106 protein-coding genes and 7 tRNA genes (2 of these 113 only partly in view) are annotated in these 111,936 nt (G+C 71.5%); 30 read left to right on the top strand and 83 right to left on the bottom strand.

Annotated features, from left to right (window positions below; translation table 11 throughout):
• From carB to pyrR, 6 genes are all read right to left on the bottom strand, one after another.
• On the bottom strand, window positions 1-600 hold the 5' portion of the coding sequence (gene carB / locus ABZ865_RS31490; RefSeq protein ID WP_361237794.1) for a carbamoyl-phosphate synthase large subunit. Its footprint begins 2,709 nt before the window's first position; 600 of the gene's 3,309 nt are visible here — the first part of the coding sequence; it begins with the start codon at window positions 598-600; its stop codon lies off the left edge, out of view.
• Window positions 593-1,735, bottom strand: coding sequence for a glutamine-hydrolyzing carbamoyl-phosphate synthase small subunit (carA, locus tag ABZ865_RS31485; RefSeq protein ID WP_361237791.1), 1,143 nt, complete (start codon window positions 1,733-1,735; stop codon window positions 593-595). The genes carB and carA overlap by 8 nt, the downstream gene beginning before the upstream one ends.
• Window positions 1,732-2,316, bottom strand: a complete 585-nt coding sequence (locus ABZ865_RS31480; RefSeq protein ID WP_361237788.1) for a hypothetical protein — start codon at window positions 2,314-2,316, stop codon at window positions 1,732-1,734. The genes carA and ABZ865_RS31480 overlap by 4 nt, the downstream gene beginning before the upstream one ends.
• Window positions 2,313-3,599, bottom strand: a complete 1,287-nt coding sequence (locus ABZ865_RS31475; RefSeq protein ID WP_361237785.1) for a dihydroorotase — start codon at window positions 3,597-3,599, stop codon at window positions 2,313-2,315. The genes ABZ865_RS31480 and ABZ865_RS31475 overlap by 4 nt, the downstream gene beginning before the upstream one ends.
• A 5-nt stretch (window positions 3,600-3,604) precedes the next feature.
• Complete coding sequence (locus tag ABZ865_RS31470) at window positions 3,605-4,585, bottom strand: aspartate carbamoyltransferase catalytic subunit (RefSeq protein ID WP_361237782.1); 981 nt, start codon at window positions 4,583-4,585, stop codon at window positions 3,605-3,607.
• A 121-nt stretch (window positions 4,586-4,706) separates the two neighbouring features.
• Window positions 4,707-5,288, bottom strand: a complete 582-nt coding sequence (gene pyrR / locus ABZ865_RS31465; protein ID WP_361237779.1) for a bifunctional pyr operon transcriptional regulator/uracil phosphoribosyltransferase PyrR — start codon at window positions 5,286-5,288, stop codon at window positions 4,707-4,709.
• A 262-nt stretch (window positions 5,289-5,550) separates the two neighbouring features.
• Between pyrR and bldD the strand changes: the two genes are divergently transcribed.
• On the top strand, window positions 5,551-6,054 hold the full coding sequence (gene bldD, locus ABZ865_RS31460; protein ID WP_010046440.1) for a transcriptional regulator BldD: 504 nt from the start codon (window positions 5,551-5,553) through the stop codon (window positions 6,052-6,054).
• A 163-nt stretch (window positions 6,055-6,217) separates the two neighbouring features.
• Here the strand turns inward: bldD and nusB are convergent, their stop codons facing one another.
• The 13 genes from nusB to ABZ865_RS31395 all read right to left on the bottom strand — a co-directional run bounded on the left by nusB (window position 6,218) and on the right by ABZ865_RS31395 (window position 19,127).
• Window positions 6,218-6,652, bottom strand: a complete 435-nt coding sequence (gene nusB / locus ABZ865_RS31455) for a transcription antitermination factor NusB (RefSeq protein ID WP_361237775.1) — start codon at window positions 6,650-6,652, stop codon at window positions 6,218-6,220.
• A gap of 2 nt (window positions 6,653-6,654) precedes the next feature.
• Window positions 6,655-7,221: an elongation factor P gene (gene efp, locus ABZ865_RS31450; protein WP_208901946.1), complete on the bottom strand. Its 567-nt coding sequence runs from the start codon at window positions 7,219-7,221 to the stop codon at window positions 6,655-6,657.
• Between the two features lie 56 nt (window positions 7,222-7,277).
• Window positions 7,278-8,384 carry an aminopeptidase P family protein gene (locus ABZ865_RS31445; protein ID WP_361237771.1) on the bottom strand — a complete coding sequence of 369 codons (1,107 nt, stop codon included), beginning with the start codon at window positions 8,382-8,384 and terminating at the stop codon, window positions 7,278-7,280.
• Window positions 8,385-8,451: 67 nt separating this feature from the next.
• Complete coding sequence (locus ABZ865_RS31440; protein ID WP_361237768.1) at window positions 8,452-9,390, bottom strand: Pro-rich N-terminal domain-containing protein; 939 nt, start codon at window positions 9,388-9,390, stop codon at window positions 8,452-8,454.
• A 162-nt stretch (window positions 9,391-9,552) separates the two neighbouring features.
• Complete coding sequence (gene aroB / locus ABZ865_RS31435) at window positions 9,553-10,644, bottom strand: 3-dehydroquinate synthase (protein ID WP_361237766.1); 1,092 nt, start codon at window positions 10,642-10,644, stop codon at window positions 9,553-9,555.
• Complete coding sequence (locus ABZ865_RS31430) at window positions 10,641-11,159, bottom strand: shikimate kinase (RefSeq protein ID WP_361237763.1); 519 nt, start codon at window positions 11,157-11,159, stop codon at window positions 10,641-10,643. The genes aroB and ABZ865_RS31430 overlap by 4 nt, the downstream gene beginning before the upstream one ends.
• The gene (aroC, locus tag ABZ865_RS31425; RefSeq protein ID WP_361237760.1) at window positions 11,156-12,340 is read right to left on the bottom strand and encodes a chorismate synthase; all 1,185 of its coding nucleotides are present in this window, start codon (window positions 12,338-12,340) and stop codon (window positions 11,156-11,158) included. Before aroC ends, ABZ865_RS31430 begins: the two co-directional genes overlap by 4 nt.
• A 178-nt stretch (window positions 12,341-12,518) precedes the next feature.
• Entirely contained in the window at window positions 12,519-13,358 is an 840-nt protein-coding gene (locus ABZ865_RS31420) for a shikimate dehydrogenase (RefSeq protein ID WP_361237757.1), read from the bottom strand.
• The gene (gene mltG / locus ABZ865_RS31415) at window positions 13,339-15,042 is read right to left on the bottom strand and encodes an endolytic transglycosylase MltG (protein WP_361237754.1); all 1,704 of its coding nucleotides are present in this window, start codon (window positions 15,040-15,042) and stop codon (window positions 13,339-13,341) included. Before mltG ends, ABZ865_RS31420 begins: the two co-directional genes overlap by 20 nt.
• A 108-nt stretch (window positions 15,043-15,150) precedes the next feature.
• Window positions 15,151-15,615: a Holliday junction resolvase RuvX gene (gene ruvX / locus ABZ865_RS31410; protein WP_361237751.1), complete on the bottom strand. Its 465-nt coding sequence runs from the start codon at window positions 15,613-15,615 to the stop codon at window positions 15,151-15,153.
• A 14-nt stretch (window positions 15,616-15,629) separates the two neighbouring features.
• Complete coding sequence (alaS, locus tag ABZ865_RS31405) at window positions 15,630-18,302, bottom strand: alanine--tRNA ligase (RefSeq protein WP_361237748.1); 2,673 nt, start codon at window positions 18,300-18,302, stop codon at window positions 15,630-15,632.
• Window positions 18,302-18,664, bottom strand: a complete 363-nt coding sequence (locus ABZ865_RS31400; protein ID WP_361237745.1) for a hypothetical protein — start codon at window positions 18,662-18,664, stop codon at window positions 18,302-18,304. The genes alaS and ABZ865_RS31400 overlap by 1 nt, the downstream gene beginning before the upstream one ends.
• Before the next feature lie 7 nt (window positions 18,665-18,671).
• Entirely contained in the window at window positions 18,672-19,127 is a 456-nt protein-coding gene (locus tag ABZ865_RS31395; protein WP_361237742.1) for a DUF948 domain-containing protein, read from the bottom strand.
• Window positions 19,128-19,281: 154 nt separating this feature from the next.
• On the opposite strand from ABZ865_RS31395, the gene ABZ865_RS31390 reads away from it, so the two are divergent.
• Window positions 19,282-21,507: an AAA family ATPase gene (locus ABZ865_RS31390; protein ID WP_361237739.1), complete on the top strand. Its 2,226-nt coding sequence runs from the start codon at window positions 19,282-19,284 to the stop codon at window positions 21,505-21,507.
• A gap of 21 nt (window positions 21,508-21,528) precedes the next feature.
• On the opposite strand, the gene rpsD is transcribed toward ABZ865_RS31390, so the two are convergent.
• From rpsD to ABZ865_RS31365, 5 genes are all read right to left on the bottom strand, one after another.
• Window positions 21,529-22,143: a 30S ribosomal protein S4 gene (gene rpsD / locus ABZ865_RS31385; RefSeq protein WP_361237736.1), complete on the bottom strand. Its 615-nt coding sequence runs from the start codon at window positions 22,141-22,143 to the stop codon at window positions 21,529-21,531.
• 304 nt (window positions 22,144-22,447) lie between these two features.
• Window positions 22,448-23,803, bottom strand: a complete 1,356-nt coding sequence (locus tag ABZ865_RS31380) for a replication-associated recombination protein A (RefSeq protein WP_361237733.1) — start codon at window positions 23,801-23,803, stop codon at window positions 22,448-22,450.
• A gap of 43 nt (window positions 23,804-23,846) precedes the next feature.
• Complete coding sequence (locus tag ABZ865_RS31375) at window positions 23,847-24,503, bottom strand: vitamin K epoxide reductase family protein (RefSeq protein ID WP_361237731.1); 657 nt, start codon at window positions 24,501-24,503, stop codon at window positions 23,847-23,849.
• A gap of 213 nt (window positions 24,504-24,716) precedes the next feature.
• Window positions 24,717-25,979: a histidine--tRNA ligase gene (gene hisS / locus ABZ865_RS31370; RefSeq protein WP_361237728.1), complete on the bottom strand. Its 1,263-nt coding sequence runs from the start codon at window positions 25,977-25,979 to the stop codon at window positions 24,717-24,719.
• Between the two features lie 13 nt (window positions 25,980-25,992).
• Window positions 25,993-26,706, bottom strand: a complete 714-nt coding sequence (locus tag ABZ865_RS31365; protein ID WP_361237725.1) for an MBL fold metallo-hydrolase — start codon at window positions 26,704-26,706, stop codon at window positions 25,993-25,995.
• 182 nt (window positions 26,707-26,888) lie between these two features.
• Here ABZ865_RS31365 and ABZ865_RS31360 point away from each other — a divergent pair, with 182 nt between their 5' ends.
• Entirely contained in the window at window positions 26,889-27,704 is an 816-nt protein-coding gene (locus ABZ865_RS31360) for a peptidylprolyl isomerase (RefSeq protein WP_361237722.1), read from the top strand.
• A 169-nt stretch (window positions 27,705-27,873) separates the two neighbouring features.
• On the top strand, window positions 27,874-29,103 hold the full coding sequence (locus ABZ865_RS31355) for a DUF349 domain-containing protein (protein WP_361237719.1): 1,230 nt from the start codon (window positions 27,874-27,876) through the stop codon (window positions 29,101-29,103).
• Window positions 29,104-29,286: 183 nt separating this feature from the next.
• Here the strand turns inward: ABZ865_RS31355 and ABZ865_RS31350 are convergent, their stop codons facing one another.
• The 18 genes from ABZ865_RS31350 to pgsA form a co-directional block, all read right to left on the bottom strand.
• The gene (locus ABZ865_RS31350) at window positions 29,287-30,426 is read right to left on the bottom strand and encodes a caspase family protein (RefSeq protein ID WP_361237716.1); all 1,140 of its coding nucleotides are present in this window, start codon (window positions 30,424-30,426) and stop codon (window positions 29,287-29,289) included.
• Window positions 30,407-30,784, bottom strand: coding sequence for a hypothetical protein (locus ABZ865_RS31345; protein ID WP_361237713.1), 378 nt, complete (start codon window positions 30,782-30,784; stop codon window positions 30,407-30,409). Before ABZ865_RS31345 ends, ABZ865_RS31350 begins: the two co-directional genes overlap by 20 nt.
• A 37-nt stretch (window positions 30,785-30,821) precedes the next feature.
• Window positions 30,822-32,195 (bottom strand): serine/threonine-protein kinase, encoded by a 1,374-nt coding sequence (locus ABZ865_RS31340; protein ID WP_361237710.1) that lies wholly within the window; start codon window positions 32,193-32,195, stop codon window positions 30,822-30,824.
• A gap of 118 nt (window positions 32,196-32,313) precedes the next feature.
• Entirely contained in the window at window positions 32,314-34,869 is a 2,556-nt protein-coding gene (locus ABZ865_RS31335) for a RelA/SpoT family protein (protein ID WP_361237707.1), read from the bottom strand.
• Between the two features lie 271 nt (window positions 34,870-35,140).
• Window positions 35,141-35,680, bottom strand: coding sequence for an adenine phosphoribosyltransferase (locus ABZ865_RS31330; protein WP_361237704.1), 540 nt, complete (start codon window positions 35,678-35,680; stop codon window positions 35,141-35,143).
• Window positions 35,677-36,786, bottom strand: a complete 1,110-nt coding sequence (gene secF / locus ABZ865_RS31325; protein WP_361237701.1) for a protein translocase subunit SecF — start codon at window positions 36,784-36,786, stop codon at window positions 35,677-35,679. Before secF ends, ABZ865_RS31330 begins: the two co-directional genes overlap by 4 nt.
• Before the next feature lie 4 nt (window positions 36,787-36,790).
• The gene (secD, locus tag ABZ865_RS31320) at window positions 36,791-38,614 is read right to left on the bottom strand and encodes a protein translocase subunit SecD (protein ID WP_361238082.1); all 1,824 of its coding nucleotides are present in this window, start codon (window positions 38,612-38,614) and stop codon (window positions 36,791-36,793) included.
• Between the two features lie 143 nt (window positions 38,615-38,757).
• Window positions 38,758-39,270, bottom strand: coding sequence for a preprotein translocase subunit YajC (yajC, locus tag ABZ865_RS31315; protein WP_361237698.1), 513 nt, complete (start codon window positions 39,268-39,270; stop codon window positions 38,758-38,760).
• Window positions 39,271-39,447: 177 nt separating this feature from the next.
• Complete coding sequence (ruvB, locus tag ABZ865_RS31310; protein ID WP_361237695.1) at window positions 39,448-40,542, bottom strand: Holliday junction branch migration DNA helicase RuvB; 1,095 nt, start codon at window positions 40,540-40,542, stop codon at window positions 39,448-39,450.
• 28 nt (window positions 40,543-40,570) lie between these two features.
• Window positions 40,571-41,176, bottom strand: a complete 606-nt coding sequence (gene ruvA / locus ABZ865_RS31305) for a Holliday junction branch migration protein RuvA (protein ID WP_361237692.1) — start codon at window positions 41,174-41,176, stop codon at window positions 40,571-40,573.
• A complete protein-coding gene (gene ruvC / locus ABZ865_RS31300; protein ID WP_361237689.1) occupies window positions 41,173-41,712 on the bottom strand; it encodes a crossover junction endodeoxyribonuclease RuvC in 540 nt (179 codons plus the stop codon). Before ruvC ends, ruvA begins: the two co-directional genes overlap by 4 nt.
• A gap of 151 nt (window positions 41,713-41,863) precedes the next feature.
• Window positions 41,864-42,616 carry a YebC/PmpR family DNA-binding transcriptional regulator gene (locus ABZ865_RS31295; protein ID WP_361237686.1) on the bottom strand — a complete coding sequence of 251 codons (753 nt, stop codon included), beginning with the start codon at window positions 42,614-42,616 and terminating at the stop codon, window positions 41,864-41,866.
• Between the two features lie 49 nt (window positions 42,617-42,665).
• Window positions 42,666-43,271 (bottom strand): pyridoxal 5'-phosphate synthase glutaminase subunit PdxT, encoded by a 606-nt coding sequence (gene pdxT / locus ABZ865_RS31290; RefSeq protein WP_361237683.1) that lies wholly within the window; start codon window positions 43,269-43,271, stop codon window positions 42,666-42,668.
• Between the two features lie 13 nt (window positions 43,272-43,284).
• The gene (pdxS, locus tag ABZ865_RS31285) at window positions 43,285-44,190 is read right to left on the bottom strand and encodes a pyridoxal 5'-phosphate synthase lyase subunit PdxS (RefSeq protein ID WP_023552068.1); all 906 of its coding nucleotides are present in this window, start codon (window positions 44,188-44,190) and stop codon (window positions 43,285-43,287) included.
• Window positions 44,191-44,307: 117 nt separating this feature from the next.
• Window positions 44,308-44,850 carry a hypothetical protein gene (locus tag ABZ865_RS31280; protein ID WP_361237679.1) on the bottom strand — a complete coding sequence of 181 codons (543 nt, stop codon included), beginning with the start codon at window positions 44,848-44,850 and terminating at the stop codon, window positions 44,308-44,310.
• 216 nt (window positions 44,851-45,066) lie between these two features.
• Window positions 45,067-46,227 carry a glycosyltransferase family 4 protein gene (locus ABZ865_RS31275; RefSeq protein ID WP_361237676.1) on the bottom strand — a complete coding sequence of 387 codons (1,161 nt, stop codon included), beginning with the start codon at window positions 46,225-46,227 and terminating at the stop codon, window positions 45,067-45,069.
• Window positions 46,224-47,132: a phosphatidylinositol mannoside acyltransferase gene (locus ABZ865_RS31270; RefSeq protein ID WP_361237673.1), complete on the bottom strand. Its 909-nt coding sequence runs from the start codon at window positions 47,130-47,132 to the stop codon at window positions 46,224-46,226. The genes ABZ865_RS31275 and ABZ865_RS31270 overlap by 4 nt, the downstream gene beginning before the upstream one ends.
• A complete protein-coding gene (pgsA, locus tag ABZ865_RS31265; RefSeq protein ID WP_361237671.1) occupies window positions 47,129-47,803 on the bottom strand; it encodes a phosphatidylinositol phosphate synthase in 675 nt (224 codons plus the stop codon). Before pgsA ends, ABZ865_RS31270 begins: the two co-directional genes overlap by 4 nt.
• A gap of 283 nt (window positions 47,804-48,086) precedes the next feature.
• On the opposite strand from pgsA, the gene ABZ865_RS31260 reads away from it, so the two are divergent.
• Window positions 48,087-50,285, top strand: coding sequence for an elongation factor G-like protein EF-G2 (locus tag ABZ865_RS31260; RefSeq protein WP_361237668.1), 2,199 nt, complete (start codon window positions 48,087-48,089; stop codon window positions 50,283-50,285).
• Window positions 50,286-50,519: 234 nt separating this feature from the next.
• Entirely contained in the window at window positions 50,520-52,166 is a 1,647-nt protein-coding gene (locus ABZ865_RS31255; protein ID WP_361237665.1) for a hypothetical protein, read from the top strand.
• A 36-nt stretch (window positions 52,167-52,202) separates the two neighbouring features.
• On the opposite strand, the gene ABZ865_RS31250 is transcribed toward ABZ865_RS31255, so the two are convergent.
• Window positions 52,203-52,760: an HIT domain-containing protein gene (locus tag ABZ865_RS31250; RefSeq protein ID WP_361237662.1), complete on the bottom strand. Its 558-nt coding sequence runs from the start codon at window positions 52,758-52,760 to the stop codon at window positions 52,203-52,205.
• A gap of 67 nt (window positions 52,761-52,827) precedes the next feature.
• On the opposite strand from ABZ865_RS31250, the gene ABZ865_RS31245 reads away from it, so the two are divergent.
• On the top strand, window positions 52,828-53,532 hold the full coding sequence (locus ABZ865_RS31245) for a potassium channel family protein (protein WP_361237659.1): 705 nt from the start codon (window positions 52,828-52,830) through the stop codon (window positions 53,530-53,532).
• A gap of 27 nt (window positions 53,533-53,559) precedes the next feature.
• Here the strand turns inward: ABZ865_RS31245 and thrS are convergent, their stop codons facing one another.
• The 3 genes from thrS to ABZ865_RS31230 form a co-directional block, all read right to left on the bottom strand.
• Window positions 53,560-55,536: a threonine--tRNA ligase gene (gene thrS / locus ABZ865_RS31240; protein WP_361237656.1), complete on the bottom strand. Its 1,977-nt coding sequence runs from the start codon at window positions 55,534-55,536 to the stop codon at window positions 53,560-53,562.
• A 154-nt stretch (window positions 55,537-55,690) separates the two neighbouring features.
• Window positions 55,691-56,923 (bottom strand): hypothetical protein, encoded by a 1,233-nt coding sequence (locus ABZ865_RS31235; protein ID WP_361237653.1) that lies wholly within the window; start codon window positions 56,921-56,923, stop codon window positions 55,691-55,693.
• Window positions 56,920-57,486, bottom strand: coding sequence for a DUF4365 domain-containing protein (locus ABZ865_RS31230; RefSeq protein WP_361237650.1), 567 nt, complete (start codon window positions 57,484-57,486; stop codon window positions 56,920-56,922). The genes ABZ865_RS31235 and ABZ865_RS31230 overlap by 4 nt, the downstream gene beginning before the upstream one ends.
• A 168-nt stretch (window positions 57,487-57,654) precedes the next feature.
• Here ABZ865_RS31230 and ABZ865_RS31225 point away from each other — a divergent pair, with 168 nt between their 5' ends.
• Window positions 57,655-58,380, top strand: coding sequence for a 3'-5' exonuclease (locus ABZ865_RS31225; protein ID WP_361237647.1), 726 nt, complete (start codon window positions 57,655-57,657; stop codon window positions 58,378-58,380).
• A gap of 82 nt (window positions 58,381-58,462) precedes the next feature.
• On the opposite strand, the gene ABZ865_RS31220 is transcribed toward ABZ865_RS31225, so the two are convergent.
• The 4 genes from ABZ865_RS31220 to ABZ865_RS31205 form a co-directional block, all read right to left on the bottom strand.
• A tRNA-Val gene (locus tag ABZ865_RS31220) sits at window positions 58,463-58,534 on the bottom strand.
• A gap of 39 nt (window positions 58,535-58,573) precedes the next feature.
• Window positions 58,574-59,020 (bottom strand): SRPBCC family protein, encoded by a 447-nt coding sequence (locus ABZ865_RS31215; RefSeq protein ID WP_361237644.1) that lies wholly within the window; start codon window positions 59,018-59,020, stop codon window positions 58,574-58,576.
• Window positions 59,021-59,446: 426 nt separating this feature from the next.
• Window positions 59,447-59,518 (bottom strand) — tRNA-Val (locus ABZ865_RS31210).
• Between the two features lie 94 nt (window positions 59,519-59,612).
• Window positions 59,613-60,119, bottom strand: coding sequence for a TIGR02611 family protein (locus tag ABZ865_RS31205; protein ID WP_361237641.1), 507 nt, complete (start codon window positions 60,117-60,119; stop codon window positions 59,613-59,615).
• A 191-nt stretch (window positions 60,120-60,310) separates the two neighbouring features.
• Between ABZ865_RS31205 and ABZ865_RS31200 the strand changes: the two genes are divergently transcribed.
• Complete coding sequence (locus ABZ865_RS31200) at window positions 60,311-60,724, top strand: SsgA family sporulation/cell division regulator (RefSeq protein ID WP_004002642.1); 414 nt, start codon at window positions 60,311-60,313, stop codon at window positions 60,722-60,724.
• A gap of 308 nt (window positions 60,725-61,032) precedes the next feature.
• Entirely contained in the window at window positions 61,033-61,593 is a 561-nt protein-coding gene (locus ABZ865_RS31195) for a CGNR zinc finger domain-containing protein (protein ID WP_361237638.1), read from the top strand.
• 77 nt (window positions 61,594-61,670) lie between these two features.
• Here ABZ865_RS31195 and ABZ865_RS31190 read toward each other — a convergent pair whose 3' ends face one another.
• Window positions 61,671-61,823: a hypothetical protein gene (locus ABZ865_RS31190; protein ID WP_164932512.1), complete on the bottom strand. Its 153-nt coding sequence runs from the start codon at window positions 61,821-61,823 to the stop codon at window positions 61,671-61,673.
• Between the two features lie 164 nt (window positions 61,824-61,987).
• Window positions 61,988-62,431 (bottom strand): hypothetical protein, encoded by a 444-nt coding sequence (locus ABZ865_RS31185; RefSeq protein WP_361237634.1) that lies wholly within the window; start codon window positions 62,429-62,431, stop codon window positions 61,988-61,990.
• Window positions 62,432-62,653: 222 nt separating this feature from the next.
• Between ABZ865_RS31185 and ABZ865_RS31180 the strand changes: the two genes are divergently transcribed.
• The gene (locus ABZ865_RS31180) at window positions 62,654-63,178 is read left to right on the top strand and encodes a DsbA family protein (RefSeq protein WP_361237632.1); all 525 of its coding nucleotides are present in this window, start codon (window positions 62,654-62,656) and stop codon (window positions 63,176-63,178) included.
• Window positions 63,179-63,224: 46 nt separating this feature from the next.
• On the opposite strand, the gene ABZ865_RS31175 is transcribed toward ABZ865_RS31180, so the two are convergent.
• From ABZ865_RS31175 to ABZ865_RS31165, 3 genes are read right to left on the bottom strand one after another with little or no spacing between them, the layout of a single operon-like run.
• Window positions 63,225-64,049 (bottom strand): GNAT family N-acetyltransferase, encoded by an 825-nt coding sequence (locus ABZ865_RS31175; protein ID WP_361237629.1) that lies wholly within the window; start codon window positions 64,047-64,049, stop codon window positions 63,225-63,227.
• A gap of 54 nt (window positions 64,050-64,103) precedes the next feature.
• Window positions 64,104-64,925 (bottom strand): aminodeoxychorismate lyase, encoded by an 822-nt coding sequence (locus ABZ865_RS31170; RefSeq protein ID WP_361237626.1) that lies wholly within the window; start codon window positions 64,923-64,925, stop codon window positions 64,104-64,106.
• Window positions 64,922-65,977 carry a chorismate-binding protein gene (locus tag ABZ865_RS31165; protein ID WP_361237623.1) on the bottom strand — a complete coding sequence of 352 codons (1,056 nt, stop codon included), beginning with the start codon at window positions 65,975-65,977 and terminating at the stop codon, window positions 64,922-64,924. The genes ABZ865_RS31170 and ABZ865_RS31165 overlap by 4 nt, the downstream gene beginning before the upstream one ends.
• 178 nt (window positions 65,978-66,155) lie before the next feature.
• On the opposite strand from ABZ865_RS31165, the gene ABZ865_RS31160 reads away from it, so the two are divergent.
• From ABZ865_RS31160 to ABZ865_RS31140, 5 genes are all read left to right on the top strand, one after another.
• Window positions 66,156-66,228 (top strand) — tRNA-Gly (locus tag ABZ865_RS31160).
• Between the two features lie 38 nt (window positions 66,229-66,266).
• A tRNA-Cys gene (locus tag ABZ865_RS31155) sits at window positions 66,267-66,340 on the top strand.
• 1 nt (window position 66,341) lies between these two features.
• Window positions 66,342-66,413: transfer RNA gene (locus tag ABZ865_RS31150), tRNA-Val, on the top strand.
• A gap of 37 nt (window positions 66,414-66,450) precedes the next feature.
• A tRNA-Val gene (locus ABZ865_RS31145) sits at window positions 66,451-66,522 on the top strand.
• 29 nt (window positions 66,523-66,551) lie between these two features.
• Window positions 66,552-66,623 (top strand) — tRNA-Val (locus tag ABZ865_RS31140).
• A gap of 47 nt (window positions 66,624-66,670) precedes the next feature.
• On the opposite strand, the gene ABZ865_RS31135 is transcribed toward ABZ865_RS31140, so the two are convergent.
• The 3 genes from ABZ865_RS31135 to ABZ865_RS31125 all read right to left on the bottom strand — a co-directional run bounded on the left by ABZ865_RS31135 (window position 66,671) and on the right by ABZ865_RS31125 (window position 68,438).
• Complete coding sequence (locus ABZ865_RS31135; protein WP_361237620.1) at window positions 66,671-66,952, bottom strand: zf-TFIIB domain-containing protein; 282 nt, start codon at window positions 66,950-66,952, stop codon at window positions 66,671-66,673.
• 80 nt (window positions 66,953-67,032) lie between these two features.
• A complete protein-coding gene (locus ABZ865_RS31130) occupies window positions 67,033-67,998 on the bottom strand; it encodes a phosphotransferase (protein ID WP_361237617.1) in 966 nt (321 codons plus the stop codon).
• A 263-nt stretch (window positions 67,999-68,261) separates the two neighbouring features.
• Window positions 68,262-68,438, bottom strand: a complete 177-nt coding sequence (locus ABZ865_RS31125) for a hypothetical protein (protein ID WP_361237614.1) — start codon at window positions 68,436-68,438, stop codon at window positions 68,262-68,264.
• Between the two features lie 602 nt (window positions 68,439-69,040).
• Between ABZ865_RS31125 and ABZ865_RS31120 the strand changes: the two genes are divergently transcribed.
• Entirely contained in the window at window positions 69,041-70,462 is a 1,422-nt protein-coding gene (locus tag ABZ865_RS31120; RefSeq protein WP_361237611.1) for a protein kinase, read from the top strand.
• A gap of 10 nt (window positions 70,463-70,472) precedes the next feature.
• On the opposite strand, the gene ABZ865_RS31115 is transcribed toward ABZ865_RS31120, so the two are convergent.
• The 9 genes from ABZ865_RS31115 to ABZ865_RS31075 form a co-directional block, all read right to left on the bottom strand.
• Window positions 70,473-71,291: an RNA methyltransferase gene (locus ABZ865_RS31115; RefSeq protein WP_361237608.1), complete on the bottom strand. Its 819-nt coding sequence runs from the start codon at window positions 71,289-71,291 to the stop codon at window positions 70,473-70,475.
• Between the two features lie 73 nt (window positions 71,292-71,364).
• Window positions 71,365-72,597 (bottom strand): uroporphyrinogen-III C-methyltransferase, encoded by a 1,233-nt coding sequence (cobA, locus tag ABZ865_RS31110; protein WP_361237605.1) that lies wholly within the window; start codon window positions 72,595-72,597, stop codon window positions 71,365-71,367.
• A gap of 272 nt (window positions 72,598-72,869) precedes the next feature.
• The gene (cobT, locus tag ABZ865_RS31105) at window positions 72,870-77,063 is read right to left on the bottom strand and encodes a nicotinate-nucleotide--dimethylbenzimidazole phosphoribosyltransferase (protein WP_361237602.1); all 4,194 of its coding nucleotides are present in this window, start codon (window positions 77,061-77,063) and stop codon (window positions 72,870-72,872) included.
• A gap of 345 nt (window positions 77,064-77,408) precedes the next feature.
• Complete coding sequence (gene cbiE, locus ABZ865_RS31100) at window positions 77,409-78,620, bottom strand: precorrin-6y C5,15-methyltransferase (decarboxylating) subunit CbiE (RefSeq protein ID WP_361237599.1); 1,212 nt, start codon at window positions 78,618-78,620, stop codon at window positions 77,409-77,411.
• Window positions 78,621-78,709: 89 nt separating this feature from the next.
• Window positions 78,710-79,327, bottom strand: coding sequence for a GNAT family N-acetyltransferase (locus ABZ865_RS31095; protein WP_361237596.1), 618 nt, complete (start codon window positions 79,325-79,327; stop codon window positions 78,710-78,712).
• 131 nt (window positions 79,328-79,458) lie between these two features.
• Window positions 79,459-80,289 (bottom strand): MetQ/NlpA family ABC transporter substrate-binding protein, encoded by an 831-nt coding sequence (locus ABZ865_RS31090; RefSeq protein ID WP_361237593.1) that lies wholly within the window; start codon window positions 80,287-80,289, stop codon window positions 79,459-79,461.
• 86 nt (window positions 80,290-80,375) lie between these two features.
• A complete protein-coding gene (locus ABZ865_RS31085) occupies window positions 80,376-81,113 on the bottom strand; it encodes a methionine ABC transporter permease (RefSeq protein ID WP_361237590.1) in 738 nt (245 codons plus the stop codon).
• Window positions 81,110-82,144 (bottom strand): ATP-binding cassette domain-containing protein, encoded by a 1,035-nt coding sequence (locus ABZ865_RS31080; protein WP_361237588.1) that lies wholly within the window; start codon window positions 82,142-82,144, stop codon window positions 81,110-81,112. Before ABZ865_RS31080 ends, ABZ865_RS31085 begins: the two co-directional genes overlap by 4 nt.
• A gap of 397 nt (window positions 82,145-82,541) precedes the next feature.
• A complete protein-coding gene (locus tag ABZ865_RS31075) occupies window positions 82,542-83,186 on the bottom strand; it encodes an HAD family hydrolase (protein ID WP_361238079.1) in 645 nt (214 codons plus the stop codon).
• A gap of 70 nt (window positions 83,187-83,256) precedes the next feature.
• Here ABZ865_RS31075 and ABZ865_RS31070 point away from each other — a divergent pair, with 70 nt between their 5' ends.
• Window positions 83,257-83,616: a hypothetical protein gene (locus ABZ865_RS31070; RefSeq protein WP_100825218.1), complete on the top strand. Its 360-nt coding sequence runs from the start codon at window positions 83,257-83,259 to the stop codon at window positions 83,614-83,616.
• Between the two features lie 7 nt (window positions 83,617-83,623).
• Window positions 83,624-84,043, top strand: a complete 420-nt coding sequence (locus tag ABZ865_RS31065) for a hypothetical protein (protein WP_361238076.1) — start codon at window positions 83,624-83,626, stop codon at window positions 84,041-84,043.
• Window positions 84,044-84,160: 117 nt separating this feature from the next.
• On the opposite strand, the gene ABZ865_RS31060 is transcribed toward ABZ865_RS31065, so the two are convergent.
• The 3 genes from ABZ865_RS31060 to ABZ865_RS31050 form a co-directional block, all read right to left on the bottom strand.
• Window positions 84,161-84,658 carry a GNAT family N-acetyltransferase gene (locus ABZ865_RS31060; protein WP_361237583.1) on the bottom strand — a complete coding sequence of 166 codons (498 nt, stop codon included), beginning with the start codon at window positions 84,656-84,658 and terminating at the stop codon, window positions 84,161-84,163.
• Between the two features lie 45 nt (window positions 84,659-84,703).
• A complete protein-coding gene (locus ABZ865_RS31055; protein WP_361237580.1) occupies window positions 84,704-85,210 on the bottom strand; it encodes a sigma-70 family RNA polymerase sigma factor in 507 nt (168 codons plus the stop codon).
• Window positions 85,211-85,310: 100 nt separating this feature from the next.
• Window positions 85,311-86,486, bottom strand: coding sequence for a glycerophosphodiester phosphodiesterase (locus ABZ865_RS31050; protein ID WP_361237577.1), 1,176 nt, complete (start codon window positions 86,484-86,486; stop codon window positions 85,311-85,313).
• Between the two features lie 377 nt (window positions 86,487-86,863).
• Between ABZ865_RS31050 and ABZ865_RS31045 the strand changes: the two genes are divergently transcribed.
• On the top strand, window positions 86,864-87,535 hold the full coding sequence (locus ABZ865_RS31045; RefSeq protein ID WP_208901880.1) for a lysophospholipid acyltransferase family protein: 672 nt from the start codon (window positions 86,864-86,866) through the stop codon (window positions 87,533-87,535).
• 109 nt (window positions 87,536-87,644) lie between these two features.
• Here ABZ865_RS31045 and ABZ865_RS31040 read toward each other — a convergent pair whose 3' ends face one another.
• From ABZ865_RS31040 to ABZ865_RS31020, 5 genes are all read right to left on the bottom strand, one after another.
• A complete protein-coding gene (locus ABZ865_RS31040) occupies window positions 87,645-89,168 on the bottom strand; it encodes an MFS transporter (RefSeq protein ID WP_361237573.1) in 1,524 nt (507 codons plus the stop codon).
• Complete coding sequence (locus ABZ865_RS31035) at window positions 89,165-89,767, bottom strand: helix-turn-helix domain-containing protein (RefSeq protein WP_361237571.1); 603 nt, start codon at window positions 89,765-89,767, stop codon at window positions 89,165-89,167. Before ABZ865_RS31035 ends, ABZ865_RS31040 begins: the two co-directional genes overlap by 4 nt.
• A gap of 131 nt (window positions 89,768-89,898) precedes the next feature.
• Window positions 89,899-90,870, bottom strand: a complete 972-nt coding sequence (locus ABZ865_RS31030; protein ID WP_361237568.1) for an aldo/keto reductase — start codon at window positions 90,868-90,870, stop codon at window positions 89,899-89,901.
• Window positions 90,871-91,573: 703 nt separating this feature from the next.
• Complete coding sequence (gene argH / locus ABZ865_RS31025) at window positions 91,574-93,001, bottom strand: argininosuccinate lyase (RefSeq protein WP_361237565.1); 1,428 nt, start codon at window positions 92,999-93,001, stop codon at window positions 91,574-91,576.
• Between the two features lie 127 nt (window positions 93,002-93,128).
• Complete coding sequence (locus tag ABZ865_RS31020; protein ID WP_361237562.1) at window positions 93,129-94,322, bottom strand: argininosuccinate synthase; 1,194 nt, start codon at window positions 94,320-94,322, stop codon at window positions 93,129-93,131.
• A 134-nt stretch (window positions 94,323-94,456) separates the two neighbouring features.
• On the opposite strand from ABZ865_RS31020, the gene ABZ865_RS31015 reads away from it, so the two are divergent.
• Window positions 94,457-95,044 carry a pyridoxamine 5'-phosphate oxidase family protein gene (locus ABZ865_RS31015; protein WP_361237559.1) on the top strand — a complete coding sequence of 196 codons (588 nt, stop codon included), beginning with the start codon at window positions 94,457-94,459 and terminating at the stop codon, window positions 95,042-95,044.
• Between the two features lie 3 nt (window positions 95,045-95,047).
• Window positions 95,048-95,749 (top strand): L,D-transpeptidase family protein, encoded by a 702-nt coding sequence (locus tag ABZ865_RS31010; RefSeq protein ID WP_361237556.1) that lies wholly within the window; start codon window positions 95,048-95,050, stop codon window positions 95,747-95,749.
• Between the two features lie 337 nt (window positions 95,750-96,086).
• Here ABZ865_RS31010 and ABZ865_RS31005 read toward each other — a convergent pair whose 3' ends face one another.
• Complete coding sequence (locus ABZ865_RS31005) at window positions 96,087-97,649, bottom strand: HAMP domain-containing sensor histidine kinase (protein WP_361238074.1); 1,563 nt, start codon at window positions 97,647-97,649, stop codon at window positions 96,087-96,089.
• A 20-nt stretch (window positions 97,650-97,669) separates the two neighbouring features.
• Window positions 97,670-98,410: a response regulator transcription factor gene (locus tag ABZ865_RS31000; protein ID WP_361237553.1), complete on the bottom strand. Its 741-nt coding sequence runs from the start codon at window positions 98,408-98,410 to the stop codon at window positions 97,670-97,672.
• A 158-nt stretch (window positions 98,411-98,568) separates the two neighbouring features.
• Between ABZ865_RS31000 and ABZ865_RS30995 the strand changes: the two genes are divergently transcribed.
• The 8 genes from ABZ865_RS30995 (at window position 98,569) to ABZ865_RS30960 (ending at window position 106,671) form a co-directional block, all read left to right on the top strand.
• The gene (locus ABZ865_RS30995; protein WP_361237551.1) at window positions 98,569-99,921 is read left to right on the top strand and encodes a ferredoxin reductase family protein; all 1,353 of its coding nucleotides are present in this window, start codon (window positions 98,569-98,571) and stop codon (window positions 99,919-99,921) included.
• A 7-nt stretch (window positions 99,922-99,928) separates the two neighbouring features.
• Complete coding sequence (locus tag ABZ865_RS30990; RefSeq protein ID WP_361237548.1) at window positions 99,929-100,402, top strand: FMN-binding protein; 474 nt, start codon at window positions 99,929-99,931, stop codon at window positions 100,400-100,402.
• Window positions 100,403-100,460: 58 nt separating this feature from the next.
• Window positions 100,461-101,843, top strand: coding sequence for a ferredoxin reductase family protein (locus tag ABZ865_RS30985; protein ID WP_361237545.1), 1,383 nt, complete (start codon window positions 100,461-100,463; stop codon window positions 101,841-101,843).
• A gap of 16 nt (window positions 101,844-101,859) precedes the next feature.
• Window positions 101,860-102,708, top strand: a complete 849-nt coding sequence (locus ABZ865_RS30980) for an FMN-binding protein (RefSeq protein WP_361237543.1) — start codon at window positions 101,860-101,862, stop codon at window positions 102,706-102,708.
• Window positions 102,709-102,712: 4 nt separating this feature from the next.
• On the top strand, window positions 102,713-103,504 hold the full coding sequence (locus ABZ865_RS30975) for an FAD:protein FMN transferase (protein ID WP_361238071.1): 792 nt from the start codon (window positions 102,713-102,715) through the stop codon (window positions 103,502-103,504).
• A gap of 137 nt (window positions 103,505-103,641) precedes the next feature.
• Window positions 103,642-103,860, top strand: coding sequence for a hypothetical protein (locus tag ABZ865_RS30970; protein WP_361237540.1), 219 nt, complete (start codon window positions 103,642-103,644; stop codon window positions 103,858-103,860).
• 79 nt (window positions 103,861-103,939) lie between these two features.
• A complete protein-coding gene (locus ABZ865_RS30965) occupies window positions 103,940-105,775 on the top strand; it encodes an ABC transporter ATP-binding protein (RefSeq protein ID WP_361237537.1) in 1,836 nt (611 codons plus the stop codon).
• Window positions 105,772-106,671 (top strand): serine/threonine-protein kinase, encoded by a 900-nt coding sequence (locus tag ABZ865_RS30960; RefSeq protein WP_361237535.1) that lies wholly within the window; start codon window positions 105,772-105,774, stop codon window positions 106,669-106,671. Before ABZ865_RS30965 ends, ABZ865_RS30960 begins: the two co-directional genes overlap by 4 nt.
• A 24-nt stretch (window positions 106,672-106,695) precedes the next feature.
• On the opposite strand, the gene ABZ865_RS30955 is transcribed toward ABZ865_RS30960, so the two are convergent.
• The 6 genes from ABZ865_RS30955 to argJ form a co-directional block, all read right to left on the bottom strand.
• Window positions 106,696-107,469 (bottom strand): zf-HC2 domain-containing protein, encoded by a 774-nt coding sequence (locus ABZ865_RS30955; protein WP_361237532.1) that lies wholly within the window; start codon window positions 107,467-107,469, stop codon window positions 106,696-106,698.
• Entirely contained in the window at window positions 107,459-108,046 is a 588-nt protein-coding gene (locus ABZ865_RS30950; RefSeq protein WP_361237529.1) for a sigma-70 family RNA polymerase sigma factor, read from the bottom strand. Before ABZ865_RS30950 ends, ABZ865_RS30955 begins: the two co-directional genes overlap by 11 nt.
• 162 nt (window positions 108,047-108,208) lie before the next feature.
• Complete coding sequence (locus ABZ865_RS30945) at window positions 108,209-108,754, bottom strand: arginine repressor (protein ID WP_100825235.1); 546 nt, start codon at window positions 108,752-108,754, stop codon at window positions 108,209-108,211.
• Between the two features lie 7 nt (window positions 108,755-108,761).
• Window positions 108,762-109,958: an acetylornithine transaminase gene (locus ABZ865_RS30940; RefSeq protein ID WP_361237526.1), complete on the bottom strand. Its 1,197-nt coding sequence runs from the start codon at window positions 109,956-109,958 to the stop codon at window positions 108,762-108,764.
• Window positions 109,955-110,893, bottom strand: a complete 939-nt coding sequence (gene argB, locus ABZ865_RS30935; protein ID WP_361237523.1) for an acetylglutamate kinase — start codon at window positions 110,891-110,893, stop codon at window positions 109,955-109,957. Before argB ends, ABZ865_RS30940 begins: the two co-directional genes overlap by 4 nt.
• A 161-nt stretch (window positions 110,894-111,054) precedes the next feature.
• Window positions 111,055-111,936, bottom strand: partial view of a bifunctional glutamate N-acetyltransferase/amino-acid acetyltransferase ArgJ gene (gene argJ, locus ABZ865_RS30930; RefSeq protein ID WP_361237520.1) — the 3' portion only. The gene runs 270 nt beyond the window's last position; the window shows 882 of its 1,152 coding nt (coding positions 271-1,152); its start codon lies beyond the right edge, outside the window; it ends in the stop codon at window positions 111,055-111,057.

Raw genomic sequence — 111,936 nt, 5'->3', positions numbered from 1 at the left:
CTGGCCGGCGATGCGGCGCAGCTCGTCCTCGTCGTGGGCGAAGCCGGAGCCGGCGCCGCCCATGGTGAAGGACGGGCGGACGACGACGGGGTAGCCGCCGAGCTCGTCGACGCCCTTGAGGACGTCGTCCATGGAGTGGCAGATGACCGAGCGGGCGGACTCGCCGTGCCCGATCTTCGCGCGGACGGCCTCGACGACGGCCTTGAACAGGTCGCGGTCCTCGCCCTTGTGGATCGCCTCGGGCTTGGCCCCGATCAGCTCGACGCCGTACTTCTCCAGGACGCCGTTCTCGTGCAGCGAGATGGCGGTGTTCAGCGCCGTCTGGCCGCCCAGGGTGGGCAGCAGGGCGTCGGGGCGCTCCTTGGCGATGATCTTCTCGACGAACTCGGGGGTGATCGGCTCGACGTACGTGGCGTCGGCGATCTCCGGGTCGGTCATGATCGTCGCGGGGTTGGAGTTGACGAGGACCACGCGCAGGCCCTCGGCCTTGAGCACGCGGCACGCCTGGGTGCCGGAGTAGTCGAACTCGGCGGCCTGGCCGATGACGATCGGGCCGGAGCCGATGACCAGGACGGACTGGATATCGGTGCGCTTAGGCACGCTGGCCCTCCATCAGGGAAACGAAGCGGTCGAACAGGTAGGCGGCGTCGTGCGGGCCCGCTGCCGCTTCGGGGTGGTACTGGACGGAGAAGGCCGGCTGGTCGAGCAGCTGCAGCCCCTCCACGACGTTGTCGTTCAGGCAGACGTGCGAGACCTCGGCGCGGCCGAACTTCGTGTCGCTGACCTTGTCGAGGGGCGCGTCGACGGCGAAGCCGTGGTTGTGCGCGGTGACCTCGACCTTGCCGGTCGTACGGTCCTGGACCGGCTGGTTGATGCCCCGGTGGCCGTACTTCAGCTTGTAGGTGCCGAAGCCGAGGGCGCGGCCGAGGATCTGGTTGCCGAAGCAGATGCCGAACAGCGGCGTCTTCCGCTCCAGGACCGCGGTCATGAGGGCCACCGGGCCGTCGGCCTTGGCCGGGTCGCCGGGGCCGTTGGAGAAGAACACGCCGTCCGGGTTCACGGCGTAGACGTCCTCGGCGGAGGCCGTCGCCGGGAGGACGTGCACCTCTATGCCGCGCTCGGCCATGCGGTGCGGGGTCATGCCCTTGATGCCGAGGTCGACGGCGGCGACGGTGAAGCGCTTCTCGCCGATCGCGGGGACGACGTACGCCTCCTTGGTCGCGACCTCCTCGTACAGGCTCAGGCCCTTCATGTGCGGCTGGGCCTGGACGCGCTCCAGCAGCTCCGCCTCGGGGGCGATCGCCTCGCCGGAGAAGATGCCGGCGCGCATGGAGCCGCGCTCGCGCAGGTGGCGGGTGAGGGCGCGGGTGTCGATGCCGGAGATGCCGACGACGTTCTGGGCGACCAGCTCGTCGTCCAGGGAGCGCTTGGCCCGCCAGTTGGACGGCACGCGCGCGGGGTCGCGCACGACGTACCCGGAGACCCAGATGCGGCTCGACTCGTCATCCTCGTCGTTCCAGCCGGTGTTGCCGATCTGCGGGGCGGTCGCGACGACGATCTGCCGGTCGTACGACGGGTCGGTCAGGGTCTCCTGGTAGCCGGTCATGCCGGTGGAGAACACGGCCTCGCCGAAGGTCTCCCCCACGGCCCCGTAGGCGCGGCCGCGGAAGATGCGGCCGTCCTCCAGGACGAGTACGGCGGGAACCTTGGCAGCTCCCCTGGTGGAGGTCGTCATCGTGCGCCTTCCGTGTCGTTGATCATGTGGTTCAGGGTTTCGACCCATTCGGTGTGCTCGGCCGCGTGGTCGGAGCGGAAGCCGGAGTCGATCTCCTTGTCGCCGTGCGCCCAGGTCACCACCAGCAGTCCGCCCTCGGTGAGGACCTTGCCGGCGATGCCCTTGTCCAGCCGGGCGCCGCGCAGGGCCCCGGCGGGGACGAAGAAGTCGGTCGCCCCGGGGCGTTCGACCTCCAGGCCCGCGTCCGTCAGGGTGAGCTGGACCCGGCTGCGGGTGCCGAGGCCATGGGCCACGATGCGGTCCAGCCACTGCCCGGCGGTGGTGGAGCCGTGGTAGCGGCCGCTCAGCTCAAGTTTCGCCGGGCCGGTCTCCTCCGGCGCGCTGGGCAGCTCCGGCAGGTCGCTCTGAAGGGTGCCGCGCCACTTCCAGCCCTCGCGCATCAGCCAGTAGACGAGGGCGACGAAGAGGGCGAGGCCGACGAGCCAGCCGATGCGGCCGCCCCAGTCGGTCACCGTGGCGGATTTCCTCTCGTCCGCCAGGACGGTGACGAGTCCGGCGGCCGGCAGAGTTGCAGGTGTCACGTGAGCTTCCCGTCGATGAGCGTCGCCTTGCCCCGCAGCCACGTGTGGGTGACACGGCCCGGCAGCGCGCGGCCCTCGTACGGGGTGTTGCGGCTGCGCGAGGCGAAGCCCGCGGGGTCCACCTGCCCACGGTATTCCGTGTCGACGAGGGTGAGGTTGGCGGGCTCACCAGCCGAGACGGGCCGTCCGTGGCCGTTCGCCCGACCGATCCGGGCGGGCTTGACGGACATGCGGTCGGCGACGCCGGCCCAGTCCAGCAGGCCGGTCTCGACCATGGTCTCCTGGACCACCGACAGGGCGGTCTCCAGACCGACCATGCCCATGGCCGCGGCGGCCCACTCGCAGTCCTTGTCCTCGTGCGGGTGCGGGGCGTGGTCGGTGGCGACGATGTCGATCGTGCCGTCGGCGAGCGCCTCGCGCAGGGCCATGACGTCGCGCTCGGTGCGCAGCGGCGGGTTGACCTTGTAGACCGGGTTGTAGGTGCGCACCATCTCGTCCGTCAGGAGCAGGTGGTGCGGGGTGACCTCGGCGGTGACGTCGATGCCGCGGGACTTGGCCCAGCGGACGATCTCGACGGAGCCGGCGGTCGACAGGTGGCAGATGTGGACGCGGGAGCCGACGTGCTCGGCGAGCAGGACGTCCCGCGCGATGATCGACTCCTCGGCGACGGCCGGCCAGCCGCCCAGGCCCAGCTCGGCGGAGACGACGCCCTCGTTCATCTGGGCGCCCTCGGTCAGCCGCGGCTCCTGCGCGTGCTGGGCGACGACACCGCCGAAGGCCTTCACGTACTCCAGCGCGCGGCGCATGATCACCGCGTCGTCCACGCACTTGCCGTCGTCGGAGAAGACGGTGACGCCGGCGGCCGAGTCGTGCATGGCGCCCAGCTCGGCGAGCTTCCTGCCCTCCAGGCCGACGGTGACGGCGCCGATGGGCTGCACGTCGCAGTAGCCGTGCTCCTGGCCGAGCCGGTAGACCTGCTCGACCACACCGGCGGTGTCGGCGACCGGGAAGGTGTTGGCCATGGCGAACACGGCCGTGTAACCGCCGCTCGCCGCGGCCCGCGTGCCGGTGAGCACGGTCTCGGAGTCCTCGCGGCCCGGCTCGCGCAGGTGGGTGTGCAGATCGACCAGGCCCGGCAGCAGCACCTTGCCGGTGGCCTCGACGACCTCGGCGCCGTCGGCGCTCAGTCCGACGCCGACCTCGGCGATCGTCTCGCCGTCGATCAGCACGTCCTGCGGCTCGCCGCCGAGCACCTTCGCACCACGGATCAGGATCTTGCTCATGGGTCTTACTTCTCCTCGTTGGTGCGGGCGTGGGTGACGGCGGGCTCGTTGCCACCGAGCAGCAGGTACAGCACGGCCATCCGGATGGAGACGCCGTTGGCGACCTGCTCGACGACGGTGCAGCGCTCGGAGTCGGCGACCTCGGCGGTGATCTCCATGCCGCGCACCATCGGGCCGGGGTGCATCACGATGGCGTGCTCGGGCATCTTCGCCATGCGCTCGCCGTCCAGGCCGTAGCGCCGCGAGTACTCGCGCTCGGTCGGGAAGAAGGCGGCGTTCATGCGCTCGCGCTGGACGCGGAGCATCATCACCGCGTCGGACTTGGGCAGCGTGCTGTCGAGGTCGTACGACACCTCGCACGGCCAGGTGTCGACGCCGACCGGCACCAGGGTGGGCGGGGCGACGAGGGTGACCTCGGCGCCGAGGGTGTGCAGCAGGTCGACGTTGGAGCGGGCGACCCGGCTGTGCAGGACGTCGCCGACGATGGTGATCCGCTTGCCGGACAGGTCCTGGCCGAGTCCGGCGTCCCGGCCGACGAGGCGGCGGCGCATGGTGAAGGCGTCCAGCAGGGCCTGGGTGGGGTGCTGGTGGGTGCCGTCGCCGGCGTTGATGACGGCGGCGTCGATCCAGCCGGAGTTGGCGAGCCGGTAGGGGGCTCCGGAGGCGCTGTGCCGGATGACGACGGCGTCGACGCCCATGGCCTCCAGGGTCTGGGCGGTGTCCTTCAGGGACTCGCCCTTCGAGACGCTCGATCCCTTGGCGGAGAAGTTGATGACGTCCGCGGACAGCCGCTTCTCGGCGGCCTCGAAGGAGATCCGGGTGCGGGTGGAGTCCTCGAAGAAGAGGTTGACGATCGTGCGGCCGCGCAGGGTCGGCAGTTTCTTGATCGGCCGGTCCGCGACCCGGGCCATCTCCTCGGCGGTGTCGAGGATCAGGACGGCGTCGTCGCGGGAGAGGTCGGCGGCCGAGATGAGATGACGCTGCATCTGTCAGGCTCCGTAAGGCAGTTCATCGGGATCCGGGGGTCTGGGGTGCACCCCAGAGGACACAGTGGGGCAAACCGGGGCGCGTGTCGGCATGCCGAAGCGGCCGTGCGCGCCTGAGTTGCTACTGGCCGGCCGGCTTCACACCGAGCAGCACGGTGTCGCGACCGTCCTCCTCGGCGAGCTGGACCTTGACCGTCTCCCGCAGCGACGTGGGGAGGTTCTTGCCGACGTAGTCGGCGCGGATGGGCAGTTCGCGGTGGCCGCGGTCGACCAGGACCGCGAGCTGCACCGCGCGCGGGCGCCCGATGTCGTTCAGGGCGTCGAGGGCGGCCCGGATGGTGCGGCCCGAGAAGAGCACGTCGTCGACCAGGACGACCAGCTTGCCGTCGAGGCCGTCACCGGGGATCTCGGTGCGGGCCAGCGCACGCGGCGGGTGCATGCGCAGGTCGTCGCGGTACATGGTGATGTCGAGCGAGCCGACGGGGACCTTGCGGTCGGTGATCTGCTCCAGCTTGACGGCGAGCCGCTGGGCGAGGAAGACACCCCGGGTCGGGATGCCGAGGAGCACCACGTCGTCGGCGCCCTTGGCGCGCTCGACGATCTCGTGGGCGATGCGGGTCAGAACCCGTGCGATGTCGGGGCCCTCGAGAACGGGCCGGGCATCGGACGCGGGCGGGTTCGCGTGCGAGACGTGCTTGTCCATACGAAACGGACCTCCTTCTCCGCCTCACGGGACGGATCTTAAAGGACGTCGGATTTGCGCCAACCACGGTAGCAGGTCGCCGGGAGGCCCCGATCACCCCCCTGTCACCCGGTCGGCTCAATCGATCGCCGCTACCACGGAAGAGTCGGTGTGGACCATTCGGCTTGACGCAAGAGAGTCACGCTGCGTAACCTCACAGTGAGTTACCAGCCGCGCGGCGGGATCACTGCCGACCGCGTCGACACAGTGTCCGGGGAGCTATATGTCCAGCGAATACGCCAAACAGCTCGGGGCCAAGCTCCGGGCCATCCGCACCCAGCAGGGCCTTTCCCTCCACGGTGTCGAGGAGAAGTCCCAGGGGCGCTGGAAGGCCGTGGTGGTGGGTTCGTACGAGCGCGGCGACCGTGCCGTGACCGTACAGCGTCTTGCCGAACTGGCCGATTTCTATGGTGTTCCCGTGCAGGAGCTGCTGCCGGGCACCACGCCGGGCGGCGCCGCCGAGCCGCCGCCGAAGCTGGTCCTGGACCTGGAGCGGCTGGCCACGGTGCCGGCCGAGAAGGCGGGTCCGCTGCAGCGCTACGCCGCGACGATCCAGTCCCAGCGCGGCGACTACAACGGCAAGGTGCTCTCGATCCGCCAGGACGACCTGCGCACACTCGCCGTCATCTACGACCAGTCCCCCTCGGTCCTCACCGAGCAGCTGATCAGCTGGGGTGTCCTGGACGCGGACGCGCGCCGCGCGGTGGCCACGCACGAAGAGGGCTGACCCGCCCAGCACCAGCGCAGAAACGTGCCGCCGGGGTGGCCGGAACCGTACGGTTCGGGCCACCCCGGCGGTGTTGTGCCGGGCAGCGAACGCCGGAGGGCCCACAGCGGGTGTGCTGTGGGCCCTCCGGCGTCTGTGGCGTCTCAGGCGTCGCTCGTGCCGCTTACGCCTCGTCCCGGCGGAGCGTTGGCTTGAGCTCCTTCAGCCGGCCGAGGAGACCGTTGACGAACGAGGGCGACTCATCGGTCGAGAACTCCTTCGCCAGCTGCACCATCTCGTCCAGGACGACGGCGTCCGGGGTCTCGTCGACCCAGATCAGCTCGTACGCGCCCAGCCGCAGGATGTTGCGGTCGACGACCGGCATCCGGTCGAGCGTCCAGCCCACCGCGTACTGGGCGATCAGCTCGTCGATCCGGGCCGCCTTCTCGGCGTAGCCCTCGACGAGCTGCATCGTGTACTCGCTCACCGGCGGCTGCCGGGTGTCGCTCCGGGACAGCCGGATCCAGTCCGCGAGGACCGTCAGGACGTCGGCGCCGCGCTGGTCGCCCTCGAAGAGGATCTGGAAGGCGCGCTTGCGGGCCGTGTTGCGGGCAGCCACGGTTAGCTGTTCACCCGGCCGAGGTAGTCGCTCGTACGGGTGTCGACCTTGATCTTCTCACCGGTGGTGATGAAGAGCGGGACCTGGATCTGGTGGCCGGTCTCCAGGGTGGCGGGCTTGGTGCCACCGGTGGAGCGGTCGCCCTGGACGCCCGGCTCGGTCTCGGCGATGGTCAGCTCGACCGCGGCCGGGAGCTCGACGAAGAGCACCTCGCCCTCGTGCTGCGCGACGGTGGCGGTGAAGCCCTCGATCAGGAAGTTCGCGGCGTCGCCGACGGCCTTCCTGTCGATGTGCAGCTGGTCGTAGGTCTCCATGTCCATGAAGACGAAGTACTCGCCGTCCATGTACGAGAACTGCATGTCGCGCTTGTCGACAGTGGCCGTCTCGACCTTGACGCCGGCGTTGAAGGTCTTGTCGACCACCTTGCCGGACAGCACGTTCTTCAGCTTGGTGCGCACGAAGGCCGGGCCCTTGCCGGGCTTGACGTGCTGGAACTCGACGACGGACCAGAGCTGGCCGCCTTCGAGCTTGAGCACCATGCCGTTCTTGAGGTCGTTCGTGGAAGCCACGGTTGCGGAATCTCCTGGACTGACGTACGACCCCGGGGCATGCGCACAGCGCGAGGCTAGAGCGCGAGCAGCTCCTTGGTCGTGATGGTGAGTAGCTCGGGTCCGCCGTCCGCCTCGGGGCGTACGACGAGCGTGTCATCGATCCGGACACCGCCCCGGCCCGGGAGGTGGACCCCCGGTTCGACGGTGACCGGCACGCAAGCGTCCAGTTTACCCATGGCCGAGGGGGCCAGCTGCGGGTCCTCGTCGATTTCGAGTCCGACTCCGTGTCCGGTCAGCGGTGGCAGTGCCTCCGCATAGCCCGCGGAGTCGAGCACCTGGCGTGCCGCGCGGTCCACGTCGCGGTAGCCGGCGCCGGGCGCCAGGGACTCGCGGCCGGCGCGCTGAGCGGCGAAGACGAGGTCGTACAGCTCGATCTGCCACTCGGCGGGCGAGGTGCCGATGACGAAGGTGCGGCCGATCTCGCAGCGGTAGCCGCGGTAGGTGGCGCCGAGACAGACGGAGAGGAAGTCGCCCTCCTCCACCCGCCGGTCGGTGGGCCGGTGACCGCGTCGGCCGGAGTTCGGTCCGGTGGCCACGGACGTCGGGAAGGCGGGCCCGTCGGCGCCGTGGTCGACCAGGCGCCGCTCCAGCTCCAGCGCGAGGTGCCGTTCGGTGCGGCCGACCAGGATGGATTCCAGCAGCTCGCCGAGGGCCTGGTCGGCGATCTCGGCGCCGATGCGGAGGCAGGAGATCTCCTCCTCGTCCTTCACCACCCTGAGCTGTTCGACGGCCGTGGCGAGGTCGGCGAGGCGGAGGTTCGGGACGGCCGAGGCCAGGGCTCTGTGGCGGCGGACCGTGAGGTGGTGTTCCTCGACGGCGAGGGTGTCGGCGTCCTGTGCCGCGGCGAGTTCGGCCGCGGCGACCGCCGGGTCGGCTCCGGGCGAGGACAGGACGTGCAGCCGCAGGTTCTCGTCCAGCCGGCCCTCGGAGGGGCGGTCGTCGGGCGGGCTGCCGCACACCAGGAGGTCCTCGCGTCTGCCGAGGAGCAGTACGGAGTCCTGCGGGGCCGCGGCCGCCAGGTAGCGCACATTGGCAGGGCGGGAGACGAGCCCTGCCGTGCAGCCGGCGGCATTGAAGTGCTCTCTCAGCCGGGAGCGGCGGGTCGCGTACACCTCTGACATGAGATGAGCGTAGGAGTTTTGACCGAGTTGTGCCGGTTGGCGGGGGCCGAGTGGGGTCCCCGGGGCCTCACCAGCTCGGCGGGCTGGCGATCGCCCTGGCCAGGACCTCGTCCAGGATGCGGGCCGTGCCGGGGACGTCGAGCTGGGAGTTGTCGATGATCGGGAGGCCCGAGCCGTACCAGCCGGCCATGCGGCCGTGGATGCGGGCCACCTCCTCGTCGGTGAGGCGGCGGTTGCCGGAGCGCTCGGCGTTGCGCTCCAGGACGATGTCGAGACCCGGGAGGAGGACGACCGGGAGCAGGCCGGGGCCGACGTGGCGCTTCCAGCCGCCGAGGCCGACGACCGGGCGGTCCGGGAAGACCGCGTCGTCGAGGATGCAGGAGATGCCGTTGGCCAGGAAGTTCCGCGCGGCGAAGCCGCAGGTGCGGCGGGCCAGGCGGTACTGGGCCTCCGAGTTGTCGTTCCACCCGGACTGGGGGTCGGCGAAACCGGAGCGGACCCATTCGCGGACGTCGTCGAGGCTGATGTGGGCGGTGGGGACCCGGCGGTGGTCGGCCCAGTACTTGGCCACGCTGGTCTTGCCCGCGCCCGCCGGGCCGATCAGCAGCACGGCCAGGGTGGTGTGCGTCGGGTCGGGGACGGCGGTCGCGGCCGGCGGTGCGGTGGGCATGCCGACAGGGCCGCCGGGCGGCAGCGGCACATGGCCGGTGATGTCCGACGCGGGCGGGGCCTGCGGTGCGGGCGGGGCGGCGGGGTGCTGCGGAACCGGGGGCGGCATGGGTGACGGTGGCACGGGCGAAGGCGGCACGGGTGACGGCGGCACCGCTCCCGTGGGGACGCCGGCTCCGGGGAAGCCCGCCGCCGGTGGCGGCGGGGGGACGGGTGCGGGACCCTGGGGCGCTCCCGGGTGCGGACCCGGGTGGTGCGCGGCCGACGCCCAGCCGGCGCCTGGTCCCTGCCCCGGCTGGTGGGGCGGCGGCAGCGGAGACCCCACTGCGTGCTGCATCCGTTGCCACTCCATCTCGTACACATTCGGCGCCGGGAGGCGGGTACGGAGCCCGCTCCCTACCGAACGGTACCGCCCCCGGCCGTCGTTTGGTGAACGGCCGGGGGCGGTGTGAAGTGCCCGGACCGGCAGGGGAATCGGGCGCAAGGAGCAGCGGGGGACTTACTGACCCACTTCTCCGTAGGCGGCGAGCAGCACGGCGGGGTCCGGGCCCTCCAGGACGGTCGGCTTGGCCAGGCCGTCGAGGACGACGAAGCGCAACAGGTCGCCGCGGGACTTCTTGTCGACCTTCATGGTCTCCAGCAGCTTGGGCCACTGGTCGTAGCGGTAGGTCAGCGGCAGGCCGACCGCTTCGAGGATCGTGCGGTGCCTGTCCGCCGTCGCGTCGTCCAACCGGCCCGCCAGACGGCCGAGTTCGGCGGCGAAGTGCATGCCGACGGCGACCGCGGCGCCGTGCCGCCACTTGTAGCGCTCGTTCTTCTCGATGGCGTGGCCGAGCGTGTGGCCGTAGTTGAGGATCTCCCTGCGGCCCGACTCCTTCAGGTCGTCGGAGACGACCTCGGCCTTGACCCGGATCGAGCGCTCGATCAGTTCGGCCGTGTGCGGTCCCTGCGGGGAGCGGGCGGCCTCGGGGTCCGCCTCGATCAGGTCCAGGATCACCGGGTCGGCGATGAAGCCGGCCTTGATGATCTCGGCGAGACCGGAGACGTAGTCGTTGACCGGGAGGGAGTCCAGCGCGGCGAGGTCGCACAGGACGCCGGCCGGCGGGTGGAAGGCGCCGACCAGGTTCTTGCCCTCGGCGGTGTTGATGCCGGTCTTGCCGCCGACCGCCGCGTCCACCATGGCGAGCACGGTGGTGGGGATCGCGATCCAGCGCACTCCGCGCAGCCAGGTCGCCGCGACGAAACCGGCGAGGTCCGTGGTCGCGCCGCCGCCGACGCCGACGATGACGTCGGAGCGGGTGAAGCCGGACTGGCCGAGCGCCTTCCAGCAGTAGGCGGCGACCTCGGCGGTCTTGGCCTCCTCGGCGTTCGGCACCTGGATGGCGACGGCCTCGTAGCCCTGCTCGGCCAGGTCGGCGCGGAGCGCGTCGCCGGTCTCGGCCAGCGCCTCGGGGTGGATCACCGCGATCCGCTTGGCCCTCTGGCCGATCAACCCGCCCAGCTCGCCCAGGAGTTGCCGGCCCACCAGCACCTCGTAGGGGTCGGTTCCGGCCGAACCGCCGACCTGGATCCGGGTGACTGCCTCGCTCATGCTTCCTTCAACTCCAGTGCGTCCAGCGCTGCTTGGGTGACCTCTTCGGGGTCCCGTCCGTCGGTCGGTACGACGGCCGTGGCGACCTCCTCGTACAGGTGCCGCCGGGCCTCCATCAGCTCGCGCCACTGCTTGCGCGGGTTGACGGCGAGCAGCGGCCGGGCCACGTTGAGGCCGGTGCGCCGGACGGCCTCCTCGACGTCCATCGAGAGGTAGACGACCCGGTGCCCGGAGAGCAGCGCGCGGGTGTCCGGGTCGAGGATCGCCCCGCCGCCGAGCGCGAGGACGCCCTCGTGCTCGGCGAGCGCGGTGCGCACCGCGTGCTTCTCCAGCGCCCGGAAGGCCGGCTCGCCCTCGTCCACGAAGATCTCGGCGATGGTGCGGCCCTCGGCGGCGACGATGTCGTCGTCGGTGTCCCGGTAGCCGAGCCCGAGCCGCTCGGCCAGCAGGCGTCCGACCGTGGACTTGCCCACGCCCATCGGGCCGACCAGGACGACGGCGGGCGCAGTGCTCATCGGATGGCCAGGTTGTCGAGGTACGACCGCACGTTGCGGCGGGTCTCGGTCACGCTGTCGCCGCCGAACTTCTCCGCCACGGCGTCCGCGAGGACGAGCGCGACCATGGCCTCGGCCACGATGCCGGCCGCCGGGACCGCGGACACGTCGGAACGCTGGTGGTGCGCCTGCGCCGCCTCGCCGGTGGTGACGTCCACGGTCTGCAGGGCCCGCGGCACGGTGGCGATCGGCTTCATCGCCGCCCGGACCCGCAGCAGCTCACCGGTGGACAGCCCGCCCTCGGTGCCGCCCGCCCGGCCCGAGACGCGCCGAATGCCGTCCGCCGTGTTCACGATCTCGTCGTGCGCCTTGGAACCCGGGACCCGCGCCAGCTCGAAGCCGTCGCCGATCTCGACGCCCTTGATCGCCTGGATGCCCATGAGCGCGCCGGCCAGCCGGGCGTCCAGCTTGCGGTCCCAGTGCACGTGCGAGCCCAGGCCCACCGGCACGCCGTAGGCCAGGATCTCGACCACACCGCCGAGGGTGTCGCCGTCCTTGTGGGCCTGGTCGACCTCCGCGACCATCGCCTTCGAGGCGTCCGCGTCCAGGCATCGCAGCGGGTCGGCGTCCAGCTTCTCGACGTCGGCCGGGGTGGGGTACACGCCCTGCGGAGCCTTCACGGAGCACAGCTCGACGACGTGGGAGACGATCTCGATGCCGGCCGTCTCCTTCAGGTACGACCGGGCGACCGCGCCGAGCGCCACGCGGGCGGCGGTCTCGCGGGCGGAGGCGCGCTCCAGGATCGGGCGGGCCTCGTCGAAGCCGTACTTCTGCATGCCGGCGAGGTCGGCGTGGCCGGGGCGGGGCCGGGTCAGCGGGGCGTTGCGGGCGAGGCCGCCGAGGATCTCGGGGTCGACCGGGTCGGCCGACATGACCTGCTCCCACTTGGGCCACTCGGTGTTGCCCACCATGATCGCCACGGGAGAGCCGAGGGTCAGGCCGTGCCGGACGCCACCCAGGAAGGTGACCTCGTCGCGCTCGAACTTCATCCGCGCACCGCGGCCATAACCGAGCCGCCGCCGCGCGAGGTGGTCCGCCACCATCTCCGTGGTGATCGGCACGCCGGCGGGAAGGCCCTCCAGCGTCGCGACAAGTGCGGGACCGTGGGACTCCCCCGCGGTCAGCCAACGCAGCCTGCTCAACGGTGCTCCTCCGTGTTCGCGCCCGGTACTGCCCTGCGTACGCGTGTCCTCGCGCACGGCGACGGCTCGACCGGGTGCGCGATCCCGGCCTGCCACTCCCGATCCTCCCACGTCGGAGGCCGGAACCGGCTCCCGGTCCAGAAGACGGAATCCCGGGGACAGAACCGGAATGCGAGATTCAGCGTGCCGCGAGGGCCTTCTCGCCCGCTCGGCGCATGGCCTCCAGCGGGGCCGGAGCGCGGCCGGTCATGCGCTCCACCTGCAGAACTGCCTGGTGCACCAGCAGATCGAGGCCGCTGACGACGGCGCCGCCGAACATCGACCAGCGGGCCGCCAGCTCGGTCGGCCAGGGGTCGTAGAGCACGTCGAAGAGCGTCGCCGGACGCTCGGGCACGGCCGCGGCGAGGGCGTCCGTGGTGCCCGCGGGCGTGGTGGCGATCACCAGCGGGGCGCGCAGCGCCTCGGCCGCGTCCGCCCAGTCCGCAGTGCGGACCTCGACCTCGAGCCGCTCGCCCCACTGCCGCATCTCGGCGGCGCGGGCCTCGCTGCGCACATAGGCGACGACTTCCCCGGTGCAGATCCGGGCCAGGGCGGCCAGCGCCGAGGACGCGGTGGCGCCGGCGCCGAGGATCGCGGCGGAGTCGACCTGCTCGATGCCGTGCTCGCGCAGGGCGGCCACCATCCCCGGGATGTCCGTGTTGTCCCCGACGCGGCGGCCGTCCTCGGTGAAGACGACCGTGTTGACGGCGTCCACCGCGGCGGCCGTATCGCTGATCTCGTCCACCAGCGGGATGACCGCCCGCTTCAGCGGCATGGTCAGCGACAGCCCCGCCCACTCCGGCCCGAGCTGCTCCAGGAAGCCGGGCAGCGCCGCCTCGTCGATCTCGAAGCGGTCGTACGACCACCCGGTGAGCCCGAGCGCTGCGTAGGCCGCCCGGTGCAGCACCGGGGAGAGGGAGTGGGCGATGGGCGAACCGAGCACGGCGGCCCGGCGGGCGTCAGTTGCCCGAGGTGGCATTGAATTTGTCCTTGAGCTTTTCGAATTCTTCGTTCGTCTTGGCGAATTCGGTGTTGTTCACGCCGTCGGTCGCCACGAAATACATCCAGCCGTCGTGCGTCGGATTCAGCGCCGCCTTCAGTGCGTCCTCGCCGGGGTTGCCGATCGGACCGGGCGGAAGACCCTTGTGGGTATAGGTGTTGTACGGGTTCCGGTTGCCGTTGATCTCCTTCTCGGAGATATGGATGTTGCTCGTACCCTTGAGGTAGTTGTAGGTCGAGTCGAACTGCAGCAACTGGTTGGTCTCGGTGTTGTCGGACTTCAGGCGGTTGTAGACCACCTCCGCCATCTTGCGGAAGTCGTCGTGCGTCTTGCCCTCCGCCTGGACCAGGCTGGCGACCGTGACGAGCTGGAAGGCGTTCTCCAGGCCCAGCGACTTCGCCTTCGCCGTCAGGCCGTAGGCGGTGTACTTCTCCTTGGCCTGGGTGACCATCTGCTTCAGGATCGCGGCGGGCTTCATGCCCTTGGCCGCGGGATAGGTGCCCGGGAACAGGAAGCCTTCCAGCGGGTCCTTGATCTCGGTGCTGTTCCGGTTCTGCGCCCAGCTCGGCACGCCGAAGGACTTGTACTGTTCCTTGGCGATTTTCTGGGTGGTGCCGACGGCCAGCTCGAGTTTCTTGTCGATGGCCGCGTAGACGCCCATGTTGCGCTCACCCGGCGTGACAAGGACGTTGTTCTGGCTCTTCGGGTCGAGCATCAGCGCGACGGCACTCGCGGCGGACATCTCCTTCTTCAGGAGATAGGCGCCCGCCTGGATCTGATTGCCCTTGGGATTCTGTCCCTGCGCGTGCACGAAAGCGTCGGCGCTCTTGACGACCCCGGCTTCCTTCAGCCGACGGCCGATCTCCCAGCCGCCGGCACCCTTCGGGATCTCGACGGTCACGGTCTCGCCGGTGCCGTCGCCCGCGTAGTCCGGAGCCGGGGCGAAACGATTTTGGTAGAACTTGTAGCCGAAGTATCCGACGCCGCCGAGGCCGCCGCCGAAGACCAGGACGACGACCATGCAGGCGCAGCCGGTGCGCTTCTTCTTGCCCTTGACGGGCTTACGGCCCTTGGCACGCCGCTCACTGCGACCGAGCCGGCTCTCGGCCTCGTCGTCCGCGTCCTCGTCGCCGCCGCCACCCGAGAAGAAGGCGTGCTCACCCTGGTCCTCGCCCGGGTCCCAGCCGGTCTCCGGGTCGGGGCCGGGCGACGGTTCGGGGCGCCTGCGGCCGGGGGGCTCCGGCGGCGGGTAGGCGTCCTCGGTGCCGTAGAAGTCCGGGTGCTCACCGCCGTACGCCACGGGCTGCTGGTTGTACGGGTCGCCCGGGTCGGCGGCGTAGGGCACGGGACCGTGGGCGCCGGACGCGTCCCAGCCGCCCTGGTGCTGGTACTGCTGCTGGGCGTGCCCGGCGTACTGCTGGTCGTACGAGGGCTGGTCCTGAACGTCGGGGTACGGGTACTGCTGCTGGCCGTACCCGGGGTGCTGCCCCTGGGTCCAGTCGCCGTACTGCTGCTGCGGCTGCTGCGGATACTGCTGCGGCTGGCCGCCGTAGGCAGACTGCTGACCCGCGTGGGTCTGCTGCCCTCCCCATCCGCCGTCCCCGTACAACGGGTCCTCCGGATGCCACGGTTCGGAGCCAGGGCCCCGGCCATACTCAGTCATCGATCCCCTAGAGCCGCGAGGCGGACCGTCGCGCGGCCGTTCCGCCTCTTTGCTGTGCGGCGGCTGTTCGAACACCGCCGCATCGCGCGGAACGTTACCGTATCGCGATCAGATGACCACTTCGACGCCCTCGCCGGGTGCTTTACCTGACACCCGTTCGGATTCCAAGGCCTGCTGGAGGATGATCACAGCGGCGGCCTGGTCGATGACGGCCCTGCCCTTCTTGGTCTTCACCCCCGAGGCGCGCAGTCCCTGACTGGCCGTCACGGTCGTCATCCGCTCGTCCACCAGGCGGACCGGCACCGGCTGGATGCCCTTGGCGAGTTCCTCGGCGAAGGAGCGGACCTTGACCGCGGCCGGGCCCTCGCCCCCCTTGAGGGAGCGAGGGAGGCCGACGACGACCTCGATCGGTTCGTACTCCTCGACGAGCTGCCGCAGTCGGCGGTGGGCCGCCGGGATGTCACGTCCGGGGACCGTCTCCACCGGAGTGGCGAGGATCCCGTCGGGGTCGCACGAGGCGACCCCGATCCGGGCGTCCCCGACGTCGATCGCGAGTCGACGTCCTCTGCGCATGTCCGACCGTTTCCTTACTTCGCTGTCTCGGCGACAAGACGCTCGACGGCCTCGACGGCCTCGCCGACGGCGGCCGGGTTCTGGCCCCCGCCCTGGGCGACGTCCGGCTTGCCGCCACCGCCGCCACCGAGGGTCTTGGCGGCGGTACGGACCAGGTCACCGGCCTTGAGACCGCGCTCGCGGGCGGACTCATTGGTGGCGATGACGGTCAGCGGCTTGCCGTTGTTGACCGTGAAGAGGGCGACCACGGCGGCCCGGCCGCCCTGGATGCGGCCGCGCACGTCGAGGACCAGCTTGCGCAGGTCGTCCGGCGTGGTGCCGTCCGGGACCTGGCCGGTGACGACGGCGATCCCGCGGACGTCCTTGGCGGACTCGGCAAGACCGCCGGCGGCCTGCAGCACCTTCTCGGCGCGGAACTTCTCGATCTCCTTCTCGGCGTCCTTCAGCTTGCCGAGCATGGCGGAGACCTTCTCCGGAAGCTCCTCCGGACGGCCCTTGATCAGCTCCTGGAGCTGGGCGACGACCGTGTGCTCACGGGCCAGGAAGTTGTAGGCGTCGACGCCGACGAGGGCCTCGATACGACGGACACCCGAGCCGATGGAGGACTCGCCGAGCAGCTTCACCAGGCCCAGCTGGGCGGTGTTGTGCACGTGTGTGCCGCCGCACAGCTCCTTGGAGAAGTCGCCGATGGTCACCACGCGGACCCGCTCGCCGTACTTCTCGCCGAACTCGGCGATGGCGCCCTGCTTCTTGGCCTCGTCGATGCCCATGACCTCGGCATGCACGTCGAGATCGCGGGCGAGCACCTCGTTGATCTTCTGCTCGACGTCGGTCATCACGGCCGTCGGAACGGCGGACGGGGAGCCGAAGTCGAAGCGGAAGCGGCCGGGCTGGTTCTCGGAACCGGCCTGGGCGGCCGTCGGGCCGAGGGCGTCGCGCAGGGCCTGGTGGGTCAGGTGGGTGGCCGAGTGGGCGCGGGCGATGGCCTTGCGGCGGCGGGCGTCGATCGAGGCGTGGGCCTTGGCGCCGACGGTCACCTCGCCGACCTGCACGACGCCCTTGTGGACGTAGACGCCCGGGACCGGCTTCTGGCAGTCGCGGACCTCGATCACGGCACCGGAGTCCACCTTGATGCGGCCGGTGTCGCCGATCTGGCCGCCGCCCTCGGCGTAGAACGGGGTGCGGTCGAGGACGATCTCGACCTCGTCGCCCTCGGTGGCGGCCGGGGAGGAGACGCCGTCGACGAGGATGCCGACGATCGTGGTCTCGCCCTCGGTGTCGGTGTAGCCGAAGAAGTCGGTGGCACCGGCGGAGTCGGCGATCTCGCGGTAGGCGCCCATGTCGGCGTGGCCGGTCTTCTTGGCCTGGGCGTCGGCCTTGGCGCGCTCCCGCTGCTCCTTCATCAGGCGGCGGAAGCCCTCCTCGTCCACGGAGAGGCCCTGCTCGGCGGCCATCTCCAGGGTGAGGTCGATCGGGAAGCCCCAGGTGTCGTGGAGCAGGAAGGCCTTGTCGCCGGGCAGGACCGAGGAACCGGCCTGCTTGGTCTCGGTGACGGCGGTGTCGAGGATGTTGGTGCCGGCCTTCAGCGTCTTCAGGAAGGCGTTCTCCTCGGCGAGGGCGACCTTCTCGATGCGCTCGCGGTCGGTGACCAGCTCCGGGTACTGCTGCCCCATCATGCCGATGACGACGTCGATCAGGTCCTTGACGACCGGGCCGGTGGCGCCCAGCAGGCGCATGTTGCGGATGGCGCGGCGCATGATGCGGCGCAGGACGTAGCCGCGGCCCTCGTTGCCGGGGGTGACGCCGTCGCCGATGAGCATCGTGGCCGTGCGCATGTGGTCGGTGACCACGCGGAGGGACACGTCCGAGGCGTGGGCGTCGCCGTAGCGGACGCCGGTCAGCTCGGTGGCCTTGTCGATGACGGCCATGGAGGTGTCGATCTCGTACATGTTCTGCACGCCCTGCAGAATCATGGCGAGGCGCTCCAGGCCGAGGCCCGTGTCGATGTTCTTGCTCGGGAGGTCGCCGAGGATCTCGAAGTTGTCCTTGCCGGTGCCCTCGCCGCGCTCGTACTGCATGAAGACGAGGTTCCAGATCTCCACGTAACGCTCGTCGTTGACGGCGGGGCCGCCCTCGACGCCGAACTCGGGGCCGCGGTCGTAGTTGATCTCGGAGCAGGGGCCGCAGGGGCCGGGGACGCCCATGGACCAGAAGTTGTCCTTCATGCCCAGGCGCTGGATGCGCTCCTTGGGCACGCCGACGACCTCGTGCCAGATCTGCTCGGCCTCGTCGTCGTCCTGGTAGACGGTGATCCACAGGCGCTCGGGGTCGAGGCCGTAACCGCCCTTGTCCTGGGGGCTGGTGAGCAGCTCCCAGGCGAGCTTGATGGCGCCTTCCTTGAAGTAGTCGCCGAAGGAGAAGTTGCCGCACATCTGGAAGAACGTGCCGTGGCGGGTGGTCTTGCCGACCTCTTCGATGTCCGGCGTGCGCACGCACTTCTGCACGCTGGTGGCGCGCGGGAACGGCGGCTTGACCTCACCCAGGAAGTAGGGCTTGAAGGGCACCATGCCGGCCGGCACGAGGAGCAGAGTCGGGTCGTCCGCGATGAGCGACGCCGAAGGGACGACGGTGTGCCCGCGCTCCTCGAAGAAGCTCAGCCAGCGGCGGCGAATCTCGGCCGACTCCATCAGTGGTCCTCATTCCGGTTGTACGAGTACTTCGTGTGCGAAGACATCGGGGCCTCGATGTACTTCGGGTCGCTGTGGTTGTTCTCGATGGCGGCGTACCGCCGGGGCGCGGGGAGTTCGGGGCTCTCGTGGATGCCCAGGGCCTCCTCGAGCTCGGCCTCCCGCTGGGCCATGTTGTCGCGGACGTCCAGCGCGAAACCGACCGCGCGGTCCTTCAGGCGCTGCCCGGTCTCGAGGGCCTTGTTGGCCGCGGTCGCGGCGAGGCTCTCAGGGGTCAGCTGCTTCAGCTTGCGGTTGACCTTGGTGGTGGCCCACACACCGGCGGCGACACCTGTGGTGAACCAGAACGTTCGGCGGAACATCGCTGACCTAGTCCCTCTTTCCGCGGTTGTTCCGCTTGGCCCGCCGCGCGGCCGGGACCGTCCGGCCCACGATCACCGTACGCCTCGGGGCCTTCGCGGGCACGTCCTCCTTGCGGCCGCCCAGCGCCCGGCGCACGCCGTAGCCGAACGCCGCGACCTTGACCAGCGGGCCGCCGAAGGTGGAGGCGACGGTGGACGAGAGCGCGGAGGCGTTCGAGGTGACCTCCTGGACGTCGGAGGCGATCGCGTCGACCCGGTCGATCTGGGTCTGCGCGGACCGCACGGCGGCGGAGGCGTCGGCGAGCAGCGGGACCGCCTGGTCCGTCACGTCCGCGACGAGCTTGGTGGTCGCCTTGAGCGTCTGGGCCAGCCTCGCCAGTGCGACGGCGAGGAAGGAGACCAGGATCGCCCAGAAGACGGCCACCAGGATCCCGGCCACCTCACCACCGGACACTGTGCGCACCCGCTCCCTGAAACGTGCCTGAGCATCGAAAAAGTAGTGCCACCGAGCCTATCGCGCCGGTGGTGGCGCTCCGTACCGGATTACCGTCGGCAGCGGGTGGAGTTGCGGGAAGCGATTGTACGGAATGAACACGGTTCAGTACGCTCCGTGTCCCATGCGAGGTCCTCAGCGCCCCGGCTCCCCGGACGACGGCCGTCAGCCCCTGGAACTCACCGAACTCACCGCGTTCGTCGGGCGCTCGTCCGAACTCGCCGAGCTGGCCGGGATGCTGGAGACGGCCCGGCTGGTCACCGTCACCGGGGTCGGCGGCGTCGGCAAGTCACGGCTGGCCGCGCGGGCGGCGGCACGCTGGGCGTCCGGGGACGCTTCCCGGGAGGTGCCGGCGGCACGGGCGGAGTCCAGGGCGTGGGTGCGGGTGGAGCTCGCGGCGGTGCGGGATCCGCAGTTCGTGGCGTACGCGGTGGTGGAGGCGCTGGGGCTGACCGACCACACCACGCGGGAGCCGGCCGAGACGCTGCTCGCGCAGCTCGCCGGCCGTCGGATGCTGCTGGTGCTGGACGGCTTCGAGCATCTCGTGGAGGCCGGTGCCGAGCTGGTCGCGGAGCTGCTGCGCAGGCTGCCGGAGCTGCGGGTGCTGGCGGTGGGCCGGCGGCCGCTGGGGCTGACGGGCGAGCGGCTGTTCCCGCTGGGCCCGCTCGCCGAGGACGAGGCGGTGGAGCTGTTCGCGGACCGGGCCCTGCAGCACGGACCGGAGGTGGGCGACTGTCCCGAGGTGCGGGAGCTGTGCCGTCGGCTGGAGGGGATCCCGCTGGCGGTGGAGCTGGCCGCGGGCCGGCTGCGGGCCCTGTCCCCGGCACAGGTGCTGCAGCGGCTGGACGACCGGTTCCGGCTGCTGACCGGAGGCGGCCGGGACGCGCTGCCCCGTCATCAGACGCTGCGGACCGCGATCGGCTGGAGCCACGAGCTGTGCACGCCGGCCGAACGGCTGCTGTGGGCGCGGCTCTCCGTGTTCGCGCGGACCTTCGACCTGGAGGCGGCCGAGTACGTGTGCAGCGGGGACGGGCTGGACGCCGAGGACGTCCTCGACGTGCTCTCGGAGCTGCTGGCCCAGTCCGTGCTCTCCCGCGAGGAGACCCCGGCGGGTCCCCGCTACCGGATGCTGGACACCGTCCGGGACTACGGCGCCGACTGGCTGGAGGCGACCGGCGACGCGGCCCGGCTGCGGCGCCGGCACCGGGACTGGTTCCTGGGCCTTGCCACCTGGGGTGAGCTGGACTGGTTCTCGCCCCGGCAGCGCGAGGTGGCCGCACGGGTCGACGCCGAGCTGCCGAATCTGCGGGCCGCGCTGGAGTTCTGCCTGACCGAGCCCGAGGAGGCGCATCTGGGCCAGTACCTGGCGGGTTCGCTGTGGTTCTGCTGGGTGGGCTGCGGTCGGCTGTCGGAGGGCCGGCGCTGGCTGGAGCGCAGCGTGGAGCTGGACTCGGAGTACGAACAGTCCCGGCTGAAGGCCCTGTGGGTGCTCGGCTATGTGGCGATCCTCCAGGGCGACACCGTCCCGGCGCTCGGCACGCTGCGGGAGTGCCGGGAACAGGCCGAGGGTGCCGGTGACGCGACGGCGGTGGCGTACGCGGAGCACCGCATCGGGTGTCTGGCCCTGGTCACGGACGACATGGCCCGCGCGGAAACGCTGCTGCGGTCGGCGCTGGAGCGCTACCAGGAGATCGGCGAACTGAACAGCAACGTCCTCATGGGCCAGGTCGAGCTGGCGATGACGCGGGCGTTCCAGGGGGACCTGGCGGACGCGGTGCGGCTGTGCGAGGACGTGCGCCGGGTGTGCGAGGACCACGGGGAGCGGTGGGCGCGCTCGTACGCGCTGTACGTGCTGGCGTACGCGGCCTGGCAGGACGGGGATCCGGTCCGCGCGCGGGAGCTGCTGGCGGACTGCCTGGTCAACGCGCACGCCTTCCACGACCTGCTGGGCTCTGTGCTGGCCCTGGAGCTGCTGGCCCTGGTGACGGCGACCCAGGGCGACCCGGCCGAGGCGGCGGTGCTCCAGGGCGCCGCGAGCCGGATCTGGCCGTCGGTGGGGCTGCCGCTGTTCGGCTCCGCCTACTTCAACGTGCCGCACGAGCTGTGCGAGGCGACGGCCCGAGAGGCGCTGGGGGACGCGCGGTACGAGGAGTGTGTACGCGAAGGGGGCCGACTGGACCGGGCCACGGCGGTGTCCCGTGCGCTGGGTCAGGACGGCGTGCGACGCACTGCAGGGGCGCGGCGCACCGCGCGACCGGCCCCCACCGGCCCGCAGCGTACGAACCGACCGGAAACACAAACCCGCCGCCTCGCCCGCCCGGCAGGACCGGGCGGGGAGACGGCGGGCTGAGGTGCTGCGCCGGGGCTGGGGTCAGCGGGCGTAGTACTCGACGACGAGCTGCTCGTCGCAGATCACCGGGATCTCCTTGCGGTTCGGCTCGCGGTCCAGGCGGAACGCCAGGGCCTTGAGGTTCACCTGGAGGTAGCGCGGGGTCTCGCCCTCGGGGGCGAAGCCACCCTCACGGGCGATCGTGAAGAGCGTCTTGTCCTTGGAGCGGTCGCGGACCTGCACGACGTCGTCCGGGCGGACACGGAAGGACGGCTTGTCGACCTTCTGGCCGTTGACCTGGATGTGGCCGTGGACGACCATCTGGCGGGCCTGGTAGATCGTGCGGGCGATGCCCGAACGCAGGACCAGCGCGTCGAGACGGCGCTCCAGCTCGACGATCAGGGCCTCACCGGTCTTGCCCTGGACCTTGGACGCACGCTCGTAGGCGCGGACCAGCTGGCGCTCGGAGATGTCGTACTGAGCGCGCAGGCGCTGCTTCTCGAGCAGACGGACCTTGTAGTCGGAGGTCTGCTTGCGGCCGCGGCCGTGCTCACCCGGCGGGTAGGGACGGGCCTCGAAGTACTTGACGGCCTTCGGGGTCAGCGCGATGCCGAGGGCACGCGACTTCTTGACCTTGGGGCGGGACTGGTTCGCCACTGTCTTTTCTCTTTCCTTGTTTTCGGCTTGTCAGAGTTGAGGGAGGTCGCATCCGCAGCCGGGGAATCCCGCCGGGTCCACCTGGGACCTGCCGGGCAGCCGCTCCCCTGGTCTGGGCACATACGTGCAGCACGCGAGTGGCCCACCGACCCTTCCCGGGACTCCGGGTGGTGGTGGGCTGCCCGCGACACCGTTCGACGGTGCGCGACGCTCCTGGAGCCGATCCACGAGGAATCGGGTCTCCGGCTGGCTGTCCCGCTCTGACTGCACGGGACTCAGCACTTCGGGGCAGTCTACAGGGTGCTCAGGACCGCCTGCGACCGAGGTGCTTGCGGGTCCATTCCACGGCGTCCGCGTACCGCGCCTCGGCGCCGTGCCGGGTCGGGGTGTAGTACTCGCGGTCCTTCAGGGCGTCCGGGGCGTACTGCTGCTCGGCGATGCCCTCGGGCAGGTCGTGCGGGTACACGTACCCCTGGGCGTGCCCCAGCTTCTTCGCCCCCTGGTAGTGCCCGTCCCGCAGATGCGGTGGCACCGGTCCGGCCAGACCCTTGCGTACGTCCTCCATGGCCGCGCCGATCGCGGTCGTCGCGGCGTTGGACTTCGGGGCGAGCGCCAGAGCGATGGTGGCGTGGCTGAGGGTGAGGGCGGCCTCGGGGAAGCCGATCATGGCGACGGCCTGGGCGGCGGCGACGGCCGTGGGCAGGGCGTTCGGGTCGGCGAGGCCGATGTCCTCGCTCGCGGAGATCATCAGGCGGCGGGCGATGAAGCGGGGGTCCTCGCCGGCCTCGATCATGCGGGCCAGGTAGTGCAGGGCGGCGTCGACGTCGGAGCCGCGGATGGACTTGATGAGGGCGCTGGCGACGTCGTAGTGCTGGTCGCCGTCGCGGTCGTACTTCACCGCGGCCCGGTCGACGGTCTGCTCCAGGGTCTGGAGGGTGATCACGCTCTCGCCCTGGTCGAGGGCGGCTCCGGCGGCGGCCTCCAGAGCGGTCAGGGCCCGGCGGGCGTCTCCGCCGGCGATGCGCAGCAGGTGCTCCTCGGTGTCCTCGGGGAGAGTGACCGCGTCCTTCAGACCGCGCTCGTCGGCGAGGGCGCGCCGGAGCAGGCCGCGGATGTCGTCGTCGGTGAGGGGTTCGAGGGTGAGGAGGAGGGAGCGGGAGAGCAGCGGGGAGATCACCGAGAAGTACGGGTTCTCGGTGGTCGCCGCGATCAGGGTCACCCAGCGGTTCTCGACCGCCGGGAGCAGAGAGTCCTGCTGGGCCTTGCTGAAGCGGTGGATCTCGTCCAGGAAGAGGACGGTCTCCTTGCCGAAGCCGCCGGTGGCTCGGCGGGCGCCGTCGATGACCGCGCGGACCTCCTTGACCCCGGCGGTGATGGCGGACAGCTCCACGAACCGCTTGTTGGTGGCCTTGGAGACGACGTAGGCGAGGGTCGTCTTGCCGGTGCCGGGCGGGCCCCAGAGGATCACGGAGGACGGTCCGGCCGGGCCGCCGTTGCCTTCGCCGACCAGGCGGCGCAGCGGGGAGCCGGGCTTGAGGAGGTGCTGCTGGCCCACGACCTCGTCGAGCGTGCGCGGGCGCATCCGCACCGCCAGGGGACTCGCTGCCGGGTCCTTCTCCTGGCGTTCCTCTGCTGCGGCGGTGAACAGGTCGGGTTCCACGCTGAAACCCTAAATCACGGCACTGACAACGCGGCCGACGCCGTCAGCTGGTCCAGAAGTCCCACCAGCGGGTCAGGATCAGCATGCCGATGATGCCGATGTGCAGGACCGGCAGCACCCAGGTGAACTCGGCGAAGAAGCCCTTGAGCCAGCGCGGGGCGGGCAGGAAGTCGTTGCGGATGTTGAAGGAGGTCACGTACCAGAACATGATGATCGTCGCGACCCAGGCGAGCGAGCACCACAGGCACAGCGCGTTGATCCGGTACAGCGACTGGAACATCAGCCAGGCGCAGAAGCTCACGCCGAAGAGGGTGCCGGCGTTGAAGGTCAGCCAGTACCAGCGCGGGAAACGGGCGCGGGCGAGCAGGCTCATGCCGACGCAGACGACGATGCCGTAGCAGACCAGGCCGAGCATCGGGTTCGGGAACCCGAAGGCGGCGGCCTGCTTGCTCTCCATGACGCTGCCGCAGGAGACGACCGGGTTGAGGCTGCACCCGGGGGTGAAGGTCTTGCCCGCGACCTTGGCTTCCAGCAGCTTGAACTTGTCGATCGTGATGACCCAGGCGGCGAGCAGTCCGGCCGCGCCGGTGATCACCAGCAGCAGGGCGAAGGCGCGGCTGCCGCCCACCGTGCGCGGTGCGTCGACGGCACGCTCGGGCCCGGGCTCCGTGGAGACGTCTTTGACTGTCGTCTTGCTCATCACGCCGATTCCGTCACTTGAGACTTGGACCATCTTCGGGCAGGGGTCATTGTGCCGTACGCGCGCGGGTGCGCACCGTTCGCTCCGCATAAGCATGTACGTATGACCGGCGCCGTCCGTTCGGTTCCGGACAGCGCCCGCGTCCGGGTACGACAAGGGCGCCGGACGCTCCTCGGGGAGCGTCCGGCGCCCACGCGCGCGTGTGTCGTGCGGCTAGCCGAGCCGTGCCTCCAGCTCGGCCACGATCTCGTTCACGCCGATCGCCGTCTGCTCGCCGGATGCCATGTCCTTGAGCTGGACGACGCCCTCGGCAAGGTCGCGCTCGCCCGCGACGATCGTGTAGCGGGCCCCGCTGCGGTTGGCGTTCTTCATGGCGCCCTTCAGGCCCTTGCCGCCGTACGAGAAGTCCGCCGCGACGCCGGCCTTGCGCAGCTCGGTGACCTTGGCGAACAGCACCCGGCGGGCCTCCTCGCCGAGCGGCACCGCGTAGACGCTGGTGGAGGACGGGATGTCCAGCTCCACGCCCTCCGCCTCCAGGGCGAGGACCGTGCGGTCGACGCCGAGGGCCCAGCCGACGGACGGCAGCGCGGGGCCGCCGATCATCTCGGACAGGCCGTCGTAGCGACCGCCGCCGCCCACCGCGGACTGGGAGCCCAGACCGTCGTGCACGAACTCGAAGGTGGTGCGGGTGTAGTAGTCCAGGCCGCGCACCAGCTTCGGGTCGTCCTCGAAGGCGACGCCCGCCGCGGTGATCAGCTCGCGGACCTCCTCGTGGTACGCCTTGCACGCGTCGCACAGGTAGTCGCGCAGCAGCGGCGCGCCCGTCAGCTGCTTCTGGACCGACTCGCGCTTGTCGTCGAGGACGCGCAGGGGGTTGATGTCGACCCGGCGGCGCGTGTCCTCGTCCAGGTCGAGCCCGCGCAGGAACTCCTGCAGCGCGGCCCGGTAGACCGGACGGCACTCCTTGTCGCCCAGGCTGTTCAGCAGGATGCGGAAGTTCCTGAGCCCGAGGGAGCGGTACGCCTGGTCGGCCAGGATGATCAGCTCGGCGTCCAGCGCCGGGTCCTCCGCGCCGATGGCCTCGGCGCCGACCTGGGAGAAGTGCCTGTAGCGGCCCTTCTGGGGGCGCTCGTAGCGGTAGTACGAGCCGGAGTACCAGAGCTTGACGGGAAGGTTGCCCGACTTGTGCAGGTTGGCCTCGAGGGCCGCGCGCAGCACGGAGGCCGTACCCTCGGGGCGCAGGGCGAGCCTGTCGCCGCCCTTGGTCTCGAAGGCGTACATCTCCTTGGTGACGATGTCGGTGGACTCGCCGACACCGCGCGCGAACAGCTCGACGTTCTCGAAGCCGGGCGTCTCGATGTAGCCGTAACCGGAGTTGCGCAGCGGGGCGGCGATCGCCTCGCGGACGGCCAGGTACGTCGCGGAGACCGGCGGGATCAGGTCGTAGGTGCCCTTGGGGGCCTGGAAGGTACTCACGGAAGCTCTCTCGTCACATTCCTCGTCGGGGAGCGGCATCAGCGTTCGCTCCCTGGCCGGCGGCCACCTGCCGCAGATAGGGGTTGGTGGCGCGCTCCTGGCCGATGGTCGTCTGGGGGCCGTGCCCGGACAGCACCACGGTGGAGTCGTCGAGCGGCAGGCACACCCGGCCCAGCGACTCGAGCATGTCCGCCATGGATCCGCCCGGCAGATCGGTGCGTCCGATGGAGCCGGCGAACAGCAGATCCCCGGAGAAGAACACCGACGGGATGTCGGCGGTCTCGGGCATCCGGAAGGTCACCGACCCCTTCGTATGGCCCGGGGCGTGCGCGACGGAGAACTCCACTCCGGCCAGTTCCAGCTTCGCGCCGTCGGTCAGCTCCTTGACGTCGTCCGGCTCCCCCACGGTCAGCTCGCCCATCAGCGGCATGCCGATGGACCGGCCGAGCGCCTTCTCGGGGTCGCTCATCATGTACCGGTCCTCGGGGTGGATCCAGGCCGGTACGTCGTGCGCGCCGCACACGGGGACGACCGAGGCCACGTGGTCGATGTGGCCGTGGGTGAGGACGACGGCGACGGGCTTGAGCCGATGCTTCCTGAGCGTGTCCTCGACTCCTTGGGCGGCCTGGTGGCCCGGGTCGATGATCACGCACTCCTCACCGGCGGCGGGGGCGACGAGATAACAGTTCGTCCCCCAGGCCCCGGCGGGGAACCCGGCAATGAGCACGATCGTCCTTCGTTTGTGTCGATACGGGAGGGCTTACGGGCGCGGCGCCCGTGGTCCAGAGCCTACCGGCGCTGCCGTTTCCTCAGCGAACCCATATACGGTACGGGGCTATACGCGGCTGTCGGCTCACAGGACGCACGCGTACCGGTCGGCACACGACACGCATTGAGGAGAGAAACCCGGTGGTCAGCCAGGAGCAGCGGCGGCGTCAGCTCGCCCGGGAGAAGTTCTTGCGGCAGCAGCAGCGGCGCACCGACGCGCGGCGCAAGTCGCGGATGCGCAACTCCGTGATCGCGTCGGTGCTCGGCGTGGTCGTGATCGGCAGTGTCGCGCTGTACACGACCGGGGTGCTGAAGAACGACGACAAGAAGGCGAACGCGAGCGCCGACGTCACCCCGAGCCCGTCGGCGAGCAAGGCGCCGGATCCGTGCGAGAAGCCGGCCGCGGGCTCCGCGACGAAGGAGAAGTGGGCCAAGGAGCCGGCGATGACGATCGACACGTCGGAGAAGTACACGATGAAGCTCGCGACGACGTGCGGTGACATCGACGTCGCCCTGAAGGCGTCGGCGGCGCCGCACACCGTGAACTCGTTCGCCTTCCTGGCGGGCAAGGGCTACTTCGACCACACCAAGTGCCACCGCCTGACCACGAACGGCATCTACGTGCTGCAGTGCGGCGACCCGACGGCCACCGGCACCGGCGACCCGGGCTACAAGCTCAAGGACGAGAACCTGAAGGACGAGAGCCTGAAGGGCAACGTCTACCCGAAGGGCACGGTGGCGATGGCCAACTCCGGGCCGAACACCAACGGCAGCCAGTTCTTCCTGGTCTACAAGGACAGCCCGCTGCCGCCCAACTACACCCCGTTCGGCACGATCGACGAGGCCGGTCTGAAGGTGCTGGACAAGATCGCTGCGGCGGGCGAGAACACCGGTGCCGGCGACGGGGCCCCGAACGCGACGGTCGTGATCGACAAGGCGACGGTCACCAAGTCCTGACGCCTGCCTGGAGCTCACTTCCCGAAGCTCAAGACGGCCAACAGCGGAATTTCGGTCGCGCTGGATGCGGACAGGCAACCCGCTGGTCGCCTATGTTGGCCGTGACGAAACTGTGGACGATGCCAGGGGGCCGGGAGGCACCTCGCAGGCATCATGTGGAGGAGGCGCTGTGAGCAGCGACCCGTGGGGCCGCGTCGACGAGACGGGGACCGTGTACGTGCGTACGGCCGACGGCGAGCAGGTCGTCGGTTCCTGGGCGGCAGGCTCCCCTGAGGAGGCGCTTGCCTACTTCGAGCGCAAGTACGAGGGCCTGGTTGTCGAGATCGGCCTCCTCGAAAAGCGAGTGCAGACCACCGACCTGTCGGCGAAGGACGCCCAGACCGCGATCGACCACCTGCGCGAGCAGGTGGACGCGCACCACGCGGTCGGCGACCTGGACGCGCTGCGCAAGCGGCTGGACAAGCTGGTGGAGACGGTCGAGGCCCGCCGTGAGGAGCGCAAGGCCCAGCGGGCGAAGCAGTCCGACGAGGCCCGCAAGGCCAAGGAGGACCTGGTCACCGAGGCCGAGCAGCTGGCGCAGTCCGACCAGTGGCGGGCCGCCGGCGAGCGGCTGCGCGCCCTGGTGGACACCTGGAAGGGGCTGCCGCGGCTGGATCGCAAGTCCGACGACGAGCTGTGGCACCGCTTCTCGCACGCCCGGTCGGCGTTCTCCAAGCGTCGCAAGGCGCACTTCGCTCAGCTGGACGCGCAGCGCGAGGAGGCCCGCCGGACCAAGGAGCGGCTGGTCGCCGAGGCCGAGTCGCTGTCGGCTTCGACGGACTGGGGTCCGACGGCGGCTCGCTACCGCGAGCTGATGGCGGAGTGGAAGGCGGCCGGCCGTGCCCAGCGCGAGCACGAGGACGACCTGTGGAACCGTTTCCGCGGTGCCCAGGACGTGTTCTTCGCGGCGCGCAGCTCGGTGTTCGCCGAGCGGGACGCGGAGCAGTCCGAGAACCTGAAGCTCAAGGAGGAGCTGGCCGAGGAGGCCGAGAAGCTCCTGCCGATCGGGGACCTGAAGAGCGCGCGGGCGGCCTTCCGCTCCATCAACGAGCGCTGGGAGGCCATCGGCCACGTCCCGCGGGACGCGCGTCCCAAGGTCGAGGGGCGGATGCACGCGGTCGAGCGGGCCATCCAGGAGGCCGAGGAGGCCGAGTGGCGCCGGACGAACCCGGAGGCACGCGCGCGTGCCGAGGGTCTGACGGGTCAGCTGCAGGCCGCCGTGGACAAGCTGAAGGGCCAGATCGAGCAGGCGCGCGCCCAGGGCAACAACGCCAAGGCCGACAAGCTCGAGCGGGAGCTGGAGGGCCGCCAGGCGCTCCTGGACCAGGCCCTGAAGGGTCTGCAGGAGTTCGGCGGCTGACGACGCCGGACGACGTCGAGGTGCCCCGGCCGGGGGCACCGGCCCAGGTCGAGGCCCCGCGGCTCATCCGAGCCCTGCGGGGCCTTCGCCGTTCCGGGGCTCTGCGCCGCCTGGGCGGGGCCGACGGTACGGCGGGTCCGCGGGGCCGACGGGTTCGGCAGGTCCGCGGGTCCGCACGTCCGTTCAGCGGGGGCGGACGCTCTGCTCCAGCGTGTCCAGGGCGTGCCGGAGGACCTCGCAGGCCTGGCTGTGGTTCCCGGCGGACTGCAGGAGCTCGGCGAGGCGGCGGCACACGGTGACCGCCTCCGGCCCGAAGCGCTTGTGCGTCAGCAGGAACGCGCTCTCCAGCACCTCGATGGCCTGCCGGTCCTGCCCGGACTCGGTGAGCAGCTCCGCCAGCTCCAGGTGGACGCCGATGGTGTCGCCGTCCGCCTCCGGGGCCCTGCTCTGGAGGATCATCGTCAGGACGGGCAGCGCGTCGCGGCTGCGCCCCACCGACCTGAGCAGGCGGGCCAGTTGGAGCCCGGAGGAGATCATCGCCGCCTCGACCTCGGCGTCGATGACGGGCCCGGCCGGGGCGTACCGGGAGGCGCGGGCCCGGTTGCGTACCAGCGGCAGGAGGCCCACGTCGTTCTCCTGGCTGCGCTGCGGGCGCGGGCGGTTCTTGGCGCCGAGCCGGGCGTCGACGGCTCGGTAGAGGGTCTCCAGGTCGAGCGTCTCGGGCCCGCCGGGCACGCCCTGGCGCAGGACGTGCAGCAGTTCGGCGGTGAACGCCGTGTACCGCTCGCCCTCGGGGGCGAGGGCCACATGGTCCTTCGGGGACGCGGTCAGGACGTAGGCACCCTGGATCCCGGCCTGAGCGGCCAGCGCGCTGGGTGCGGCGAGCGTACGGGCCGCGCGGCCGCTGAAGCAGCAGTCCAGGATCACGATCTTGCGCTGCGCGGAGGAGGCGCGGACGGCCGCGCGCAGGTGCCGGTACTCGACCGCGGTGTATCCGGCGCCCTCCCGGGATCCGGTGAGGGCGAGATACAGGTCGGCGGAGTCGGAGTCCCTGAGTCCGTGTCCGCAGTAGTACACGAACAGGGTGTCCGTGGCCCGTTCCCCGGCGGCGTAGACGGGGTCGAGGAGGGCGACGGAGTTCTCCGGTTCGCTGACGGTGAGCGTGTGGGCCTGGGGCAGGCCCCACACGCTCGCGTCCTGGAGGGCCGTGGCGAGGTCGGTGAGATTGGCCGGTACGGCGGGCAGCTGCGCCAGGTGCGCGTAGGCGGAGGTGCCGATGAGGACGGCCGCCGAGGCCGAGGGGTCAGGCAGTTCCGCCGTCACCTGGCCGCTCCTCGCTCTCCAGCAGTTCGGCGACTCTGCGTACGGTCTCGGGGTCGCTCCCGTCCACCTCCACCACCAGGTCGCCGCGGCGCAGCACGACCCGCGCCGCGGACCGCCGGTGGGTGCGCCACTGGTCGATGGCGAAGGTCAGCTGGGCGCCGGACAGGCCAGTGCCGACGGCCAGCGAGATGAGGTCGAGGAGCGTGCCCAGGTGGTCCGGGCGTGCGGGCTCGGAGCCGGCGAGCGTGCCGTGTATGTGCCGGCCCACGTCCTCGTCGGCCTTCAACCACCGCAGCAGCGACCGGAGTTCGCTCTCCTGCTCGGCGGCGTCGGTCAACCGCACCTCGATCGGGGGCACGGCTCCCCTCCTTCCGGCACCGCGCGTCGGCGCCATGTCAGTCGCGTTCCGTGAGGACGGCTGTCACGCCCGCCGTGACGTCGGCGAACTTGGCGACGGCTTCCGGCCCGGCGCCGAGCCGGGCCAGGCAGACGCCCTGCCAGTAGTGACAGGCGAGTGTGGTCGGGTGCCCGGGTCCGAACGACGCCCTGCACACCTCCGCCACCATGGTCAGCAGCTCCACGGCCTCTCCCAGGGAGCCGCGCAGCAGCAGGCTGACGGCCTCCCGCTGGCGGGCCTCGGCCATCTCGGGCGAGATGCCGCGCCGGATCCTGGTGAGCGTGGCGTCGCTCAGTCCGAGTTCGCCGACGGGGTGCGACCGCCTGTTGTGCTGGGTCACGTCCTCCGAGTCCGCCGGCGCCGACTGCGGGTCTCCCGGTTCGATCGCAGGCGGACCCGAGATGTCCAGAGAGCCCGGGGCGTCCGAGCCCGGGGGGTCCAGCGAGCCCGGGGGGTCCAGCGAGACCCGGCGCACCGGCTCCGGGACGAAGTCGCGTACGGCCTGCTCCCGCAGGTTGCCGGTGGCCGCCTCGGCGACCAGTTCGGCGGCGTTCGGGGGGCAGCGCAGCAGGGTCTGCACCTCGTCGGCGACGGGCCGCAGGGCGGGGTCCTTGGCCAGGAGCCGGGCGACCAGATCGGCGAGGTCGTCGGGGACGCCGCGGGTGCCGCGCAGCGACGGTGCCTCCTGCTGGACCACCCGGAACAGGACGGTCACGGCCGAGTCGCCCTCGAAGGGGCGCTTGCCGGCGAGCATCTCGTACATGCAGGCGCCGAGGGCGTACAGGTCGGAGTAGGAGCCCGCGCGGTCGCCGCTGATGACCTCGGGGGACATGTAGACCGGCGTGCCGACGGCCATGCCGGTCGCGGTCAGATGGGTCTGCGCGGTGTCCCGGATGTGGGCGATGCCGAAGTCCTGGAGGACGACCTGCCCCTCCCGGGTGAGATGGATGTTGCTCGGCTTGACGTCGCGGTGCAGCAGGCCCGCGTCGTGCGCGGCGGACAGGCCCGAGCACACACCGGAGGCGACGGCCCGTACCAGGGCGTGCGGCAGGGTGCGGCGGATGTTCAGCAGGCGCGCCAGGTCGACGCCTTGGAGCAGTTCCATGACGAGGTGCGGCACGCCGTCCTCGACGACGATGTCGTGCACGATCACCGTGTTGGGGGACCTGATCAGCGCCAGCGCGCGGGCCTCGCGCAGGAATCGCTGCTGCTGCGCCGGGTCGGCGAGGCCCATCAGGACCTTGACGGCCACCCGTCGGCCGAGGAGCAGGTCGCTGGCCTCGTAGACCCGGCCCATGCCGCCGGAGCCGAGCTGCCGCTCGATCGCGTACCGGCCGGCGATGGTGTGCCCATCTGCCGCTGGACCCCCCATGGCACCCCCCGAACGCCGGATGCCCCGATCATCCTGCCGGGGGCGCGCCGCGGGCAACCGCTTTGCGAGAAAGCGGAGTTGTGTTCCCGCGACCCCCGCAAGATCCGGAAGACAGGCCCTAGCGCTGCTGCCGGGCCGAGGTGACGCGGTAGACGTCGTACACGCCCTCCACGCCCCGTACGGCCTTCAGGACGTGGCCGAGGTGCTTCGGGTCGCCCATCTCGAAGGTGAAGCGGGAGGTGGCCACGCGGTCGCGGGAGGTCTGGACGGCGGCGGAGAGGATGTTGACGTGCTGGTCGGACAGGACGCGGGTGACGTCCGACAGCAGGCGGGAGCGGTCCAGGGCCTCGACCTGGATGGCGACCAGGAAGACCGAGGACTGGGTCGGCGCCCACTCGACGTCGAGGATGCGCTCGGGCTCGCGGGACAGCGACTCCACGTTGACGCAGTCGCTGCGGTGAACCGATACGCCGCTGCCCCGGGTGACGAAGCCGATGATCGGGTCGCCGGGAACGGGCGTGCAGCAGCGGGCCAGCTTGACCCACACGTCGTCGACACCCTTGACCACGACGCCGGGGTCGGAGCTGGAGCGGCGCTTGCGGCCGCGGGTGCGGGTCGGCGGGACGGCCTCGTCGATCTCCTCGGTGGCGGCCTCCTCGCCGCCGAGTGCCGATACGAGCTTCTGGACGATGTTCGGTGCGGACACATGGCCCTCGCCGATCGCCGCGTACAGCGCGGAGATGTCCGAGTAGCGCATCTCGTGCGCGAGCGTGACGAGGGAGTCGCCGGTGAGGATGCGCTGGATGGGCAGGTTCTGCTTGCGCATGGCGCGGACGATGGCGTCCTTGCCCTGCTCGATCGCCTCGTCGCGGCGCTCCTTGGAGAACCAGGCCCGGATCTTGTTGCGGGCGCGCGGCGACTTGACGAAGCCGAGCCAGTCGCGGGACGGGCCGGCGCCGGTCGCCTTGGAGGTGAAGACCTCGACCAGGTCGCCGTTGTCCAGGGTGGATTCGAGCGGTACGAGACGGCCGTTGACCCGCGCTCCTATGGTGCGGTGGCCGACCTCGGTGTGGACCGCGTAGGCGAAGTCGACCGGGGTGGCCCCGGCCGGCAGCGCTATGACGTCACCCTTCGGGGTGAAGACGAAGACCTCGTTGCGGGACAGGTCGAAGCGCAGGGACTCCAGGAACTCGCTGGGGTCCTCGGTCTCCTTCTGCCAGTCGAGCAGCTGGCGCAGCCACGCCATGTCGTTGAGGTGGTCGTCCTTGCCCTTGCCGGACGACCGGGGCACGTCGGTGCGGACCTTGGAGGCGCCGGCGACGGCCTCCTGCTTGTACTTCCAGTGCGCGGCGATGCCGTACTCCGCGCGCCGGTGCATGTCGAACGTGCGGATCTGCAGTTCGACGGGCTTGCCGTTGGGCCCGATGACCGTCGTGTGCAGCGACTGGTACATGTTGAACTTGGGCATCGCGATGTAGTCCTTGAACCGGCCGGGGACCGGGTTCCATCGCGCGTGCACGGTGCCGAGGGCGGCGTAACAGTCGCGGACCGTGTCGACGAGGACGCGGATGCCCACCAGGTCGTAGATCTCGGCGAAGTCGCGACCTCGCACGATCATCTTCTGGTAGACGCTGTAGTAGTGCTTCGGCCGGCCCGTGACGGTGGCCTTGATGCGGGCGGCACGCAGGTCGGCCTGGACCTCGTCGGTCACTATGGCCAGGTATTCGTCACGCTTCGGTGCCCGCTCGGCCACCAGCCGTACGATCTCGTCGTACATCTTGGGGTAGAGGATCGCGAAAGCGAGGTCCTCCAGCTCCCACTTGATGGTGTTCATGCCGAGGCGGTGGGCGAGCGGCGCGTAGATCTCGAGCGTCTCGCGCGCCTTCTTCTCCTGCTTCTCGCGCTTGAGGTAGCGCATGGTGCGCATGTTGTGCAGGCGGTCGGCGAGCTTGATGACCAGGACGCGCGGGTCCTTGGCCATGGCGACGACCATCTTGCGCACGGTCTCGGCCTGCGCGGCCTCGCCGAACTTGACCTTGTCCAGCTTGGTGACGCCGTCGACGAGGAGGGCGACCGTGTCGCCGAAGTCGCGGCGCAGCTGGTCGAGGCCGTACTCGGTGTCCTCGACGGTGTCGTGCAGCAGCCCCGCCATCAGCGTGGCCGGGTCCATGCCCAGCTCGGCGAGGATGGTGGTCACGGCGAGCGGGTGCGTGATGTACGGGTCGCCGCTCTTGCGCTTCTGGCCGCGGTGCCAGCGCTCGGCGACCTGGTAGGCGCGCTCGATCTGCCGCAGGGTCGAGTTCTCGATCTTCGGATCGTTGCTGCGCACGATGCGGAGCAGCGGCTCGAGCACCGGGTTGTACGGGTTCGCGCGCTGCACGCCGAGGCGGGCCAGGCGGGCGCGGACGCGGTTGGAGGAGCCGGAGCGGGGTGCGGGCTGGACCGCGGCGGGGCGCACGGGCGCCGGGGGTCCCGCCGCTCGAGCGGAGTCGGGAGTGGGGGACGGTTTGGGCCGCGAGGCCTCGGAGGTCTTCTCGACGGGCGCGGACTGGGCATGCTCGACCGTCCCGCGGGCGTCGTTCTTGGCGTCGGACGCGTTCGGCGCGGGCTTCACCGCGGAGGCCGAGGCGGGCTCGGGCTTGGCGGCGGTCAGTGGCTGGGCCTCGTCTGGCAAGAGGGCTCCTCGTGCGCGATCCGGGTCCCCCGGTCAGGCTCCGGAGACCCCATGGTAGCGATCCCGGGGCTTGTCATCGCCTGCAGGCGGATGTGAGAGCGGTCTTCCAGTGCAACGCGGCGGGCCGGCAGGGGATTCCTGCGAACGGCGGAGCGGTGTTCTCCCGGTGACCGGGGGGGTCCGGCGGGTGGTGCGGGTGGTGCGCCGGGAAGCACGAAAGCGGCCCCGGCGAAGAAGCCGGGGCCGCTCGCGCACGTCACCGTACGGACGCTCAGACCTGGAGCAGCGCCTCCAGCGGCGCCCCGTTCAGCGCGGGCTCCAGCCGCGCCCGGCCGCCCAGGAAGCCCAGTTCCATGAGCACGGCGAGACCGGAGACCTCGGCCCCGGCCCGCTGGATCAGCTGGATCGCGGCCTCGGCCGTACCGCCCGTGGCCAGTACGTCGTCCACGATCAGCACGCGGTCGCTGGAGGCCAGATCCTCCGCGTGCACCTCGATCTCCGCCGAGCCGTACTCGAGGTCGTACGCCTGCCGCAGCGTCGCGCCCGGCAGCTTCCCCGCCTTGCGGACGGGGATGAACCCGAGCCCGGCGCGCACGGCGACCGGCGCGCCCAGGATGAAGCCCCGGGCCTCCAGGCCGACGACCTTGGTCGCCCCGGTGTTCGCGGCGATCTCGGCGAGCGTGTCGGTCAGGGCCGTGAACGCGGCCGGGTCCGCCAGGAGCGGCGTGATGTCCTTGAACATCACGCCCGGCTCCGGGTAGTCGGCCACATCACGGATGCGGCTGAGCAGCAGCTCCTCGATGTCGGTCATCGACGCTTCCCGGAGGGTCGGCCGCGGCCCCGGCTGCGGGCGGCGCCCTGGCTGCGCGGGCCCACCACGGCGGGCGCGGCGTCCTCTGGCTCGGCACCGTCGGCGGACCGGGCGTCCGTGAGGTCCTCCTCGGCGGCGGCCTGGGCACGCTTGGCCAGGACCCGCTTGCGCAGGGCCTTCATCGCCGGCTCGCGCTCCTTGAGGTCGGCGACGAGCGGGGTGGCGATGAAGATCGAGGAGTAGGCACCGGCCGCGAGGCCGACGAACAGCGACAGCGAGATGTCGTTCAGCGTGCCGGCGCCGAGGAAGCCGCCGCCGATGAACAGCAGGCCCGCCACCGGCAGCAGGGCGACCACGGTGGTGTTGATGGACCGCACCAGCGTGCCGTTGATCGACTGGTTGGCGATGTCGCTGTAGGTGAAGCGGGTCTGCTTGGTGATGTCCTTCGTCTGCTCCTTGAGGCTGTCGAAGACGACGACCGTGTCGTAGAGCGAGTAACCGAGGATCGTCAGCAGACCGATGACCGTACCGGGCGTGACCTCGAAGCCGACGAGGGCGTAGATACCGGTCGTGATGGTGATGTCGTGGATCAGCGCGACGAGGGCCGCGACGGCCATGCGCCACTCGAAGGCGATGGCCAGGTAGATCACCACGAGCACCATGAAGATCGCCAGGCCCTCCCAGGCCTTGTTGGCGATCTGCTCACCCCAGCTGGGGCCGACCAGGTCGGCGGCGAGCTTCTCGGGGTCGAGGCTCAGGTCCTTGGCCAGCGTCTGCTTGATCTGGTCGGACTTGTCGGTGTCGATGCCGGCGATCTGGATGCGCAGGCTGCCGTTGCCGAGCTTCTGCACGACCGCCTCGTGGCCCGAGGCGTCCTTCGCGTACCCCTCCGCCTGGGCGACGGAGGTGCTCATGTGCGTCGGGGTCGTGAAGACCGCTCCGCCCTGGAACTCGATGCCCATGTTCAGGCCGCGCACCGCCAGGCCGAGGATGGCCGTGATGGTGATCAGGATGGAGATGCCGTACCAGATCTTGCGCTTGCCGACGAAGTCGTAGCTGATCTCGCCGCGGTGCAGCCGGGCGCCGAGGTTGCCGAGTTTCGACATTCGCTCACGCCTCCTTCGGGTCGACGGAGCCGGCGGCAGGACCGGCGGGACGGCGGGTACGGCGCAGCGGGGGCTTGGCGCCCAGGCTCTTGGGGTCGAGTCCGGACCACTTGTGGCCGTCCGCGAAGAACTTGCGGCGGGCGAGGAGTGTCATGAGCGGCTTCGTGAAGAAGAAGACGACGACCACGTCGAGCACGGTGGTCAGGCCGAGCGTGAACGCGAAGCCCTGGACCTTGCCGACGGTGACGATGAACAGCACGGCGGCGGCGAGGAACGACACGAAGTCGGAGACGAGGATGGTGCGCCGGGCGCGCGGCCAGGCCCGCTCGACGGCGGGGCGCAGCGAGCGGCCCTCGCGGATCTCGTCCCGGATGCGTTCGAAGTACACGATGAACGAGTCCGCGGTGATACCGATGGCGACGATGGCACCGCAGACGGCCGGCAGGTTCAGCGCGAAGCCGATGGCCGGGCCGAGCAGCGACATGATCACGTAGGTGAGGATCGCGGAGATCAGCAGGGAGGCCATGGCCACGATCGACAGACCGCGGTAGTAGGCGACCAGGTAGATCACGACCAGTACGAGGCCGATGGCGCCGGCGAGCAGACCTGCGTGCAGCTGCTCACCGCCGAGCGCGGCGGTCACCGTGGTGACGGTCTCCTCCTTGAAGGAGAGCGGCAGGGCACCGTAGGACAGCATGTTGGACAGGCTCTGGGCCTCCTGCTGCGTGAACCTGCCGGTGATCTCCGCCTGGCCGCCGCTGATGGCGCCCTGGACGAACGGGCTGGAGACGACGTTGCCGTCGAGGACGATGGCGAACTCGTTCTGCGGGGTCTGGTTCTTGGCCAGCTCGCCGGTGATGTTCGCGAACTTCTTCGACCCGCTGGAGGTGAAGTTCATCTGGACCTGCCAGCCGGAGGCGCCCTGGGTGTCGAAGACCGCCTGGGCCTTCTTCACGTCGGTGCCGTCCACGGCGGCCGGGCCGAGCAGGTACTTGTACCAGACCTTGTCGTTCTCACCGCAGGCGACCGTGGGCTCGCCGGGCTTGGCGCTGGTGCCGGCCTTCGCCCGGTCGGCGGGCTTGGAGCAGTCCAGGGCGGCGTACTGGGCCTGGAGCTTGCTGGTGTCGGCGCTGCCGGACGGCGAAGCGGACGGGCTCGCGGAGGAGCTGCCGGACGGGCTCGGCGACGCGCTGGACGAGCCGCTCGGGGAGGCCGAGGACGACGGCGTGGCGTCGGCCTTCAGCGCGTCGGTGACCGCACGGCCCTGCGAGGTGGCGGACGCGGACGGGGACGCGGTGGAGGGCGAGGTCGCCTTCTGGCCCGAGGAGGCGCTGCTCGACGGGCTCGCGGAGGAGCTGCCCGACGGGCTCGGCGAGCCGCTGGCGCCGGAGCTGGCGCTGGGCGACGGGGCCTTCGCGGCGGGGCCGCTGGGCTCGCTGGCGAGGACGGGGCGGAAGTACAGCTTGGCGGTGGTGCCGACCTGCTGCTGGGCCTGCTTGGAGTTGGTGCCCTTGGGGATGTTCACGATGATGTGATCGTTCCCCTGGGTCTGCACCTCCGCCTCGGAGACGCCAAGGCCGTTGACGCGGCGGTTCATGATGTCGACCGCGGTGTCCATGTTGGCCTTGTTGATCGCCGACCCCTGGTCGGCCTTCGCCTTGAGCGTGATGCTCGTACCACCGGCAAGGTCGATGCCGAGACGCGGAGTGGTGTTTCCGGAGAGGAACATCCCCCCGGTGAGCGCCACGATGGCGATCAGAATGAGGGCCAGCGAGCGCCCCGGCTTGCTCTGGGCGCTCGCGCTCCGGCCCCTCTTAGGTGCTGCCACCTTCTCGTACTCCCTCTCGGGCCGCCCCGCGTCCGGTCGGGCGCGGTCGGCCATGACATGGTGTCGGGATCCTCTGCGGGAAACAGAAGCGCCCGGGGCAGGCGCGGCGGCGTCGTGCGGTGCCGCGCCGGCCCGGGGCGTTACTACTTCGCTTCGGAGTCGCCGTCGGTCTTCTTCGGCTCTTCGTCGGACTTCGCGTCGGCGGCCTCGGCCGCGTCGGCCTTGTCCTCGGCCTTGTCCTCGTCGGCTTCCTTCTTACCGAGGTCGACGGCCTTGTCGTCGGAGGCGGCGGCAGCGGCGTCGGTCGCGTCGGTCTCGGTGAGGGAGGAGGCGTCGTCCGGGACGATCCCGGTGTCGGACTTCAGGTCGTGCTCGATGCCGTGGACGATCCGGTTGTACTCGTCGTCGCTGAGGACGGCGCCGATCGCGTTCTTGGCGAAGAGGAGATCGACGCCCGGGCCGGCGTCGAGGAGGACCGTGTCCTCGTTGACCTCCTTGACCGTGGCGTACATCCCCCCGATGGTGCGGACACCGGAGCCGGGCTGCATCTCGTTCCGCATATTGGCGGCCTGCTGCTGCTTCTTCTTGGCCGAACGCGTCATCAGGAACATGGCCGCGATGAGCACGATGAACGGGAGAAGGGTCAAGGTATTCACGGGACGGAATTTCCTTCGCGCGACCGCGCGGTGAGCGGCCTGTTTGGATGGGGGTGGGTCGGCGCCGCCCACAAGGGCGGCATCGGCGGAGTCTAAGCGAGTCCGCTCGCATGGAACAACGCTCAGCATGGCACCTGGGTTCCTGACCCCGCCAATGCCCTCGCCGTCACAATGCCATCACGCCCCGAACAGGTCCTGTTGTCCGTTTCCCGCAGCTGACGAGCGTGGCGGGGTCAGTCCGAGATGCGCCCACGCCGCGGGCGTGGCGATCCGGCCGCGCGGAGTGCGGGCGAGCAGCCCCTCCCGTACGAGGAAGGGCTCGGCGACCTCCTCGACGGTCTCGCGCTCCTCCCCGACCGCGACCGCGAGCGTCGACAGGCCCACCGGACCGCCACCGAAGAGCTTGAGCAGCGCCTCCAGGACGGCCCGGTCCAGACGGTCGAGGCCGCGCGCGTCGACTTCGTAGACGGCGAGGGCGGCCGCCGCGATCTCTTGGGTGATGAGGCCGTCGGCCTTGACCTGCGCGTAGTCGCGCACGCGGCGCAGCAGTCGGTTGGCGATGCGGGGCGTGCCACGGGAGCGGCCGGCGATCTCGGCGGCGCCGTCCGGGTCGATCTCGACGTCCAGCAGGCCGGCCGAGCGGTGCACCACCCGCTCCAGCTCGGTGGGCTCGTAGAACTCCATGTGCGCGGTGAAGCCGAAGCGGTCGCGCAGCGGGGGCGGGAGCAGGCCCGCCCGTGTGGTGGCGCCGACCAGGGTGAACGGGGGCAGCTCCAGGGGGATGGCGGTGGCGCCGGGTCCCTTGCCGACGATGACGTCGACGCGGAAGTCCTCCATCGCCATGTACAGCATCTCCTCGGCGGGCCGGGACATGCGGTGGATCTCGTCGAGGAAGAGGACCTCGCCCTCCTGGAGGGAGGAGAGGATCGCGGCGAGGTCGCCGGCGTGCTGGATGGCGGGGCCCGAGGTGATGCGGATGGGGGCGCCCATCTCGGCCGCGATGATCATCGAGAGGGTGGTCTTGCCCAGGCCGGGGGCGCCGGAGAGCAGCACGTGGTCGGCGGTGGCGCCACGCGCGCGTGCGGCGCGCAGGACGAGGTCGAGCTGCTCGCGGACCTTCTCCTGGCCGATGAACTCGCCGAGGTCCTTGGGGCGCAGGGCCGCCTCGACGGCCTGGTCCTCCCGGTCGGCGACCGGGCCCACCAGCCGGTCCGCGGCGGGGCCGACGGGCCGCTCCTCGGCGGAGGTGCCGGTCGTGTCGTCCCAGTTCACTGAGGTACTCCTAGCGGGGTGGCGCGGGTCAGCGGGCGCGGTTCAGGGTCTGCAGGGCGGCCTTCAGCAGCGGGCCCACCTGCGGTGGCCCGCCTGCGGCCTCGGCCTGGGGGGCGACGGCGGCCACGGCCTCCTCGGCCTCCCGGGTGGCGTAGCCGAGGCCGATGAGGGCCGCGTGCAGCTGGTCGCGCCAGCCCTGGGTGACCGGGGCACCGATCGCGGGGGCGCCGGTGGGCGCGCCGAGCCGGTCCTTCAGCTCCAGCAGCAGCTTCTGGGCGCCCTTCTTGCCGATGCCGGGGACGGCGGTGAGGGCCTTCTCGTCACCGGTGGCCACGGCGCGGCGCAGCGCGTCCGGGCTGTGCACGGCGAGCATCGCCTGGGCGAGCCGCGGGCCGACTCCGCTCGCGGTCTGCAGCAGTTCGAAGACCTGGCGCTCGTCGTCGTCGGCGAAGCCGTACAGGGTCAGTGAGTCCTCGCGCACGACCAGGGAGGTGGCGAGTTTCGTCTGCTGCCCCATGCGCAGGCCGGAGAGCGTGTTGGGGGTGCACTGGACGGCGATGCCGATGCCGCCCACCTCGACCACCGCGGAGTCGGGGGCGAGGGCGGCGACGGGGCCGCTGACGAACGCGATCATGCCGTACGGCCTTTCGTTGCGTGGAGGGTCTGCCGGGCGACGGCCTGCTGGAGCCGGTTCTGGGCGGGGGCGCGCCAGATGTGGCAGATGGCGAGGGCGAGGGCGTCGGCGGCGTCGGCCGGCTTCGGCGGGGCGCTGAGCCGCAGCAGGCGGGTCACCATGGCCCCGACCTGCGCCTTGTCGGCGCGGCCGCTGCCGGTGACGGCGGCCTTGACCTCGCTCGGGGTGTGCAGGGCGACCGGGATGCCGCGCCGGGCGGCGCAGAGCATGGCGACGGCGCTGGCCTGGGCGGTGCCCATGACCGTGCGCACGTTGTGCTGGCTGAAGACGCGCTCGACGGCGACGAACTCGGGCCGGTGTTCGTCCAGCCACTGCTCGATGCCCTGTTCGACGGCAAGCAGCCGGTGGCTCAGCTCGGCGTCCGCGGGCGTCCGTACGACCCCGACGCCGAGCATGGTCAGCGGCCGGCCCGCGACCCCCTCGACGACGCCGACACCGCACCGCGTCAGCCCGGGGTCCACCCCCAGTACGCGCACGCGCGCCCCCTCCCTCGGATCACCTGCCGTTCGCCTGTTCGTGCAGGCTATCGGGTGCCACTGACAACGCTCCGCACCAACGCCCGGCAAAGCGACGGGCCGACGGGGGATGTCCCGTCGGCCCGGTCAGCCGTGCAGAGCGCGTCGGCGCTTACGCCTCGACCTTCTCCATGATCTCGTCGCTGACGTCGAAGTTGGCGAAGACGTTCTGCACGTCGTCGCTGTCCTCGAGCGCGTCGATCAGCTTGAAGATCTTCTTGGCGCCCTCCTCGTCCAGCTCGACCTGGACGGACGGGACGAAGCTGGACTCGGCGGAGTCGTAGTCGATGCCGGCCTCCTGGAGGGCGGTGCGGACCGCGACCAGGTCGGTGGCCTCGCTGATCACCTCGAAGTTCTCACCGAGGTCGTTGACCTCCTCGGCGCCCGCGTCCAGAACGGCCATGAGGACCTCGTCCTCGGTCAGCTCGCCCTTGGGGACGATGACGACACCCTTGCGGCTGAACATGTACGACACGGAGCCCGGGTCGGCCATGGAGCCGCCGTTGCGCGTCATGGCGACGCGGACGTCGGAGGCGGCGCGGTTGCGGTTGTCGGTCAGGCACTCGATGAGCACCGCGACACCGTTGGGGCCGTAGCCCTCGTACATGATCGTCTCGTAGTCGGCGCCGCCGGCCTCAAGACCACCACCGCGCTTGATCGCGGAGTCGATGTTCTTGTTGGGGACCGACTGCTTCTTGGCCTTCTGGACGGCGTCGTAGAGCGTCGGGTTGCCGTCGAGGTCGACGCCGCCCATGCGCGCCGCGACCTCGATGTTCTTGATCAGCTTCGCGAAGAGCTTGCCGCGCTTGGCGTCGATCACGGCCTTCTTGTGCTTCGTCGTGGCCCATTTAGAGTGGCCGGACATCTGCCTGTCTCCTTCGCGTAACCCATCTCTGTAACGAACGCCAGAGATCCTACAAGGACTCCGCCGCCGTACTTGCGCGCACCATGTCCACGAACAGCGAGTGCACGCGGTGGTCGCCGGTCAGTTCCGGGTGGAACGACGTGGCGAGCGCGTTGCCCTGACGGACCGCGACGATGTGGCCGTCGTGCTCGGCGAGCACCTCGGTCTCGGCGCCCACGGACTCGACCCAGGGGGCGCGGATGAAGACGCCCTCCACAGGATCGCCCGTCACGCCCGTCACGTCGACCGACGCCTCGAAGGACTCGTTCTGCCGTCCGAAGGCGTTGCGGCGCACGATCATGTCGATGCCGCCGATGGTCTCCTGGCCCGAGCGCGGGTCGAGGATCTTGTCGGCGAGCATGATCATGCCGGCGCAGGTGCCGTAGACGGGCATGCCCGCCTGCACGCGCGCGCGGAGGGGCTCCATCACTCCGAAGAGGATGGCGAGCTTGGAGATGGTGGTGGACTCGCCGCCGGGTATGACGAGGCCGTCGACCTCGGCGAGTTCCTCGGGGCGCCGCACCGGCCTGGCCACGGCGTCGGCCGCGGCCAGGGCGATGAGGTGCTCCCGTACGTCGCCCTGGAGGGCCAGGACGCCAATGACGGGGGTGTTCATGGGTTCCGGTGCCTTACCAGCCGCGGTTGGCGTAGCGCTCGGTCTCGGGGAGGGTGTCGCAGTTGATGCCGACCATGGCCTCGCCGAGGTTGCGGGACGCGTCCGCGATGATCTTCGGGTCGTCGTAGAACGTGGTGGCCTTCACGATGGCGGCGGCGCGCTTGGCCGGGTCGCCGGACTTGAAGATGCCGGAGCCGACGAAGACGCCCTCGGCGCCGAGCTGGCGCATCAGGGCGGCGTCGGCCGGGGTGGCCACGCCACCGGCGGAGAAGAGGACCACCGGGAGCTTGCCCAGCTCGGCGACCTCCTTCACCAGCTCGTACGGGGCGCGCAGCTCCTTGGCGGCGGCGTAGAGCTCGTGGTTGTCGAAGCCGCGCAGCTTGGCGATCTCGTTCTTGATCTGGCGCAGGTGGCGGACGGCCTCGACGACGTTGCCGGTGCCGGCCTCGCCCTTGGAGCGGATCATCGCGGCGCCCTCGGCGATGCGGCGCAGGGCCTCGCCCAGGTTGGTGGCGCCACACACGAAGGGGGTGGTGAAGGCCCACTTGTCGGAGTGGTTGACCTCGTCGGCCGGGGTGAGGACCTCGGACTCGTCGATGTAGTCCACACCGAGGGACTGCAGCACCTGGGCCTCGACGAAGTGGCCGATGCGGGACTTGGCCATGACCGGGATCGAGACGGCGTCGATGATGCCCTCGATCATGTCCGGGTCGGACATCCGGGCCACGCCGCCGTCCTTGCGGATGTCGGCCGGGACCCGCTCCAGGGCCATGACGGCCACGGCACCCGCGTCCTCGGCGATCTTCGCCTGCTCCGGCGTGACAACGTCCATGATCACGCCGCCCTTGAGCTGCTCGGCCATGCCGCGCTTCACGCGCGCGGTGCCGGTCTCGGGAGCCTGGTTCTCGGTGGTGGACACGGGTGACCTCACTGAAGGGGAGAAAGCCGGTTACTGCTCCAGAGAGGAAACGTGAGCGGACCAGGCCACAGCAAGGGCCAATGGCAACCCGGTGGATCGTTTTGGTCCACCGGGCGTTCAGGCGGCCCGCTCCACCAGGGCCGCGGGCGGCTCGTCGTCCATCTCGAAGGCCAGTGGGAACGGGGCGTGGCCGGCCAGCCGGAACCAGCGCACCTTCCGGTGCTCGCGGAGCCTGCGAGCGGCCCCTACGGCGTCGTTGTGGAAGCGGCGGGCCATCGGGACCCGGCGCACGGCCTCGGCCAGCTCACGGGCCGCCTCCTCGCCTCCTGGGGCGGCCCGGACGGCCTCCACCTGCTGCGGTTCCGCGAAGACGGCGCGCAGGGCCTGGCTCAGCTCGCTCTCGGCGACCTCCCGCTGCTCCTCCTCGGCCTGCCGGGCGGCGTGCGCGGCCTCGTAGAGCACGATCGACGCGGCCGGGTCCAGCACGCCCGAGGTGGCCAGTTCCTGGGCCACGGACGCCCGGCGCAGCAGCTGTGCGTCGAGTGCGGCGCGGGCGGCGTCCATCCGCACGTGCAGCCGGTCCAGCCGCCCGGCCGTCCAGCTCAGGTACAGGCCGACCGCGACGAGGGCGACGATGATCCAGATGAGAGTCGGAGTCACGGGCGAAGGCTATCGGGGCACCGCGCCCGCACTCGAAGCCGTCGCATCCCGCCCCCGGCCGTCAGCGACCCGCTCCCGCCCGCCGACATCCCACCCCCGGCCGTCAGCGACCCGCTCCCGACCGCCGACATCCCACCCCCGGCCGTCAGCGACCCGCTCCCGACCGCCGACATCCCACTCCCGGCCGTCGGCGTTCCCGCTCCCGCCGGTCCCGGGTCAGTCCCGGGCCAGCCCGAACCGGGCCCGCAGCCCGGACCGCTCGTCGGCAGCCACCGCCGCCGTGCCCGTCGTCACGGTCTCGTACACCGACAGGATGTCCGCGCCGACCGTGGACCAGTCGAACCGCCGCACATGGGCGCTCCCCCGCTCCCGCAGTTCGGCCCGCCGCGCCGGGTCCGCGAGCAGACGCACGGCGGCCTCGGCGAGCGCGTCCGCGTCCTCGTTGGCGAAGACCTCGCCGGCCGCGCCCTGGTCGAGGACCTGGACGAAGGCATCCAGGTCGGAGGCGAGGACCGGGGCGCCCGCCGACATGGCCTCCACCAGGATGATGCCGAAGCTCTCGCCGCCGGTGTTGGGCGCGACGTACAGGTCGACGCTGCGCAGGAAGCGCGCCTTGTCGTCGTCGCTGACCATGCCGAGGAACTCCACGCGCGAGCGCAGCTCCTCCGGCAGGTCCTCGACGGCCGCCTCCGCGTCGCCCCGGCCCGCGACCAGAAGGCGTGTCTGCGGCCGGGCGGCGAGGATCTTCGGCAGCGCCTTCATGAGCACCGGCAGGCCCTTGCGGGGCTCGTCGATCCGGCCGATGAAGCCGATCGTGTCCCCCTGCCACTCCGGCTTGGGCTCGGCCTTGGCGAAGAAGTCGACGTCGACACCGTTCGGGATGACCACCGCGTCCCCGCCCAGGTGCTCGACCAGGGTGCGGCGGGCGTACTCGCTGACCGCGATCCGGGCGCTGATCTTCTCCAGCGCGGCCTGCAGGATCGCGTACGCGGCGATCATCGCGCGCGAACGCGGGTTGGAGGTGTGGAACGTGGCCACGATGGGGCCCTGTGCCGCCCAGCAGGTCAGCAGGCCGAGCGAGGGGGACGTCGGCTCGTGGATGTGGACGACGTCGAAGGCGCCCTCGTGCAGCCAGCGCCGGACCCGCGCGGCCGACAGGAAGCCGAAGTTCAGGCGGGCCACCGAGCCGTTGTAGGGCACCGGGACGGCGCGGCCGGCCGAGACGACGTACGGCGGCAGCGGGGTGTCGTCGTCCGCGGGGGCGAGGACGGAGACGTCGTGGCCGAGCCGGATGAAGTACTCGGCGAGGTCCCGGATGTGGAACTGGACGCCACCGGGCACGTCCCAGGAGTACGGGCAGACGATCCCGATTCTCACGAGGGTCCCTTCGCGGGGTCGAGGTCGGCGAGCCACAGCCGCTGGAGCATGTGCCAGTCCTCCGGATGATCGGCGATCCCGGTGGCGAAGGCGTCGGCCAGCGCCTGTGTCATCACAGACGCTTTCTCGGCCCGCGTGCCTGACTCAGGTACCTCGATCGGGGGATGCACCCGCCCCCGCATGACGGGCGAGTCGTCGTACCAGAGCGTGACGGGCAGCAGCAGGGCGCCGGTCTGCTGGGCGAGCAGGGCCGGGCCGGCGGGCATCCGGGCCCGCTCGCCGAAGAAGTCGACCTCGACGCCGGAGGCCGACAGGTCACGGTCGGCGACCAGGCAGACCAGGCCGCCGTCGCGCAGCCGCCGGGCCAGGGTGCCGAAGGCGGCGGCCCCGCTGTGCGGCAGCACCTCCATGCCGAGGCCCTCGCGGTAGGCGACGAAGCGGTCGTACAGCGTCTCGGGCTTGAGCCGCTCGGCGACCGTCGTGAACGGCGTCTCCAGCTTGGTGGTGACCCAGGCGCCGGCCAGGTCCCAGTTGGCCAGGTGCGGCAGGGCGAGGATCACGCCCTGGTCGGAGGCGAGGCCGTCGGTCAGGTGGTGGACGTCCTTGGGGTCGAAGCCCGTCTTCACGCGCTCGGCGCTCCAGGCCGGCAGCCGGAAGGACTCCATCCAGTAGCGCAGGTAGGAGCGCATGCCCGCGCGGGAGAGTTCGGCGAGACGCTCGGGGGTGGCGTCCGGCACCACGCGCGCGTAGTTGGCCTCGAGCCGCTGGACGCCCTTGCCGCGCCGCTTCCAGGCGAGGTCGGCGATGCTCTGCCCGAGCCGGACCGCGACGGGCTCGGGGAGCTTCTTGACGGTGCTCCAGCCGAGGCCGTAGAGCGCGTCGGTGAGCCGGTCGGCGGTGCTCACGTGGCCGCCTCACTCCCCCGGGCCGCCTCCTGCCGCGCCGCCTCGTCCGCCTCGGCGGACTCGCGGCGGACGGTGACGACGCGCTGGATCAGCGTGACGAGGCTGCCGACGGCGACGATCCACAGGGCGATCGGCAGCAGCCACTGGATGCCCGGCACGCCGAACTTGTGCAGGCCCGCGAAACCGGCCGCGACCAGCGAGATCACCAGTCGCTCGGCGCGTTCGACGAGCCCGTTGACGGCGACGGGCAGCCCGATCGACTCGCCGCGCGCCTTGGTGTACGACACCACCTGGCCGCTGGCGAGGCAGAAGATCGAGACGGCGCACAGGACGTTGTTGTCCCCATTGCCCGCGTACCAGAGGGCGAAGCCGCCGAAGATGGCGCCGTCGGCGACCCGGTCCAGGGTGGAGTCCAGGAAGGCGCCCCAGCGGCTGGAGCGGCCCAGCTGGCGGGCCATGTTGCCGTCGACCAGGTCGGAGAAGACGAAGAGCGTGATCACGACCGTGCCCCAGAAGAACTCGCCCCGGGGGTAGAAGACCAGCGCGCCCGCCACGACACCGGCCGTGCCGATGAGCGTCACCGTGTCGGGGCTCACACCCCGGCGGATGAGAAACGCGGCGAACGGTGTGAGGACACGCGTGAAGAATGCACGCGCGTACTTGTTCAGCATGGCCTTCCCGACGGTCGGTGTCGCGGCGGCGCCTGGTGGCCGCCGGCTGGCCCATCGTAGCCACGCGCGCGCGTGCGTGACGGGCGGGCACCCGCAGCGGGTGCGGCGATCCGGTGTCCGCGCCTCCGGGCAGCCCTTCGTGGTGCTTCGTCGTCCTTCGTATGGACGCCACGTGACGGGAGTGGAAAGCTCGAAGGACCGCGGGCGTCGCCGGAGCCGCCACCGCCGCGGTTCCGCGTGTCCCGCGCCCACAGTGACCTCACCGTGCACGGGAGGCAGGATCATGGGCGACAAGGCGCAAACACACCCCGGGGCCGCCGGCAGGGCAGTGGCGGCCGACCACCCCGCGTCCGTACGGAATGTGGTGCTGGTCGGCCACTCCGGTTCGGGCAAGACGACTCTGGTGGAGGCCCTCGCGCTGACCGCGGGGGCGGTGAACCGGGCGGGCCGCGTGGAGGACGGCGGCACCGTCTCCGACTACGACGACATCGAGCACCGGCAGCAGCGGTCGGTACAGCTCTCGCTGGTCCCGGTCGAATGGGACGGCATCAAGATCAACCTCCTCGACACCCCCGGCTACGCCGACTTCGTCGGGGAGCTGAGGGCCGGTCTGCGCGCGGCGGACGCGGCCCTTTTCGTCGTCTCGGCCTCGGACGGGGTGGACGGCTCGACCCGGATGGTCTGGGAGGAGTGCGCGGCCGTCGGCATGCCCCGCGCGATCGTGATCACGCACCTGGAGGCCGCGCGCGCGGACTTCGAGGAGATGACGCGGGTGTGCGCGGAGGCCTTCGGGGGCGACGACCCCGACGCCGTGCTGCCGCTGTACCTGCCGCTGCGCGGGCCGGAGGGTCCCGACGGGCACGCGCCCGTGACCGGGCTGATCGGGCTGCTGTCGCAGAAGCTCTTCGACTACTCGACCGGGGAGCGCAAGGAGTCCGAGCCCGGCGAGGACCAGCTGCCCGACATGGACGAGGCCCGCAACCGGCTCATCGAGGGGATCATCGCCGAGAGCGAGGACGAGACCCTCATGGACCGCTACCTGGGCGGCGAGCAGGTCGACGTCAAGACGCTGATCGAGGACCTGGAGCGGGCCGTCGCGCGCGGCACGTTCTACCCCGTCCTGGCCGCCGCCCCCGCCGCGGACGGCGCGCGGCAGGGCCTCGGCACGGTGGAGCTGCTGGAGCTGATCACCGGCGGGTTCCCGACCCCGTTCGAACACCCGCTGCCGGGGGTCACCACGATCGACGGCAAGCCCCGGGAGCTGAAGGCCTGCGACACGAGCGGTCCGCTGGTCGCCGAGGTCGTGAAGACCGCCTCCGACCCGTACGTCGGCCGGGTCTCCCTGGTGCGCGTCTTCTCCGGCACCCTGCGTCCCGAGACGACGGTGCACGTCTCCGGGCACGGCCTCGCCGACCGCGGGCACGAGGACCACGACGTCGACGAGAAGATCGGCGCCCTGTCCATGCCCTTCGGCAAACAGCAGCGCCCGGTGCCGCAGGCCGTCGCGGGCGACCTGGTGTGCGTGGCCAAGCTGGGCCGCGCCGAGACCGGGGACACGCTCTCGGCCAAGGACGACCCGCTGCTGATGGAGCCCTGGCAGATGCCGGACCCGCTGCTGCCGCTCGCCATCCAGGCGCACAGCAAGGCGGACGAGGACAAGCTCTCCCAGGGGCTCGCCCGGCTGGTCGCCGAGGACCCGACGATGCGGCTCGAACAGAACCAGGACACCCACCAGGTGGTGCTGTGGTGCCTGGGCGAGGCCCACGCGGACGTCGCCCTGGAGCGGCTGCGCAACCGGTACGGCGTCCAGGTCGACGTCGTCCCGCACAAGGTCTCCCTGCGGGAGACGTTCGCCGCGAAGGCGGCCGGGCGAGGCCGGCACGTGAAGCAGTCCGGCGGGCACGGGCAGTACGCGATCTGCGAGATCGAGGTGGAGCCGCTGCCGGGCGGCTCGGGCATCGAGTTCGTGGACAAGGTGGTCGGCGGCGCCGTGCCCCGGCAGTTCATCCCGTCCGTGGAGAAGGGCGTACGGGCGCAGGCCGCCAAGGGCGTCGCCGCCGGGTATCCGCTGGTCGACGTGCGCATCACGCTGCTGGACGGCAAGGCGCACTCGGTGGACTCCTCCGACGCGGCCTTCCAGACGGCCGGCGCGCTCGCCCTGCGCGAGGCGGCGGCCGAGGCGCGGATCCATCTGCTGGAGCCGGTGGCCGAGGTGACCGTGCTGGTCGCCGACGACTACGTGGGCGCGGTGATGAGCGACCTGTCGAGCCGGCGCGGCCGGCTGCTCGGCACCGAACAGGTGGGCTCCGGACGGACCTTGATCCGGGCGGAGGTCCCCGAGTTCGAGATCGGCCGGTACGCGATCGACCTGCGTTCCCTGTCGCACGGCACGGCCCGCTTCGACCGCGCGTACGCCCGGCACGAGCCGATGCCGCCACAGGTCGCCGACCGGATCCGCGAACAGGCGGGCGACGCGCCGTAGTTCACTCCTCGTCCGCTCCTCGTCCGCTCCGTGTCCGCTCCGCGCGCCGGTGGGCGGCTTCGGCCGTCCGCCGACGCGCTGTCAGTGGCTGCGGATACGCTGATCACCTGATCACGTCGTGCCGAAGTCGCGTGGTCGCCGGGCGATGTCGGCACGATGGCCTGTTCAACAGGTGTGCGGGGCAGGGAAGTCGGGAAGGCCGCAGGTGCGACACGGGCGGCGATGGGGGCGGGAATGTCGGTGGGAACGGAGTGGGACGGGCCGCAGGTGCCCGTCTCCGGTGACGAGGGGCAGGCGGCGACCTTCGCGCTGGCCTCGGCCGCCTACCGGGACAACGTGGTCGAGGACGTCAAGAAGACCGACAACGAATGGCACCAGTCCACCGTCAAGGCGGGCCGGATAGGCCTGTTCCGGCCGAATCTCGGCGAGGCCTTCTCCCGGGCGGTCGTCGACCGCATGCTGGCGCCCGACCGCAAGCCGCTGATCCAGTCCTTCGGCGCCGAGCCGCAGGTCGTCGTGGAGCACTGCCTGGCGGCGAACAACATCCGCCGGGAGCGCGACAACCGGCTGTCCGCCGTCATGGTGCTGTGCGGCCTGATCTTCCTGCCCGGCCTGGTCGGCTGGCTGCTCGTCTTCCAGCTGCGCACGTACGTCGCCAAGCGCGACGACAAGCGGGCCGGTGCGCTGGCCACCGCGCTGCTCACCGCGGTCGGTGTGGTCGCCGCCCTGTTCCTGCTGAAGATGCCGTTGAACGGGTTCTGGGGGTGGTACGCGCGTGCGTGCGTGGTCGCCCCGGTGCTCGGTTGGTTCTGGGCCAAGCGGATCTGCGAGCGCACGGCGAAGGATCTGCGGGCGCGCTGGGGCGGCCTGCTGTCGGGCAGCAGCGTCGGCGCGAAGGTCCCCGAGGCGGTGCCGCGCGCCCCGGGCGAGACCGCGGCCGAGCAACTGCGCCAGTCGCTGGCCCGGCTCAGCGCCGAACAGCAGTCCAACGCGGTCTTCTACGCCGGCCCCAAGGGCATACTCGGCCTGGGCACCCGCTGGGGCTCCTGGCAGCTCGCCGAGGATCTGGCGCCCGCCGATCCCACCCGGGAGATCCACCCCTTCCGCAGCTGGGACGTCATACGCGCGATCCACGACCAGCTGCGCATGCTGGAGCGCGGCCCGCTGAACACCGGCGGCTTCCCCAAGCCGTCGATACGGCACTGGATCGTCACCCCGATCGGGGAGAACGCCAAGGAGGTGTCCCGGCCTGAGAGCACGGACGTCGAGGCGTTCCAGGTCAAGCCGCACGCCATACAGGACATCTGCAACAAGCAGCAGTTCGGCAGCGGCGACCGGCACTATCTGGGTGTGCAGTGGACGCTGTGGGACGGGCAGCTGGTCATCACCATGATGATCACGGTGACCGTGCTGCACGAGACGCTGCGCATCGAGGTGACCGGTCACGCGCTGGGACCGGTGAACCCGCTGTTCACCTCCAAGCCGGAGCCGCCGAGCAAGGAGGTCGCCAAGTCCCTCAAGCCCTGGGAGACCCGCAAGGTCATGCTGCCGCTGGTCCCCACCGACGAGGTGGTGCGGCTCACCGCGCGCGCCCCGCTGACCTGGTACCCGCCGCTGCTCAACTGGCTCGGCGGCTCGATCGCCCTGCCCGAGCCGTTCGGCCTGCGGCACGCCTGGGCCGACCAGCCGTGGCGGCACCGTTTCATGGCCGACGACGCGCTGCGCGCGGCCACGCCGGTCCTGCGGGTGGTGCACGCGGCCGCGATCAGGGTCCTCGAGGAGAACGGCGTGGACACGGAGAAGTTCGGCACGCGCTCGGCGTTCCTCAGCACGCAGGTCCAGGACCCGACTCCCAGGAAGGCGGACCTGTACGACGCGTAGGCGCCAAGGCGCCCCGGGCGGGGTGCACCCGGGTGCCTACGCCGGCCACGCCTCCGCCAGCATCTTCCGGGTGTCCGCCAGCAGCTGCGGCAGCACCTTCGTGTGGCCGACCACCGGCATGAAGTTCGTGTCGCCGCCCCAGCGGGGAACGATGTGCTGGTGCAGGTGGGCGGCGATGCCGGCGCCGGCGACCGTGCCCTGGTTCATGCCGATGTTGAAGCCGTGGGCGCCGGAGGCGGCGCGCAGGGCGGTCATCGCCTGCTTGGTCAGCTCGGCCAGCTCGGCGGTCTCGGGACCGGTCAGGTCGGTGTAGTCGGCCACGTGCCGGTAGGGCACGGTCATCAGGTGGCCACCGTTGTACGGGTAGAGGTTGAGCACCGCGTACACGTGCTCGCCGCGGCGGACGATCAGGCCGTCCTCGTCGGACTTGGCCGGGATCGAGCAGAACGGGCAGCCGTCGCCGGCCCCGGGACCGGTCGGCTTGTTCTCGCCCTGGATGTAGGCCATCCGGTGGGGGGTCCACAGGCGCTGGAACGCGTCCTGCGTCCCCACTCCGATCTGCTGCTCCGGCTCACTCGTCATGCAAGGCAGCATATGGCTTCGCCCGTTCGCGGCGTGTCGCCGGGGCGGCGGGAGGGCGGTCACCGGCCAAGCTTGGCCGGTGGACGACGACAGCCGGACGGGACGCTGGGAGAACGACAGCCGGACGCAACACTGGGAGCAAAGGACGGATCTCCCGCTCGCCCTCGGCTCTCTGGTCTATCTCGGCGCCTACGCGGTCCATGTCCTCGCGCCCGGCCTGCCCGAGCCCGTGCACAACCTGCTGCTGTCGCTGTCGAGCGCGGCCTGGGCGTTCTTCGCCGTCGACTACGTGGTGCGCTGGCGGCTCAGCGGCGAGGGGCACCGGTTCGTTCGCCGGCACTGGCTGGACACGGTCGTCGTGGTGCTGCCCCTGCTACGGCCGCTGCGGATCGTACGGACGTACGAGGTGGTGGAGCGTCGGCGCGGGCAGACCCAGCTGCCCCTGCAGGCGCGCGTCATGCTGTACGCCGGTCTGTCCTCGGCGCTGCTGGGCTTCGCCGGGGCGCTGCTGGTGTACCAGTTCGAGCACACGGCCCCGGACGCCACGATCCGTACCTTCGGCGACTCGGTGTGGTGGGTCTGCTCGACCCTGTCGACGGTCGGGTACGGCGATGTGGTCCCGGTGACGACGCGGGGGCGGCTCGTCGCCGTGGGGCTGATGATCTGCGGTCTGGCGCTGCTGGGCGCCGTGACCGGTTCGTTCACGTCGTGGCTGATGCAGCGGTTCGCGCACGGCGACGAGAAGGACAGGGGCGAGAACGGGGAAGGGCCCCCGGGATGGTGATCCCGGGGGCCCTTCAGGCGGTGTGGATCAGACCTGGGCCCGCTCCTCCACGACCTTCGCGATCTTGGCGATGGCGTCGTCGAACGGGATGCCGTTCTCCTGCGAGCCGTCGCGGTAGCGGAAGGACACCGAGTCGTGGGACATGTCCTCGTCGCCCGCGATGACCATGAAGGGCACCTTCTGCTTCTGGGCGTTGCGGATCTTCTTCTGCATGCGGTCCGAGGAGGAGTCGACCTCGACGCGCAGGCCCCGCTTCCTGGCCGCCGCGGCGAACTTCTCCAGGTACTCCACGTGCGCGTCGCCGATCGGGATGCCGATCGCCTGGACCGGGGCGAGCCAGGCCGGGAAGGCGCCCGCGTAGTGCTCCAGGAGCACGGCGAAGAAGCGCTCGATGGAGCCGAACAGCGCGCGGTGGATCATGACCGGGCGCTGCTTGGAGCCGTCCGGCCCGGTGTACTCCAGGTCGAAGCGCTCGGGCAGGTTGAAGTCGAGCTGGATGGTCGACATCTGCCAGGTGCGGCCGATGGCGTCCTTGGCCTGGACGGAGATCTTCGGGCCGTAGAAGGCGGCGCCGCCCGGGTCGGGGACCAGGGGCAGGCCCTGCTTCTCGGCGACCTGGCGGAGGGTCTCCGTGGCCTCCTCCCAGACCTCGTCCGCGCCGACGAACTTCTCCGGGTCCTTGGTGGACAGCTCCAGGTAGAAGTCGGTCAGACCGTAGTCGCGGAGCAGGCCCAGGACGAAGGTGAGCGTCTTGTCCAGTTCCTCGGACATCTGCTCACGGGTGCAGTAGATGTGCGCGTCGTCCTGGGTGAAGCCGCGGGCGCGGGTCAGGCCGTGCACGACGCCCGACTTCTCGTACCGGTACACGGTCCCGAACTCGAAGAGGCGCAGCGGCAGTTCGCGGTAGGAGCGGCCGCGCGCGTCGAAGATCAGGTTGTGCATCGGGCAGTTCATGGGCTTGAGGTAGTAGTCCACGCCCTCGTCGAGCTGCATGGGCGGGTACATGCCGTCGGCGTACCAGTCCAGGTGGCCCGAGGTCTCGAAGAGCTTCCCCTTCGTCGCGTGCGGGGTGTAGACGAACTCGTAGCCCTCTTCCTCGTGCCGGCGGCGCGAGTAGTCCTCCATCACGCGGCGGACGATGCCGCCCTTGGGGTGGAAGACGGCGAGGCCGGAGCCGATCTGCTCGGGGATCGAGAAGAGGTCCAGCTCGGTGCCGAGCTTGCGGTGGTCGCGCTTCTCGGCCTCGGCGAGGAAGTCGAGGTACGCCTTCAGCTCGTCCTTGGACGGCCAGGCGGTGCCGTAGATGCGCTGGAGCTGCTTGTTCTTCTCGTTGCCGCGCCAGTACGCGGAGGCGTTGCGCATCAGCTTGAACGCCGGGATGAGCCGGGTCGAGGGCAGGTGGGGACCGCGGCAGAGGTCCTTCCAGCACAGCTCGCCGGTCTTGGCGTCCAGGTTGTCGTAGATCGTCAGCTCGCCGGCGCCGACCTCGACGTCCGCGCCGTCGTCGTGCGAGGCCGAGCCCTTGAGGCCGATCAGCTCGAGCTTGTACGGCTCGTCCGCCAGCTCCGCGCGGGCCTCGTCGTCGGTGACGACGCGGCGGGAGAAGCGCTGGCCGCGCTTCTGGATCTCCTGCATCTTCTTCTCGATGGCCTTGAGGTCATCGGGGTGGAAGGGCTGCTCGACGTCGAAGTCGTAGTAGAAGCCGTCCTTGACCGGCGGGCCGATGCCCAGCTTGGCCTCGGGGAACAGCTCCTGCACGGCCTGCGCCATGACGTGCGCGGTGGAGTGGCGCAGGATGTTCAGACCGTCCTCGGAGGAGATCTCGACGCCCTCGACCACGTCTCCGTCGGACAGCTCGTACGCGAGGTCCTTCAGCTCGCCGCCCACGCGCGCGGCGACGATCGAGCGCTCGCCCGCGAAGAGGTCGGCGGCCGTAGTGCCCGGCGTCACCACGCGGTCTTCCCGGTAGGAATAGCGTTGGATGATCACACGGACGTCTGACACCGGTCTCTCCTGACTGAAGGTGGGTGCGGCGCCATACCAGGAGCGCGCGCACAACGGATCGTACCGACCCGACACCTCCGACCGCGAAACGGTCACTCCGGGTCCCCGTCCGCATACCTGCTCAGTCACCGTCCCCGTACCTCTTCGGTCCTCTTCAGTCCTCGCTCCCGTAGGCCTCCTCGCACGCCTCTTCGAAGAAGTCGAGGTTCTCCTGGAGCGACTTCATCAGCCGGTCCCGCTCCGCCTCGTCGACCTGGACGGGTACGACTCCGGAGGCGCCGGTGAGCCTGCGGAAGCCGCCCCGGCGTTCCAGCCTGCCGTGCACCCGCACCGGGAGCCCGACGAGGTGCGCGTGGCCGGCGATCCGGTAGTCCTCCTCGCTCAGGGTGACGCGGACGTGCGGGACTTCCGCGCCGGCGAGCACCCGCAGCCGTACGGCGCCCTCGCCGCGCGGCCCGGACCGGCGCAGCCGGACCACGACCCCGGTGATCCGGACCGGTACGGAGGGTTCCTCCTGCACATAGCGGGTGCCGGCCGCGCGCAGCACGGGCAGGTCGCCGGGCGAGAACTCGACGGGTTCGGCGGAGCCGGCGCAGCCCTCCGGGACGCCGGCGCCGGGCGCCCAGGCGACGGCGATGCGCGCGCCCTCGGTGCCGCGGACCAGGGTGGTCAGTGCCTCGGTCAGTTCGCGGCTGACGCCGGCCTCGACGGCGCCGTCGAAGGCGTCCATGCCGCCGGTGGCCCGCTCGTAGTCGATGGCCTCGCGGGCCGCGTACAGGGCCTGGTGCAGACGGACGGCGAGGGCGCGGCCGTCGGGCACGGGAACGAAGGCGGTCAGCCGGCCGTCCTCGGCGGCGGGTCCGACGAGGACGGCCTCCAGCAGGGCGGCGGCGGAGCGCCGGTGCCGGGCGCCGTAGTAGCCGGCACGCGCGCGCGTGGCGAGCGCGGCCGCCAGCAGCATCTGCCGTGCGGCGCCGCGCAGTTGCTCGTCCGCGGCCCAGGGGGCGGCGCCCACCGGCCCGCCCGGGGTGTCCCGCCACCAGCGGATCTCGTCGCTGGGCACGGCCAGGGAGATCAGTACCTCGCGGGCGGAGGGGGTGTCGCTGCGGGCGAGCGCGTCGAGGGCCTCGCCGAGCAGGTCGTCGCTGTCGGGGAAGGCGCGGCTCTCCGGCACGAGCAGGCTGGTGCCGGAACCGGCAGGGCCGGGCGGGGTCCAGCGGCCGTAGCGGCCGGCCGCCCCGCCGCGCCGGTGCCAGCCGTGCCGGCGCAGCAGGGCGCCGAGCACGGCCGGGTCGACCAGGGCGGGGTCGGGGGGCTGATTCCAGGGGAGGTCGTCGGGGTGCGGGCTGACCTGCCGGATCGGCTCGTCGTAGGGACGGCTCCTCATGGCCTGCCTCCCGTTCCGACCCGCGTCATGATCTCGCACAGGGCCCGGTCGTCGAAGATGCGTGTGGTCGGTATCCGCACGGTGGTCCGGTGCCGGCCGGTGACGGGGTGGCCGGCGAGGTTGACCCAGTAGCAGCAGTGCCTGAGGTCGAGCCGGTCGTGGCTGGCGCGCAGCCAGTCGTCCTGCGCGCGCGGGACGAGCATGACGACCAGGATCTTGTGCACCGAGACGGGTGTACGGGCGAGCTTGCGCAAGTGGTCGTTGTCGAGGGTGAAGGAGAAGAAGCGGCCCGGGGGGTTCGGCGGGACCTGGTACGTGGCCTTCAGCTGCACCTTTATGGTCACCTCGTCGTCGACGGTGTGCCCGGGCACGCTGTGGCTGACGTGCCAGTCGATGCCGTTGTCCGGGAAGGGCTGGGACAGCGAGCAGCCGGCCGCGGCGGCGACCGCGTGCAGATAGCCGACCTGCAGCGTCTCCATGCAGGCGGTGGTGGCGAGCGTGCCGCGAAGGGGGCCCGAACGCTCGGGCAGCAGCCCGCCCCGCTCGGGCTGCGCTATGGCCATGACCAACAGCCTTCCAAGCCAAGAATTTCCCCGATGCGGGCCGCTGAACTGCAAAGACCCGCACTCCTGTTGTGTCCTTCCGGCGTACGGCGCAAACGGCCCGGGTATCACCAAACGGGCAGAAGACGGAACGTCACCTGCCATGGGTGAACGAGGAGTTGGGTTGGGATGACGTACTGGTACGAGGGGCCGCTGGCCGCCTTCGACACGGAGACGACGGGCGTGGACGTCGAGACCGACCGGATCGTGTCGGCCGCCGTCGTCGTCCAGGACGCGCCGGGGACCCGGCCCCGGGTGACCCGCTGGCTGGTGAACCCGGGTGTGCCGGTGCCGGAGGCGGCGACGGCGGTGCACGGGCTGACGGAGGAGCACCTGCAGCACAACGGCCGCTGGCCGGCGCCGGTGATGTACGAGATAGCCGAGCAGCTGGCGGAGCACGCGGCGATGGGGCGCCCGCTGGTGGTGATGAACGCGCCGTTCGACCTCACGCTGCTGGACCGGGAGTTGCGCCGGCACCGGGCGTCCTCGCTGGACCGCTGGTTCGAGGCGACACCGCTGCGGGTGCTGGACCCCCGCGTGCTGGACAAGCACCTGGACCGCTACCGCAAGGGGCGCCGCACGCTGACCGACCTGTGCGAGCACTACGGCGTGACATTGGACGGCGCGCACGACGCGGCGGCGGACGCGGTGGCCGCGCTGGATGTCGTACGAGCTCTGGGCCGACGCTTCGCGACGCGGCTGGAGCGCCTCTCCCCCGCCGAGCTGCACGCCCTCCAGGCCACCTGGCACGCGGCCCAGGCGCGCGGCCTGCAGGCCTGGTTCGCCCGCAGCGGCTCGGAGGAGATCGTCAGCACGGAGTGGCCGCTGCGCCCGGAACTGCCGGCGGCGGCGTGACAGGCCGGCCCGGTTCATGCCCGAGATGTGCCTCATGGCATCAAAAGAGCCGGTCCGCTGGTGCGGACCGGCTCTTTCCCGGTGGGCGATACTGGGTTCGAACCAGTGACCTCTTCGGTGTGAACGAAGCGCTCTCCCACTGAGCTAATCGCCCGGGAACGCACTGAACAATACAGGTCCCCACGGTGTTACTTCAAACCGCTTCCAGGTGGCGGAGCAGTCCCCGCCGGCCGGCCCGCATCATCAGGCGGTGGTTGGCGCGGAAGAGGGGCCGTCCGGGCACGGCCAGCCGCCTGAGCAGGGGCTTGTTGACGTCCACGTCCTGGTCGTAGCGGACCGTCGTCCCGGGGCCGTCGGGCGTGATCGTCCAGCGTGCCCGGCCCTCGATGTCACCGGTCATGACCACCTCCAGGATTCCCGCCGCCGGGTCGCGGCGGGTCTCGCGTGCGGTGAGGGTCAGGTCGTACGGCACGACGGACCGGATGGTGAGGATTCCGGTGGTGGCGTCGAGCAGGGTCACCGACCGCACCTGCGGCCACCAGTGAGGGTAGTCCTCGACCCGCTCCAGTGCCGTGTACACGTCGGCGGGCGGGAGGGGCAGGGACCACAGGGTGCGGAAACGGTAGTGGGTCCAGTCCATGGGCAGAGTCTGCCCGGACGGGCGGGCGGATTCTGAGTACGTGTACTCATGCGTCGCCTCGTGACGCGGACCACACTCGGAGGCGAGCGCCGCCGCCCGTGCGACGGCGCTCTCCCCTCCCCATGGGACGCGTTACGGATTCCCGATGTGACCCGTGCTCAGATTCCCTGTCGGCATGCGGTCTTGGGGGTAAGGGGAAATTCCCCCCTTGCCGCGCCCCGAGGAAATCCGACGGCATTCCGAAAAAGGTCCCCGGGATTCCGCGGGCGGCAGCCGGCGTCCGGAACATCAGCGGCGGAAGATCCCCGGAACAGGTAACGGAACGTCACCGTCCTCTTCCCGGAAGGGGGGTTGCCGATCACACCGCGACAGGGGCGCATACGACGACGGCCCGCCTGCTGTTCGCAGACGGGCCGTCGGTCCGGGTGGGCGATACTGGGTTCGAACCAGTGACCTCTTCGGTGTGAACGAAGCGCTCTCCCACTGAGCTAATCGCCCGGGCACAGGAAGAACATTACCCCATGTCAGGGGGTGCCCCCGACCAGGTGCCGGGCGGAGGGGGCCGCGGAGCGGCCGGCCCCCGGGCCCCGGATCACTGATCCTTGATCTTCCAGGGCATCACGACGCCGAACTTCCACACGTAGATCCCGACCAGCACACCCACGATCACCAGGCCGATCACCGTGAGCGTGATGTTGCGGCGGCGCACCCGGGGATCGAGGGCCCGCTGGGCCGCCTCGGTCACCTTGCGCTTGGTCCAGCGCAGCACGAGCTGGGCCCAGACGAACTCGGTCGCCCAGATCGCCATGCCGCCGAAGATCACGACCCAGCCCGGTCCGGGCAGCGGCAGCATGATGATCCCGGCCACGACGACCGCGAGCCCCACCACGAAGACGCCGACCTGCCAGCTCAGGTGCAGGAACCGGCGGGCCTTGACGAATTCCGGCGCCCGGGAGCCGAGGCCCCGCTCGGACCGCCCCTCGTCCGCCCGTCCCGTGTCCGTGCCGCCCACGCCGTCCGCTGCGGCCGCGCCGTCGCCACTGTCCGTCTGCTTCGGTGCCATGGCGACCTCGCCCGGCTCGTCACTCCCCGTATTCATACATACAAACCCTACCCGAGCGAATCCGGTCACCGGAATGGTCGTAGGGCTCGTACGAGTTCTCGGCCGGAAGAGCTACGTAAAGGCACGCAAAACCCTCAGAGGGGTTTACAACGGCACCGTAGGTGGCATGTCGATTTCGCCGACGTGCGAATCCCCGAGCGCACACTGAGCGAAAGGCCCTGGCGCTTATGAACACCACGGTCAGCTGCGAGCTGCACCTGCGCCTCGTTGTGTCGAGCGAGTCCTCCCTGCCTGTCCCCGCAGGCCTGCGGTACGACACGGCCGACCCCTACGCCGTGCACGCCACCTTCCACACCGGAGCCGAGGAGACCGTCGAGTGGGTGTTCGCCCGCGACCTCCTCGCCGAGGGTCTCCACCGCCCCACCGGCACCGGCGACGTCCGCGTCTGGCCATCCCGTAGTCATGGCCAGGGCGTGGTGTGCATCGCCCTCAGTTCGCCGGAGGGAGAGGCACTGCTGGAGGCCCCCGCGCGGGCTCTGGAGTCCTTCCTGAAGCGAACAGACGCCGCCGTGCCGCCCGGCACGGAGCACCGGCACTTCGATCTGGATCAGGAGCTCTCGCACATCCTGGCGGAGAGCTAGGTCGCGGCCCCTTCAAGCCGCCCGGCGCCGTCCACTCGGGGAGACGGCTCGGGCCAAGACAACCGCATACGGCATCCGGCCGGCGCCGTCACCGTGAGTGTTCGCGGGACGGCGTCGGCCCGTACGTGTTCCGCTGCGGAGCGTGACGGATCGGGAACCCTGGCGGGCCTGGAGACGTTCTACGGGCGACCGGGGCGTTTCCACCGGGAAATTCGATGGGCTGAGGACGGTGCGGCGGGCACTGTTGTCGCTACCATCGGCCAGCATCGGCGGGCGCCCGCCCGACCCCCCAGGCCAGGGAGCGAAATGTGCTGATCACCCACGACACCCGGTGCGCGCTCGACACCGTGGTGGATCTGGTGAACACCGCACCGGAGGACGACACGGAAGCGGACGGACTGCCGGATGTCGCGACGCTCGCCGATTTCGTGCGAAGCCACAAAATCAGCGATGTCGGGGTGCTGTCCGAGTTCGACCTGTCGGCGGTGCGCAAGGTCCGTGGCCGGTTCGCGGGGATCTTCGCGGCCCCGGACGCCCGGGCCGCCGCCGGGATGATCAACGAGTTGGTGGCCGCGGCCGGCACCACCCCGCGCCTCACGGACCACGACGGCTACGACTGGCATGTCCACTACTTCGCGCCCGGCGCCTCCGTGGCCGACCACCTCGCGGCCGACTGCGGGATGGCGCTCGCCTTCTTCGTGGTGGCCGGGGAGCAGGAGCGGCTGCGGCGCTGCGAGGCCCCCGACTGCCGGCGGGCCTTCGTGGATCTCTCCCGCAACCGCTCGCGTCGCTACTGCGACAGCCGCACCTGCGGGAACCGGCTGCACGTGGCCGCCTACCGGGCGCGGCGCAAGGAGGCCACCGGCTGATCCACGGGGACGTCCACGGGCGGGCGCCCGGGGCGACGCCGGTCCCGGCGGGTGGCGCCGGGACGGACGCGTACGGCTCACAGCAACAGCAGGTCGTGCAGCGCAGCCATGAGGATGAGACACCCGATCACCGCCAGGAAGATCATCAGCGGTGGCTGGGAAAGGGCGAAGAGGCACCCGCGCGGCTCGTCCTTCGGCGGCGCGGCCTCGCTCTGTGTCGTGTCCAGCATCTCGCCGGTGATGATGACGCAGAGCCCGCCTTGTAAGCGATCAACACGCCCGTAAAGTGCGGGAGTTCGCCGAATTCGCACCGTCCCGTTCGAGTTGCTCCGTGTCGTGATCGTTTCCGGACGCGCGGGGACGATCCGTGTCGTTTCAGCCCGTCATGGACGAGTCATATGCCGTGCTTCTTGAGGATGGCCTCGATGTCGCTGAAGTCGTCGGTGGAACCCGTGGCGGGTGAGGCCTTGCCGGGCCGTGCGGCGGGGCGGGTGGCCGGGCCGAGGGAGGGCGCCGAGGCCGCCGGGGCCACCGCGTCGGACTGGCCGCCGCGGGCGGCTCTGCGCTCGGCCCGCGTGCCGCCGCGCCGGCGCTCGACGGCGCGGGTGCCCGCGAAGAGCAGCCATGCCGCGCCCAGCACGCCGAAGCCCGCCCAGGCCGTGGGGCTGAAGGCGGTGTCGGCGAGCCAGCCGACGACACCGGTCATCACCAGGCCGACCGGCACCAGCGAGTAGGCCGCGATGCGCGCGGCCGCCAGGAAACGCTTCCGGTAGGCCGTGACCGCCGCGATACCCAGGCCGGCCGCGGACACGGCGGAACAGACGGTCTCGGCAATCATCCGGTCCTCCTGGCGGGCTCGGTCGGTCGGCAGGTGACGCAAGGGCACGGGCGGAGAGCGGAGTGCGCTTCGTCCCTTCCATCCTGCACCGCCCGGTGCCCGCGATGCCATGCTCCGGCCCGACATCAGGGACATCTCCGGGTCGCCCCCTCCTGGGGTGCCGTCCGGACGTCGTGGCGTCCCGATTCGGCCACCCGGGCCTCGCCTGGAAGACTGGTGGGCATGAGCGACTCCTCCCCCGTGCGCACCGAGCCCGTCGTCCTCGACGTCTGGTGCGAACTCCAGTGCCCCGACTGCCGCACCGCCCTCGACGACGTGCGCGCCCTGCGCGAGCGCTACGGCGACCGGCTGGACGTGCGGCTGCGGCACTTCCCGCTGGAGAAGCACAAGCACGCCTTCGCCGCCGCCCAGGCCGCCGAGGAGGCCCTGGAGCAGGGGAACGGCTGGCCGTACGTCGAGGCGGTGCTGGCGCGGGTCGAGGAGCTGGACCGTCAGGGAGAACCCCTCCTGGTCGAGGTGGCCGGCGAACTCGGGCTGGACGCGGAGGAGTTCGACACCGCCCTCATCGACGGCCGGCACATCCTGATCGTGGACGCCGACCAGGCCGAGGGCAAGGCGATCGGCGTGACCGGCACCCCGACCTACGTCATCGGCGGCGAACGCCTCGACGGCGGCAAGAGCCAGGAAGGGCTGCGCGAGCGCATCGAGGAGATCGCGGACCGACTGCTGGCCGGCGGCGAGGCGTGACCTGGATCCCCGCGCTCCCGGACCCCGGCAGGGGCTTCCTGGATCCCTACAACAGGGGCTTGGCGAAGGAGCGGCTCGTCGTCACGTAACCGAGCGACTCGTACAGCCGCTCGGCCGGGGTGTTGCCCGCGAACACGTTGAGCCCCAGGACGGGCCGGCCGGCGTCGATCGTCTGGCGCTCCGCCAGCAGCATGAGCGCCCGGCCGTGCCCGTGGCCGCGATGGGCCGCGTCGGCCTCGACGTCGAAGACGAACGCCATGGCGTCCCGCAGGGCCAGCCACAGGGTGCCGACCCGGGTCCCCTCGTGTTCCAGGACGCTGAAGAGCATGTCCTCGGTCTGGAGGCCGCGCGGCAGCAGCGTCTCGTGGTCCCGGCGGGCCTTGGCGCGGGCCACGTCCTCCGGCACGCCCCGCTCGATCCACATCCGGGCGTAGTCCTCGGACTCGTGCTCGTGCCAGGCCTCGAACTCCGCCGGGGTCATCGGCCGCGCGCAGCTGCCCGGGGGCAGCTCGGGCGGCGTGTCCGCGAGGCGCTTCTCCATGCCGCGGTTGCGCAACGTGTAGCCGAGGGCGCCGACGAGCCGCAGCGCGGCCTCCGCCTCGGCGGGGACCATGGCCTCGATCTGGGTGCAGCCCCAGCCGCGCGCCACCTCCTCCGCGGCGAGCGCGGCCACCGTGCCCCGGCCGCGCCGCCGGTCGGGCTCGGCTATCCGCAGGTCGATGATGCGGGCCACCGACGTGCCGAGGGACGGTGAGGTGCCCAGGTGGATCTCGCCGACGGGACGGCTGTTCACGCACACCTGGTAGCGGCGTGAACGGGTTCCGTCGGGGTTCTGCTGAAGCGGCTCGGCCGGCCGCAGGGTCGTCGTCATCACGGGTGTTCTACCCGCTCCGGAGCCGCTGGTCAGCCGAATTTGCCGCGGCGATCAGGGATCGAGGTCCGCGCCGGACCGCTCGTCGAAGAGCCGCATCGCCTTGGCGGTCACCGGGCCGGGCGCGGCGGACAGTTCCCGGTCGTCGACCCGGTGCACGGCCTGGACGTCCCGCAGGGTGGAGGTCAGGAAGACCTCGTCGGCCCGCTCCAGGACGTCCAGCGGCAGGTCGGTCTCCTTGGCGCCGGTCCACTCCACGGTCAGGGCCCGGGTGATGCCGGGCAGGCAGCCGGAGGCGACCGGCGGGGTGTGGATCTCGCCGTCCAGGACGACGAAGACGTTCGACCCGGTGCCCTCGCAGAGCTGTCCGACCGTGTTGGCGAACAGGGCCTCGGAAGCGCCGTGTTGGTGGGCGCGGGCGAGGGCGACGACGTTCTCGGCGTACGAGGTGGTCTTCAGGCCGGTGAGCGCGCCGCGCTCGTTGCGGGTCCACGGGACGGTGACCACGGCCGTGGCGTCGGGGCGGCGGGTGGTCTCGCCGACGGCGACGACCAGGGTCGGGCCGTGCTCGCCGCGGTCGGAGCCGAGCGGGCCGTGCCCGCCGGTGTAGGTGATGCGCAGCCGGCCCAGCGGCATCGGGTTGGCCTCCAGGACGGCCGCGCAGGCGCGGCGCACTTCGTCGAGGTCGGGGTCGGGCAGGCCGAGGCCCCGGGCCGAGCGGGTCAGCCGGTCCAGGTGACGGGTGAGCGCGAACGGCGCCCCGTGGACCGCCTTGACCGTCTCGAAGATGCCGTCGCCGACGGTCAGCCCGTGATCGAAGACGGAGACCCGGGCGGACTCGAGGTCCTGCAGTGCGCCGTCCAGCCAGATCCTCATGTCAGAGCCTCTCCACTCTCCTGGTACGCCCCCGACGCTACCGCGAGCAGCCGGGACGCCTTCAGCTCGGTCTCCCGCCACTCCCCCTCGGGGTCGGATCCCCAGGTGATGCCGGCGCCGGTGCCGAAGCGGAGCGCGCCGGCGTCCCGGTCGATCCAGAAGGTGCGGATGCCCACGGCCAGCTCGCCCACGCCCCGGTCGGCGTCGACCCAGCCGATGCCGCCGCAGTACGGGCCGCGCGGCGCGGTCTCCAGCTCCTCGATGATCCGCAGGGCGCTCGACTTCGGGGCACCCGTGACCGACCCCGGCGGGAAGGCGGCGGCGAGCAGCTCGGGCCAGCCGGCGTCGGCGCGCAGCTCGCCGCGCACCGTGGAGACCAGGTGGACCAGACCGGGGTGCTTCTCCACGGCGCACAGATCGGGGACGGTCACGGTGCCGGTGGCGCAGACCCGCCCGATGTCGTTGCGGACCAGGTCCACGATCATCACGTTCTCGGCGTAGTCCTTCTCCAGGAGGTCCGCCTCGGTGCGTCCGGTGCCCTTGATGGGCCCGCTCTCGACGATCCGCCCCTCGCGGCGCAGGAACAGCTCGGGCGAGGCGGTGGCGATCTCCACGCCGTGGTCCGGCAGCCGGATCGTGCCCGCGTACGGCGCCGGGTTGCCGCGGGCCAGCAGGGCGGTCAGGGCGTCCACGTCGGCGTCGGGGGCGACCGGCGCACTCAGCACCCGGCACAGGTTGGCCTGGTAGACCTCGCCGGCCGCGATGTACGCGCGGATCCGGCCGACGGCCTCCGTGTAGGCGGCGCGGTCCAGGGAGGAGGTCCAGTCCTCCACCGCCGGGCCCTGCCAGCCGCCCGGCTCCGGCGCGGGCACGGACCGCGTCCGTACGTCCGCGAAGCGGGCGCAGGTCAGCCGGCCCTCGAAGTCCGCGGCAACGGCCCAGAAGCCGGTGGAGTCCAGGGCGGCGGGATCGCTGGTGACGTCGAGGAGGCCGGTGGCGACGCGTTCGCCGAACCGGGCCAGGGGAGGGTGGGGAGCCGGGAGGTGGAGCACATCGACGAGTCTAGGTCGGGTGTCCGAAAGGTGGCCCGGGGATGTCCCCGCGGGGGGCCCGGCCAGGACCTCTGTCGGGTGCACCGCAGCACGCTGCGCAAACGCGTTTTTGTGCTGGCCCGGGAATCCGCTAGAGTTCAACACGTCGCCGGGACGCGGAAGCGGACCGAAACGACAGGCGGACGTAGCTCAGTTGGTAGAGCGCAACCTTGCCAAGGTTGAGGTCGCGAGTTCGAGCCTCGTCGTCCGCTCGAAGGAAGAAGGGGTCATCCCGATCCCCTACACTCCTGGTGGAGTGGCCGAGAGGCGAGGCAACGGCCTGCAAAGCCGTCTACACGGGTTCAAATCCCGTCTCCACCTCCAAGGACGATTAGCTCAGCGGGAGAGCGCTTCCCTGACACGGAAGAGGTCACTGGTTCAATCCCAGTATCGTCCACTGGATCAGCCGGCTCGTACGGCGAGGATCCGAACCCGCGCGATTAGCTCAGCGGGAGAGCGCTTCCCTGACACGGAAGAGGTCACTGGTTCAATCCCAGTATCGCGCACTGTCTGTGACTCACGGGTCACAGCCCGCGGACGATTAGCTCAGCGGGAGAGCGCTTCCCTGACACGGAAGAGGTCACTGGTTCAATCCCAGTATCGTCCACACACCAGGAAGCCCCCGGTCTCGCGACCGGGGGCTTCTTCGTGCGCTCAGCTGGAGAACAGCATGTGCGCCCAGCTCTTCTGGTGACCGTGATGGCCGTGGTGACCGTGGTGGCCGCCGTGCGGGGCGCCCCAGGCCGGCGCGGGCGGGGCCGGGTACGCCTGCGGGGCGGCCGGCGGGACGGGCTTGGCCCACTGGGCCTCCAGCTGGGTCAGGGCCTCCAGCTCGCCGTAGTCGAGGAAGATCCCGCGGCAGCCGCTGCACTGCTCGATCTGGACGCCGTTGCGGTTGTAGGTGTGCATCGGCGCATGGCACTTCGGACACTGCATGGTCGGCTCAACTCCTCGCCGGTAGGTCCTGCTTCGTGTTTCCCCAGGACAGACTCCGTCCGGCCCTGGTCGGTTGCACCCTACGCCCGGAATCCGCGCGTCAACTGATGAGGGATGGAACTCATTCGGGCACAGGCGTCCACCAGGGCCTGTTCCACCTCGTCCAGCGGGCGTTCCGCCGCGAGCGCCTTGGTGAGCGCGCGGGCCGCGGTCTGCACGGTCAGGGCACGGGCCGAGACGTCCAGGGCGGGCCAGGGGTCGCCGTCGGTGGGTACGGCGGGGCCGCCGGCCTCGCGGTAGGCGGTCAGGAAGCGGGTCCACTCCTCGGGCGGGAGGAGCCCGCAGGCGTACCAGGAGGCGGGGCGGGCGAGGTCCCACGCGGGGACGCCGACGCCGAGGTCGTCCACGTCGATCAGGAGCCAGGGGCCGTCGGGTGCGGGACGGCGGACGAGCTGGCCGAGGTGGAGATCGCCGTGGCAGAGGGCCAGGGTGCCGGGCATGGGAGCCTCGCCGCGGGCCCAGGCGGGAAGAGCCTGCCAGGCCCGCAGGACGGCGGGTACGGCGGATGCGGCGGGACGGGGCGCGGTGCTCACGGCCGTACGCAGTCGGCGGATGGCGTGGGCGACTTTGGCGGGGCCGCGCATCGGCGGCAGGGGGGCGGGAGGGGGCGTCCGGTGCAGCCGGGCGAGGAGGGTGGCGGCGGCTTCCCAGGGGGCGGCGGCCGGATCGTCCGGGTCCACGGGAGCGCCGTACGGCCAGAAGGTCACCAGGCGGTCGTGGAGGGTGGCCGGGGTGGTGGTGAGCGGGGCGAGGAGGACGTCCGGGAGCCGGGCCGCCGTGGCGAGGCGGAGGGCCAGCTCTGCGGGGTCGGTGTCCGAGGCGTGCGCCTTCGCGACGGTGTCGGCGTGCCGGACGACGGTGGCGTCGGGGCGGTCGGCGAGGGGGCTGGTGCCGCAGGCGCAGGCGGCTCCGCCGGTGTCCGGGTGCGCGGCGGCCCTGACCTCCACGGTCAGCGCGTCGAGAAGGACGGGGGTGTCAGGGGTCACGGAGGCCTCGGTCGGGTCGAGTGTCCAGCCGAGCGTACTGATGCCGGCCGGGGGCGGACTCGCTCGCCCGCGCTCGCGGGGTGCCGCTGTACAACGACCCGCCATCACCTGCGGCAGCGCGGCGACGGCGCGGAAAACGGCTAATGCCGGCGCAGCTCCCCAGCTGCGCCGGCATTTGTGCCGTCCGCCGCACCCCCGTCCCCACGGGGTTTCATGGATGGATGTCCCCGCCCGGACCGCTCTTCCGGGCCTGGAGTCGCCGCTCAGCGCCCCAGCATCACACCCACGGACGACGCCTGTGTGGCCACCGTCTCCCAGCCGTCGAAGACGAGAAGGAGCAGGGCCGCCAGGGGAAGGGCCATGAGCGTCGCCACCACGGGGTGGCGACGGCCCGTCCGGCGGGGGGCGAACGTCGTGCGTCGCGGTGCCGTGTGGGCCATGGTCCCTCTCCTGACCGTCTGTGTTGTCCTTGGCAGCGGCGGGTGTCTGACCTCGGGGGACGAGTGCTGCACCCGCCGCTTGACCTCAAATCTAGGCGCGCGGCCCCCTGCGGACGTCATGCCTTCGTACCGAATCCCGGGCCTCCCGGAGGATGAGCCGTCACATGCCGAGTACTCCCCTGGGTGGAGACGGGGGCCTAGGTCTCGGGGTCTTCCCTGAGGGGTCGCCCACTGTGTCGTGGCATGTCCGAACCGTCCGACGGCCGATTCGAGTGACTTCGATCACTTCGACCGCATGACAGGGGCCTGCCAAACCCGCCCGGCCGGGCGCCCCGCCCCCGCTCCGCCCAGCCGTCGGCGACACCTTCCCCACGGCCACCGGGCCCCGCACCTGGACTCCTTCCCCGGCACCAACCCCCTTGCCCCGCCGACGGGTTGAAATCACAGGAGCCCCAAGGGCATCGCAGGAAACGGTGTCCTGACCGTGTCTCACTTTCCCGACCCGGCACGCACAATCCGTCCGCCCGAGAGGGCGCGGCCTCTGCGCGCAGGCGGCCGTGGAAACGTAAGCTGTGCCACGTCACAGGGACCGGGCAGCGGGGATGAACATGGCGATGATGCGCCTGAGGCGCGAGGACCCGCGCGTCGTCGGCTCGTTCAGGCTGCACCGGCGGCTGGGCGCCGGCGGGATGGGCGTGGTCTATCTCGGCTCGGACAAGAAGGGCCAGCGGGTCGCGCTGAAGGTGATCCGGCCCGACCTCGCCGAGGACCAGGAGTTCCGGTCCCGCTTCGCTCGCGAGGTCTCGGCGGCCCGCCGTATCCGGGGCGGCTGCACGGCCAGGCTGGTCGCGGCGGACCTGGAGGCGGAGCGGCCCTGGTTCGCGACGCAGTACGTACCCGGCCCCTCGCTGCACGACAAGGTGGCCGACGAAGGCCCGCTCGGCGCGGCCGAGGCGGCGGCGATCGGCGCGGCCCTGTCCGAGGGACTCGTCGCGGTGCACGAGGCCGGTGTCGTCCACCGGGACCTGAAGCCGTCCAACATCCTGCTGTCCCCCAAGGGACCCCGGATCATCGACTTCGGCATCGCCTGGGCCACCGGTGCCTCCACGCTCACCCACGTGGGCACGGCGGTCGGCTCCCCCGGCTTCCTGGCACCCGAGCAGGTGCGCGGCGCGGCCGTCACCCCGGCGACGGACGTCTTCTCGCTGGGCGCGACCCTCGCCTACGCCTCCACCGGCGACTCCCCCTTCGGGCACGGCAGTTCCGAGGTGATGCTGTACCGCGTGGTGCACGAGGCGCCGCAGCTGCACGGCGTGCCGGACGCGCTGGCCCCGCTCGTGCAGGCCTGCCTGGCCAAGGACCCCGACGACCGGCCCAGCACGCTGCAACTGTCGCTGCGGCTCAAGGAGATCGCCGCGCGCGAGGCCCAGGGCATGAGCGACGCGCGGCCGCCCTCGCCCCGCGCGGCGGAGGCGGACCGGCCCACCGGGCGGCTCGTCGACACCTACCCCGAGCAGCAGCGCACCCAGCGGCGGCCCGCCCCCGGCACCCCGGTGCCGCGCGGTGGCGCGCCCGCCCGGGGCCCGGTGCCCTCGCGGGGCGGCAGCGGCCCGCGCGGCGCGGGCGCCGTCTCCCGTCCCGGCACGGCCCGCCCCACCCCGGCCCCGCGCGGCACCGCCCCGCGCTCCGGCAGCGGGAGCCGGCCCGCTCCGCGCAGCGGTGCCGGACGCCCGGCCCCGCGTACGACCGGCACCGGGCGGCGCCCGGCCAACCCCCGGCTGCTGCGGCAGCGCCTGTTCGTGTTCGTGGTCGTGACACTGCTGGTGGCGCTCGGCATCGCGGTGGCCCAGGGCTGTCAGGGTCCGGCACGCGGGCTCGGCGGCGACAGTGGCAGCCGAGGTGGCGGCAGTGCCGTACAGGGGCGGACACACGTACAGCCGGGCATCAAGCCGCCGGCCTACGGCAAGCTGATGTCCCAGCGGTACGAGTCGACACTGCGGGCCGGATCAAGGGATCAGGGCTAGGACTCCGGGGCTAGGACTCCGGCCGGCCCGTGGCCACCGCGTAGAAGGCCACCGCGGCCGCCGCTCCCACGTTCAGGGAGTCGACGCCGTGGGACATCGGGATGCGGACCCATTCGTCGGCGGCGACCAGGGCCTGGGTGGACAGGCCGTCGCCCTCGGCGCCGAGCATCAGGGCGACCCGGTCCATCCGGTGCGGGGCCGCCTCGTCGAGGCTGCGGGCCTTGTCGTCCGGGGTGAGCGCGAGGAGCGTGAACCCCGCCTCGCGGACCGAGTCCAGACCCTTCGGCCAGGTCTCCAGACGGGCGTACGGCACGGAGAACACCGCACCCATGGAGACCTTGACGCTGCGGCGGTACAGCGGATCGGCGCAGTCCGGCGACAGCAGCACCGCGTCCATGCCGAGGGCCGCCGCCGAACGGAAGATCGCGCCGATGTTGGTGTGGTCGTTGACCGACTCCATGATCACCACCCGGCGGGCCGAGCGCAGCAGCTCGGCCGCCGTCGGCAGCGGCTTGCGCTGCATGGAGGCGAGGGCGCCGCGGTGTACGTGGTAGCCGGTGACCTGCTCGGCGAGTTCCGGGCTCACGGCGTACACGGGTGCCGGGAGTTCGTCGATGACGTCGCGCATGACGTCGATCCACTTGGCCGAGAGCAGCATGGAGCGCATCTCGTAGCCGGCGTCCTTGGCCCTTCTGATGACCTTCTCGCCCTCGGCGATGAACAGGCCCTCGGCGGGCTCGCGCTTGCGGCGCAGCTCGACGTCGGTCAGGCCCGTGTAGTCACGCAGGCGCGGGTCGTCGGGATCCTCGATGGTGATGAGATCGGCCACAGGGTGATACTGCCTTGTCCTGGGTGCGGTGCCAACGGCTGGGAAGAGTCGGGTTACTCGGGGTTACGCATGATCAAGCCACGGGCCCCGGGCCGACGTTCACGACCGGACCGATGACGATGACCGCCGGCGGCTTCACGTCCTCGGCACGCACGGTCTCGGCGACCGTGGCGAGGGTGGCGTCCACGCGGCGCTGTGCCGCCGTCGTGCCCTCCTGGATCAGGGCGAGGGGGGTCTCGGGGGACTTGCCGTGCGCGACGAGGGTCTCGGCGATCTTCCCGATCTTGTCGACGCCCATGAGGATCACGAGCGTGCCGGTGAGCTTGGCCATCGACGGCCAGTCGACCAGGGAGCGCTCGTCGTCGGGGGCGACATGGCCGCTGACCACGGTGAACTCGTGGGCGACGCCCCGGTGGGTGACCGGGATCCCGGCCGCGCCCGGCACGGAGATGGAGCTGGAGATGCCCGGCACGACGGTGCACGGGATGCCGGCCTCGGCGAGCGCCTGGACCTCCTCCATGCCCCGGCCGAAGACGAAGGGGTCGCCGCCCTTGAGCCGTACGACGGACTTGCCCTGCTTGGCGTGCTCGATGAGGGCGTTGTTGATGGCCTCCTGGGCCATGAAGCGGCCGTAGGGGATCTTCGCGGCGTCGATCACCTCGACGTGCGACGGCAGTTCGGCGAGGAGGTCGCGGGGGCCGAGGCGGTCGGCGATGACGACGTCGGCCTCGGCGAGCAGGCGGCGGCCGCGCACGGTGATGAGGTCCGGGTCGCCGGGGCCGCCGCCGACCAGGGCGACGCCGGGCGTGCGGGTGCGGTGGTGCGGGGCGACGAGGGTGCCGTCGCGCAGGCCCTCCACGACCGCGTCGCGGATGGCGGCGGTGTGGCGGGGGTCGCGGCCGCGCGCGTCCGTGGTGAGGACGGCGACCGTCACGCCCTCGCTGGTGCCGGTGGCCGGGGTCCAGGCGGTCGCCTGGTCGGCGTCGTCGGAGCGGACGCACCAGACGCGGTGGCGTTCCGCCTCGGCGGAGGCGGCGGTGTTGGCGTCGGGGTCGCTGGTGGCGATGAGGGCGTACCAGGCGTCGGCGAGGTCGCCTTCGGCGTAGGGACGCCGCTCCCAGGTGATCTCGCCCGCGTCCGCCATGGCCTCGACGGAGGGGGTCGCCTCGGGGGACACGAGGACGATGTCCGCGCCGGCCGCGATCAGGGCCGGGAGGCGGCGCTGGGCCACCTGGCCGCCGCCGAGGACGACCACGCGACGGCCGGAGAGACGGAGGCCTACGGGGTAGGCGGGGTGTTCGGCCATGAGGGTCGGCTCCTCCGGTGGCTGTGCGGTGCGCGGCCTCTGCGCCTTTGCGGTGGCCCTGACGTGCGGATTTTACGTTGCCCGGGGGAAGGATGGCTCAGCTGTCCGGTGGCTGGGCAGGGTGGCCGAGTGCGGGTGCGTGGGTCCGTGCCCACCCTCCCCCGCTCTCGGCTTCGCTCGAGCGGGGGGACCCCCATCGCCCTGCGGAACGACTGCCCACGGACCCACGGGGCGTTGCCACGTGCCCGGCACTACAGGACCGGACGCGCGGCCTACTTCTCCGTGACCCCGGCCGAATCGAATGTGGCCACCTCGTGCATCGCCCTCGCCGTGCTCTGCACCAACGGCAGCGCCAGGAGCGCGCCCGTGCCCTCGCCGAGGCGGAGGTCGAGGTCGACCAGGGGGCGCAGGCCGAGCTTGTTGAGGGCGGCGACATGGCCGGGTTCGGCGCTGCGGTGGCCGGCGATGCAGGCCGCGAGGACCTCGGGGGCGATCGCGCGGGCGACGAGCGCGGCGGCGCCGGCGCTGACGCCGTCCAGGATCACCGGCGTACGCAGGGACGCGCCGCCGAGGAGCAGGCCGACGATGGCCGCGTGCTCGAAGCCGCCGATGGCCGCGAGGACGCCGATGGGGTCGGCCGGGTCCGGCTGGTGGAATTCGAGCGCCCGGCGGACGACCTCGGTCTTGCGGGCGAGCGTCTCGTCGTTGATGCCGGTGCCCCGGCCGGTCACCTCCGCCGGGTCGGCGCCCGTGAAGACGGAGATCAGCGCGGCGGACGCGGTGGTGTTGGCGATGCCCATCTCACCGGTGAGCAGCGCCTTGTTGCCGGCCGCCACCAGGTCGCGGGCGGTCTCGATGCCGACCTCGATGGCCGCCTTGGCCTCCTCGCGGGTCATCGCGGGACCGGTCGTCATGTCGGACGTACCGCCGCGGATCTTGCGGGGCAGCAGGCCGGGGGTGGCCGGCAGGTCGGCGGCGACGCCGACGTCGACGACGCACACCTCGGCGCCGACCTGGTTGGCGAAGGCGTTGCAGACCGCTCCCCCGCCCAGGAAGTTGGCCACCATCTGGGCGGTGACCTCCTGCGGCCACGGGGTGACGCCCTGGGCGTGCACGCCGTGGTCGCCCGCGAAGATCGCGACGGCGGCGGGCTCCGGGATCGGCGGCGGGCACTGCCGGGACAGCCCGGACAGCTGCGCGGAGATGATCTCCAGCATGCCCAGCGCGCCGGCCGGCTTGGTCATGCGCTTCTGGCGCTCCCAGGCCTCGCCGAGCGCCTTGGCGTCGAGCGGGCGGATCTGTGCGACGGTCTCGGCAAGCAGGTCGTGGGGTTCCTCTCCGGGAAGGGCGCGGCGCCCGTATGTCTCTTCGTGCACGACCCACGACAGCGGGCGTCGCTTGGACCAGCCGGCCTGCATCAGCTCGGGCTCGTCCGGGAACTCGTCGACGTACCCGACGCACAGGTAGGCGATGACCTCCAGGTGCTCGGGCAGGCCGAGGGCGCGGACCATCTCGCGCTCGTCGAAGAAGCTGACCCAGCCGACGCCGAGGCCTTCGGCGCGGGCGGCGAGCCAGAGGTTCTCCACGGCGAGCGCGGCGGAGTACGGCGCCATCTGCGGCTGGGTGTGCCGGCCGAGGGTGTGGCGGCCGCCGCGGGTCGGGTCGGCGGTGACGACGATGTTGACCGGGGTGTCGAGGATGGCCTCGATCTTCAGTTCCTTGAACTGCTTCGCCCGGCCCTTGGGCAGGGACTTGGCGTACGCGTCGCGCTGACGCATCGCCAGTTCGTGCATCGCGCGCCGGGTGTCGGTGGAGCGGATGACGACGAAGTCCCAGGGCTGCGAGTGGCCCACGGAGGGCGCCGTGTGGGCCGCCTCCAGGACGCGCAGCAGCACCTCGTGCGGGATCGGGTCGCTGCGGAAGCCGTTGCGGATGTCACGGCGCTCGCGCATGACCTTCAGGACGGCCTCGCGCTCGACGTCGTCGTAGGCGGGCGCGGCCGGTCCGGTGGACTGTTGTGCCTCTTCCACGGGGGCCATGCTCTCTTCCTGGTCGGCGGCCCTGGTCTCCAGGTCCTCCGCGCGCTGTACGACATCGGGGGCGGACTCGGCCTCCGGCGCGGCCGGCGCCGTCGGTTCGGCCTCGCGGGGCGCGGGGACCGAGGCCACGGGACCCTGCGGCGCGGTGTCCTGCTCCTCCGTGGGCAGGATCAGCGGCTGCGGCGGGGTCGGGGCGAGGTGCGGGGTGGTCGGCACCGAACCGTCCACCGGCACGAACTGCCCGAGCGGCTGCTCGGGGTGCGGCTCCAGCGGAACGCTGGAGGGCAGCGGGTCGGCGGCTTCGGCGGGGGGCTGCTGCGCGGGGGTCGCGGGGTGCGCGGCGGCCGCGATCGCCCCGGATCCCGCTACGGCTTCACCGGCGGGCTGTACGGGGGTGGGCTCGGCGGGATGCACCTGCGGGCCTGCGGGAGCGGCGGCCGCGGCGACGGTGGGCGCCTGCTGGACGCCGGTGTCCTGCGCCGGGGCCGGGGGCTTGGGCTGGGACTGCTGCTCCGGGGCCTGAGGGTGCGGCTGGGACTGCTGCTCCGGCTGGGGCTGAACGGCGGTCGCGATCTCGCCGGCGTTGGGGACGGCGGCGGCGAGCTGCGGTCCCTGCGCCTGGAGGAGGGGCGCGGGGTCGGGTGCGACGGAAGCGTCGGTGGCCGAGGGGGTGCCGGCAGCGGGAGTGGCGTCGCCGGTGAGCGGGGCCGGTACGGCGGCCTCGGCCGGGGTGGCGGGAGTCGTGGCTTCCGGGGCCGCCGTCAGGGGGGCGGCGGGCTCGGGGGTCGCTGCGGGCGCCGGGGCCTGTGGGACCTCCGGTGCCTGCGCCGGGTCGGCGGCGGGCACCTGCGCCGGGGCGGTGGCCGACGTGGTTTCGGCCGTCGGCGCGGGGGCGGCAGCGGTGGGCTGCGGCTCGACGGTGCCGGAAACGGGTACGGCGGCCTGCGCCGGCGCGGGGGCGGCGACGGCCTGCTGTGCCTCGACGGCGCCGGGAGCCTGCGGGTCGGCCTGCGCCGGAACGAGGCCGGCGGCCTCGGCCGGCGCCTGCGCGGCAACCGCCTCGGTGCCCTCGGCCACGCCCTGCGCGGCTTCGGCACCCTGGTGAGCGACCGCGGCAGCGGGGGCGGGAGCCTCGCCGGTCGTGTTCCCGGCCGGAGCCACGTCGGCGGCGTCGGCCACAGCCTGCTGCTGCGCCGCCTCTGCGATCTGGGCGCCCTCGGTCGACTGCGCGGACGCAACCGCCGGCGCGGTCCCACTCTGCTCGACCGGCTCGGCCGCGACGGGCTCGACGGCCTCGGCCTGCGGCTCCTGCGCGGGAGCACCCGGGCCCGGGACGACCGCCACCGGCGCCTCCTGAGCAGGAGTCACCTGGCCTTCCCCGCCCTGGCCGACAGCGTCCGGCACCTCGGCGGGAGTCTCCGCGACCTGCGCGCCGTCGGCGGCCTCGGTCACGGGTGCACCGGCCACCGGCACGACTCCGCCCTCGACGGCGACGGCACCCTCGCCGGGCCCAGCCGGGCCAGCAGGGGTCGCGGGCTGCTCAGCGTCCACCGGGGCCTGCCCGGCCTCCGCCACCGCCGGGACGGCGTCCACGGCATACACGCCGTCGTGGCCGTGCACCGGCTGCACACCGTCGTGCCCGTGCACAACAGCGCCCTGCTCCGCACCCGGGACAGCCTCGCCCGGCACCTGATCCTGCGCCGCCGCCTGCGGGGCGACGCGGGCCACGGCGGCCTGGGCGGCTCCGGGCACGGCGGCCACGCCGACGGCGGCAAAGGCGCCGGAGGTGTCACTCACCGTCTCCCCCGCCGGGCCAACCGTTTCCGCGGCCTGTGCCGTATGACCGACCTGGGCCGGGGCGGCGGCCGGGGTCGCGCCCCAGGGGGTCACGTTCTGGGGCGCCGCGTTCTGGGGGGCCATCTCGCGCGGGGACTGGACGTCGAGGTACTCCGGACCGGTCGCGGGCAGGCCCGGCTGGCGTACCGGCGCTCCGGCGGGGCCACGGTCGGCGAGGGAGCGGACCGGGCTCGCGGAGGCGTCCGGGATCGGCGGACCGAGGTGCAGCGGGCGGCGCGGCGGCTGCACGGCCGTCGTCGGATCGTGCGGGGCGGACAGGATGGGCGACGGGGGTACGGAGACGGGACCCGTGTCGGGCAGTCGTACGCCGCTGAGGTCGACGGAACCGCTGTCCCGGCCGGCCGTCTCGTGCGGGCCCGGCTCGTGGACGGCCTCGACGACCGGTTCCGGGGCGGGTGGCGGTACTTCGTTGCCCCACGCGCCCTGGGCACCCGGCAGCAGCAGGTCTTCGTCCTCGGCGGGCGCCTCGGCGAGGTAGGTGTACGCACCGTGCGCGGGGACGCCCGGCTGTTCCACCATGCCTGCGCTCTCCGGCTGCCCCTCGCCCGGGACCTGGCCGGTGTCCGTCATGCGTACCCCTCGCCCATCGGTTAGTGCTTCTACGACCAGCTCACCCGGAACGGCGCACCGACCGCCCGTAGTGAAGAACGAGCGTGCGCGCCCAGCGGCACGAACGACCCGCCGGAAAAGGCGACAAAGCCATTCAGTGGCATTGTCCCGGCCGTTCGACCGTCGCGACAGCATGATCCGCGACAGCCCGCTGTGGACTGCGCCACGTTGCGCACGTCCTCCGGTTCTGCCGTACCACACCCACCCCAAAACGGGCGCGTATTCCGGACATTGGCGAACGTATTTCCGGGCCACCGGTGGGGTACAGCGATCGGCCAGCCTACCGCGCGCAGTACGACAACAGGATCACGGGGCGCGATCCGGGAGAACTCCGCTCAGGAGGAACACAACGCTCCGCTCGGTCTCCGACCAGGCCCGGGTGTCGAGTTCGACGGACTGGAGCAGGGCGCATTCGACCCGGTATCCGTGCTCGGTCAGGTCGCGGCCGACGAGTTCGGCCTCGTCCCGGGTCGCGGCGTGCGTGACGATGCGCTGGGGACGGCGGTCGGCGACCGCGGAGACCACGGCGGCTCCCCCGCCGCCGACCCGGACGACGTCCGGTTCGGGCAGGTTTTCCAGGACGTGCGGGGCGGTGCCCGGCACGACCTGCATCTGGACTCCGAAGCGGCGCGCGGCCGACTCGGTCCGGGCGCAGGCCCCGGGGTCGTGGTCGACGGCGATGACGGCGGCCCCGGCGCGGGCGGCCTCGGCGGCGAACGCGCCCGAGCCGGAGCCGATGTCCCAGACGAGGTCGCCGACCCGGGGGCCGAGACGGGCGAGTTGGGCGGCGCGCAGCAGTTCGGTCTCGCCCTCGCCGAGCCGGCCGTCGTAGGCCTCGGCGGGCTGCACCCAGCCGCGCGGACCGGTGGCCGGGTCGCGTCCGGCGATCCAGCCGCCGCCCTCGGCGGCGCCGGCCGGGCCGCCGATGACGATGACGACGTTCGGGTCGCGCCAGGCGTGGTCGGCGGCGTTGTCCGACGTGACGACGCTGACCCGCTCGCGTTCGGTGCCCAGTTCCTCGCAGATGACGAAGGTCCGGTGGACGCCTTCCAGGAGCAGGCCGAGTTCGGCGGGCCCGGCGCCGGGTGAGGTGAGGACGGCGACCTTGGCGTGGGCGCGGCACACGTTCACGGCACGCCGCAGGGTGCGCCGGTGGGCGACGACGACCTGGGCGTCGTCCCAGGGCATGCCGGCCCGGGCGAAGGCGGCGGCCACCGAGGAGACGGCGGGGACGACCTCGACCTCCAGGCCGAACTCGGGTGCGCGCAGGGTGCGTACGACGCCGAAGAAGCCAGGGTCGCCGTCGGCGAGGACGACGGCGGTGCCGCGGTGGGCGGCGATGCGGCGGGCGGCGAGGGCGACGCTGCCGAGGCGGACGCGTTCGGCGGTGGGCGGGACCTCGGGCAGCGCCAGGTGGTGGGGCGCGCCCGCCACGAGTGTGGCGGCTCCGAGGGCGCCGCGTGCCGCGGCGGTCAGCGGCGAGCCGTCCCAGCCGATCACCGTGACCCGGTCGGCCATCGTCGTCAGTCTCCAGGTCGTCGCAGGTCGTCAGGGGTACGGGGCCCGTAGCCGGGCTCCCTGAGCGTACCCGGTGCGGCTCGGGGGGCTCAGTTCCAGTCGGAGTAGGACGTGAAACCGCTCGTGTCGGCCAGGTCCTCCGGCAGCAGGCTCCAGACGATGACGTCGGTGCGGACGTCCGTCCACGTCCCGTCGCCGGTCCTGCTGCGGGCTATCCAGGCGCCCCGCAGGACACCCTCGCTGATGCAGCCGATCTTCTGGGCGACCTGCTGGGAGGCGGTGTTGTCGGCGGCGGTGCGCAGCTCCAGGCGTTCGAACTTCTGGTCGTGGAACAGCCACTGCGCGCTGGCCAGGGCGGCCTCGGAGGCATAGCCCTCGCCGCGGGCCCAGGGGGCGATGGCGTAGGCGATCTCCGTGGAGCGCACCCGCCAGTTCGTGTTCCGCAGATGGACGGTGCCGACGAGGCGCTGGGTGAGGAACTCGTCGACGGCGAAGACGATGCCGCGGCCGTCGGCGCGTTCGGCCGGGGCGAGTTCGGTGATCCAGGCCCGGGCGTCGGCCTCGGTGTAGGGCTGCGGGACGGAGGTCCAGGCGGTGACCAGTTCGTCGTTCATCATCTCGGCGAAGGCCTCGATGTCGGACTCCTCGAAGGGGCGCAGGACCAACCGCTCCGTGCTGATGGAGACGTTGGGAAAGGTGCCAGTCATGCGCCACTCCGTAACTTCGGAAAAACCTTCAGAGCCTGCTGAACTGCCCAGCATGCAGCATGAAACCACTGAACCGCACGACGGGGCCCACCCCGGGTGAGGGAGTGGACCCCGTCGATGTGCGCGTCGGCTCAGAAGGAGGCGATGACCGAGCCCTGGTACTTGTCCTCGATGAACTTCTTCACCTCGGGCGAGACGAGGAGCTTGGCGAGCTTCTTGACCCGCGGGTCCTTCTCGTTGCCCTTCTTGACGGCGAGGAAGTTGCCGTACGGGTTGTCCTTCGGGGACTCCAGGACGAGGGCGTCCTTGGCGGGCTTGAGGCCGGAGGGGATGGCGTAGTTGCCGTTCACGACGGCGGCGTCCACGTCGTCCAGGGAGCGCGCGGTCTGGGCGGCCTCGACCTCCTTGAACTTCAGGTTCTTGGGGTTGTCGGCGATGTCCCGCGGGGTGGCCTCGGTGCCGACGCCGTCCTTGAGGGTGATGAGCTTGTTGGCGGCGAGCAGCTTGAGGGCGCGGGCCTCGTTGACGGTGTCGTTCGGGACGGCGATGGTCGCACCGCTCTTGAGGGCGTCGGCGCTCTTCACCTTGTGGGAGTAGAGGCCGAGCGGCTCCAGGTGAACCGTGACGACGGGCACGATGTGGGTGCCGCGCTTCTTGTTGAAGTCGTCCAGGTACGGCTGGTTCTGGAAGTAGTTGGCCCCGACCGAGCCGTCCTCGGTCGCCGTGTTCGGCGTGATGTAGTCGGTGAACTCCTTGACCTCCAGGTCGAGGCCCGCCTTCTTCGCCAGGTTCTTCTGGACGAAGTTCAGGATCTCGGCGTGCGGGGTCGGGCTCGCGGCGACGACCAGCGGGCCGCTGTAGTCGGAGGAGGCGGAGTCCTTGCCGGAGCCGCAGGCGGTGAGCCCGAAGGTGAGGGCTCCGGCGGCGAGGACGGCGGTGGTGAGCTTGGCGGTGTTACGCACGAAAAGTGCCTTTCCTTAAGGGTGGTGCGACCCCGTGATGGGTGTACGGGGAGTCTTTGGGGGGTGCGCTCAGGGCTGAGGGGTGCTCAGGCGACCTTGGCGACGTCGGCGGCCTCGGGCTCCTCGGCCTTGAGCACGCGCAGCCTGGGCCCGGGCCCGGAGCGGCCGCCGCGGCTGTGCAGGGTGCGGGCCGCGAAGTCGCCGGCGAACTGGATGAGGGAGATGACGACGGCGAGGATCGCGACGGTGATCCACATCAGCTCGGTCTCGAAGCGCTGGTAGCCGTAGCGGACGGCGAGGTCGCCGAGGCCGCCGCCGCCGACCGTGCCGGCCATGGCGGAGTAGCCGATGAGGGCGATGATCGTGGTGGTGGTGCTGGCGATCAGCGACGGCAGGGCCTCGGGGACGAGGACCTTGCGGACGATGGTCCAGGTGTTGCCGCCCATGGCCTGTACGGCCTCCACGAGACCGTTGTCCACTTCGCGGACAGCCGTCTCGACCAGCCGGGCGAAGAACGGGATGCCGCCGATGGCGAGCGGCACGATCGCGGCGGTCGTACCGATGGTGGTGCCGGTGACCCAGCGCGTGAAGCTCATCAGCGCGACCATCAGGATGATGAACGGCATCGACCGGCCGACGTTCACGATCTGGCCGATCACCTTGTTGGCGAGGACGTTCTGCAGCAGGCCGCCCCGGTCCGTGAGGACGAGGAGGATGCCGAGCGGGAGGCCGACGGCGACGGCGATCAGGGTCGACCAGAGCACCATCTGGAACGTCTCGCTACACGCCTGCGACAACAGCGGCTGCATCTCGGACCAGGTCACTTGGCACCTTCCTTCACCAGCACGGGCTCCTGGCCCACGACATCGATCTGCAGGCCCTGTTCGCGCAGGAACCCGATCGGCACCACGTTGTCCTCGTAGCGGCCGGGCAGTTCGATGCGCATGCGGCCGATCTGGAGGCCGCCGACGGTGTCGATGGCGGCGCCGAGGATCGAGATGTCGATGTTGTAGGTGCGTGAGAGCTGGGAGATGACCGGCTGGGTGGCGGCCTCGCCGTGGAAGGTGACGTCGAGGACGGTCCGGTCGGCACCCGTGCGCTCGCCGTTCACCGGGAACAGCGCGGCGGCGAGCGTGGAGCCCGGCGTGGCGAGCAGCTCGCTGACGGTGCCGGACTCCACGATCCGGCCCTTCTCCATGAGGGCGGCGGAGTCGCAGATCGACTTCACGACGTCCATCTCGTGGGTGATGAGCAGGACGGTCAGGCCCAGTTGCCGGTTGAGGTCGCGCAGCAGCTGGAGGATGGAGCGGGTGGTCTCCGGGTCGAGGGCGCTGGTGGCCTCGTCGGAGAGCAGCACCTTGGGGTCGCCGGCGAGGGCGCGGGCGATGCCGACGCGCTGCTTCTGTCCGCCGGAGAGCTGGGCCGGGTAGGCCTTCGCCTTGTCGGCGAGGCCGACGAGGTCGAGGAGTTCGAGCGCCTTGCGGGAACGTTCCTTCCCCGACTTTCCGAGGATCTCCAGCGGCAGTTCGACGTTGTCCTGCACGGTTCGCGAGGAGAGCAGGTTGAAGTGCTGGAAGACCATGCCGATGCGGCTGCGCGCGTGCCGGAGTTCCTTTCCGGCGCGGGGTCCGCGTCCGGCGAGCGCGGTGAGGTCCTGCCCGTCGACGCTCACCGTCCCGGATGTCGGACGCTCCAGGAGATTGACGCAGCGGATGAGGGAGGACTTCCCGGCTCCGGACTGGCCGATGACGCCGTAGACCTCACCTTCGCGGACGTGAAGATCGACGCCGTCGAGGGCGGTGACCTCGCGGCCGCGGGAGCGGTAGACCTTGGTCAGGCCCGATGTGGTGATCACAGGGATTTCCGTCACGGTCGAGTGCGCGGGCGTGGGTGTGCCCGGGCACGGTTGCGTTCATTGCATTCGTTCAGGGACGCGGCACGGTTCTCGCGATGGCACCGGCGATGGAACCGGGAGAACGGCGTGTGCGCGCGGCGGCCGCTGTCTCGAACGTCGGACATCCGGACGTCGGACGGGCCACGGCTCTCGCTTCGGGGCGCGAGGCTCAGATGGTGCGGGGGCCCTCTAGAAGGCGCACATTCGACACGTCATGGGACACATACAACGAGCACCGGGCGTCGTGGTCGCCTCGGTCGCAAGAGTGCGGCAGCTCGTCGTGGTCATGCGATCAGTAAACCAGACGGACGGTCCTGACCAAGGATCGCTGTCCATATGCTGGACAGCGGTGGACAGTTCAGCGGCGGACGGCGATGTCCACTCCCCCGTTGGTGACCAGTGCGGACAAGGCCGAGAGGTTCTTCACCACGAGGTCGGCGTCCAGCTCCTCCGCGCGGTGGGTTGTGGCCAACGCCACGGTGGCCATTCCGGCCGCGCGGCCCGCCTGGAGCCCCGCGGGGGCGTCCTCGAAGGCGACACAGTGGGCCGGGTCGACGCCGAGCTGCCGCGCGGCGAGCAGATACGGCTCGGGGTCGGGCTTGCCGCGCGTGATGTCGTCGGCGGTGATCAGCGTCTTGGGCAGGATGCCGACGGCGTCCAGGCGGGCCTCGGCGAGCCGCCGGGTGGCGGAGGTGACGACGGCCCAGCGGTCGGCCGGCAGGGAGTCGAGGAACTCCCGCGTCCCGGGCAGCAGATGCACACCCCCGCCCGGCACGTCCTCCACCTCCAGCTGCTCGACCCGCGCGACGGCCTCCGCCACGAGCCGGGCGGGCAGCAGATCGGCGACGATCTCGGCCGCCGGCCGCCCGTGCAGCGCCACGCGCCGGAACTCCTCCGCCGTGATCCCGTACTCCCGGGCCCACTTCGTCCAGCAGCGCTCGACGGAGTCGAGGGAGGAGACGAGGGTGCCGTCGTTGTCGAACAGGAGGGCGTGCGCGTGGATTGGTCTGGACCCTACGGTGTACGGCGGGGTCGGCGACGGCGGGCCATTTCGGCCGTAATAAGGTCACCGCATGCTCAATGCCCTGACGCTGGTGACCGGAGTCGCCGCGCTGCTGCTCGCCGCGTGGTGCGGCTGGGCCGCCTACCGGGACCAGCCGACCAAGGACTGGCACTTCATCGGCATGGCCGTGGTGTCGCTGCTGGCCCTGGTCCAGCTGGTGATCGGGATCGTGCAGCTGGCGCGGGGCGAGAAGCCGGATCAGGGCACGACGATCTTCGTGGCGTATCTGCTCGGTGCCTTCGCGTGCGTTCCGGCGACCGCCTTCATGTCGCTGGCCGAGCGGACGCGCTGGGGCTCGGTGACAGTGGCCGCCGGCGGTGTGGTGCTGGCCGTTCTCGAGGTGCGGCTCTATGACATCTGGGGAGGCTGAGGCGGAGATGACGGCGGTGGAGGAGAAGCCGGCACGGCTGATCAGCGGGCCGGGCATGCTGCTCGTCTGGTTCTACGGCGTGATGGTGGTCGGCGCGGTGTCGCGCTCGGCGTACCAGATCGCGACGGACTTCCAGCGGGCGCCGCTCGCGTACACGCTGTCGGCGGTGGCCGGTGTCGTGTACGGGTTCATCACGTACACGCTGATCCGGGGCGGGGAGACCGCGCGCAGGGCGGCGCGGGTCTGCTGCGCGGCCGAGCTGGTGGGTGTGCTGGTCGTCGGCACGTGGACGCTGGTGGAGCCGTCCGCGTTTCCGGATGCGACCGTGTGGTCGGAGTACGGGATGGGGTACGTCTTCATCCCCGTGGTGCTGCCGCTTTCCGCGATGTACTGGCTGCGGAAGGCGCGCAACGGGGTGGCAGCCTGAGGAAGGCCGGCGGGCCGTGGGCGCGTTGTGGTCGTCGCGCCCACGCCGCGGAACCGCGTGGCGACAGAGCCCCCTCGCGGCGGCCCACGGCTGGCGCCCCGTTGGGGCGCGCCTCACTCACGCCGTCTGAACGAACACCCCTGCCGGCTTCTCCAGGATGATCATCTCTACGCCGTCGGCGCCCTTGGAGCGGCCCACCGCCTCGTAGCCGACCCGGCGGTACAGGCGGAGGTTGCCCTCGCTGCGGTGACCGGTGAAGAGGCGGAACTTGGTGGCACCCCGCTCCTCCGCCAACGCCGCCTCGGCCGCGCGCAGCAACCTCGCTCCGATGCCGTGGCCCTGGAGGCGGGGGTGGACGCAGAGCTTGCCGATGGCGGCGGAGCCGTCCTCGGTCACCTTGCCGCGCACCGAGCCGACCACTTCTTCGCCGAGCCGGGCGACGAACACGCAGTCGGCGGCGACCTCCTCGCGGACCGAGTCGAGACTCTGGACGAGCGGGTCGATGCGGTAGTTGCCGTACAGAGCCGCCTCGCTCTGGAAGCACAGGTACTGGAGCCTGAAGATCTGCTCCGCGTCCTGCTCGGTCGCCGCCGAGATGGTCACGCTCATGCCCATGTGCGCATGCCTCCCGCTCACCTGATCGTCTGTCGTCCCCCACTCCTATCCCCGCACTTCGCGGGCCGCAACCTCCGGAGTGAGCAATCGCCGCAGACATCCCAGACATCTGGAACGTTCCGGGCCGAGGCTGCCCTGTGAGATACCCAACTCCCCCGCGATCTCCCGGTATGTCAGGTCCTTCGGGGACAACAGCGCCTCGATCAGGCGGGGGCACCGGCCGGGCAGCCGGCGGACGGCGGCGCGAAGGGCGCGGTACCGGGCGGCGGTGAGGGCGAGTTGCTCGGGGCCGGGGCGGGTGTCGGCGACCGGCTCGATGCCGTAGGGGCGCTCGACCCGGGTCGTACGACGGTTGCGGCGCGCCTCGGCGCGGACGGCCTTGCGCAGCCAGCCCTGCGGGTCGAGCGGCGGCCCGTCGCTGTCGAGGCGCTCCAGGAGGCGGAGCCAGACGGCCTGTTCCAGGTCGCCCGGCTCACCCCCGGACGCATACGCCTCGGCCGAGGCCTCGGCGGTGAGCAGCGGGCGCAGGGAGGTCACCAGGTCGAGCGTCATATGCGGAACGACGTGCCGCCCCGGCGGCAGGTTTCCGGGGCGGCACGGAGTCCCCCGAAAGGGGGGTCATACGGGCGCGATGTTGACGAACGCGGTGGGTTCAGCCGGCCAGGAAGTCGGCGCGGGCCAGCAGACCGGTGTCGGCGTTGTCGGTGAAGACACCGTCGATGCCGGTCGCGAAGTACGTCTTGAAGGCACTGAAGACGTCACCGTAGGCGTCCGCCGCGCCGCCCTTGCGGTACTCGGCGGGGAGGAAGGGGTTCTCGTTGCGCATGGTGTACGGGTGCAGGATCAGACCCACCTTGTGCGCGTCACGGACGAGCGTGGTCGGCTGGGCCAGCGTCCCGTCGGCGTTCTTCGGGATGATCAGGTCCAGCGTGGGGCCGATGCCCTGCGCGTAGCCGGCGATCTCCCGGAGGCCCTTGGGCGTGATCAGGTCGGCGACGGTGCGCGGGTCGCCCGCCTCGACGAAGTCGTAGGGGCGGCTGCCGGCCGAGGAGAGCAGGACGACGAGCGGGTTGTCGACCAGCTGGTTCAGCTTCTGGATGCTGCTCGGCTCGAAGGACTGCAGGATGACCGGCGAGTTGCGGTTGTCCTTGCCGTACTTGCGCAGCAGCTTCGCCACCCGCTCCTCCAGGCCGAGGCCCAGCTTGCGGAAGTAGGTGGGGTGCTTGGTCTCGGGGTAGATCCAGACCTGCCGGCCGCGCTTGCGGGTCTGCTCGTCCTGCCACTGCAGGACCTCTTCGAAGGTGGGGATCTCCCAGCGCCCGTTGTAGAGGGTGTTGTGCGGACGGTTGGCCGGTATGCGCTCGACGGCGCGGAGCGTCTTCAGCTCGGCGAGGGTGAAGTCCTCGGTGAACCAGCCGGTGGTGGAGACGCCGTCGAGGACCTTGGTGGTCCTGCGGTCGGCGAACTCGGGGTGGGAGGCGACGTCCGTGGTGCCGCCTATCTCCGGCTCGTGCCGGCAGACGAGGTGCCCGTCCTTGGTGGGCACGAGGTCGCCGGCCTCCACGATGTCGGCGCCGAGGTCGAGCGCCAGGTTGTACGAGCCGAAGGTGTGCTCGGGGCGGTAGCCGCTGGCGCCCCGGTGGCCGATGATCGTCGGCACGGGCAGGCTCTTCAGTCCGCGCCCGCCGGGTGCGGCCGTCCGGGTGTCGGCCGCCCGGGCGACACCGGGGAGTCCGAGGACCGCCCCGCCCGCGCCGAGCACCGCGGCGCCGAGGAGCGCCCGCCGTGCGGTTCCCTGTGTCTGCTGGTTCGCCTGGTCGCTGTCCATGAGCGCCTCCTGCCGTCCGCTCTCGAGTGCGGGCCGATCGTAGGGGTGTCCACATGACGGACGAGAGACCTCGGACGGAACACATAGGTGACGCCGTATGTCGGCTGAGCGGCGGGGGGTGACGGACCGTCGGCAGGGCGGGTGTGGCCGGTGGGGAGAGACGCGCCGGCGGGCGGTGGGGGCGGCGCGCGATGTCCGTCACATCGCGGCCGGGGCGTCAACCGCCGATTCCGGCACGCCACCCCAGGTAAACCCACGTCAACAATGAGTAAGACCTCGGTGAACCGGGCGCACCCGATGTGCGCATGCCCCCGAGCCGCGAGTAATCTCCTCACCTGCACAGACTCATATCGCCCCCCTCGACATCGGAGGACCCGTTGTCCCGCTTCGCGCTCATCAAGGCAGTGCTCGGACCGATCATGCGCCTGATGTTCCGCCCACAGGTGGAGGGCGCGGAGCACATCCCCGGGGACGGCCCGGTCATTCTGGCCGGAAATCACCTGACCTTCATCGACTCGATGATCCTGCCGCTGGTCTGCGACCGTCAGGTCTTCTTCATCGGCAAGGACGAGTACGTCACCGGCAAGAGCCTCAAGGGCCGGCTCATGGCCTGGTTCTTCACCGGCGTCGGCATGATCCCGGTGGACCGCGACGGCGGTCGCGGCGGGGTCGCCGCGCTGATGACCGGGCGGCGGGTGCTGGAGGAGGGCAAGATCTTCGGCATCTACCCCGAGGGCACGCGGTCTCCCGACGGGCGGCTGTACCGCGGCCGCACCGGCATCGCCCGCCTCACCCTGATGACGGGCGCGCCCGTCGTTCCCTTCGCGATGATCGGCACGGACAAGCTGCAGCCGGGCGGGGCGGGGATGCCCCGGCCCGGCCGCGTGACCGTTCGCTTCGGCGAGGCGATGGAGTTCTCGCGGTACGAGGGGATGGACCGCGACCGGTACGTGCTGCGGGCCGTGACCGACTCCGTGATGGCCGAGGTCATGCGGCTGTCGGGTCAGGAGTACGTGGACATGTACGCGACCAAGGCGAAGGCCGCGTAGCGCTGCCGGCGGTCCGGCCGGTTTTTCGGGCGCGGGTGTGTGGGGGCTGGTCGCGCCCACGCGGCGGAGCCGCATATCGATACAGCCCCACGCCCCTGGGTAAGTCAGATCACCCGGCGCCTTCCAGTTTCTGGTTCTTCAAAAGGAACCATGCAGCCAGTGCCGTTGCCAGCAGGACCGCCGCTCCCGCGCCCGAGGCCAGTTGCAGGCCGTGGACGAAGGACGTGCGGGCCGCTTCCAGCAGGGTCTCGGCCGTGTGCGGGGGCATGCTCCGCGATGCCTCCACCGCCGCACCCAGCGACTCGTGGGCCGCTACCGGGGTGCCGGCCGGGCCGGTGAAGCCGCGGTAGACGCCGGTGACGATCGAGCCGAGCAGGGCGATGCCGAGGGCCGCGCCCAGTTCGTAGGCCGTCTCGGAGACGGCCGATGCGGCGCCTGCCTGGTCCCTGGGGACGCTGGAGAGGATGACGTCGGCCGTCACCGTGAAGGAGAAGCCGGCGCCGATGCCGACGACCAGGAGTGCGGCGCCGAGGAGCGGGTAGCCCGTCGACTCGCTCAGGGTCGTGAGGACGGCGAGCGCGACACCGACCGCGCCCAGACCGCCCGAGACCACCACGCGCACCGAGTAGCGGCGCGCCGCGCGGCCCGCGACCAGGCCGGCCGCCACCGCGCCGACCGCGGCGGGCAGTTCCGCCAGGCCGGCTTCGAACGGGCGCCTGCCCTGGACGAGTTGCAGGTACTGGGACAGGAAGAAGACCAGGCCGGACATGCCGAGCACGGTCAGCAGGTCGGCGAGCACGGCCCCGCTGAAGCCGCGGCGCCGGAACAGGCGCATGTCCAGCAGCGGGGTCGGCATGGTGAGCTGGCGGTGGACGAAGCCGTACAGCGCGGCCGCGCCCAGCAGGCCCGCGGCGAGCGTGGCCGGGGTGAGACCGTGGGTCGCCGCCTCCTTGACCGCGTAGACCAGGGCGATCATGCCGACCAGCGACAGCGCGACGCTGATCAGGTCCCACGGGCCGGGGTTCGGGTTGCGGGACTCGGGCAGGGTGCGGACGCCGACGAGGACGAGGACCGCCATCACCGGCAGGTTGATCAGGAAGACCGAGCCCCACCAGAAGTGTTCGAGGAGGAAGCCGCCCACGATGGGGCCGACGGCGGTGCCGGCGGAGGCGGTGGCACCCCAGATGCCGACGGCGAGGCTGCGCTCGCGCGGGTCGTGGAAGATGTTCCGGATCAGGGCGAGGGTGGCGGGCATCAGGGTCGCGCCCGCGACGCCGAGCAACGCCCGTGCCAGGATCATGAGTTCGGGTGTCGTCGCGTAGGCGTTCAGGACGGATACCGCGCCGAACGCCGTGGCGCCGCCGAGCAGGATCCGCTTGCGGCCGATGCGGTCGCCGAGGCTGCCCATGGAGACCAGCAGACCGGCGATGACGAAGGAGTAGACGTCGCCGATCCACAGGAGCTGGGTGCCGGAGGGGTTCAGGTCTTCGCTGATGTAGGGGGTCGCCAGGCCGAGGACGGTGGCGTCGACGGCCACCAGCAGCACGGCCAGGACGAGGACGGAGAGCGCGAGCCAGCGGCCCGCGCGCTTCTCCGCCTCCGCCGCCTCGGCCGGCTGCAGGGTGCTGGTCATGATTCCTCTCTTCGGGGTGCGTCGGTACGTCGTGGTGCGTCGGTACGTCGTGGTGCGTCGGTACGTCGGGCGCCGCCGAGCAGCAGCTCGACGATCATGTAGGTGAAGTCCTTGGCGGCGACTCTGCCTTCCGCCACCGCCCAGGCGCCGGAGCCGAGCAGGCCGTAGAGCGCCTCGGTGAGCCAGGCCGGGGTGAGGTCGATGCGGAACTCGCCGCTCTCCTGGCCGCGCCGGAACAGGGCCGTGAGGCGCTCGTCCAGGCGGGCCCAGCCCTCGTTCTGCGCCTCGCCCTCGAACAGCTGGTTCTCCGTGTAGAGGAAGGCGAGCAGGGCGGCCGAGGGTTCGATCTCGCGGACCAGGCGCTGTACGGCGTCGCTCGCCGGGCCGTCGTCGAGTCGGGCCGCGTCCAGTGCCGCCTCGCACTCCGCGATGCCGAGCGCCTCCAGCGCCCGTACGAGCGCGTCGCGCCCGGCGAAGTGGCGGTGCAGCGTGGCCCGGCTGATCCCGGCGGCCTTGGCGACCTCGTCCATGGTCGCCGTGGACTTGCGGGTCAGCAGGGCGGCTGCGCTGCGCAGCACTTGGTCTCGATCCAGGGCCATGAGACAAGAGTAGCCCATGTGAGACATCTTTGTCTCACATTAGGCATGCGTGCTTCATAGATGCTGGTCAGCGGGGTGTCTGCGGTGTCTGTCCGAGGGTCTGAGGTGTCTGAGATGTCTGCGGGTGTCTGTCAGTGCCAGGGCAGCTGTCCGCGTCGCTCCCAGTAGGCGATCGGGTCCTCCACCAGCGTGGCGAGGCGGCTGAGCTGGTCGTCGCTCAGGTCCACGGCGGGCGCGTGGAGGTTGGAGACGAGCTGGGTGACGGTCGCCGCGCCGGAGAGGACGACACCGGCCCAGGGCTGGCACAGGACCAGGGCGAGAGCCACGGCGTCGCAGCCGAGTTCCGTTTCGGCGGCCACGGCCTTCAGCACGTCCGGAGCGTGCGGTTCGGCCAGCCGTCCGTTCGCCATGGCCTCCTTGACGATCACGGTGAGGCCGGCGTCGTGCGCCTCGGCGAGCGCGGGGCCGGCCGAGGTCTCCAGCGCGTTGTACGTCGACTGGACGGTACGGAAGAGAGGCTCACCGTCGACGGTCACCCGGAGTGCGGCGCGGATGGCGTCGGCCTGGGCGGGGCCGCTGGTCGAGAAGCCGACGGTGAGGCCTTGGGCCGCTGCCTCGGCGAGCCTGACGTGGAGTTCCTTGTCGGTGAGGGCGGGGCTGTCCGGGGTCACCGAGTGGATCTGGTAGAGGTCGAGCCGGTCGCCGAGCAGTTCGTCCGTCTCGGCGCGCTGGCGTTCGTACGCGGCGAGGCTGTGGTCCTTGACCTCGTGCTGCTCCGCGTCGGTGGACCAGGCGGCGGTGTAGGTGTAGCCCCACTTGCTGCCGACGACCACGTCGTCGATGTCCGGGCGGGCGCTCAGCCAGGCGGCGAGGAACTCCTCGGAGCGGCCGTAGGAGCGGGCGACGTCGAAGTAGCGCACGCCTTGGGCGTAGGCGGCGTCGAGGAGTTCGTGGGTGCGGGTGCGGAGGGCGTCGGTGCTGCGGTTCTCTCCGAGGTCGCGGTCCCGGTCGAGGTTGATGTAGCCGGGGCGGCCGACGGCGGCGAGACCGAGTCCGATGTGGCAGGTGGGGGTCGTTGCTGAGGCCAGTCGGGCGAAGGGCATCGCGGGCTCCGTTCGGTCGGCTCCGGTACGGCTCTGGACCAACGTAACCCGGGAGGTGAACGGTTCACGTGTACGTGTTCGGCCGGGTGCGCCGGTCGTTGGGGCGCGGGAGTCTTTCGCCCCCGCCGCCCCTACCCTTCCCATCCCCCAGGGGCTCCGCCCCTTCAACCCCACCAGGGGCTCCGCCCCCTGGACCCCCGTCGGCCTGAACGGCCTCGTCCTCAAGCGCCGGACGGGCTGGGTGGCGGGGGCTGCACGATCTCACCCTCGGACGCCGGGCAGGACAGGTGGAGCGGCCTGCACAGCCTCGCCCCCGAACACCAGCCAGGCCCACCCGGTAGCGGGATCTGCACCGCCTCGTTCCCAAACGCCGGGCAGGCCGGGGAGGCGGGGCCTGTGCGGCCTCGCCCTCGGACGCCGGGCAGGACAGGTGGAGCGGCCTGCACAGCCTCGCCCCCGAACACCAGCCAGGCCCGCCCGGTAGCGGGATCTGCACCGCCTCGCACCCAAACGCCGGAGGGCGGGGCCTGTGCGGCCTCGCTCTCAGCCGCAGCCAGGCCGGACGGCGGGTGCTGCGGGGCCTCGTGGTCGATTGCCGGGCGGGTTGGCTGGTGGGGGTTGTACGGCCTTGTGCTCGGATGTCGGGTGGGCCGGGATGCCTGGGGTCGGAGTCTCAGCCCACCGGTTCGTGTGCGTGGCTGGGTTACTGCTTGGCGGTTGCCCATGTGTGTTGGGCTGCCACGTTCGCTTTGACCTCGGTCAGCTGGACGGCGACCGCGCTGGGGGCCGTACCACCGCGCCCGTTGCGGGAGGCGAGCGCGCCGGGGACGTTGAGGACGGAGCGGACCTCGGGAGTGAGGTGGGCGGAGATCTTCGCGAACTGCTCGTCCGTGAGGTCGTCCAGCTCCTTGCCCTCGGACTCGGCGACCTTCACGCACTCACCGGCGACCTCGTGCGCCACCCGGAACGGCACGCCCTGCTTGACCAGCCACTCGGCGATGTCCGTGGCGAGGGAGAAGCCGGCCGGGGCCAGTTCCTCCATGCGCTCGCGGTTGACCGTGAGCGTGGCGATCATGCCGGTGAAGGCGGGGAGCAGCACCTCCAGCTGGTCGCAGGAGTCGAAGACCGGCTCCTTGTCCTCCTGGAGGTCGCGGTTGTAGGCGAGGGGCAGGGCCTTGAGCGTGGCCAAGAGGCCGGTGAGGTTGCCGATCAGCCTGCCCGACTTGCCGCGGGCCAGCTCGGCGATGTCCGGGTTCTTCTTCTGCGGCATGATCGACGAGCCCGTCGAGAACGCGTCGTGCAGGGTGACGAAGGAGAACTCCTTCGTGTTCCAGATGATGATCTCCTCGGCGATCCGGGAGAGGTTGACCCCGATCATCGCGGTGATGAAGGCGAACTCGGCGACGAAGTCGCGGGAGGCCGTGCCGTCGATGGAGTTGCCGACGCTGCCGTGCTCGAAGCCGAGGTCCGCGGCGACCGCCTCCGGGTCCAGGCCGAGGGAGGAGCCCGCGAGGGCGCCGGAGCCGTACGGGGAGACCGCCGTGCGCTCGTCCCACTGGCGGAGGCGCTCGGCGTCCCGGGACAGGGACTGCACGTGGGCGAGGACGTGGTGGGCGAAGAGCACCGGCTGGGCGTGCTGGAGGTGAGTGCGGCCGGGCATGGCCACGTCCGGGTGAGCCTCGGCGAGGCCGATGAGGGCGTCCTGAAGGTCGGCGATCAGGCCGCCGATCGTACGGGCGTGGTCGCGCAGGTACATGCGGAAGAGGGTGGCGACCTGGTCGTTGCGGGAGCGGCCCGCGCGCAGCTTGCCGCCGAGGTCGGCGCCGAGCCGCTCCAGCAGGCCGCGCTCCAGGGCCGTGTGGACGTCCTCGTCGGCGATGGTGCCCACGAAGGCGCCGGAGGCCACATCGGCCTCCAGCTGGTCGAGCCCGGCGATCATGCGCGTCAGCTCGTCCTCGGTGAGCAGCCCCGCCGTGTGCAGCACGCGCGCGTGGGCACGCGAGCCGGCGATGTCGTAGGGGGCGAGCCGCCAGTCGAAGTGGACGGACGCGGACAGCTTCGCCAGGGCCTCGGCGGGACCGTCGGCGAAACGGCCGCCCCAGAGCCGTACGTCACCGCTGTTGCTGCTCACTGCGTTGCTCCTCGAAGCTCTTGAAAGCTTGTGATGTGCCACCGCCTCCTCACCCTGGCAGGCGAGGAGGCGGCTGTCAGGCCGATGCGTGCGAGGTGACCCGTCGGGCGTAGGCCCCCTGGGCCGCTTACGCCAGGTCGCGCTTGGCGGCGATCTTCGACGACAGGCTGTAGATGTCGATGAAGCCCTTGGCCGCGGCCTGGTCGAAGGTGTCGCCGGTGTCGTAGGTGGCGAGGTTGAAGTCGTACAGGGACGACTCCGAGCGCCGGCCGGTGACGACGGCGCGGCCGCCGTGCAGGGTCATCCGGATGTCGCCGTTGACGTGCTGGTTGGCCTCGTCGATGAAGCCGTCCAGGGCACGCTTGAGCGGGGAGAACCACTGGCCGTCGTAGACCAGCTCGCCCCAGCGCTGCTCGACCTGCCGCTTGTAGCGGGCGAGCTCGCGCTCGACGGTGACATTCTCCAGCTCCTGGTGGGCGGTGATCAGGGCGATCGCGCCGGGAGCCTCGTACACCTCGCGGGACTTGATGCCGACGAGGCGGTCCTCGACCATGTCGATCCGGCCGATGCCCTGGGCGCCGGCGCGCTCGTTGAGCTGCTGGATCGCCTGCAGGACGGTGACGGCCTTGCCGTCGATGGCGACCGGGACGCCGTGCTTGAAGGTGATGATCACCTCGTCGGCCTCGCGGGGCTCCGCCGGGTTGGAGGTGTACTCGTAGATGTCCTCGATCGGGGCGTTCCAGATGTCCTCCAGGAAGCCCGTCTCGACGGCGCGTCCGAAGACGTTCTGGTCGATGGAGTACGGGGACTTCTTGGTGGTGGCGATCGGGAGCTGCTTCTCCTCGCAGAAGGCGATCGCCTTGTCCCGGGTCATGGCGTAGTCGCGGACCGGGGCGATGCACTTGAGGTCGGGGGCGAGGGCGACGATGCCGGCCTCGAAGCGGACCTGGTCGTTGCCCTTGCCGGTGCAGCCGTGGGCGACGGTGGTGGCGCCGTGCTTCTTGGCGGCGGCGACGAGGTGCTTGACGATCGTCGGCCGGGAGAGCGCGGAGACCAGCGGGTAGCGGTCCATGTAGAGGGCGTTGGCCTTGATCGCCGGGAGGCAGTACTCGTCGGCGAACTCGTCCTTGGCGTCCGCGACCTCGGCCTCGACGGCGCCGCACGCGAGGGCGCGCTTGCGGATGACGTCCAGGTCCTCGCCGCCCTGGCCGACGTCGACCGCAACGGCGATGACCTCGGCGCCCGTCTCCTCGGCGATCCAGCCGATGGCGACGGAGGTGTCCAGACCGCCTGAGTAGGCGAGTACGACGCGCTCGGTCACGGGTTTCTCCTCACAGTGCATTCGCTGACATGCATGAGTATGCAGAACTCTGCATGGTTCGTCAATCGACACTCTTGAGACGGATGCGCGAAATCGTTAGACAGCCGAAGGAACTCCGTCGACAATCGTGAGACATGGGAAAGATCCATGAACGCATAGACGGCAGGCTCCGGACGTTCATCGAGGAGCAACCCCTCTTCTTCACGGCCACCGCGCCCCTCGCCGGCGACGGCACGGTCAACCTCTCCCCCAAGGGCCTCAAGGGCTCGTTCACGGTGCTCGACGAGTTCACCGTGGCCTACCTCGACTTCGCCGGCTCCAACGCGGAGACGATCGCGCACCTGCGGGAGAACGGGCGGATCACCCTGATGTGGTGCGCCTTCCAGGGCCCGCCGAACATCGTGCGGGTGCACGGCCGGGGCGAGCCCGTCTTCCGCGACGACCCGCGCTTCCCGGAACTGGTTGCCCGCTTCCCGGACATCGACCCGAGCCTCCACGGCCTGCGCGCGGTCATCGTCGTCCACGCCGAGCTGATCCGTGACACCTGCGGGTACGCCGTCCCCTACATGGCGTACGAGGAGGACCGCGACCTGCACGGGAAGCGCTTCGCGCGCGAGGACGACGCATCGCTGGACGCGTACTTCCAGAAGAAGGAGCACATCGGGGCGAGCCTGGATGGCCTACCCGGGCTGCCGCTCCCGCTTCCGCCCTCTAGCGTCTGAGCCATGCGCCCCAGTCTCGTCGTCGCCCTCGTGTCCGCGTCCCTCTGCACGCTGGGTCTCGCGCCCGACGCCTGTCCGGATCCGCTGCCCGCGCGGATGGCGGACACCGGCGGCGGCACCCAGCTGATCACCGCTCAGGCATCGTCCACGTCCGCCACGTCCGGCACCGTCACCTGGTGGGACCTGCGGGACGGACAGTGGGTCCAGGCGGGCACCGCCCCGGCCCGGTTCGGGGCGAAGGGGCTGGTGGAGGGGGCCACGCGAAAGCAGGGCACGAACACGACACCGACCGGGCTGTACGACCTTCCGTTCGGCTTCGGCATCAAGGCGGCGCCGAGCGGAACCCGCGTCACCTACCGTGCGGTGAAGGATAATTCCTGGTGGTGCCAGGACAACGACTCCACGATGTACAACCGTTGGGTGGAGCCGCTCCCCTCCGACTGCCGCTCCTCCCAGTCCGAGCACCTGATCAGCTATACGACCCAGTACGTGTACGGGCTCGTCATCGGGTTCAACTACGACCGGCCGGTGCGGGGACGGGGCGCCGGGATCTTCCTCCATGTGAACGGGCAGGGGGCGACGGCAGGTTGCGTCTCGGTGCCCGAGGACGCGATGCAGCAGATCCTGCGGTGGGCCGCCCCGGACCGGAAACCGCACATGGCGATCGGGACGGCGGACGGCACCACGGCGATCACGCGGTACTGAGCGCCCGGACTCCGCCTCCGAACGTCAGTCCAGCTGTGGGCCGCGCGCGAGACGCCGCTGTGGGGGCGGACGCGTCCGGAGGACCGACCCCTGGTCCGACGAGGCGTTTGCGGTGCGCCTGGTCGGCAAGCGGCTGCCCGAGGTGATGCCGGGGGACCCTGCCGCTGTCCGCCGTCGAGGTGGCGTTCCTCGTGGCGGCGCGGTTCCTGCGCGAGGCCGCGTGGGCCGACCGCGCGGGGACGGTGAGCGGCGGACTCTGGTGTCGGCTCGTACGGTCGTGTCGGTGAGCCCGGTCGGGAGTCGTGACCCGGGGACGGATGAGCCGGCCGCCCCCGGGTCACTCAGGGATTCGGGGCAGGCGGACGGTGAAGGTCGTGGAGCCCGGGGCGCTCTCCAAGGAGACAGTTCCGTCGTGTGCCTCCACCACGGCCGCCACGATCGACAAGCCCAGGCCCGCGCCGCCGCCGGAGGCATCCGGTCGGCGGCGGTGTTCCGCTCGGGTGAAGCGTTCGAAGACGTGCGGCCGGATGTCGTCGGGGACGCCGGGGCCGTCGTCGTGGACCGAGAGGCGGACGGTCTTGGTCTCGGTCTCGGTCTCGGTCTCGGTCTCGGTCTCGGTCTCGGTCTCCAGGGTCACCGTCACCTTTGTGCCGACAGGTGTGTGCAAACGCGCGTTGGTCAACAGGTTGGCCAACGCCTGGTGGAGGCGGTGGGCGTCGCCCGTGACCGTGACCGGTTCCTCGGGCAGGTCCAGGGTCCAGCGGTGGTCGGGGCCGGCGGCCCGGGCGTCGGTGACCGTGTCCAGGACCAGGCGGGTGAGGTCGACGGGGCGGCGTTCCAGTGGGCGGCCCGCGTCGAGGCGGGCGAGGAGGAGCAGGTCGTCGACCATCTCGCCCATGCGGGCGGACTCGGCCTTGATGCGGTGCAGGGCACGGGTCACCTCCGGCGGTACCGGGCTCGGATGCAGCAGGGCGAGTTCGGCGTGGCCGCGGACCGAGGCGACCGGGGTGCGCAGTTCGTGGCTGGCGTCGGCGGCGAAGCGGCGCAGCCGCTCCTCACTGGCGTGGCGCTTGGTCAGTGCGTCCTCGACATGGCCGAGCATGCGGTTGAAGGCCACGGCCATCCGGCCGACCTCGCTGTGCGGGTCGGTGTGCGGGGCGCGGGCCGGCAGCGCCACCTCGCCGCTGGCCAGCGGGAGTTCGCCGACCCGGGTGGCGGTGGCGGCGACCCGGCTGAGCGGCCTGAGGGACCAGCGGACCCAGAAGGCGCCCGCCACGCCGGTCACGACCAGCGCCAGGCCGAAGACGATCCCGGCGACCAGTTCCAGCCGGTGGACCGTGTCCTGGACCGGCTCCAGCGGCAGGCCGACGATCAGGACGTCGCCGTCCCGGCCGGGGGTCGCCACGACCCGGTAGTCGTCCAGTGCGGACAGTTCGACGGTGTGGGGTCTGCCGTCGGCCGGTATCGCGGCCAGCCGTGCGGCGTCCCGTGCCGTGAGGTCGACGGCGAGGTCGGCGGAGGGGTCGCCGCCCCGGATGAGGCCCTTGTGGGTGACGGTCCCGTTCAGCAGGCGGGCGCCGAAGGTGCCGGTGGCCATCCGGCGGGTGTCGCCCTGTTCGTCGCCGATGGGGGTCCCCCCGGTCGAGTCCTTTCGAGACTGGGGGAGGTCGTCCGGCAGGTGTCGGTCGTGCTCCAGGCTCTCCGGGAAGCGGGTGCCGACCTGGGCAAGTTGTTCGTCCAGGCGCTGGGTGAGGAAGCCGTTCAGTTCCACGACCGCGGCCACGCCGACGGCCGCGCAGCTCACCGCGAGCAGGACCACTAGGCCGACGGTGAGGCGGGCCCGCAGAGTACGGGGGCGGGGCAGCCGACGCGGCGTGCGGGGGCGGGGCACCCGGCCCAGCGGATTCGGGCGCGGCGGGTTCACCGGGCCACCGGCTTGAGTACGTAGCCCGCCCCACGCACGGTGTGGATCATGGGCTCGCGGCCCGCGTCCACCTTCTTGCGCAGGTAGGAGATGTACAGCTCGACCACGTGGGCCCGGCCGCCGAAGTCGTAGGACCACACCCGGTCGAGGATCTGGGTCTTGCTGAGCACCCGGCGCGGGTTGCGCATGAGGAAGCGGAGCAGTTCGAACTCGGTCGGCGAGAGTTCGATCAGCTCGCCGGCCCGGGTCACCTCGCGGGCGTCCTCGTCCATGACCAGGTCGCCCACGATCAGCCGGGGCCCCTCCTCGGCCCGGCGGGCCATGCCGGCGCGGCGCAGCAGTCCGCGCAGCCGGGCCACTACCTCCTCCAGGCTGAAGGGCTTGGTGACGTAGTCGTCGCCGCCCGCCGTGAGGCCGGCGACGCGGTCCTCGACGGCGTCCCGCGCGGTGAGGAAGAGCACGCACACGTCGGGCTTCACCTCGTGCAGGCGGCGCAGCACGGCGAAGCCGTCGGTGTCCGGGAGCATCACGTCGAGGACGACGGCGTCGGGCAGCAGCTCCCGTGCCGTGGCGAGGGCCGAGGCGCCGTCGCCCGCGGCGCGCACCTCCCAGCCCTCGTAGCGCAGGGCGCCGGTGAGCACCTCGGCGAGGTCGGGGTCGTCGTCGACGACGAGGACGCGCAGCGGGGCGCCGTCGGGGCGGGTGAGAGCGGGGTGACCGGAGCGGGTGGTGTTCATCGCGCCTACCAGCATCGCCCCTGTGGAGAGTGGCGGGCGGGCCGGGCACCTGTGAGTTTCCTCTGAGTCGGCTGGTGCGGCGGCGACTCAGAGCTCCCTCAAAGCTTCGGCACGCACAGTGGCCTCCTGGTCGGCGACGCGGGAACGAGGGACGACTGATGACCACGGTGGACGCGGGGCGGGTCGCCCCGCCCCGGCCCGGGACCGCACGGCGCTCCCCCGCGGGGCCGGTGCTGGCCGTGCTGTGGGCGGGAGCGGCGGCCGTGGTCGCGCTCTGGTGGGCGGACACGGGATCCGTGGTCGGTACGGCGGGCTGGCTGACCGGCGCCGGGCGGATCGCCGGGCTGCTGTGCGGGTACGCCTGCGCGGTGCTGGTCGGCCTGATGGCGCGGGTGCCGCTGCTGGAGGCGCGGATCGGCTCGGACCGGGTGGCGCGCTGGCACGCGATGGCCGGCCGGTACACCGTGTGTCTGCTGCTCGCGCACGCCGTGCTGATCCTCGCCGGGTACGCCGCGCAGGACCGCGCCTCGTTGTGGCACGAGACGGTCACCGTCGTCCTGGACTACCCGGACATGCTCAAGGCCACCGCCGGCACGCTGATCCTGCTCGCGGTCGGCGTCACCTCGGCTCGGGCCGTGCGCCGCCGTACCCGCTACGAGTTCTGGTACTACGTCCATCTGCTCACCTACGCCGCCGTCTTCCTCGCCTTCGGGCACCAGCTGGCGCTCGGCGAGCAGTTCACCGGCAGCCCGGCGGCCACCGCCGCCTGGTACGCGCTGTATCTCGGGGTGGCGGGCCTGGTGCTGTGGTACCGGATCCTCGCCCCGGTCCGGCTCAACCGGCGCCACCGGCTGCGTGTGGACTCGGTTCACCACGAGGCACCGGGTGTGTACTCGGTCGTCGTGCGCGGACGGCACCTGGACGAACTGGGGGCGCGGCCGGGGCAGTTCTTCCGCTGGCGGTTCCTGGGCGAGGGCATGGGCTGGACGTCGACGCCGTACTCCCTGTCCGCGCCCCCGCGTCCGGACCTGCTGCGCATCACCGTCAAGGCGCTCGGCGACCACAGCGCGGCCGTCCCGCTGCTCCGGCCGGGCACCAGGGTGTGGGCGGAGGGCCCGTACGGCTCCCTGACCACCGACCGCGCCGCCGGTCACCGCACCCTGCTGATCGCGGCCGGTGTCGGGATCACCCCGCTGCGGGCGCTGTTCGAGACGCTGCCCGGCGAGGTCACCCTCCTCTACCGGGCGCACACCGTCGAGGACCTGGCGCTGGGCGGCGAACTGGAGGCGATCGCCCGGTGGCGCGGCGCACGGGTGCTGTACGCGCTCAACGGGCCCCGGGGAGAACGGCCGGACATCACGGCCGAGTCGATGCGGGCGACCTTCCCCGGGCTGGCGGACCACGACGTGTACGTCTGCGGCCCGCACGGCTTCGCCCAGGACGTGTACGGCGCGCTGCGGGCGGCCGGGGTGCCGGACCGCCGTATCCACCACGAGTCGTTCGAGCTGTGAGGCCCCTGTGCACGCGTTGAACAAGAACCGTCCCTTCCGCCGTGTCGTGCTGGCGAGTGCGGCCACCGTCTCGGGGATGGTGCTGCTGCTGGCGCTGAAGCCGCACACCAGCCCCACACTGGTGACGGCCGACGCCAAGCCGCCCGCCGCGTCGAGCAGTTCGGCGCCCGGCACCACCTCGGGGACCACCGGCACCACCTCGGGGACCACCACCGCCACCGGGGACACCGTCCAGACCCGCTGGGGCCCGGTCCAGGTGCGGGTGACGGTCAAGGGCGGGACGCTCACGGACGTGACGGCGGTGCAGTACCCGCAGGACAACCCGCGCGACCAGGAGATCAACAGCTACGCCCTCCCCCAGCTGCGTCGTGAGGCGCTGACCGCGCAGAGCGCCGAGATCGACACGGTGTCGGGCGCCACGTACACCAGTGACGGCTACCGGCAGTCGCTCCAGTCCGCGCTGGACGCGGCGGGGCTCTGAACACTCAGCGCATGCGGCGCGTATCTGTGGGCGTAGGTCAAGTCCCCACGGAGGAACCGTGACCACCACGCTCGCAGGCGGTCGTGCCGCCCGCCGCCAGACGATGCGCCGCATCCGCCCGCGCCGTTCCCCGGCCGTCCCGCTGCTCCTCGCGGTCTGGGCGGGCGCGGCGGCCGTGCTGTGGCTCTGGTGGCACAACACCCCGTCCATCGCCGACGACAACGGCAGGATCCTGAACGCGGGCCGTATCACCGGCCTGCTCGCCGGCTACCTGATGGCGCTGGTCGTCCTCCAGATGGCGCGCGTCCCGGCGCTGGAGCGGCGCGTCGGCTCCGACCGGGTGGCCCGCTGGCACGCGATGAGCGGCCGGTACACGCTCTGCCTGGTCGTCGCGCACGTCTTCCTCACCATGTGGGGGTACGCGCTCCAGGCGGGCAAGTCGCTCGGCGACATCGTGCAGCAGACCATTGACTCCATCAACCAGCTGCCCGACATGGGCAAGGCCGCCATCGGCACGGGCCTGTTCGTGCTCATCGGTCTGACCTCGGTCGGCGGGATCCGCCGCCGGCTGCCGTACGACACCTGGTACCACGTCCACCTGCTGACGTATGCGGCGGTGTTCCTGACGTTCTGGCACCAGATCACCACCGGCAACGACTTCGCGGTGGAGCCCTCCGCCAAGACCTTCTGGTACGTGCTGTACGGCTCGGTGACCGCGCTGGTGATCTGGTACCGGATCCTCACCCCGATCCGGCTGAACCTCCGTCACCGGATGCGAGTGGAGGCGGTCATCGAGGAGACGCCGGGCATCGTGTCGGTGCTGATCGGCGGGCAGAAGCTGCACCGGATGGGCGCGGAGGCGGGCCAGTTCTTCCGCTGGCGGTTCCTCGCGCCCGGGATGCGGTTCAGCTCGCACCCGTACTCGCTGTCGGCGGCGCCCCGGCCCGACATGCTGCGGATCACGGTGAAGGCGATCGGCGACCACAGCGCCCGGCTGCGCGAGCTGACGCCGGGCACCAAGGTATGGGCGGAGGGCCCGTACGGCGCGCTGACCGCGCAGCGCCGCAGCCGAGGCAAGGTGCTGCTGGTCGCGGGCGGGGTGGGCATCACGCCGATGCGGGCGCTGTTCGAGACGCTGCCCGGGGCGGCCGGTGACATCACCCTGCTGTACCGGGCCAACACCACCCAGGACCTGGCGCTGTGGGACGAGCTGGCGGCCATCGCCGAGGAGCGGGGGGCCCGGCTGATGTACGCGGTCAACAGCCCGGAGGGCGAGCGCCCGGACATCTCCGCGGAGAACCTCCAGCGGAAGATCCCGGACATCGACCGGCACGACGTGTTCATGTGCGGCCCGCCCGGGTTCGCGCAGTCGGTGTTCGAGGCGCTGCGCGGCGCGGGGGTTCCCGCCCGCCGCATCCATCACGAGTCGTTCGAGATGTGAGCGGAGCTACGGAGAGATGACGAAGAGCCACCCCATTCGGCGCGTGGTGCTGGCCACCGCCGCCACCGTGTCCGGTGTCGTGCTGCTGCTGTCGCTCAAGCCCGCGACGGATCCGGCGGCGGCGTCGGCGGCGGGCGCGGCCCCGCAGCAGACGGCGGCGGGCCAGGGGGCGCCTCAGGGCGGTCAGCAGGGCGCGGCGGGGGTCGCCGGCGGCTCCGGCACGGTGACCGGGGACGCGACCCCGACCCAGTACGGGGTCGTGCAGGTGCGGCTGACCGTCGCCGACGGGAAGATCACCAAGGCCGAGGCGGTGCAGGCGCCCAAGGGCGGCACCAGCGACCAGAAGACCGCGCTCGCCGTGCCCAAGCTCAACCAGGAGGCCGTGGCGGCGCAGAGTGCGCGGATCGACGCGGTGTCCGGGGCGACGTACACGAGCACGGGGTACCGGAAGTCGCTGCAGTCCGCGCTGGACAAGATGAAGGCGTCCGCGTCCAAGTCGTCCAGCCCGTCCGGCTCGACCGGCTCGACCGGCACCGCGGGGTCGTCCTCCGGCTCTTCCACCGGGTCCGGTTCCGGCTCCGCCGCGGGACAGACCCGTACCGTCACCGGCAAGGTCGTCCGGACGCAGTACGGCCCGGTCCAGGTCCGCATCACGGTCAGCGGCGGCCGGATCACCGCGGCGTCGGCGATGCAGGCGCCCGAGGGCGGGCTCAGCAGCCAGAAGACCGCGCTCGCCGTGCCCCGGCTCAACCAGGAGGCCGTGGCGGCCGGAACCGCGGACATCGACGCCGTCTCCGGGGCCACCTACACCAGCACCGGCTACAAGCAGTCGCTGCAGTCGGCGCTGGACCAGGCCGGTGGCTGACGCGGTGGCCGAGCCGGCTGAAGCTCCCGCCGCGGTGCGTCATGCGGAGGAGGTCATGGGGACTGTCTTCTCCTTCGACGTCCGCGGCGGGGAACCCCGTGCGGTGCGGGAGGCGCTCGCGGAGGCGGTCGCGGGCCTGCACCGCGTCGACGCGCTCTTCTCCACCTACCGCGAGGACAGCGAGGTGTCGCGGCTGGTCCGGGGCGAGCTGACCGTGGACCGGTGCGCTCCCGAGGTCGCCGAGGTGCTGGAGCTTGCGGCCGAGGCGGAGCGGGTGAGCGAGGGGTGGTTCAGCGCGCGGTACCGGGGTTCCCTGGACCCCACCGGGATCGTCAAGGGCTGGTCCGCCGAGCGGGCGGCGCGGCCGCTGGCGGCGGTGGACGGGGTGTGCGGGGTGAGCGTGAACGGCGGCGGTGACGTCCAGCTGCTGGGCGCGCCGGAGCCGCAGCGGCCGTGGCGGGTCGGGGTGTCGGATCCGCTGCGCCCCGGTGGGCTGGCGGCGGTGATCTCGGCGGCCGGGGCGGACGAACTGTCGGTGGCCACCTCCGGTACGGCGGAGCGCGGGGCGCACATCGTGGATCCCCGTACGGGCCGGTCGGCGGTGACGGACCTGGTGGCCGTGACCGTGGTGGGGCCCCGGCTGACCTGGGTGGACTGCTGGGCCACGGCCGCGTTCGCGATGGGGTCCAGGGCGGGGCTGGCCTGGCTGGAGTCCCTGCCGGACGTGGAGGCACTGCTGATCACGGCCGGGGACGAGGTGCGGTGCACCGGGGGGCTGGCGGCGCGACTGGGCTGACCGCCGCGGCTCGCACCCCCTGTGCCAGGGGCCTCACCGCACCCTCTCGCTAGAATTTTGAACTTTTTCCCCGGAACGCCATCCAAGCCCCACTTTCGGACGTAGCTCTTGTAGAGCCCATTTCGGAAGGAAGGGATATGGCTATCTTCAGCAGTCTCCTGCCGGCCAAGGGCTGGCGCGGGGACGACGACACGTCGCGTCACGGCCACGGTGACCACGGCGACCACGGCGACCACGGCGACCACGGCGACCACGGCCACGGTCACAACCACGGTCACGGTCACGGTCATGGTCACGGTCACGGCGGCCACGGCCACGGCGGTCATGGCGGCCACGGCGGCCACGGCGGCTACTGACCACACACCCCCAAGGCCGAGCGGACCGGCGACCGGAGGACCCGGTCCGCTCGGCGTCTTCGCATGAGGTACGCATCCCATGGCGCACGTGTTGCGGCGTCTGCTGTCGGTGGGCGAGGTCTCCGACGGGGTGGTCGCGGCCGCTCCCGCGGTGTCACCGCGTGAGGTGTTCCGGCGGTTCTGGCCCTACACGCGCGGCGGCCGGCGCTGGCTCGTGCCCGTCGTGCTGTTCAGCGTGATCGGCCCCGTCATCGACGCCGTCGAGATCTGGATCTTCAAGATCGTCGTGGACGACGTGCTCGTCCCCCGGAACCTCAGTCCGTTCCTGTGGATCGCACCGGCCTATCTGGGGCTCATCGTCGGCTCCGGGCTGGTGGGTTTCGCCGACGACGTGATGTCCACCTGGGTCGGCGAACGCTTCCTGCTCGCTCTGCGCTCCGACGTGTTCCGGCACGTCCAGGGGCTCTCGCTCGGCTTCTTCGAACGCCGACGGCTGGGCGACGTCCTGTCCCGGGTAACCGGCGACGTCGACTCCGTCGAGACCTTCCTGCTGTCCGGCGTGGCCGACGCCCTCTACTACGTGATCCGGCTGGGCGTCTTCCTGGGCCTGCTCTTCTACCTGAGCTGGGACCTGACCCTGCTCGCGCTCTTCATCGTGCCGCTGTTCTGGGGGGCCGCCCGGCACTTCTCACGGCTGATCAAGAAGGCCTCGCGGGAACGCAGGCGGCTCAGCGGCGCGATCAGCGCGATCGCCGAGGAGTCGCTGGGCAACGTGGCCCTGGTGCAGGCGTACAACCGGCAGGGGTGGGAGCAGCACCGGTTCGACAAGGAGAACGTGAGCCGCTTCCGGGCGGCGATGGCGTCGGCGCGGATCCGGGCGGTGTACGGACCCGTCGTCGAGCTCATCGAGGTGGCCGGCGGCCTCGCGGTCATGGGCCTGGGCACCTGGAAGCTGACGCAGGGGCAGCTCACGCTGGGCGGGCTCCTGGTGTTCCTGGCGCTGATCGGCAATCTCTACGGCCCGGTCCGCGACCTGTCCCACCTCGGCACCACCTTCTACTCGGCCTCCGCCTCGGCCGAGCGGATCATCGAGCTGCTGGACCAGCGGCCGGAGGTCGCCGAGGCCCCGCGTGCCCTGCGGATCGGCCGGGCGCGCGGCGACGTGCGGTTCGACGGCGTCTGGTTCAGCTATCCGGGCACATCCTCCTGGGCGCTGTCGGACGTGTCGTTCCACGCGGCGCCGGGCGAGACGCTGGCGCTGGTCGGGGCCAGCGGGGCCGGCAAGTCGACCGTGGCCAAGCTGCAGCTGCGCTTCTACGACCCCGGCCGGGGGGTGATCCTGCTCGACGGGACCGATCTGCGGGACCTCAGGCTCGGCGACGTGCGCGAGAGTGTCGCGGTCGTGCTGCAGGAGACGCTCGTCTTCCACGGCACCGTGCGGGACAACATCGCCTACGGCCGACCGGAGGCGACGCAGGCGGAGATCGTCGCCGCGGCGCGCGCGGCGGACGCGCACGAGTTCATCGAGCGGCTCCCGGAGGGCTACGACACGATGGTCGGCCAGCGCGGCCGGACGCTGTCGGGCGGGCAGTGCCAGCGGCTGGCGATCGCCCGCGCGATGGTGCGGGACGCGCCCGTGCTGCTGCTGGACGAGCCGACCACGGGCCTCGACGTCGGCTCGGGCCGGCGGATCATGGAGCCGCTGCGCCGCCTGATGGCCGGCCGGACGACCGTCGTGATCTCGCACAACCTGCTGACCGTCCGCGACGCCACCCGCATCGTGGTCCTCGACCACGGCCGGGTTGTGGAGCAGGGCCCCCACGACGAGCTGCTCGCGCGCGGAGGGACGTACGCTGGGCTCCACCGGCTCAATGGCACGAGCGGGACCACGGCCCCGGGGAAGGTGCTGTCATGACGGCCCCCACCATCACTGAGGCCCCTCCCCTGCCACCGGGCACACGACCCGTCCGAGGCTACGAACTCCTCGCCCATCTGACGCGGACCGGCTGGCTCGACGTGTACGACGCCTGGAGCGGGGAACGGGACTGCCGCTGTGTGATCAAGACGGTGCGCCCGGATCGCCGGGGCGAGGAGCGGCTGGGCGAGCGGCTGCTGCGGGAGGGCCGGTGGCTGCGGGAGTTCACCCACCCCCATCTGGTCCGCGCCTACGACGTCTTCGACTCGCCCGAGCCGCTGGTCGTCCTGGAGACGCTGTCCGGTGAGACGCTGTCCCATCTCGTGCACCGGTTGCGGCACCGGCCGGCCGCGGCCGACGTGGCGCTCCTCGGGATCCAGCTGTGTTCGGCGGTCCACTACCTGCACGGCCGGGGCCTGCTGCACCTGGACCTCAAGCCGTCCAACGTGGTGGTGGACCGGGGTCATGCGAAGGTGCTGGACCTGAGCGTGGCGCGGCCGCCCGGGCTCGCGCCCGCGGGCCTGGGCACCTGCTGCTATCTGGCTCCCGAGCAGGCCCGTGGCGGCCGGCTCACGGCCGCCGCCGACGTGTGGGGCATCGGCATCACCCTGTACGAGGTCGCCTGCGGCGATGTGCCGTTCGCCTGCGGCGGGAGCGTGGACGAGCCCGGCACGGGGGCCGAGGCGGACGAGGGCGGCGGCGGCCCGGACGACTGGTATCCGCAAGCGGAGGAGTCCGCCCCGTCGATCCGGTCCCGGCGGCGTCTGCCGACCGCGCTCGCCGACGCCGTGGACGGCTGTCTCCTGGCCGATCCGTCCGCGCGGCCCACGGTCGAGGAGCTGGCCACCGCCCTGGAGGAGACGCTGCACGGCCCGCACCGCGTGCCCCGCGGCTGAGGCCGCCGGAAGCGCGGGGCCGGCTCACGCCTCCTCCGGGGTCTGCACGTGGCCGAGCTTCAGCTGGGCCGTGGCGAGGACGGTGCCGTCGGAGGACGTCAGGCGGGCGCCGGACACTCCGTTCGGGTACACGGCCTTCTTCACGGCCCAGTCTCCTTGTCCGTCGCGCACGGTGAAGTCGCCGACCCGGGCCGTCGTGCCGTCCGTGCGCTCCAGGAGGCAGGTGACCGTCCCGGTGAACGAGGCGTGCGGGCCCGTGAGATCGATGGTGACGAAGACCCAGCCGGAGGTGCCCGGGTGGACGTACATCTCGCCGATGTGCCGCGCCTCGTGAGCAGAGGTGAAGTCCCCGACCAGGACGGGCTCGGTCTCGACGGCGGGCGGCGGCGAGGCGGTGACCGACTCGACGGCGGTGCTGATCCCCCAGCCGGCCAGTCCGCAGGCGACGGCGAACGCGGCCACGGCCGAGGCGAGCCGCAGCCGGGCCCGGCGGGCGCGGCCGCGCAGGTCGTGACCGAGGCCGGACGCCTGCGTGTTCCGGCGGCGCTTTTCGTGTGCCGGGGCGTCCTGGGCCAGCCTGCGCGCCACCTTGGTCTCGAACCCGGGCGGCGGCGGACTGTCCGGCAGCAGGCCGATCAGCTTGTCCCCGACGACGGTCAGGTTCTCGACGTACTCGCGGCAGTCCGCGCACTGGTCCAGATGGGCGACCGCCTCGGCCCGTTCGCGGCCGGACAGCACGCCCAGCGCCAGCTCGGCGCCGATCTCGCGCATCTTTTCGCAGGTCACGTCACTGGACATGGTGGCCTCGGTTCGACGACGCGAGTGTCATGCGCAGCTTCGCCATCGCTGCCCTGATCCGCGTCTTGGCGGTGCCCAGCGGAATATCCTCCCGGTCGGCGATCTGCTGGGCGGTCAACCCGTAAATACCCGCCATCACCAGCGCACGGGCCTGTTCCCGGGGCAGCCGCGCCACGGCGGCCCGGAGCTGGGACGAGGCCTCGTCGGCCAGTGCCCACCGCTCGGGGGTCTCGGTGACGACGCCGAGCAGCCCTTCGAGGTCCTTGGGTGCCACCGGCTCCGTCCGCCGGGCGCGGACGGCGTCGATGGCGAGGTTGTGCGCGATGGTCGTCAGCCAGGTCGTGACCGACCCGCGGCGCGAGTCGTAGATCTGGGCGTGCCGCCAGGCGCGCTCGAACGTCTGCTGGGCGATGTCCTCGGCGAGCTGTGGGTCCCTGGTGACGGCCATGGCGACACCGAACACCCTGTGCTGGAACCTCCGTACAAAGGCGATGGCTATTTCCCGATCACCCGTGGACAACCCGGACAGCAGAGCCTCGTCCGGCAAGCGGTCCACAGGGAACCGATTTCCCGACACACCTCTGTATACGGCCGACCGCCGCCAAGGGATTTCCCCCCGGCCTCGGAAGATCACATTCCCATTCTCCGCCGACCGGTCGGAGCCCGCACGCGGGTCACTGCCCGGCCCGCCGGGGTCCGTGCCCGTCCTGGCGGCGTTTCAGTGCCCGTCCCGGCGGGATCAGTGCCCGTTCTGGGCGAGGCGCAGCAGGTGGTCCGCCAGCGCCTGCCCGCCGTCCGGGTTCCGGCTGATCAGCAGCAGGGTGTCGTCGCCGGCGATCGTCCCGAGGATGTCGTGCAGCTCGGCCTGGTCGATCGCGGAGGCCAGGAACTGGGCGGCGCCCGGAGGGGTGCGCAGGACGACGAGGTTGGCCGAGGCCTCGGCGGAGATGAGCAGCTCCTGGGACAGGCGCCGCATCCGCTCCTCCTTGGCGGACTCGCCCAGCGGAGCGCGCGGGGTACGGAACCCGCCCTCGCTCGGCACCGCGTAGATGAGGTCGCCGTCGTTGTTGCGGATCTTCACCGCGTTCAGCTCGTCGAGGTCGCGGGAGAGCGTCGCCTGGGTGACGCTCAGCCCGTCGTCGGCGAGCAGCTTCGCGAGCTGGCTCTGCGACCGCACCGGCTGCCGGTTGAGGATGTCCACGATCCGGCGGTGGCGGGCGGTGCGGGTCTGCGGCACGGCGGGTCCGGCACCGGCCGGCTGCTCGTGGTCCTGCGCCTGGCTCATCGTCGTCTCATTCTCCGGATCGTCCGTCCCCGCGGCTTGCGTCGAGGATGCCGGGGAGCGCCTGGAGGAAGGCGCCGGCCTCGTCGTCGCGGAGGTTGAGCGGCGGCATGAGCCGTACGACGTCGGGGGCGGGCGCGTTCACCAGGAACCCGGCCTCCTGGGCCGCCTGCTGCACCTGCTGCGCGTGCGGCCCGGTGAGCACGATACCCAGCAGCAGGCCCGCGCCCCGGACATGGTCGGTCAGCGGGTGGTTCAGCGCCTCGATTCCGTCGCGCAGCCGCTCGCTCTGCCGCTTCACGTTCTCCAGCAGGCCCTCGTCCGCGATGGTGTCGAGGACGGCGAGGCCCGCCGCGCAGGCGACCGGGTTGCCGCCGAAGGTCGTGCCGTGCTGGCCGGGCTGGAGCAGGTCGGCGGCGCGGCCGAAGGCGACGGTGGCGCCGAGCGGCAGCCCGCCGCCGAGGCCCTTGGCGAGCGTGACGACGTCGGGCAGGACGCCTTCGTGGGCCTGGTACTCGAACCAGTTGCCGGTGCGGCCGACGCCGGTCTGCACCTCGTCCAGGACGAGCAGCGCGCCGGTGGCGGCGGTGATCGCGCGGGCCGCCTTGAGGTAGCCGGCCGGGGGCACCACGACGCCGTTCTCGCCCTGGATCGGCTCGATGATCACCAGAGCCGTGTCCTCGGTGACCGCGGCGGCCAGGGCCTGCGCGTCGCCGTAGGGGACGTGGGTGACCTCGCCGGGCAGCGGCAGGAAGGGGGCCTGCTTGCCGGGCTGGCCGGTGAGGGCGAGGGCGCCCATGGTGCGGCCGTGGAAGCCGCCCGTGGTAGCCACCATGTGGCGACGCCCGGTCAGCCGGCCGATCTTGAAGGCGCCCTCGTTGGCCTCGGCGCCGGAGTTGCAGAAGTAGACCTTGCCGTCCCGGCCGAACAGCTGCAGCAGACGCTCGGCGAGGGCGACGGGCGGTTCGGCGATGAACAGGTTGGAGACATGGCCGAGGGAGGCGATCTGCCGGCTCACGGCCTCGACCACGGCGGGGTGGGCGTGGCCGAGGGCGTTGACGGCGATGCCGCCGACGAAGTCGACGTACTCACGGCCGTCGGCGTCCCAGAGCCTGGCGCCCTCGCCGCGGACGAGGGGCAGCCGCGGGGTGCCGTAGTTGTTCATGAGCGCGCCCTGCCACCGCGCGGTCAGTTCCTCGTTGCTCATGACTCCCCCTGTGTGTCCGGCTCGTCGGGCACGACCATGGTGCCGATGCCCTCGTCGGTGAAGATCTCCAGCAGGATCGAGTGCTGGACCCGGCCGTCGATGACACGGGCGGTGTGGACGCCGTTGCGCACGGCGTGCAGGCAGCCCTCCATCTTCGGCACCATGCCGGAGGACAGCTCCGGCAGCAGCTTCTCCAGTTCGGACGCGGTGAGGCGGCTGATCACCTCGTCGGAGTTCGGCCAGTCCTCGTACAGGCCCTCGACGTCGGTGAGGACCATGAGGGTCTCGGCGCCCAGGGCCGCGGCGAGGGCGGCCGCCGCCGTGTCGGCGTTGACGTTGTAGACGTGCCCGTCGTCCTGGGAGCGGGCGATCGAGGAGACGACCGGGATCCGGCCGTCGGCGAGCAGAGCCTCGATGGCGCCGGTGTCGATCTCGGTGATCTCGCCGACCCGCCCGATGTCGATCCGTTCGCCGTCGACCTCGGGCTGGTGCCTGGTCGCGGTGATGGTGTGCGCGTCCTCGCCGGTCAGGCCCACGGCCAGCGGTCCGTGCTGGTTGAGCAGGCCGACGAGTTCGCGCTGCACCTGTCCGGCGAGCACCATCCGGACGACGTCCATGGCGTCCTCGGTGGTGACGCGCAGGCCCGCCTTGAACTCGCTGACGATGCCGTGCTTGTCGAGGGCGGCGCTGATCTGCGGTCCGCCGCCGTGCACGACGACCGGCTTGAGCCCGGCGTGGCGCAGGAACACGACGTCCTGGGCGAAGGCGGCCTTCAGTTCCTCGTTCACCATCGCGTTGCCGCCGAACTTGATGACGACGGTCTTGCCGTGGTGACGGGTCAGCCAGGGCAGCGCCTCGATGAGGGTCTGCGCCTTGGGCAGGGCGGTGTGCTTGCGGGTCGGAGACTTTCGCTCTTCTGAGTGATTGACCGTCATAGCAGACTTTCGGAAAGATTCGGATCAGCCGCCGGGCGGGCGGTGTTGGCCTGCGGAGGCGATGTAAGACTCATCTCGGACTCGTCCGGGGCGAGCGGTCGCCGATGAAACAGGAACCCTCGTCGGCGACGACGGGGACCCGTGACAGCCAAGCGGGCACGTCAAGACGAGTACGCGCTGTTCTCGTGGACATAGTCGGCCGTCAGGTCGTTGGTCCAGATCGTCGCAAACTCACTGCCTGCCGCGAGGTCCGCCACGATGTGGACCTCGCGGTAGCGCATGTCGACCTTGTCGCGGTCCTCGCCGACACCGCCGTTCTTGCAGACCCAGACGCCGTTGATGGCGACGTTGAGCCGGTCGGGCTCGAAGGCGGCCTTCGTGGTGCCGATGGCGGACAGGACGCGGCCCCAGTTGGGGTCCTCGCCGTGGATCGCGCACTTGAGGAGGTTGTTGCGGGCGATGGAGCGGCCGACCTCGACGGCGTCGTCCTCGGTCGCGGCGTTGATCACCTCGACCCTGATGTCCTTGCTGGCGCCCTCGGCGTCGCCGATGAGCTGCCGGCCGAGGTCGTCGCAGACCTGGCGCACGGCGTCGGCGAACGCGTCGTGGGCGGGGATGATGCCGGAGGCGCCGGAGGCGAGCAGCAGGACGGTGTCGTTGGTGGACATGCAGCCGTCGGAGTCGACCCGGTCGAAGGTGACCCTGGTGGCGGCGCGCAGGGCCCGGTCCAGGTCCTCGGAGCCGAGGTCGGCGTCCGTGGTGAGGACGACCAGCATGGTGGCCAGGCCCGGGGCGAGCATGCCGGCGCCCTTGGCCATGCCGCCGACGGTCCAGCCGTCCTTGGTCACGATGGACGTCTTGTGGACGGTGTCGGTGGTCTTGATGGCGATGGCGGCCTTCTCGCCGCCGTGCTCGGAGAGCTGGGCGGCGGCCTCCTCGACGCCGGAGAGGACCTTGTCCATGGGGAGCAGCACGCCGATGAGGCCGGTGGAGCAGACCGCGACCTCGATCGCGCCGCGCCCGAGGACCTCGGCCACCTTCTC

The organism is Streptomyces sp. NPDC047085, from assembly GCF_040643735.1.
Lineage (GTDB): Bacteria > Actinomycetota > Actinomycetes > Streptomycetales > Streptomycetaceae > Streptomyces.
The sequence above is the reverse complement of the archived record's forward strand: the minus strand, read 5'-3'. Positions and strand labels throughout refer to the sequence as shown.

Bases quoted from the DNA above. Each gene is read 5' to 3' on its own strand.
- ABZ865_RS31235 (WP_361237653.1), bottom strand. From the start codon at position 56,923: ATGAGGAGCCGTCCCTACGACGAGCCGATCCGGCAGGTCAGCCCGCAC.
- ABZ865_RS31000 (WP_361237553.1), bottom strand. From the start codon at position 98,410: ATGAACACCACCCGCTCCGGTCACCCCGCTCTCACCCGCCCCGACGGC.
- ABZ865_RS30970 (WP_361237540.1), top strand. From the start codon at position 103,642: ATGGCTATCTTCAGCAGTCTCCTGCCGGCCAAGGGCTGGCGCGGGGAC.
- ABZ865_RS31225 (WP_361237647.1), top strand. From the start codon at position 57,655: ATGACGTACTGGTACGAGGGGCCGCTGGCCGCCTTCGACACGGAGACG.
- ABZ865_RS31065 (WP_361238076.1), top strand. From the start codon at position 83,624: ATGACGGCGGTGGAGGAGAAGCCGGCACGGCTGATCAGCGGGCCGGGC.
- ABZ865_RS30945 (WP_100825235.1), bottom strand. From the start codon at position 108,754: ATGAGCCAGGCGCAGGACCACGAGCAGCCGGCCGGTGCCGGACCCGCC.
- ruvX (WP_361237751.1), bottom strand. From the start codon at position 15,615: ATGCGCAGAGGACGTCGACTCGCGATCGACGTCGGGGACGCCCGGATC.
- pyrR (WP_361237779.1), bottom strand. From the start codon at position 5,288: ATGGACAAGCACGTCTCGCACGCGAACCCGCCCGCGTCCGATGCCCGG.
- bldD (WP_010046440.1), top strand. From the start codon at position 5,551: ATGTCCAGCGAATACGCCAAACAGCTCGGGGCCAAGCTCCGGGCCATC.
- ABZ865_RS31180 (WP_361237632.1), top strand. From the start codon at position 62,654: ATGAGCGACTCCTCCCCCGTGCGCACCGAGCCCGTCGTCCTCGACGTC.
- ABZ865_RS30965 (WP_361237537.1), top strand. From the start codon at position 103,940: ATGGCGCACGTGTTGCGGCGTCTGCTGTCGGTGGGCGAGGTCTCCGAC.
- ABZ865_RS31135 (WP_361237620.1), bottom strand. From the start codon at position 66,952: ATGCAGTGTCCGAAGTGCCATGCGCCGATGCACACCTACAACCGCAAC.
- ABZ865_RS31125 (WP_361237614.1), bottom strand. From the start codon at position 68,438: ATGGCCCACACGGCACCGCGACGCACGACGTTCGCCCCCCGCCGGACG.
- ABZ865_RS31475 (WP_361237785.1), bottom strand. From the start codon at position 3,599: ATGAGCAAGATCCTGATCCGTGGTGCGAAGGTGCTCGGCGGCGAGCCG.
- ABZ865_RS31420 (WP_361237757.1), bottom strand. From the start codon at position 13,358: ATGCCACCTCGGGCAACTGACGCCCGCCGGGCCGCCGTGCTCGGTTCG.
- aroB (WP_361237766.1), bottom strand. From the start codon at position 10,644: ATGAGCGAGGCAGTCACCCGGATCCAGGTCGGCGGTTCGGCCGGAACC.
- ABZ865_RS31120 (WP_361237611.1), top strand. From the start codon at position 69,041: ATGAACATGGCGATGATGCGCCTGAGGCGCGAGGACCCGCGCGTCGTC.
- cobA (WP_361237605.1), bottom strand. From the start codon at position 72,597: ATGGCCGAACACCCCGCCTACCCCGTAGGCCTCCGTCTCTCCGGCCGT.
- ABZ865_RS31050 (WP_361237577.1), bottom strand. From the start codon at position 86,486: ATGGACAGCGACCAGGCGAACCAGCAGACACAGGGAACCGCACGGCGG.
- secF (WP_361237701.1), bottom strand. From the start codon at position 36,786: ATGTCGAAACTCGGCAACCTCGGCGCCCGGCTGCACCGCGGCGAGATC.
- ABZ865_RS30995 (WP_361237551.1), top strand. From the start codon at position 98,569: ATGACCACGGTGGACGCGGGGCGGGTCGCCCCGCCCCGGCCCGGGACC.
- pdxT (WP_361237683.1), bottom strand. From the start codon at position 43,271: ATGAACACCCCCGTCATTGGCGTCCTGGCCCTCCAGGGCGACGTACGG.
- ABZ865_RS31205 (WP_361237641.1), bottom strand. From the start codon at position 60,119: ATGAATACGGGGAGTGACGAGCCGGGCGAGGTCGCCATGGCACCGAAG.
- ABZ865_RS31430 (WP_361237763.1), bottom strand. From the start codon at position 11,159: ATGAGCACTGCGCCCGCCGTCGTCCTGGTCGGCCCGATGGGCGTGGGC.
- ABZ865_RS31440 (WP_361237768.1), bottom strand. From the start codon at position 9,390: ATGCAGCACGCAGTGGGGTCTCCGCTGCCGCCGCCCCACCAGCCGGGG.
- ABZ865_RS31340 (WP_361237710.1), bottom strand. From the start codon at position 32,195: ATGGGGGGTCCAGCGGCAGATGGGCACACCATCGCCGGCCGGTACGCG.
- pgsA (WP_361237671.1), bottom strand. From the start codon at position 47,803: ATGCTGAACAAGTACGCGCGTGCATTCTTCACGCGTGTCCTCACACCG.
- ABZ865_RS31470 (WP_361237782.1), bottom strand. From the start codon at position 4,585: ATGCAGCGTCATCTCATCTCGGCCGCCGACCTCTCCCGCGACGACGCC.
- alaS (WP_361237748.1), bottom strand. From the start codon at position 18,302: ATGGAGTCGGCCGAGATTCGCCGCCGCTGGCTGAGCTTCTTCGAGGAG.
- ABZ865_RS31390 (WP_361237739.1), top strand. From the start codon at position 19,282: ATGCGAGGTCCTCAGCGCCCCGGCTCCCCGGACGACGGCCGTCAGCCC.
- ABZ865_RS30940 (WP_361237526.1), bottom strand. From the start codon at position 109,958: ATGAGCAACGAGGAACTGACCGCGCGGTGGCAGGGCGCGCTCATGAAC.
- ABZ865_RS31175 (WP_361237629.1), bottom strand. From the start codon at position 64,049: ATGACGACGACCCTGCGGCCGGCCGAGCCGCTTCAGCAGAACCCCGAC.
- ABZ865_RS31015 (WP_361237559.1), top strand. From the start codon at position 94,457: ATGGGAAAGATCCATGAACGCATAGACGGCAGGCTCCGGACGTTCATC.
- ABZ865_RS31185 (WP_361237634.1), bottom strand. From the start codon at position 62,431: ATGATTGCCGAGACCGTCTGTTCCGCCGTGTCCGCGGCCGGCCTGGGT.
- ABZ865_RS31400 (WP_361237745.1), bottom strand. From the start codon at position 18,664: ATGTTCCGCCGAACGTTCTGGTTCACCACAGGTGTCGCCGCCGGTGTG.
- ABZ865_RS31255 (WP_361237665.1), top strand. From the start codon at position 50,520: ATGTCGGTGGGAACGGAGTGGGACGGGCCGCAGGTGCCCGTCTCCGGT.
- ABZ865_RS31330 (WP_361237704.1), bottom strand. From the start codon at position 35,680: ATGACCGACATCGAGGAGCTGCTGCTCAGCCGCATCCGTGATGTGGCC.
- ABZ865_RS31260 (WP_361237668.1), top strand. From the start codon at position 48,087: ATGGGCGACAAGGCGCAAACACACCCCGGGGCCGCCGGCAGGGCAGTG.
- ABZ865_RS31250 (WP_361237662.1), bottom strand. From the start codon at position 52,760: ATGCTGCCTTGCATGACGAGTGAGCCGGAGCAGCAGATCGGAGTGGGG.
- ABZ865_RS31215 (WP_361237644.1), bottom strand. From the start codon at position 59,020: ATGGACTGGACCCACTACCGTTTCCGCACCCTGTGGTCCCTGCCCCTC.
- ABZ865_RS31040 (WP_361237573.1), bottom strand. From the start codon at position 89,168: ATGACCAGCACCCTGCAGCCGGCCGAGGCGGCGGAGGCGGAGAAGCGC.
- ABZ865_RS30955 (WP_361237532.1), bottom strand. From the start codon at position 107,469: ATGTCCAGTGACGTGACCTGCGAAAAGATGCGCGAGATCGGCGCCGAG.
- ABZ865_RS31060 (WP_361237583.1), bottom strand. From the start codon at position 84,658: ATGGGCATGAGCGTGACCATCTCGGCGGCGACCGAGCAGGACGCGGAG.
- ABZ865_RS31055 (WP_361237580.1), bottom strand. From the start codon at position 85,210: ATGACGCTCGACCTGGTGACCTCCCTGCGCCCGCTGCTCACCGCCGAG.
- cbiE (WP_361237599.1), bottom strand. From the start codon at position 78,620: ATGGCCGACCGGGTCACGGTGATCGGCTGGGACGGCTCGCCGCTGACC.
- ABZ865_RS31010 (WP_361237556.1), top strand. From the start codon at position 95,048: ATGCGCCCCAGTCTCGTCGTCGCCCTCGTGTCCGCGTCCCTCTGCACG.
- argB (WP_361237523.1), bottom strand. From the start codon at position 110,893: ATGACGGTCAATCACTCAGAAGAGCGAAAGTCTCCGACCCGCAAGCAC.
- ABZ865_RS31230 (WP_361237650.1), bottom strand. From the start codon at position 57,486: ATGGCCATAGCGCAGCCCGAGCGGGGCGGGCTGCTGCCCGAGCGTTCG.
- ABZ865_RS31295 (WP_361237686.1), bottom strand. From the start codon at position 42,616: ATGTCCGGCCACTCTAAATGGGCCACGACGAAGCACAAGAAGGCCGTG.
- ABZ865_RS30980 (WP_361237543.1), top strand. From the start codon at position 101,860: ATGACGAAGAGCCACCCCATTCGGCGCGTGGTGCTGGCCACCGCCGCC.
- mltG (WP_361237754.1), bottom strand. From the start codon at position 15,042: ATGACTGAGTATGGCCGGGGCCCTGGCTCCGAACCGTGGCATCCGGAG.
- ABZ865_RS31030 (WP_361237568.1), bottom strand. From the start codon at position 90,870: ATGCCCTTCGCCCGACTGGCCTCAGCAACGACCCCCACCTGCCACATC.
- ABZ865_RS31190 (WP_164932512.1), bottom strand. From the start codon at position 61,823: ATGCTGGACACGACACAGAGCGAGGCCGCGCCGCCGAAGGACGAGCCG.
- ABZ865_RS31200 (WP_004002642.1), top strand. From the start codon at position 60,311: ATGAACACCACGGTCAGCTGCGAGCTGCACCTGCGCCTCGTTGTGTCG.
- carA (WP_361237791.1), bottom strand. From the start codon at position 1,735: ATGACGACCTCCACCAGGGGAGCTGCCAAGGTTCCCGCCGTACTCGTC.
- ABZ865_RS31375 (WP_361237731.1), bottom strand. From the start codon at position 24,503: ATGAGCAAGACGACAGTCAAAGACGTCTCCACGGAGCCCGGGCCCGAG.
- ABZ865_RS31070 (WP_100825218.1), top strand. From the start codon at position 83,257: ATGCTCAATGCCCTGACGCTGGTGACCGGAGTCGCCGCGCTGCTGCTC.
- ABZ865_RS31035 (WP_361237571.1), bottom strand. From the start codon at position 89,767: ATGGCCCTGGATCGAGACCAAGTGCTGCGCAGCGCAGCCGCCCTGCTG.
- ruvA (WP_361237692.1), bottom strand. From the start codon at position 41,176: ATGATCGCGTTCGTCAGCGGCCCCGTCGCCGCCCTCGCCCCCGACTCC.
- ABZ865_RS30960 (WP_361237535.1), top strand. From the start codon at position 105,772: ATGACGGCCCCCACCATCACTGAGGCCCCTCCCCTGCCACCGGGCACA.
- ABZ865_RS31170 (WP_361237626.1), bottom strand. From the start codon at position 64,925: ATGAGGATCTGGCTGGACGGCGCACTGCAGGACCTCGAGTCCGCCCGG.
- ABZ865_RS31095 (WP_361237596.1), bottom strand. From the start codon at position 79,327: ATGACTGGCACCTTTCCCAACGTCTCCATCAGCACGGAGCGGTTGGTC.
- cobT (WP_361237602.1), bottom strand. From the start codon at position 77,063: ATGACGGACACCGGCCAGGTCCCGGGCGAGGGGCAGCCGGAGAGCGCA.
- ABZ865_RS31445 (WP_361237771.1), bottom strand. From the start codon at position 8,384: ATGTCAGAGGTGTACGCGACCCGCCGCTCCCGGCTGAGAGAGCACTTC.